This is a genomic window from Streptomyces tibetensis, from assembly GCF_040647715.1.
Classification (GTDB): Bacteria; Actinomycetota; Actinomycetes; order Streptomycetales; family Streptomycetaceae; genus Streptomyces; species Streptomyces tibetensis_A.
The window spans coordinates 1-114,451 of the sequence record NZ_JBEZCR010000008.1 but is presented as its reverse complement, the minus strand read 5'-3'; the positions used below and the strand labels follow the sequence as shown (position 1 = coordinate 114,451).

Below are 114,451 nucleotides of genomic sequence, written 5' to 3'. Positions count from 1 at the left end.
GGGCGGGCGAGGCGAGCGCGACGGACCCGACGCCGGCCTCCTGCGCGGGCACCACGTTCATGATCACGGAGGACGGGTACACCGACCGGCCGCCGGGCGCGTACAGCCCGACGCGGTCGACCGGCACCCACTTCTCGGTCACGGTGCCGCCGGGCACGACCTGGGTGGTGTGCGTCTCGCGGCGCTGCGCGCGGTGGACGGTCCGGGCGCGGCGGATGGACTCCTCCAGGGCCGCGCGCACGGCCGGGTCGAGCTCCTCCAGCGCACGGGTGAGCGCGGCGGCCGGCACGCGCACCTGGTCGAGCCTGACCCCGTCGAACCGCTCGGCGGCGTCGATCAGCGCCGCGTCGCCCCGATGATGCACGTCCTCGCAGATCGGACGCACCTTCTCCAGGGCGGCCGCTACGTCGAAGTCGGCTCGGGGCAGCAGGTCGCGCAGGGCGGGGCCCTCGGGAAGGGCGTCGCCACGCAGGTCGATTCGGGAGATCACGTGCTCAATTCTCTCAGACCTGGTTGAGGCGCCGTTCGCGCGTATCAATGGCTGATACAGAACGCCGCGGGAAGGTGGAAGATCACCCTCACGTGGTGTGTTCGGGGGGTCACTCACCGGGCATGAACTGGTGTACGAGGAAGTGACTCGCGAGTACCCGGGGAGGGAGGGAAGCGCTGTGACCGAGGGGGCCGGCGTGCGCGCCGGGGAGCTGCCCGAGGACCTGACCGCGGCCGAGGCCGGCATGTGGCAGGCCTTCCGCAACGGCACCGTGTACGACCTGAGCAGCGGCGACGCCGTGGTGGACGATCCGCACGGCGGCCACCCCTGGGGCGCGGAGCGGACCGTGCGGGCCCGGATCGTGTGCTGGTTGCTGCTCGACGGCCCGCCCGCCCTGGCCGGCCGCGTGTCGTCGCTGAAGCTGATGGGCGTGCAGATCAGCGGCTCCCTGGACCTCGCGGGTGGCACGGTCGTGCCGTACGTGGAGATGCGCCGGTGCCGCTTCGAGCAGGACGTGCTGCTGCCGGAGGCCCGCTTCACCACCCTGCGCATGGTGGACTGCTCGGTGCCCCGGCTGGAGGCGGCCCGGGTGCACACCGAGGGCGATCTGCACCTGCCGCGCTGCCGCTTCCACCACGGCATCCGGCTCACGGACGCGCAGATCGGCACGGACCTGATGCTCAACCAGGCGATCGTGCACCGGGATCACAGTGGCCGGTCGATCGCCGCGGACGGCATGACCGTCGGCCAGGACCTACAGGCCGAGCTGCTGGCGTCGCACGGCGAGCTGAGCCTGCGCGCCGCCACCGTCGGCGTCTCCCTGAGCCTGCGCGGGGCGCGCCTGTCCAACCCCTACGAGCGGCTTGCGCTGAACGCCCCGCAGCTGACTGTCGAGCGCAGCCTCTATCTGACGCCGGCGGGGGTCGGCGCCCAGGCGATGAGCGGGATGACCCCGGCGCAGGGGACGCGGATCCAGCGCTTCGCCTGCGAGGGCGGCATCCGGCTGGACGACGGCCGGTTCGGCGACGCCGTCGACTTCGAGCGGGCCCGGTTCACCCTCACGGATGACCAGGAGCTGTCGCTGCGCCGGGTGCAGACGCCGGAGCTGCGGTTCCTCGGGGAGCAGCCGGTGCGCGGGCGGGTGGTGCTGTCCGGAGCGAAGGTCGTCAACCTGATGGACCGGGCGGATGCCTGGCCGGGCCCCGGGCGGCTGCACATGGGCGGTTTCGCCTACGAGAACCTGGTGCCGCGCGGGCCGTTCCCGCTGGCCGAGCGGCTGGACTGGGTGGCCGCGGCGACCGCCGAGTACAACCCGGAGCCGTACGAGCGCCTCGCCTCCGTGCTGCGGGCCGGCGGGGAGGACGAGGACGCCCGCGAGGTGCTGCTCGCCAAGCAGCGCCGGCACCGGGAGAGCCTGCCGATGGCGGCCAAGCTGTGGGGCTACGCGCAGGACTGGACGGTCGCCTACGGATACCGGCCGGGCCGGGCCGCGGTGTGGATGGCGGTGCTGTGGGCGGCGGGTTCCCTGGCCTTCGCGCAGGCCGGCCATCCGCCGATGAAGCGGGGCGAGCATCCGGAGTGGAACCCCACGCTCTTCACCCTCGATCTGCTGCTGCCGGTCATCGATCTGGGCCAGGTGGGCTTCTGGCAGCTGCGGGGGGCCTGGCAGTGGCTGGCGACGGCGATGATCCTGCTGGGCTGGATCCTGGCGACGACGGTGGCGGCGGGGGCGACGCGGCTGCTGCGGCGCAACTGATGGTGTTCCTGTGACCACAGTTCTTGAACTGTCACGGTTTTACGTTCTCTTGACCATCGGATGTACAACTTTCCGTAGGTTCCATGAACAGGCTGGCGCCGTCATGACCAGCCGACTTTCAATGGTCGGCACCATGGCAATGCAGCTCCCGTTCATCCGCACGAGCCGGATGACAAGGACCTCCCCCCACCTCGTCGGCGAGCCGTGCGCCGACGACGAGGTGCTGCTCGACGCGCCCGACGCCCGGCTGAGTCCGGCGCTGGTCGCCGCCGCCCGGGGAGAGCACGGGCCGGCCGCGACCCTGCTCTTCGCCACCCGCGCGTCCGCCGAGTGGGAGCGGCGCGACCGGTACGTGACCCGGCTGGCCGCGTTCGCCCACTCGCGGCCCGAGTGGCTGGACGCCTGGCTCGCCATCGCCCCGCAGGACCCCGACGCACTGCTCGTCGGGGCCCAGCTGGCGGTGGACCGTGCCTGGCGGTCACCGGCCCGGGCCGAGCTGCTGCGCGAGGTGAGCCCGCTGATCACGGCGGCCGCCCGGGGCGACCAGCGGGACCCCGTGCCGTGGCGGCTCGCGCTCGACCACGCCCGGGGCGCACAGGCCGGGCACACGTACTTCGAGGAGCTGTGGGAGGCGGCCGTACGCCGTGCCCCGCACCACTACGGCTGCCATGTGGCGGCCCTGCGCTACCTGGCCACCTACTGGCACGGCTCGCACCACGAGTGCTTCGACTTCGCCGACCGGGCCGCCCAGGACGCTCCCGCCGACGCGCTCGTCCAGGCGCTGCCGCTGCGGGCGGCCTTCGGCTACCTCACCGACCGGTGCGGGCCGGAGGTGCCGCGCGAGCGACTGGATGCGGCGGCCGACCGGGCGATCGCGCTGTCCCCGCTGCTGCCGGCGGCCGACCCCTGGCCGGCCCGCATGCGGAACCTGCTGATCTTCGTCCTGGCGGGCCTGGAGCGCTGGCCGGACGCGGCCGAGCAGCTGCGCCTGAACGGCCCGTACGCCACCTCCTTCCCCTGGGACCAGGTGTCGGACGACCCGCTCGGCCACTTCCTGCGGGTACGCCAGGACATCCTGGCCGGGGCCGCGGGGGCGGCCGGAAGCCGCTCCGGGCATCCACGGAGTGAACGGGGCGGTCGAGTCCGTCCCGGCGACCATTAGGCTTTTGCGTCGTGACCACCGTCCGGCTCCCCCTCTTCCCCCTGAACTCGGTGCTGTTCCCGGGGCTCGTGCTGCCGCTCAACGTCTTCGAGGAGCGGTATCGCGCGATGATGCGCGAGCTGCTGAAGACGCCCGAGGACGAGCCGCGCCGGTTCGCCGTCGTGGCGATCCGCGACGGCCACGAGGTGGCCCCGAGCGCGCCCGGCATGCCCGACCCGACGGCCGTGCCCGAGCGGGGACCGGCGGCCGGTTTCGGCACGGACCCGGTGAAGGCGTTCCACAAGGTGGGTTGTATCGCGGACGCGGCGACGATCCGGGAGCGCACCGACGGTTCCTTCGAGGTGCTGGCGACCGGCACGACCCGGGTGAAGCTGCTGTCGGTCGAGGCGTCCGGGCCCTTCCTGACGGCCGAGCTGGAGCCGCTGGAAGAGGAACCGGGCGACGAGGCCGCGCCCTTGGCGGAGGGGGTGCTGCGGTCCTTCCGCCAGTACCAGAAACGGCTGGCCGGGGCGCGGGAGCGGTCCCTGGCGACGGGGGCCGACCTGCCCGACGAACCGGGCGTGGTGTCGTACCTCGTGGCGGCCGCCATGATGCTGGACACCCCGACCAAACAGCGCCTGCTCCAGTCCCCGGACACCGCCTCCCGCCTGCGCGACGAGCTGAAACTCCTGCGCTCCGAGACGGCGATCATCCGCAGTCTGCCGTCGTTGCCGGCGTCGGAGCTGACGCGCGGCCCGATGAGCCTCAACTGAGGGAAGGACACGTCTCGACGGAGACGAGGAGGACGGTTTTCCGCCGCGACGCAAGGGGCGGATTCGGCCACCGGGACGACTGAAAACCTGTGGGACCCCCGTGATCGACCTGCCTATGATCAAGCCCGACCGCCATGATCATGGCCATGACCGCATCAAGGGGGATACACAATGAGTCGTGCGCGCATTCTCACCGTCGCCGCCGGTGTCGCGATCGGTTCCACGCTCCTGGTCGCGCCCGCGCACGCGGCGCCCGCCAAGGCCCAGGACCGTGTCGAGTGCACCGACCTGAGCAACGGGCAGCTGTGCATATCGCTGAACACGAGCCCCAGCCGCGTCGAGATCATCTACATCAAGAAGTCCGGCTCGCAGATCAGGGCGAAGCTGGGCTACCGCACCAGCAACGGGGGCGGGAGCACGTTCGGACCGACGGAGACCATTTCGACCGGTGACCGGGAAGTCGAGACCTGGACCATGAGCTACCGCTGTGACGTGGACTGGAAGGGCCTGATCAAGGTCGAGGGCCAGGGGACCTTCGAGACCCCGTGGGCGACCTGCTGAACCGGGCTCAGCCGGTGTGACCGGCCTCGTGTGCCGCCCCGTCCGGGGACCTCTCCGGGCGGGGCGGTGCGCGTTCGGCCGTCTGGAAGGATGCCGCTCCATGGCGAAGAAGTCGAAGAAGCAGCAGTCCGGCGGCACGCCCGCAACCGTGGCCCTGACGGCGGCGGGCGTCACGTACACCGTCCACGCCTACGACCACGACCCGTCGCACCCTTCCTACGGCGAGGAGGCCGCCGAGGCGATGGGCGTCTCGCCCGACCGGGTCTTCAAGACGCTGGTGGCGGACGTGGACGGCACGCTGACGGTCGCGGTGGTCCCGGTCGCGGGCCAGCTGGACCTCAAGGCCCTGGCAGCAGCGGTCAGCGGTAAACGCGCGACGATGGCCGACCCGGCCCTGGCCGAGCGCACGACGGGCTACGTCAGGGGTGGCATCTCCCCCTTGGGCCAGCGCAAGCGCCTGCCGACCGTCCTGGACGAGTCGGCCACCGCCCACGCGACGATCTGCGTGTCGGCGGGGCGCAGGGGCCTGGAGGTGGAGCTGTCGCCGCAGGACTTGCAGAAGCTGACAGGGGCGGTCCTGGCCCCGATCGGCCGCGCCTAGACCTCGCCGGCCCGAGGGCGATGGTGCCTGGACCTCGCCGGCCCGAGGGCGATGGTGCCTGGACCTCGCCGGCCCGAGGGCGACCGCACCTGGACCTCGCCGTTCCACCGGCGACCGCACCTGGACCTCGCCGTTCCACGGGCGACCGCGCCTGGACCTCGCCGGTCCGCGGGCGATGGTGCTGCCGGAGCGGCGCCGGTCCGAAGAGGGGCGGCACCCGCGACGCGCCGCCCCCAGCCCCCCTCGCAGAGCCTTAGGAAGCAGGTGTGCCCTGGTACGGCTCGGGTTCCGGGTCGCGGGGTCCGAACAGCGCCATGAGGCCGAGGTGCAGCACCAGTGCGGCCAGCGGCCAGGCCAGGAGCGCTCCCTTCGCGCCCAGCTTCAGCGGCGCGTCGAAGGTCACGCCCCGCCCGACTTCCCGCGCGTGCGCGATCACGTCCTCGGCGGGTCCGAGCCACACCCCGACCCGCCAGGCGAGCAGCGACCCGAGCAGCCCTCCCAGGGCCAGCCCCACCACCAGCGGCACGCCCCCGCGCCGCCGCAGCAGGAAGACCACCAGCGCGCTCACGGCCCCGAAGGCCAGCCCGAGCAGCGTGAACGTGCCATCGACGCCGATCGCCTGCTCCCCCTCGGTGTCCTTGAGGTAGACGACCCAGTTCTTCTCCACCACGTCGCCGACCAGCGGCACGTGCGGCGCGAGCCACCACCACAGCACTCCGAGCAGCACCCCGCCGAGCGCCACGGCCACGGCGATCACCGCGGCCTCCCGCAGTTCCGTCTTCATCCCGGGGCCGTCCTGTCCGTACCAGCCGGGGCCGGCGTGCTCGGCGTGCTGGGACCCGGGCGCCACGGGCCCGGCGTCCGGCGGCTGCCACGAACCCTGTGCGGAGTGTCCATGCGGCGGCGGGGGCGGAGTCAGTGGTGCGGTCACCCTGCCATCGTGCCAGGCCCGCCTGTGTGCCGCGTCACCGGACGACCCCTCCGCGCTCAACGGACGGCCGCCCGGCGGTACGCCCAGGTCGCCACGGCCAGCGAGACGACGCCCACGACCCCGCACACCGCGAGGTCCCCGAGGACGAAGGCCCAGTCGGGATGCGGCCCGAACGTGCGCGCGAAGGCCTCCACTCCGTACGTCGACGGCAGCAGGTCCCGCGCGAAGCGCACGACCTCCGGCATCCGGTCCGCCGGCAGCACCCCCAGCAGCAGCGCCGCCGACATGCCCAGCTGCCCGAGCAGCGTGGCCAGCTCCGGCCGGGGAGCGAGCAGCCCGAGGGCCGCGCCGAGCCCGGCGAGAGCCGCGCCCGCGAGTGGGATCACGGCCATGAGGACCCACAGGTGGGCCATCGGCAGCCCGAACAGCACACAGCCGAACACCGCGGTCACGACCGTCCCGGGCACCGTGAACGACGCGTACGCGCCCGCCGCGCCCAGCACCACCGCCGCCGGCGGCACGGGCAGCGTCGCGTAGTGGTCGAGTCCCCCACTGGCCCGCAGCTGCCCGAAGTACTGCGCGAGCAGATTCAGCGCGACGAAGGCCACCACCAGGACCGACGACCCCGCGACGACGGCCTGCGCCTCCGCCCCGTCGTCCACGACCCCGCGCATCAGGATCATGATCCCGACCGACTGGAAGGTCGCCACGAACAGCAGCGGGATCCGCGCCACCCTCGCCCGGGACAGCTGGGCCCGGTACACGGCCGCCAGCGACGGCCACAGTCGCGCCCGGGGCCCGAGCTCGGCCGCGCCCGCGGCGGGCTGGTCGGCGGCCAGGGCACTGCCCGGCAGGACATCGGCGGGTACGACACTCACGTCGCGCTGCTCCCCTTCGCTCGGGTCCACTGCGGCAGTCGCCTGTTCGGTACGGATCCGGCGGCCCGTGTGCTCACGGCCCGCGCGTCCGGCGCCCTGGTGCTCACACCTTCACCAGCCCCTGCTGCACGGCACCGCCGAGGGCCAGGTACACGTCCTCCAGGCTCGGCGTGGCCAGGGTGAAGTCGTCCAGAGCGGCGAAGGCGACCCCGCCAGTGACGGTCGCGACGACCGCCCGGGCCTCCTCGGGCCCGAGCCGGAGCGTCCAGCGGCGGCCCGACTCCACGACACGGTCCTTCAGGGCGGCCACCTCGGGCACGTGCAGCGGAGCCGCGTCCCGCCACACCAGGTCGACGCGCACCTCTCCGGCGACCTGCTCCTTGAGCCCGGCGGGCGTGTCGCAGGCGATCACCCGTCCCCGGTCGAGGACGGCCACCCGGTCCAGCACCGTCTCGGCCTCGATGACGTTGTGCGTCACGAGCAGCACGGTCGTCCCGCGCTCGGCCCTGCGCCGGTCGACGGCGGACCACACGGCCCGCCGCGCCACCGGGTCCATGCCGGTGGTCGGCTCGTCGAGCACGAGCAGCGGCCGCTCCCCGACCAGGGCCGCCGCGAAGCACGCCAGACGCCGCTGGCCCCCGGAGAGCTTCTTCAGCGGCCGCCCGGCGAGCGGCGCGAGGCCCAGCTCGTCGAGGACGGCGTCCCGTTCGGCCCGCGCCTGCCGCACGTCCAGGCCGCGCAGCCGTCCGGTGGTCTCGGCGGCGAGCGACACGGTCAGCTCGTCGAGGGCGGTCGACTCCTGCCCGAGGTAGGCGAGGATCCGCGCCGCCCGCTCGGGGTGGCGCACGATGTCGTGGCCGAGGATCTCCACACTGCCGCGGTCGGGCCGCATCAGCCCGGTCAGCTGGCGCACGAGGGTGGACTTGCCGGCGCCGTTGGGACCGAGCAGGCCGAAGATCTCGCCGCGGCGGATGTCCAGCGTCACGTCGTCCGTGGCCCGGACCTCGGGCGCCGCGGGAGTGCCACGCCGGCCCCGGACCGCCGGATAGGTCTTGGTCAGCCCGCGCACCGCGCACACGACGTCACCGTCGTGCCGAAATGCCTGTGCCGCGCGCTTACTCACAAGGGACGAGACTACGGGGTCGGCGGCCCCGGTCCGCCCTCGGGTCGGTCCGTACCGGGAAATCCGTCGGCAAAGAACTCAGGCCTCGACGGGTGGGTGATCCACGCCCGTGCGCACGCTGATCTCCCGCCAGAAACCGGCCCGGATGGCGTATCGGTCCCGCTCGTCGATCTGGTCGTCCTTGTGCGCGAGCAGGCCGAAGCGAGCCGCGTAGCGCAGCAGCTCCCCGTCGACGCGGTGCGGGATACGCGGGTACATCCCGGACAGTTTCGGCAGGTGGGTCTGGTCGCCGAGGCGTTCCACCCAGCGCCTGGCGAAGACCTGCCCCACCTCGAAGGGGTCACCGCCGACGGTGGTGATGTCCTCTTCGCGGTCGGCCCACCGCTGCTCGGCCGTGGTCAGCTGGGCGAGCGTCGGCATCGAGGCGGCCTCGGGGGGCTCGGCCGTGGGCCGGTCGACCCAGCCCTTGTCGGAGGACCACCGGAGGGTGGCGGAGGCGGGATGCTGGGCGGACTGGGTGCCGGGGGCGCGCAGGGCGGCCAGGTCTTTGGGCGTGGGAACGCCTTTGGGGGCGGGCACCCGCTCCTCGGTGCCGTTCTGCCCGGGGCCGGCATCCTGGTGCCGGGGCTGCGGGGCGGTGCGGTCGGTCGCGGTGCCGAGCGCGGAGTCGGGCAGCGGTGCGGAGAGGATGGCGGCGATCTCGGGCCGGGGCGCGGGCTGCGGCGCGCACACCCCGGTGAAGTCCTTGGCACGGACGGCCTTGGTGATCCACGTCCGGTCCAGGACGCGCCGCTCGTCGGCTTCGGCGACCAGGTCCTCGGACTGGTTGTAGTCGCCGTCGGCGGCCTGGACGGCCCACAGGTGGACGGCGACGCCGTGCTCCTTGGCGGCCATCATGCCGGGCAGCAGATCGCCGTCGCCGGTGACGAGGACCACGTCGGAGCAGGCGCGGTTGCGGGCCAGTTCGGTGAGCTCGGCGTGCATCGCCGCGTCGACGCCCTTCTGCGCCCAACGGCCGTCGCTGCGCGTCAGGGCGCCGAGCCGGACGGTGACCCGGGGCATCACGCGCAGCCTGCGGTGCTCGGGCTGCGGGACGCGGTCGGGGGCGCCGTCGAACCAGTAGATGCGCAGCAGCGGCTGCTGGGTGTCGGACTCGGCGCGCTCACGCAGCCCCTGGATGAGGGCGGTGTGGTCGACGGTGATGCGGGACCGCGAGGGTTCCCCGGCGAGGAGACTCGCCGCGGCTCCCAGCAGATACCCAGCGTCCACCAGGACGATGCAGCGGTCCACGCGACTCACCCTCTTCCCAGGAGGTTTGCTTCGGGCTCGCTTCGAGTCTGCCCGACGGTGCGGAGGTTAACGGCCGGAACTCGATCTTCGGCGTGGCGTTTCGGGCGCTCCCGCCGCGACCACCCCTGTCACGGACGGTAATTGTCCGACATGCGATCGTTGTCGGCCTGTGTGAATCTGGTCCCGGCCCTGGCCCCTAGTCCCCCACAGGAGGCATCACCATGGCCAAGAACAAGAACCGTGACCGTAAGCAGCAGCGTCCGACCGAGCGTGGCCGGCGGGCCGACCGCAGCCCCGCCTCGCAGACGGAGCCCCAGCCCGAGGTCGAGGCGACGCCCGGCGAGATGGCGCCGTCCGGAAAGCGAAAGCGCAGCTTCGGCCACAACTGACGTCTGCGTGACGGGCGGTTGAGCCCGCACACGCACACGCACGAGGGGCGTACCCGATGTCGGGTACGCCCCTCGAGTGCCTCAAGATCCCTGCGTCACCGCGCCGGGCAACGGCCTCACCCGGTCGGCCCGGCCAGCTTCACCTGGCCGGGCAGGACGGCCTCACCCGGCCAGGCAGGACGGCCCGAGCAGCACCTTCAGGTCGCCGAAGAGCGCCGGGTCCGGCTTCACCCGGTGCCGGTCCAGCCGCAGCACGGTCGTCTTGGTCGGCCCCTGGAGCTTGATCCGGACCTCGCTGTCGCCCTTGTGGTGACTGAGGACCTCGCCGAGGCGGCTGACCAGCGGCGGGGTGACCCGGGTGGCCGGGATGGTGAGGACCACGGGTGCGTTGGTGCCGGCGTTCGACAGGTCCGGGATCATCAGCTCCATCGCGACCAGCCGGGGGATGTCCTCGCGCTTGTCGAGGCGGCCCTTGACGAACACCACGGCGTCCTCGACGAGTTGCGTCGAGACGAGCTGGTAGGTCGCGGGGAAGAACATGCACTCGATCGAACCGGCGAGGTCCTCGACGGTGGCGATGGCCCAGGCGTTGCCCTGCTTGGTCATCTTGCGCTGCAGGCCGGAGATGATGCCGCCGATGGTGACCACGGAGCCGTCGGAATAGTCACCGCCGGTCAACTGGGAGATGCCCGCGTCCGCCTTGTCGGACAGGATGTGCTCCAGGCCGAACAGCGGGTGGTCGGAGACGTACAGACCGAGCATCTCCCGCTCCTGGGCGAGCAGATACGTCTTGTCCCACTCGTCGGGCGAGAACTCCACGTCGAGCCCGAAGCCCGGCTCGCTGGTCTCGGCCTCGCCCATGCCGCCGAAGAGGTCGAACTGGCCCTCGGCCTCCTTGCGCTTGACCGCGACCACGTTGTCGATCATCGGTTCGTAGTGCGCGGTGAGGCCCTTGCGGGTGTGGCCCATGGCGTCGAAGGCGCCGGCCTTGATCAGCGATTCGGTGGTGCGCTTGTTGCAGACCACCGCCTCCACCTTGTCGAGGTAGTCCGGGAAGGAGACGTACTTCCCCTTGGACGTGCGGCACCTGATGATCGACTCGACCACGTTCGTGCCGACGTTGCGGACGGCGGAGAGCCCGAAGAGGATCACGTCGTCGCCCTGGGCCGCGAAGTTGGACATCGACTCGTTGACGTCCGGCGGGAGGACCTTGATGCCCATGCGCCGGCACTCGTTGAGGTAGACGGCCGACTTGTCCTTGTCGTCCTTCACGGACGTGAGCAGCGCGGCCATGTACTCGGCGGGGTGGTTCGCCTTGAGGTACGCCGTCCAGTAGGAGACGAGCCCGTACGCGGCGGAGTGCGCCTTGTTGAACGCGTAGCCGGCGAAGGGGACCAGCACGTCCCACAAGGCCTGGATGGCCTCGTCGCTGTAGCCCTTCTTGCGGGCGCCCTCCTGGAAGAGGACGAAGTTCTTCGCCAGTTCCTCGGGCTTCTTCTTGCCCATCACACGGCGGAGGATGTCGGCCTCGCCGAGCGAGTAACCGGCGATGATCTGGGCGGCCTTCTGCACCTGCTCCTGGTAGACGATCAGGCCGTAGGTGACGTCCAGGACCTCCCTCAGCGGCTCCTCGAGCTCGGGGTGGATGGGCGTGATCTCCTGCTGGCCGTTCTTGCGCAGCGCGTAGTTCGTGTGGGAGTTCATGCCCATGGGGCCCGGGCGGTACAGGGCCGACACGGCGGAGATGTCTTCGAAGTTGTCCGGCTTCATCAGCCGGAGCAGGGAGCGCATGGGGCCGCCGTCGAACTGGAAGACGCCGAGGGTGTCGCCGCGCTGGAGCAGTTCGAAGGTCGTGGGGTCGTCGAGCGGGAGGCTCAGGAGGTCGATGTCGACCCCCTTGTTGGACTTCACCATCTTGACGGCGTCGTCCATGATCGTCAGGTTGCGCAGGCCCAGGAAGTCCATCTTCAGCAGGCCGAGCGACTCGCAGCTCGGGTAGTCCCACTGGGTGATGGTGACCTTGTCCGTGTGCCTGACCCAGACGGGCACGTGGTCGGTGATGGTCTCGCTGGACATGATCACGCCGGCGGCGTGCACGCCCATCTGCCGGACCAGGCCCTCGACGCCCTTGGCGGTGTCGATGACCTTCTTCACGTCCGGCTCGTTCTCGTACATCGCCCGGATCTCGCCCGCCTCCGAGTAGCGGGGGTGCTCGGGGTTGGTGATGCCGTCGAGGTTGATGCCCTTGCCGAGGACGTCGGCCGGCATGGCCTTGGTGAGGCGGTCGCCCATCGCGTACGGGTAGCCCAGCACGCGTGCGGAGTCCTTGATCGCGTTCTTGGCCTTGATGGTGCCGTACGTTCCGATCATGGCGACCTTGTCGGCGCCGTACTTCTCCGTCACGTACCGGATCACCTCGACGCGCCGGCGCTCGTCGAAGTCGATGTCGACATCGGGCATGGAGATGCGCTCGGGGTTGAGGAACCGCTCGAAGATCAGGCCGTGCGGGATGGGGTCGAGGTCGGTGATGCCGAGGGCGTAGGCGACGATCGAGCCGGCCGCGGAGCCCCGTCCGGGGCCGACCGCGATGCCCTGCTTCTTGGCCCACATGATGAAGTCGGCGACCACGAGGAAGTAGCCCGGGAAGCCCATCGAGATGATGGTGTCCATCTCGTACTCGACCTGCTTCATGCGGTCGTCCGGGATGCCGTCCGGGAAGCGGCGGTTCATGCCGCGCAGGGTCTCCTCGCGGAACCAGCTGACCTCGGTGTACCCCTCGGGGATGTCGAACTTGGGCATGAGGTCGCGCTTTTCGAACATGCCCGTGGTGTCGACCATCTCGGCGATGAGCCGGGTGTTGGCGCAGCCCTCCTGCCAGGCGTCCGAGGAGTCGATGGCGTACATCTCGTCCGTGGACTTCAGGTAGTAGCCGGTGCCGTCGAACCGGAAGCGGTCGGGGTCGGAGAGGTTCTTGCCGGTCTGGATGCACAGCAGCGCGTCGTGGGCGCTCGCCTCGTGCGCGTAGGTGTAGTGCGAGTCGTTGGTGACCAGCGGGGGGATGCCGAGCTTCTTGGCGATCTCCAGGAGGCCGTCGCGGACCCGGTGCTCGATCTCGATGCCGTGGTCCATCAGCTCCAGGAAGTAGCGGTCCTTGCCGAAGATGTCCTGGTAGTCGGCGGCGGCCTTCAGGGCCTCGTCGAAGTGGCCGAGGCGCAGCCGGGTCTGGACCTCGCCGGAGGGGCAGCCGGTGGAGGCGACGATCCCCTCGGACCACTGGGCGATGGTCTCCTTGTCCATCCGGGGCCACTTCTGCAGCCAGCCCTCGGCGTAGGCGTCGGAGGACAGCCGGAAGAGGTTGTGCAGGCCGGTGCTGTTCACGGCCCACATCGTCTTGTGGGTGTAACCACCGGAACCGGATACGTCGTCGCGCTTCTGGTGCGGCTGACCCCACTGGATCTTGCGCTTGTTGCGCCGGGACTCGGGCGCGACGTAGGCCTCGATCCCGATGATCGGGGTGACTCCGGCCTTCTGCGCGGAATGGAAGAAGTCGTACGCCCCGTGCAGGTTGCCGTGGTCGGACATGGCGATGTGCGTCATGCCCATCTCGTTGCACGCGTTGAACATGTCCTTCAGCCGCGCGGCACCGTCCAGCAGCGAGTACTGGGTGTGGACGTGCAGGTGCGTGAACGGCGGCTTTGACACGGCTGCGGCCTCCAGAGGAAACATACGACACATGGGGCCCGGCAGGCTGCGGACAGTCTGGGGGGCAGCGTCGAAGTCTATGCCTCCGCACTGACACCCCGAGGGCTGACCCGCGTACCTTCTGGCGAGGACCGCGGGCACTCCCGCGAGCCGCCGCACGTTAGCCATCAGGGCGGACCTGCCGCCCCGACACGCATGTACCAGGAGGCACCCAGCGATGTCGTTCCCGCAGCTCAACGACGAGCACCGCGGTGAGGAGATCCTCGCCGTCTTCGACACCGCCTTCGGCGAGCTCCTGGCCGCCGACCCGGCCGCGTTCCGCGTGAAGTTCCGGAAGATGGCGGCCTCGGCCTTCGCGTTCTACCGGGGCACGGCCGGCCTTTTCTACCACGATCTGGACGCAGGGAACGCCGGGCGGGGTGGCGAGAGCAAGGTCAGCGGGCCGTACCTGGACGAGCGCACCTCGCGCGTGTGGATCCACGGCGACCTGCACGCGGAGAACTTCGGCACGTACATGGACTCCAACGGCCGCCTGGTCTTCAACGTCAACGACTTCGACGAGGCCTACGTCGGCCCCTTCACCTGGGACCTCAAGCGCCTGGCCGCCTCCATCGCGCTGATCGGCTACGCGAAGGCGCTCAGCGACGGGCAGATCTCCGAGCTGGTGACGGTCTACGCGGTCGCCTACCGCGAGCGGATCCACGCCCTGGCGACGGGGGCGAAGAGCGACGAGGTGCCGCCGTTCACGCTGGACACGGCGCAGGGCCCGCTGCTGGACGCGCTGCGTGACGCTCGCTCGCTGACCCGTTTCGGCCTGCTGGACTCGATGACGGAGATCCGCGACTTCGAGCGCCGTTTCGCCGCGGGAGGCGGCTCGGTCGAGCTGGACGCGGCCACGCGCTACAAGGTGCTCGCCGCCTTCGACGGCTACCTGGAGACACTGCCGGACAGCTCGCTGACCCGCCCCGACTCCTACCGTGTGAAGGACGTCGTCGGCCGGCGCGGCATCGGCATCGGCTCGGCGGGGCTGCCGTCGTACAACATCCTGCTGGAGGGGCACAGCGACGCCCTGGAGAACGATGTCGTGATCTACATCAAGCAAGCCCAGACCCCGGCGGTCTCCCGGCACATCACGGACCGGGCGATCCGCGACTACTTCCAGCACGAGGGGCACCGCACGGTCATCTCCCAGCGCGCCCTCCAGGCGCACGCCGACCCGTGGCTGGGCTGGACCGAGCTGGACGGCTCGGGCCAGTTGGTCGCCGAGGTGTCGCCGTACGCGGTGGACCTCGACTGGGGCGACATCGACGACCCGGAGGAGATCGCCCAGGTGGTGGCCGACCTCGGCCGGGCGACGGCCACGATGCACGCGGCGGCGGACGACCAGTCCGGCGAGTCCCTGGTGCCGTTCTCCACGGAGCGGGCCATCGACGCGGCGATCGCGGCCGACGAGGAGGGCTTCGCGCCCCTGCTGGTCGACTTCGCCCACGGTTACGGCGCCCGCGCGCGTGCCGACCACCAGATCTTCGTGGACCTGTTCCGCAACGGACGGATCCCGGGCCTGTGACGTAAGACCTGTCACAGGCATCCTTTAGGGGTCCCTTACAGGCCCACGTGACACACTCTCCTATCGCTATGGACATATCCGGGATGCAGCTCAGAGCCGTACGCGCGGCGCTGTTCACGGCCGTGGTCGTGACGCTCAGCACCGCGTCGCACGTCCTGCTGTCCCGGGCCCCGCTGCCGATGGGCACCGTGGCGGCGGTCGCCACCGCCGTGTTCGTGATCGCGTTCGCCCTGGCGGGCCGCGAGCGCTCCTTCGGGAGGATCGCGGCCCTGCTGATCCCACTGGAACTCGCCGCCGACACCGTGTTCACCACGGGCCAGCACGCCTGCTACGGCCGGGCGGGCGGTCCGGTCGCCGGCCCGCTGCGCTCGGTCGGCCTGGACGTGCTGTGCGGCGGCGGCGAGGTCGGCACGCCCCTGGCCCGGATGGCCGGCGCCACCGGCACGGAGCGGCTCGCGACCGCGGTCGCCCAGGCCGGTCCGGCCACCGCCTGGCTGCTCCTCGGAGCGCACATCGGGGTCGGCCTGCTGGCCGCCGTCTGGCTGCGCCGTGGCGAGCGGGCCCTGGCCCAGCTGTTGCGGGCGGTGACGGCCACCACGTTCCGGCCGCTGCTGCTGGCGGTCGCCGCGGTCGTGGTGGAGCGGGTCCCGGCCGGACGGCGCCTGCCGGCGCGTGCCGCCGACCGCACGCCCACCGCCTTCGACCGGATCCTCGCGTACTCCCTGGGACGGCGTGGACCGCCGTGCTCACCCGCCTCCGCCTGAGGCATCCGCCGTCGCGGGAGGCACCTCCGCCCGCCCGCCCGGCGGCGCTTTCGAGCACCGGCAGTCCCCCTTACGTATCCCGCACACACAGGTGTGCGCGTCCCCTACGGAGAACATCACCATGAGCAAGCGCAACAGCCAGTCGGCGAAGACGGCGGCCCGTGAGCGGCTGCGCATCGAGCGCGAGCGCGAGGCCAAGCGGGCGAAGACCAAGCGGCAGGTCATCGTCGCCTGCTCCATCGTCGGTGTCCTGGCGATAGCCGGCGGCATCGGCTACGCGGTCGTCCAGGCCAACAAGCCCACCCACTGGGAGGCCGTGAAGGACGAGAAGGTCGTCACCCCCGCCAACACCACGGGCACCGACGGCACCACGGTCGTCATCGGCAAGGCCTCGGCCAAGAAGACGCTGAAGATCTACGAGGACCCGCGCTGCCCCGTGTGCGCCCAGTTCGAGCAGACCGTCGGCCCGACGGTGAAGAAGGACATCGACGACGGCAAGTTCAAGATGCAGTTCGTCGGCGCCACGTTCATCGACGACAAGGACAACGGCGAGGGCTCCAAGAACGCGCTGAGCGCGCTGGGCGCCGCACTGAACGTGAGCGACCAGGCGTTCCTCGACTACAAGACCGCGCTGTACTCGGCGAAGTACCACCCGGACGAGACGACCGACAAGTTCAAGGACGACAGCTACCTCATCAAGGTCGCGGACACCGTCCCCGAACTGAAGGGGAACAAGAAGTTCCAGGACGCGGTCGAGAAGGGCACCTACGACGCCTGGGCGATGGCCATGTCGAAGACCTTCGACGACAACAAGGACGGGGTGAAGGGCACTCCCGGCTTCGTCATGGACGGAAAGCAGCTCACCGCCGACAGCCAGGGCACGCCGCTGATGACCGTGGACGACTTCAACCGGGTCGTGGGCGAGGCCCTCAAGAAGTGACGGCAGGTCAGGGACCGGCAGGCGTGTGAAGGGCGGGCGAACTTCCGGAGTTCGCCCGCTCCGGCGCATACCGGCCAGTAACCTGATCGTTCGTGACCAGTCGATACAGATCATCGAATACGTCAGAGGGCCTCAACTCCCTCACCCCGCGCCGCCGTACGGTCGTCAAGGCCGCGGCGGCGACCGCTGTCCTGGCCGGGCCGCTGGCGGCTACCCTGCCCGCGCGCGCCGTCGACCAGGCTCCCGCCTTCCTGCACGGCGTCGCCTCCGGTGACCCGCTGCCGGACGGCATCCTGCTGTGGACCCGCGTCACGCCGGTACCGGAGGCGATACCCGGTTCCGGAGTGGGCCCGGACACCGAGGTGAGCTGGGTGGTCGCCAGGGACAAGGCGTTCACCACCGTCGTCGCCAAGGGCTCCACGACCGCCACGGCGGCCTCCGACCACACCGTGAAGGCCGACATCCGCGGCCTGGAACCGGGCACCGACTACTGGTTCCGCTTCTCCGCCGGCGGCACCGACTCCCCCGCGGCGCGCACCCGTACCGCCCCCGCGCACGACGCGGCCGTCACGGGCCTGCGCTTCGGCGTGGTCTCCTGCGCCAACTGGGAGGCCGGCTACTTCGCCCCGTACCGGCACCTCGCGGCCCGCGGCGACCTGGACGCCTGGCTGCACCTCGGCGACTACATCTACGAGTACGGCACCGGCGAGTACGCCACCCGCGGCACGGTCGTACGCCCGCACGCCCCGGCGCACGAGATCGTCACGCTCGCCGACTACCGCACCCGGCACGCGCGCTACAAGACCGACCCGGACCTCCAGGCGCTGCACGCGACGGCCCCGGTCGTGGCGATCTGGGACGACCACGAGTTCGCCAACGACACCTGGTCGGGCGGCGCGGAGAACCACACGGAGGGCGCGGAGGGCGCCTGGTCCGCCCGCCAGGCCGCCGCCAAGCAGGCCTACTTCGAGTGGATGCCGGTGCGTCCCGCCCTCGCGGGCACCACCTATCGCCGGCTGCGCTTCGGCAAGCTGGCCGACCTCTCACTGCTGGACCTGCGGTCCTTCCGCTCGCAGCAGGTCAAGGTCGGCAACGGCGAGGTCGACGACCCCGACCGCACCCTCACCGGCCGCGCCCAGCTCGACTGGCTCAAGGCGGGGCTGAAGTCCTCCGACACCACCTGGCGGCTGGTCGGCAACTCGGTGATGATCTCGCCGTTCGCGATCGGCTCGCTCTCCGCCGACCTGCTGAAGCCGCTGGCCAAGCTGCTGGGCCTGCCACAGGAGGGCCTCGCCCTCAACACCGACCAGTGGGACGGCTACACCGACGACCGCCGCGAGATCCTGGCGCACCTGCGGACGAACGCCATCCGCAACACCGTCTTCCTCACCGGCGACATCCACATGGCCTGGGCCAACGACGTGCCGGTGGACGCCGGTACGTATCCGCTGTCCCCCTCGGCCGCCACGGAGTTCGTCGTCACGTCGGTCACCTCCGACAACCTCGACGACCTCGTGAAGGTCCCGGAGGGCACGGTCTCCGCGGTCGCCTCACCGGTCATCCGCGCCGCCAACCGCCATGTCCACTGGGTCGACACCGACCGGCACGGCTTCGGCGTCCTGGACATCACGGCCGAGCGCGCGCAGATGGACTTCTACGTCGTCTCCGACCGCACGAAGCGCGACGCGAGCGCCACGTGGTCCCGCTCGTACCGCACCCGCAGCGGCACGCAGAAGGTCGAGCGCACCTACGACCCCGTGTAACCGCCGCTACAGGGTGTCGAGGAAGCCGAGGGCCACCCGCCAGGTGGTCTCGGCGGCCTCCTCGTCGTAGTCCGGCAGGTCGGGGTCGGTGTAGAGATGGCCGGCCCCGGCGTACCGGTACACCTCGACGTCGGCACCGGTGCGGCCCATCTGGAGGTACCAGGCGCTCAGCCAGTCGTCCGTCTCGAAGGGGTCCGGCTCCGCCACGTGCAGCTGGACCGGCAGGTCCTCGGCCGTGACGTCCGGCGCGATGTCCGACGTGCCGTGCAGGAGGAGCAGGCCGCGCGCCTTCTCGTCGCCGAGGGCGAGGGTCTGCGCGATGGAGGCGCCGAGCGAGAACCCGGCGTACACCAGCCCGCGCTCGGAGTAGGGCGCGGCGGCCAGCACGGCCCGCTTCAGCAGCTCCTCCTTGCCGATCTTCTCCTTGTGCGCCATGCCCTCCTCGACCTCCTCGAAGGTGCGGCCCTCGAAGAGGTCGGGCGTCCACACCTCGTGTCCGGCCGAGCGCAGTCGGTCAGCGGCCTGAAGCACCGCGGGTCGCAGCCCGAAGGTCGAGTGAAAGAGCATGATGTTCATGAGGCCATGGTGCCAGCCGGGTGTGACGGGCCGGGATCGCGGCACTACCCGGAACGCAGCGGAAGTCACATGTTCATGCCCCCCGGGAGCCGGTTAGGTTCGGTGGCATGGAGAACCTGCTACGACCGCTGATCGTGGTCGGTGGCTCGGTCGTGCTCACGCTGGTGATCGGCTGGGCGACCGACTTCCTGCTGCGCAAGGCCGACGCACGGCACCACGAGACCCCGCTGTGGGGTTCCCTCCGCCGTGGCCGCATCCCGTATCAGCTCGTGCTGTTCGCGGCCCTGCTGAGAGGGTCGTACGACGAGGCGCGACTGCTGGAGGACCACCGTGACGGCATCGGCCGGACCCTGACCCTGCTGCTGATCGGTTCCGCCGCCTGGCTGGTCATCCGGATCGCGGCCGCGGTCGTCGAGACGTCCTACAGCCGCTACGCCAACGCGCACGCCCAGCGTGATCCGGCCCGGGTGCGCCGGGTGCGCACCCAGGTGACGCTGATCATGCGGGTGGTCTCCGCGATCGTCGCCGTGGTGGCCGCGGCCACGATGCTGCTGACGTTCCCGGCGTTCAAGGCCGCGGGCGCCTCGCTCCTGGCCTCGGCCGGCATCCTCGGCATCGTCGCCGGTGTCGCCGCCCAGTCCACGCTGGGCAACCTGTTCGCCGGGCTGCAGATCGCCTTCGGCGACATGGTGCGCATCGGCGACACCGTGGTCGTGGACGGCGAGTGGGGCACGGTCGAGGAGATCACGCTGACGTTCCTGACCGTCCGCACCTGGGACGAGCGCCGCATCACCATGCCCGTGTCGTACTTCACGTCCAAGCCGTTCGAGAACTGGTCGCGTGGCACCCCGCAGATGACCGGCACCGTCTTCTGGCACGTCGATCACTCGGCGCCGCTGGAGGCGATGCGTGAGAAGCTGCGCGACATCCTGCGCGAGTGCCCGGCCTGGGACGGCCGCGCCTACAACCTGACCGTCACGGACAGCACCCCGAGCACCATGGAGGTGCGGGCCCTGGTGACGGGCAAGGACGCGGACGACATCTGGACGGTGCGGGTGACGGTCCGCGAGCAGATGATCGGCTGGCTGGCGAAGGAGCACCCGTACGCGCTGCCCCGGGTCAACACGGCGGACGCGATCCTCCCGCCGTCCCCGCGCGGCAACGGCCACCGCCCGTCCCCGGAGGCCGTACCGGCCCAGCAGCGCCGCTATCACGGGAACGGCTCCGGACGACCGGGGCACTGACGGCACGGGCCGGCGCCCGTGGGGACGACCGGAGGGCTGCCCGCGACGCGGGCAGCCCTCGTTCGTGCTGTCGGCCCACTGACCGCACTCGGCGACCTGCGACCTGGCTGTCGGCCCACTGACCGCACTCGGCGACCTTCGACCTGGCTGTCGGGCCAGTGGCCGCGCTCGGCGCCGCCGTTGACCTGGATGATCTGTGAGGTGATGTGCCCGGCGCCCGGGGAGGCCAGCCAGTGCAGGGTCTCGGCGACATCCCCCGGGGTCCCGGCCCGGCCGTTCGAGGTCTCGCCGATGAGCCGGTCGCGGCGCTCCTCGGCCATCGCGTCACCGAAGAACTCGGTGTCCTCGATGTACCCGGGCGCGACCACGTTCGCGGTGATGCCGCGCGGTCCCAGCTCCCGGGCGAGATCGTGGGCGTAGGGATGCAGCCCCGCCTTGGACGCCGCGTACGCGCCGCTTCCCGATCCTCGGTAGGCGGCGATGGAGCTGAGGAACAGCACCCGGCCGCCGGGCTCGGCGAGCCGCGGCTTCAGCGCCTCGGTGAGCAGCACCGCGGTCAGGGTGTTGAGCCTGAAGTTCACGTTCCAGGTGTGCGCGACGGCCGCGAGGGGATCGCCCTGCGGGGCCTCCGGTTCGAGCAGTCCGCTGCCGCCGGCGCTGTGCACGAGCACGTCCACCGTGCCCAGTTCGCGCTCCACGAAGGCGGCGACACCGCGTACGTCCTCCGGCTCGGCGAGATCGGCCGCGTACGTCAGCGCGCCGGGCACCTCGGCCTTCTCCAGCACCTCGGCCCGCCGCCCGAGCAGCACCACCCGGTCCCCGCCGGCGGCGAACACCCGGGCCGCCGCGAGCCCAATTCCCGTACCTCCACCACTGATTACTACGTTTCGTGCCATACGAACGACCCTACGACGCCCCGGTCGCCCGCCGTCAAACCGGCATCCCGAGCCGAGCGCCGCCTCACCGCAGGCTGCGGACGTCGAGGTGCCGCAGAATCCGGTCGACCACCTCGGGATCCGCCCCGGGCTCGCTGCGCGCCGCCAGCACCTCGTGCCGCGCCGCGCTCAGCATCTCCTGCTGGATGTACCGCACGCGCTTCACCCTCCGGGCCCCCTCCCGGTACGCCTCCCGGCGTTCGTCCTCGGCGAGTTCGGGGCTGATCCGCACGCCGATGTCGTAGGCCCGCCGCAGCATCTGCTCGGACAACTCCTCCGACAGCTCCTCGTTCCCCTCGATCTCCCGCAGCCGCTGCTTCGCCGCCTTGGCCGCCCGGATCGCGAGCGCCTTGGCGAACTCCTTCTCCTGGTCCGTGTCGGCCTTCACCCCGAGCCGCCGCACCAGCCACGGCAGCGTCAGTCCCTGCAGCACCAGCGTCGCCATGATCACCCCGAACGCGATGAAGATGATCTCGTCCCGGCTGGGGAAGGGCGCCCCCGCGTCGGTCTCCAGCGGAATGGCCAGCACCAGCGCGACCGAGGCCACCCCGCGCATCCCCGACCACCACATCACCACGGTCTCGCGCCAGCTCACCGGGATGTCCTCGTCGTAGTCCCGCCGCGCGTGCAACCGCTTGGTCAGCCAGGTCGCCGGCAGCAGCCACAGCAGCCGGGCGAACACCACGACGACCACCACCACCGCCGCCCACCAGAGCAGCTCTCCCCACCGCCCGGAGGCCGTGCGGATCGCGTTGTGCAGCTCCAGCCCGACCAGCCCGAACGCCACTCCGGTGACGAGGGTGTCGACGATGTTCCAGAACGTGTGCCCGGCCAGCCGGGTCATGACGTCGTCGGCGTCGGAGCCGTACTCCGCGAGGAACAGGGCGGTGGTGAGCACGGCTAGCACCCCGGACCCGTGCAGTTCCTCGGCCATGACGTACGAGGCGTACGGCACCAGCAGGGTCAGCCCGACCTGGAGGGTCGCGTCGCCGAGCACCTCCATCAGCTTGTTGGCGCCCCAGCCCAGCGCGAGCCCCACGGCCACCGCCACCACGGCCGACAGCACCAGGTCGAGCCCGGCCTTCCAGGGCGAGAACGTCCCGCTGACGGCCGCGGCGATCGCCACGTGGTAGAGGACGATCGCCGTCACGTCGTTGAACAGCCCCTCGCCCTCCAGGATCGACACCAGCCGGCGCGGCAGCCCCAACTGCCCGGCCACGGCGGTCGCCGCGACCGGGTCCGGCGGGGCCACCAGCGCGCCCAGCGCGAACGCCGCCGCGAGCGGCAGCCCCGGCACGATCGCGTCGGCCACGGCGGCCACACAGGCCATGGTGACGAACACCAGCGCCACGGCGAGCAGGAAGATCGGCCTCTTGTTCGCCGCGAACTGCCGCCAGGACGTGCGCCGCACGGCGGCGTACAGCAGGGGTGGCAGCAACAGCGGCAGGATCAGGTCCGGCGCGATCTCGACGTTCGGCACGAACGGCAGCAGCGCGAGGACTATCCCCAGGAGCGTCATCAGCACCGGGGCGGGCACCTTGAACCGGTCCCCCACGGGGACACTGATCACGGCCCCGAGCAGCAGCACGAACAGCAGGGCCAACTGATCCACGGTCAGCGCTCCGAGAAGGTCAAATGTTCACACGACTGATCTCAAGCCTGCCACGCAACTCCCGGGACAAACCGTTTCGGCACCCACCACGTGGTGTTAAATCGAACGCCGCATCCCCTGGTGCGGAATGCCCGCCTCCAAGTACTCGGGCCCATAGGGCTCGTATCCGAGCCGCTCGTAGAAGCCCCGTGCGTGCGTCTGCGCGTGCAGGTCCACGGCCGTCAGCCCTCGCGCGCGTGCCGCGTCCTCGAGGGCCCGCACCAGGGCGGCACCGACACCGAGTCCGCGCGCCGGCCCCGCCACGGCGAGCCTGCCGAGCGAGCCCACGGACGGGTCCCCGCCGGTCTGCGCGACGGCCGCCTCCCCCTGCAGCAGCCGCCCCGTCCCGAGCGGCACACCGTCCTCACGGACCGCCAGCACATGGACCGCGCGGGCGTCGTACGCGTCGTACTCGAGGTCCTCCGGCACGCCCTGCTCGCCGACGAAGACCTCCTTGCGCACCGCGAAGCACGCCTCCCGGTCTGCCGGGTCCTCGGCGACCCGCACGACGTACGGGGTGCTCACGCGTAGGTCTCCTCGCGCACCTGGTCCAGGGCCTTCTGCAGGTCCTGCGGGTAGTCGCAGGAGAACTCCACCCACTGCCCGTCCCCGGGGTGCTCGAAGCCGAGCCGCACCGCGTGCAGCCACTGCCGGGTCAGGCCGAGGCGCTTGGCGAGCGTCGGGTCGGCGCCGTAGGTGAGGTCGCCGACGCAGGGGTGCCGGTGTGCGGCCATGTGGACCCGGATCTGGTGCGTGCGGCCGGTCTCCAGCTTCACGTCGAGCAGGGAGGCCGCGCGGAACGCCTCCATGAGGTCGTAGTGCGTGACGGACGGCTTGCCCTCGGCGGTGACGGCCCACTTGTAGTCGTGCTGCGGGTGCCGGCCGATGGGCGCGTCGATGGTGCCGCTGGTCGGGTCGGGGTGGCCCTGGACGAGCGTGTGGTACCGCTTGTCGACCGTGCGCTCCTTGAACTGGCGCTTGAGCGAGGTGTACGCCCGCTCCGACTTGGCCACGACCATCAGCCCGGAGGTGCCCACGTCGAGGCGGTGCACGATGCCCTGGCGCTCGGCGGCGCCGGAGGTCGAGATGCGGTACCCGGCGGCGGCGAGCCCACCGATCACGGTCGTCCCGGTCCAGCCCGGGCTGGGGTGCGCGGCGACACCGACCGGCTTGACGATCACGACCACGTCGTCGTCGTCGTGCACGATCTCCATGCCCTCGACCGGCTCGGCGACGATCTGCACCGGCGCGGGCGCCTGCGGCATCTCGACCTCCAGCCAGGCGCCGCCGTGCACGCGCTCCGACTTGCCGACCACCGACCCGTCGACCGTGACCTTCCCCGCGGCGGCGAGCTCGGCCGCCTTGGTACGGGAGAAGCCGAACATGCGGGAGATGGCGGCGTCGACGCGCTCGCCCTCCAGGCCGTCGGGCACGGGCAGGGTACGGATCTCGGGAATCGTGCTCACCCGTCGAGTATGCCGGACGGCCACGACGGGACCGTACGCGCGCTCAGTCCTTGTGGACGGTCCCGTCCGGGTCCAGACCCCGGAAGGACAGCAGCACGATCAGGATGCCACCGCACACGATCGCCGAGTCGGCCAGGTTGAAGACCGCGAAGTGCTTGGGCGCGATGAAGTCCACGACCGCGCCCTCGAAGACGCCCGGTGCCCGGAAGATCCGGTCGGTGAGGTTGCCCAGCGCACCGCCGAGCAGCAGGCCGAGCGCGATCGCCCAGGGCAGGCTGTAGAGCTTGCGGGCGAGGCGGGCGATCACCACGATCACCGCCGCCGCGATCATGGTGAAGATCACGGTGAAGGCCTCGCCGAAGCCGAAGGCCGCGCCCGCGTTGCGGATCGCCTCGAACTTCAGCCAGTCCCCGATGATCTCGATGGGCGGGTGGTGCTCCAGCTTGGCGACCACGATCAGCTTGCTGATCAGGTCGATCGCGTAGGCGAAGGCGGCGACGGCGAACAGCACCGCGATCCGGCGCCTGCCCCGGGGCCGCCCGTCGGTGGCCTCCGGCTCGCCGGTACCGGACGGTCCCGCCACGGCCGCCGGGTCGGTGCCGGGCTCCCCGGCCGGAGTGCCCTCGGCGTCGGGCCGCCCCTTGCCGCCCCCGGCTCCGTCCGGTGTGTCCGGCGTACCGATGATGCGCTCCGCCTCTGCCACGTGAGTCCCTCAACCTAGGTGCCTGACTGAGGACGAGGGTACGGCACACCCTGCGCGTCCCACGTGCTCAGGAGGCATTCGGCGGGCGGTCAGTACCGGCGCTCCTGCTTCTGCTTGCACTCCACGCAGAGCGTGGCCCGCGGGAAGGCCTGCATACGGGCCTTGCCGATGGGATTGCCGCAGTTCTCGCAGAGGCCGTAGGTGCCCGCGTGCAGGCGTTCCAGGGCGCGCTCGGTCTGGAGGAGCATCTCGCGCGCGTTGGCGGCCAGGGCCAGCTCGTGCTCGCGGGTGATGTTCTTGGTGCCGGTGTCCGCCTGGTCGTCGCCCGCGCCGTCCCCGGAGTCCCGCATCAGGCCCGCGAGGGACCGCTCCGACGACGTGATCTCCTCACGCAGCCGGGTCTCCTCGGAGGTCAGCTCGGACCGCGCCTCCTCGACCTCGGCCGCCGTCCAGGGGTCCTCGCCGGGGCGTACCGCGAGCTCGCCGGGCTCCGCCGCGGCGACCCGTGCCTTGGGGACGGCGGTCTTCGCCGCCGTGGCCGGGCCAGGGGTCTTCTTCGCAACCACCGTCGTCGCTCCCGTCTGCTGCGCGGCCTCGGCCGCACCCGCCTTCTTGGCCGTGCTGGTCGCGGCCGTGTCCTGTGTGACCGCGCCGGTCCGGGCAGCGCCCTTCCCGGCCGCGCTCTTCGTGGTGGTGCTCTTGCCTCCGGCGGCCTTCTCGCCCGCGGCCTTCTTGGCGGCGGCCTTCCTCCCGGCCGCCTCGGCGCCTGTCGCCTTCTCGGTGCCGGTCGATCCACCGGCCGCCTTCGTACCCCCCGCCCTGCCCGCCGCCTTCCCGGTGGTGGTCTTCTCGGCCGAGGTCTTCTTCGCGCCGCCGGCCTCCTTTGCGGCCACCGGCTTCCTGCCTGCCGTCTTCTTCGCCGCCACCGTCTTGGCCACTGCCGTTCTGGCCGGCGCCTTCCTGGTCACGGCTCGCGAAGCCACCGCTTCACCGGCCCCGGCCTTCTCCGCCGTCGCCTTCCTCCTGGGCGCTCTCGCCCCGGCCGGCCTCGTCCCCTCGGCCGCCTTCCCCGTGTCCTCCTTCGCCGCCCGCCCCGCCGATCCCCCCTGCGTGGACTTCTTCCCGCCCACGTCCTTCGCAGCGCCGCCGGATGCCTTCGCGGACCTGCCGGACGCCGGCTGCTGTACGGCGGTCTTCTTCGCCACCATGGCCGCGGCCCCTTCACATATTGTGATCTTGCTCGCGAATCGTGCTGGGACGATAAATCGACTCGAGTCCCGCGGCAACGGGGCACACCGCTCGATTCGCCCGCCTCGCGCACGCCGCGCGGCGAACCTGCATCCGTTGTGCCCAGCTCCCCGCCCGGTAATCCGCCGAGCCGGACGTCCCAGGATCCGAACACCTATACCGTGCTATTCGGGTCATCAAACCCATTTCGCGCCCCACGCGGCACCCCATGCCCGGCCGCCCCGAAAACCGGTCGGCCGCCGTCCGCGCGGCGCCGTACACTGGGCGGAGCGAAAAGCGTGGATGGGGACGAGTAGCGGCGTACGCAGCCCAGAGCGACCCGGGGACGGTGGAAGCCCGGGGGCGAGCGCGACGTGAAGATCACCCCGGAGCCGCCGGAAGAAAGCCGGAGCCAGTGAGCGACGGCCGGTAGACCCGGCATCGCGACCCCAATGAGGGGGCTCACCGGCGCACACCCCGTGCCGGAGGGCCAAGGAGGGTGGTACCGCGGGAGCGCGCCGAAGGCGGCGCAGTCAGACGTAGCTCTCGTCCCTCCGGACGGAAGGCAGCAAGTCCGCCGGAGGAAGCCCGCTGATGACATCGCCGACGTACCGCCAGGTACCCGCCCAGGTCGACCTGCCCGCCCTCGAGCACGCCGTGCTCGACTTCTGGCGCGAGCAGAAGATCTTCGCCAAGAGCCTGGAGCAGTCCGAGGGCCGCCCCGAGTGGGTGTTCTACGAGGGCCCGCCCACCGCCAACGGCATGCCCGGTGCCCACCACATCGAGGCGCGCGTCTTCAAGGACGTCTTCCCCCGCTTCCGCACCATGCGGGGCTACCACGTCGCCCGCAAGGCCGGCTGGGACTGCCACGGCCTCCCGGTGGAGCTCGCCGTCGAGAAGGAACTCGGCTTCTCCGGCAAACAGGACATCGAGGCCTACGGCATCGCCGAGTTCAACGCCAAGTGCCGCGAGTCGGTGACCCGGCACACGGACGCCTTCGAAGAGCTCACGACCCGCATGGGCTACTGGACCGACCTCCAGGACCCGTACCGCACGATGGACCCCGAGTACATCGAGTCGGTCTGGTGGTCGCTGAAGGAGATCTTCAACAAGGGCCTGCTGGTCCAGGACCACCGCGTCGCCCCCTGGTGCCCCCGCTGCGGCACGGGCCTGTCCGACCACGAGCTGGCGCAGGGCTACGAGACGGTCGTCGACCCGTCGGTCTTCGTCCGCTTCCCGCTCACCTCCGGCCCGCTGGCCGGCGAGGCCGCGCTCCTGGTGTGGACGACGACCCCGTGGACCCTGGTGTCCAACACCGCCGTCGCCGCCCACCCCGAGGTCACCTACGTCGTCGCGACGAACGGTGCGGAGAAGCTCGTCGTCGCCGAGCCGCTCGTCGCCAAGGCGCTCGGCGAGGGCTGGGAGACCACCGGCCAGTCCTTCACCGGCGCCGAGATGGAACGCTGGACGTACCGGCGCCCGTTCGAGCTCGTCGAGTTCCCGGCCGAGGCCCACTTCGTCGTCAACGCCGAGTACGTCACCACCGAGGACGGCACCGGTCTGGTCCACCAGTCCCCCGCCTTCGGTGAGGACGACCTCAAGGTCTGCCGCTCCTACGGCCTGCCCGTGGTCAACCCGGTCCGCCCGGACGGCACCTTCGAGGCGGACGTCCCGCTCGTCGGCGGCGTCTTCTTCAAGAAGGCCGACGAGAAGCTCACCGAGGACCTCGACGGCCGCGGCCTGCTCTTCAAGCACATCCCCTACGAGCACAGCTATCCGCACTGCTGGCGCTGCCACACCGCGCTGCTCTACTACGCGCAGCCCTCCTGGTACATCCGCACCACGGCGCTCAAGGACCGCCTCCTCGCCGAGAACGAGGGCACCAACTGGTTCCCGGAGACGGTCAAGCACGGCCGGTACGGCGACTGGCTGAACAACAACATCGACTGGGCGCTGTCCCGCAACCGCTACTGGGGCACCCCGCTGCCCATCTGGCGCTGCGAGGACGACCACCTCACCTGCGCCGGATCGCTCGCGGAGCTGTCCGAGCTGACCGGCACCGACCAGTCGGGCCTCGACCCGCACCGCCCGTTCATCGACGAGGTCACCTTCGCCTGCCCGCAGGACGGCTGCGGGAAGACGGCCACCCGCGTGCCCGAGGTGATCGACGCCTGGTACGACTCGGGCTCGATGCCGTTCGCGCAGTGGGGCTACCCGTACAAGAACAAGGAACTGTTCGAAGCCCGCTACCCGGCGCAGTTCATCTGCGAGGCCATCGACCAGACCCGCGGCTGGTTCTACACGCTGATGGCCGTCGGCACCCTGGTCTTCGACAAGTCGTCGTACGAGAACGTGGTCTGCCTCGGCCACATCCTGGCCGAGGACGGCCGCAAGATGTCCAAGCACCTGGGCAACACCCTGGAGCCGATCCCCCTCATGGACCGGCACGGCGCCGACGCGGTCCGCTGGTTCATGGCGGCCGGCGGCTCCCCGTGGGCGGCCCGCCGCGTGGGCCACGGCACGATCCAGGAGGTCGTCCGCAAGACGCTCCTGACGTACTGGAACACGGTCGCCTTCCAGGCCCTCTACGCCCGTACGACGGGCTGGGCCCCGTCCGAGGCCGACCCGGCCCCGGCCGACCGCCCGGTCCTGGACCGCTGGCTGCTGTCCGAACTGCACGCGCTCACCGACCAGGTCACCCAGGCGCTGGACGCCTACGACACCCAGCGCGCCGGCAAGCTGCTGTCCGCGTTCGTCGACGACCTGTCGAACTGGTACGTGCGCCGCTCCCGCCGACGCTTCTGGCAGGGCGACAAGGCGGCCCTGCGCACCCTGCACGAGGTCGTCGAGACGGTCACGCAGCTGATGGCCCCGCTGACCCCGTTCATCGCCGAGCGGGTCTGGCAGGACCTGATCGTCCCGGTCACCCCGGGCGCCCCCGAGTCGGTCCACCTGTCGTCCTGGCCGGAGGCGGACCTCGGCGCCATCGACCCGGAGCTGTCGAAGCAGATGGTGCTGGTGCGCCGGCTGGTGGAGCTGGGCCGTGCCACGCGCGCGGAGTCGGGCGTCAAGACGCGTCAGCCGCTGTCCCGCGCCCTGATCGCGGCGACCGGCTTCGACGCGCTGGGCTCCGAACTGCGCACGCAGATCACGGAAGAGCTGAACGTCGAGTCCCTGGCGACGCTGAGCGAGGTCGGTGGCAGCCTGGTCGACACCACGGCGAAGGCCAACTTCCGCGCGCTGGGCAAGCGGTTCGGCAAGCGCGTCCAGGACGTGGCCAAGGCCGTCGCGAACGCGGACGCGGCCGCCCTGTCCCTGGCCCTGCGCGAGGGCACCGCGTCGGTGGAGGTCGACGGCGAGACCATCACCCTGGCCCCCGACGAGGTCATCATCACGGAGACCCCCCGCGAGGGCTGGTCGGTGGCCTCCGACGCGGGCGCCACGGTCGCCCTGGACCTGGAGATCACCGAGGAGCTGCGCCGGGCCGGCCTGGCCCGTGACGCGATCCGCCTGATCCAGGAGGCCCGCAAGAACAGCGGCCTCGACGTGGCCGACCGCATCGCGCTGCGCTGGACGGCGACCGACCCGGCCGTCACCGAGGCCCTGGCCGAGCACGCCGGTCTGATCGCCGACGAGGTCCTGGCCACGGACTTCGCCCAGGGCGAGGCGGACGACACCTACGGCGAGCCCTTCACCGACGAGGGCCTGTCCCTGACGTTCCGTCTGCGCAAGGTCTAGCACTCAGGCCGCACAGCCCGAAGGCCCGGGCCCGCCAAAGATCTTGGCGGGGCCGGGCCTTCGGCGTTGCGTACGCACGAACACGGGTGCGCGGTGACGAACGGACGCGGCAAAAGGGCGAGGCCCCGGGTGGGAACCCGGGGCCTCGCCCTGAACGCTGCCGACGTCTACGCCGTACTACTGGCCGTCAGGCCGTCAGTTGTCGTCCTCGTCGATCAGGAAGCCCCGCATCGGCGAGGGCGCCTGACCCATCGGGGAGGGGCCCTGAGGACGGACCGGCGCCATCGGCTGGGTCATCGCCGGCGACATCTGCTGCTGACCACCGTAGGACGGACCGGACGGCGAAGGTGCGCCGCCCATCGTCTGGTTGCCACCACCGTAGGACGGGGCGCTCGCGCCGGCCGGAGCCATGGAAGGCGCCGGGGACGGCGGGAGGGACGCGGTCGCCGGGGTGCGCGGCGGAGCCAGCGAGTCGTCGGCCTGGGTCTCCAGCTGGCGCAGCTGCGACTCCAGGTACGACTTCAGGCGCGTGCGGTACTCGCGCTCGAAGCCGCGCAGGTCCTCGACCTTGCGCTCCAGCGTGGCGCGAGCGGACTCCAGGGAGCCCATCGCGACGCGGTGCTTCTCCTGCGCGTCCCGCTCCAGGGCGTCGGCCTTGGCACGGGCGTCACGCTCCAGACCCTCGGCACGCGAACGCGCCTCGCCGACGATCTTGTTGGCCTCGGAACGAGCCTCCGCGATCGCCTGGTCGGCGGTCTGCTGGGCCAGCGACAGGACACGGGCGGCGCTGTCGCCACCGGGACCCTGCTGACCGGGGCCGCCCATCGGACCGCCCATGGGGCCGGGGCCGCCCATGGGGCCGCCCATCTGCTGCTGCATCGGGGGCTGGCCCATCGGACCCGGACCCTGGCCCATCGGGCCGGGACCCTGGGGTCCACCCTGACCGCCGGGACCGGCGGGCAGCTGCGGGGCACCGCTCGGCAGCTGGGGCGGACCACCCATGGGGCCACCCATCTGCTGCTGCGGCGGGCCCGATATGCCGGCGGGGACAGGACCACCAGGACCGCGCATACCCTGCTGCTGTTGCTGCTGGTCCTGCTGCGGCTCCGGAGGCTTGCGCATGTTCTGCTGGTTCTGCGCAGCAGCGCGCGTGGCCGCGGCCAGTTTGGCGCGCAGGTCCTCGTTCTCGCGGAGCAGGCGGGTCAGTTCGGCTTCGACCTCATCGAGGAAGGCATCGACCTCGTCCTCGTCATAGCCTTCTCGGAGGCGGACGGTCGTGAACTGCTTGTTCCGCACGTCCTCGGGGGTCAACGGCATCTCTTCACCTCAACGTAGTCGTCGGCAGTCGGCAAGACCGTATCTGTCACATCGCTCACATCGCGTTCCGCACGAGTGTGATCAGGATGTAGACGATGATCATCAGAACGAAGAAGGACAGGTCGAGCGCCACGCCCCCGAGACGCAGCGGCGGAATGACCCGCCGCAGAAGCTTGAGCGGTGGATCGGTGACAGTGTAGGTGGCCTCCAGAACGACCACCATCGCCTTGCCGGGTTGCCATGAGCGGGCGAACTGGAAGACATAGTCCATGACCAGTCGGAAGATGAGCACGATGAGGAAGCACATCAGCGCGATGTAGACGACATCCAAAACCACGCTCATGACCTCTTGCTTCCCTCTCCCCTGTGCCCTGCTCGGTACTGCTGTTCCGGTGGTGCGTCTCAGCTCTGGTTGAAGAACCCGCCCTCTGCGATACGGGCCTTGTCCTCCGCCGTGACATCGACGTTAGCAGGCGACAACAGGAACACCTTCTGCGTCACCCGCTCGATACTGCCGTGAAGACCAAACACCAAACCTGCCGCAAAGTCGACAAGTCGCTTCGCATCTGTGTCGTCCATCTCAGTCAGATTCATGATCACCGGAGTGCCTTCACGGAAGTGTTCCCCGATGGTACGGGCCTCGTTGTAGGTCCGCGGGTGAAGCGTGGTGATCCGGTAAGGCTCTCGTTCGGACACGACCTTGGGCATGATCACCGGTGCGTTCTTCTCCAGACTTGCGCGTTCTTGTGTGATGGACGCCACGGGCGCGATGCGCGCCGGGCGGCTGGATTCCGCGGGAAGCGAAGCGGAGCGGGCGGCCGGTTCGCGAGGCGCGGGCGGCTGTACGACTCGTACCTCTTCGTCCCTTTGGGGCTGATGTGAGACGTGCGGCTGGTGGGACGGCTCGTGCCGTCGGTGGTCCCGCTCGGGCTCCGGGTCCAGTTCGGGTTCGAAGTCGTCGTCGGGGTCGAATCCGCGGCCGTCGTACCCATCGTCCTCCACGAGGCCGAGGTAGACCGCCATCTTGCGCATCGCGCCGGCCATGCTCTGAGTCCTCCGCTCTGTGGTGGATCGGCTGACGACTGCCAAGTGCCCGCGATCCACGTGGTCCTTGAATCCGCCTTTCGGCGGCAATGACCATATTTTCTGCTGTGGTCCGACTTCTTGGCGACGTTACCCGAGCCTGGGGCGGACTCCGAGTACCGCGCTGCCGACGCGCACATGTGTCGCTCCGGCCGCCACGGCCTGTTCGAGGTCCGTACTCATCCCTGCCGAGACCATGGTGGCAGCCGGATGACTCCTGCGCAGGTCGGTCGACAAAACCACCAACCGCTCGAAGGCCGCCAGTTCGCGCCCGGCGTACTCGCCCGTGAGCGGCGCGACGGTCATCAGCCCGTCGAGCCGGAGCCCCGGCGCGCCGGCCACGAGATCGGCCAACTCCCCGATGCCGTCGGGTGCGACGCCGCCCCGCTCGCCCCGGGCGCTCTCACCGGCGTCGAGTGCGACCTGGAGGAGGCACCCCAGTTCCCGCCCGGTCCGGTCGGCCTCCTTCGACAAAGCCGTGACGAGCCGGGAACGATCGACGGACTGCACGAAATCCGCGTAACCGACCACCGAACGCACTTTGTTGGTCTGGAGTTGACCCACGAAGTGCCAGGTGAGGGGCAGATCGGAGCAGGCCGCGGCCTTGGGGGCCGCGTCCTGGTCGCGGTTCTCGGCGACGTGCCGCACACCGAGTTCCGCGAGGATCCGCACGTCGCTCGCGGGGTAGGTCTTGGTGACCACGATCAGGGTCACCTCGTCACGTGAGCGCCCCGCCGCCGCGCACGCGTCGGCGATGCGCCGCTCCACTCTCGCCAGATTCGTGGCGAGTTCGTCCTTACGGTCCGTCATGTCCTGTCAGTCCAACCACACATAACCCGCGAGCCGACCGGTGGTGCGGTCGCGGCGGTACGAGAAGTGATCGCGTGACTCCAGCGTGCACACCGGCGACTGCTCCCGGTCGCGCACTCCGAGCCGTTCGAGCTGGGCGTGCACTCCGGCGCTCACGTCGACCGCCGGTGTGCCCCAGCTGGTCTCGGCGTACGCCGCCGGCTCGACGGCGGACACCTCGGCGCGCATCGCCTCGGGCACTTCGTAACACCGGCCGCAGACGGTGGGCCCGGTGCGGGCGACGATCCTGGACGGCTCGGCGCCCAGTTCCGTCATCGCGCGCAGCACGGCCGGGACGACTCCGGCGATCATGCCGGGCCGGCCCGCGTGGGCCGCGGCGGCGATTCCGGCGACCGGGTCGGCGAGCAGCACCGGCACGCAGTCGGCGGTGAGCACGGCGAGGGCGAGTCCCCGGCGCGTGGTGACGATCGCGTCGACCGACGGAATCTCGGCCGACGCCCCCCACGGCCCGTCCACCACCGCCACGTCGGCCCCGTGCACCTGGTTCATCCAGACGACTCGGTCCGGCTCGACGCCCAGGTCCTTGGCGGCCAGGTCCCGGTTGGTGCGTACGGCGTCGGGATCGTCACCGACCGCTCCGCCGAGGTTGAGCTCCTCATACGGAGCGGCGCTCACCCCGCCCCACCGGTCGGTGAAGCCGAAGTGCGCGCCGCTCGCGCTTTCGCGCTGTCCTATCACGACTGAAGGATCACTTGAGGAAGTCCGGTACGTCCAGTTCCTCGGCCGCGCTGTCCGAGTAGGTCCGGGGCGCGGGCGGGACCGGCGGGGCGACCGGGATGTCCTCGACCGGCTTCGGAGCGGGCTCCGGGTCCTCCTTCGGGGTCACGCTGCCGAGCGATCCGAAGGACGGGCGGCTCTCGGTCTGCCGTGCCGGGGCCGGCTCCTCACGCTTGGCCGAGGACGAGCCGAGGACGTTGTCCCGCTTGGCCGGCGGCTGGCCGCCGTCGAAGCCGGCCGCGATCACGGTGACCCGCACCTCGTCGCCGAGGGCGTCGTCGATCACCGCGCCGAAGATGATGTTGGCCTCGGGGTGGGCGGCCTCGCTGACCAGCTGGGCGGCCTCGTTGATCTCGAACAGGCCGAGGTCGGAGCCACCGGAGATGGAGAGCAGCACACCGCGGGCGCCGTCGATGGACGCCTCCAGCAGCGGCGAGGAGATCGCCATCTCGGCGGCGGCCACCGCGCGGTCGTCGCCGCGGGCCGAGCCGATGCCCATGAGGGCGGAGCCGGCCTCGGACATGACCGACTTGACGTCGGCGAAGTCGAGGTTGATGAGGCCGGGGGTGGTGATGAGGTCGGTGATGCCCTGGACGCCGGAGAGCAGGACCTGGTCGGCCGACTTGAAGGCGTCCAGCACCGAGACCTGTCGGTCCGAGATGGACAGCAGCCGGTCGTTCGGGATGACGATGAGGGTGTCGACCTCTTCGCGGAGTTCGGCGATGCCGTCCTCGGCCTGGTTCGCGCGGCGCCGCCCCTCGAAAGTGAACGGGCGCGTGACCACGCCGATGGTGAGGGCACCGAGCGAGCGTGCGATGTTGGCCACGACGGGCGCGCCGCCGGTGCCGGTGCCGCCGCCTTCACCGGCTGTCACGAAGACCATGTCGGCCCCCTTGAGGACCTCCTCGATCTCCTCGCGGTGGTCCTCGGCGGCCTTGCGGCCCACGGCCGGGTTGGCTCCGGCGCCGAGTCCGCGGGTGAGTTCACGGCCGACGTCCAGCTTGACGTCGGCGTCGCTCATCAACAGAGCTTGCGCGTCGGTGTTGATGGCGATGAACTCGACGCCCTTGAGACCGACCTCGATCATCCGGTTGATGGCATTGACACCACCGCCGCCGACACCGATGACTTTGATGACTGCGAGGTAGTTCTGCGGTGCTGCCACGTCGAAGGCCTCTCGCCTCGAGTTACGTGTCGACGGATCAGCGTGACGCCCTGCGCCCCGCGACCCGACGACTGATGCCGAATGGGACGGTCCGTATCGCCGACCCGAACCCTAACCCTGAAGTTTAGGGTTACCAGTGTGTCCGTTCCTTGGAGTCTTCTGAACAGGACACTAAGTCGACAAGTGGCGCGCGTTCAACGAACACGCCGAACCTCCCGTTTTTCTTTTCACCCTATGTGATCAGCCGTAGCACTGCCCAACCAGGGTGCTGGCCTGCGCGGATGTGCGTCAACTCCGCGCTGACGCGGGCGCGGTGGGGACACTCACGTCGAAGTACCCCGCATCGGGCGAGGCTTTCATCAGGGCGGTGAGCGTCCGGGCCTTCGCGGCGCCCTTCTCGCTGCTTCCCCACACGACCGTGCGGCCGTCCCTCAACTCCAGCGAGATGGCGTCGTAGGAACGGACCTTGACGGTCTGTGTCTCGCGTGCGACGGCGGCCGGAAGCGCGCCGGCGACGGCGACGGCCTCGCGCACCAGCCGGGGCTCACCGAAGCGGCGCAGGCTCGCGGCGGCGGATCCGGACCGGGCGAGCGTCAATTCCAGTGCCGGGACGCCTTTCGGGGCCTCGGAAACCGTGGCGTAGCGGACACCGCCGTCGTCCACTTCGACGAACTTTCCGCCCCTTTGGACAATCAGAACCGGAGTCCGCTCAATCACTTTCAGGTCGATTCCATGAGGCCAGGAGCGGACCACGTCAACCGAGTCAATTCGGGGCAATTTCCGGCGCAGTCGCGTCTCGATCGCATCGGTGTCGACGGAAATCAGCGGCTCCCCGAACGGAACCTCGGCCGCCGCTTCGACCTGAGAGGGCGTCAGGACGCGGGTGCCGGAGACGGAGACGTGCTCGGCGCGCAGCCAGTCGGAGCCGTAGAACAGCCAGACGGTCGGGATGCCGAGGAACACCAGGGCCAGGCCCAGGAGGACGAGCGCGCGGAGCCGGGCGCGTCTCGACCGCAGGCGGGGCGGCGGGCCGGACGACTCCTGCTTGCGTTCACCGCGTTCGGCGGTGGTCGATCCGGCCACGCTCCCCTGCCTTCCGTCATACAGTCCTATCGGTGTGCACGACTGGCGGCGATCGCCTCGTACACCATGCCGACGAGCAGATCGTCGGCGTCCCGGCGGCCGAACTCGGCGGCGGCGCGGGACATCTGGTAAAGCCGGTGCGGGTCGGCGAGCACGGGCAGGACGTTCTGCTGGACCCACTCGGGCGTGAGTTCCGCGTCGTCGACCAGCAGTCCGCCGCCGGCCTTGACCACCGGCTGGGCGTTGAGCCGCTGTTCGCCGTTGCCGATGGGCAGCGGGACGTAGGCGGCCGGGAGCCCGACGGCGGAGAGTTCGGCGACGGTCATCGCGCCCGCGCGGCAGAGCATCATGTCGGCCGCGGCGTACGCGAGGTCCATCCGGTCCAGGTAACTTACCGGGACATAGGGGGGCATCCCCGGCATCTGCTGGACGTGTGGCAGTTCGTTCTTCGGGCCGACCGCGTGCAGGATCTGGATCCCGGCCTGCTGGAGCCAGGGCGCGACCTGCTGGACGACCTCGTTCAGCCGGCGGGCGCCCTGCGAGCCGCCGGTGACCAGCAGCGTGGGCAGGTTCGGGTCGAGCCCGAACGCGGCCCGGGCCTCCGGGCGTACGGCGGCCCGGTCCAGGGTGGCGATGGAGCGGCGCAGCGGGATGCCGATGTAGCGGGCGCCCCGCAGCTTGCTGTCGGGCGTGGAGACGGCGACCTGGCTGGCGTATCGGGAGCCGATCTTGTTGGCCAGGCCCGGGCGGGCGTTGGCCTCGTGGATCACGATCGGCACACCCAGGCGCTTGGCCGCGAGGTAGCCGGGCAGGGCGACGTAGCCGCCGAAGCCGACCACGGCGTCCGCCCTGGTGCGCTCCAGGATCTGCTCGGTCGCCTTGATGGTGCCGCGCAGCCGGCCGGGCACCGTGATCAGCTCGGGGGTGGGCTTGCGCGGCAGCGGAACGGCGGGGATCAGCGCGAGTTCGTACCCGCGCTCGGGTACGAGCCGGGTCTCGAGGCCGCGCTCCGTGCCCAGGGCCGTGATGCCCACGCTCGGGTCCTGCCTGCGCAGGGCGTCCGCGAGGGCGAGCGCGGGCTCGATGTGGCCCGCGGTTCCTCCGCCGGCGAGTACGACATGCACCGAAATTCACCGCTCTCCGGACGAGCGCGCCACCGAGGCACGCCGTCGCATCGTGTTCCATCTCCGGGGACTCCGACCGGAACCGGTGCCCCCCGCCCCCCGCTTTCTACCAAAGCGGGGTTGCCGCATCGCAAGCGCCATCCGCGCAGCGGGGTCCTGACGCGCGAAGGCGATCAGCAGCCCGATGGCGAACATGGTCGGCAGCAGGGCGGATCCCCCGTAGGAGAACAGCGGGAGGGGGACGCCGGCGATCGGCAGCAGACCGAGCACCGCACCGATGTTGATCACGGCCTGGGCCGTGATCCAGGTGGTCACGCCTCCCGCGGCATACCTGACGAAGGGGTCCTCCGTGCGTCCGGCCACGCGGATACCCGCATAGCCTAGAGCCGCGAAGAGGGCGAGTACCGACAGCGTCCCCGCCAGGCCCAGTTCCTCACCCGTGACGGCGAAGATGAAGTCGGTGTGGGCTTCGGGGAGTTGGCCCCATTTCTCCACACTGGCACCCAGCCCGGAGCCGAAGATTCCGCCGGAGGCGAGGGCGTAGATCCCGTGCACGGCCTGCCAGCAGTCGACGGGCCCCGACTGGGGTTCCGTGGCGCCCAGGCACTGCAGGCGGGCCATGCGGTTGGGGCTGGTCTTGATGAGGATCAGGCCGAGGACGGCGGCGATCGACAGCACCCCGGCGAACAGCCGCGTGGGGGCGCCGGCCAGCCAGAGCAGGCCGAACAGGATGGCCGTGAGGATGATGGCGGTGCCCATGTCGCCGCCGATCATGATCAGGCCGAGCAGCATGAAGGCGGCCGGCACCAGGGGCACGAGCATGTGCTTCCACTGGTTCAGCAGCCTCTTGTCCTGCTTGCGGGCGAGCAGGTCGGCGCCCCACAGCACCAGGGCGAGCTTGCCGAACTCGCTGGGCTGGATCTGGAAGGAGCCGCCGAGGGAGATCCAGTTCTGGTTGCCGTTGACCGACACCCCTATCCCCGGGACCTGCACCAGGGCCATGAGGAAGACGGCGCCCGCGAGGATGGGGTAGGCGAGCGCCCGGTGGAGTCTCACCGGCATCCGCGAGGCCGCCAGCAGCAGTCCGGTGCCGATGCCCGCCGCGAGCAACTGCTTGCGGAAGAAGTACGAACCCGGCAGCGACATCTGCAGTGCGGTGATCTGGGAGGCCGAGTAGACCATCACCAGTCCGAGCACGGTGATCAGCAGACTGCCGCCGAGGATCAGGTAGTAGGCGGTCAGCGGCCGGTCCCAGCCCTTGCGGGCGCGGGTGTAGAGGCCGAGGACGCCGTTCTCACGCGCGGGCCGCGGCGCGACGGGGCGTCTGGGGGCACGGGGGGTCGGCGGCCGTCCGGTGCGGCTGGTGGGCATCGCGGCTCACCCTGCCGTGCCGGAGGGGAACAATGCGCGGTGCACGCTCCCAGGCCGCTCGGGCAGCAACCACATCCGTGTCACGCGTCCCTCCCAGGTACGCCCGGCGCCACCGCCGGGCGAGGCGGACCCGGGTCAGCCGTCGGCGGAGCCGAGCTCACGGACGGCGTCCGCGAAGGCGTCCCCGCGCTTGTTGTAGTTGGCGAACATGTCCATGGAGGCACAGGCCGGAGCCAGCAGCACCGTGTCGCCCGGCTGAGCGAGTCTCCGCGCCTCCTGGACCGCCGCGCGCATCGCCCCAGTGTCGGTCCGGTCGAGGTCGACGACGGGTACCTCCGGGGCGTGTCGCGCGAGGGCTTCGCGGATGAGCGCGCGGTCCGCGCCGATCAGCACGGCGGCCCGCAGCCGCTTCGCCGACTTGGCGACCAGCTCGTCGAAGGTGGCGCCCTTCGCGAGCCCGCCCGCGATCCACACGATCGGGTCGTACGCCGCCAACGAGGCTTCCGCGGCATGGGTGTTGGTGGCCTTGGAGTCGTCGATCCAGGCGACGCCGTCCACGTCCGCGACGTGTGCGATGCGGTGCGCGTCCGGGGTGAACGCCCGCAGGCCGTCCCGTACGGCCCTGGCGGGCACGCCGTAGGCGCGGGCGAGGGCCGCGGCCGCGAGGGCGTTGGCGATGTTGTGGGGGGCCGGTGGGTTGACGTCGGCGACCTCGGCGAGCTCCTGGGCGTTCTTCTGCCGGTTCTCGACGAAGGCGCGGTCGACCAGGATGCCCTCCACCACGCCGAGTTGGGAGGGCCCGGGCGTGCCCAGCGTGAAGCCGATGGCCCGGCAGCCCTCCTCGACGTCGGCCTCGCGGACCAGGTCCTCGGTGGCTTTGTCGGCCACGTTGTAGACGCAGGCGACGCGGTTGCCCTCGTAGATGCGGCCCTTGTCGGCGGCGTACGCCTCCATGGAGCCGTGCCAGTCGAGGTGGTCGGGGGCGAGGTTCAGCACGGCGGCCGAGTGGGCGCGCAGGGAGGGCGCCCAATGCAGCTGGTAGCTGGACAGCTCCACGGCCAGGACGTCGTACTGCTCCTCGCCGAGCACCGCGTCCAGCAGGGAGACGCCGATGTTGCCGACGGCCGCGGTGCGCAGGCCCGCCGCCTTCAGGATCGACGCCAGCATCTGGACGGTGGTGGTCTTGCCGTTGGTGCCGGTGACGGCGAGCCAGTCGGCGGCGTCGGGGCCGCGCAGGCGCCAGGCCAGTTCGACGTCGCCCCAGACCGGGACGCCCGCCTGCTTCGCCGCCGCGAACAGCGGCTTGTCCGGCTGCCAGCCGGGCGCGGTGACGATCAGGTCGGTGCCCTCCGGCAGGGTCGCGCCGTCGCCGAGGCGCACGGTGACGCCGAGCGCCTCCAGCTCGGCCGCCTGCGCCCGCGCGCGCTCGTCTGCGCCGTCGTTGACGACCGTGACGATCGCGCCGAGGCCGTGCAGCACCTTGGCCGCCGGGACGCCGGAGACGCCGAGCCCGGCGACGGTGACGCGCTTGCCCTGGAAGTCGAAGGGCTCCGAGGAGATCACTTGTCCGCTACCCATCCCGCGTAGAAAAGACCCAGTCCGACTACCACGCAGATGCCCTGAATGATCCAGAAACGAACCACCACGAGCACTTCCGACCAGCCCTTGAGTTCGAAGTGGTGCTGGAGTGGCGCCATTCTGAAGACACGCTTGCCGGTGAGCCGGAAGGAGCCGACCTGGATGACCACCGACATGGTGATCAGGACGAAGAGGCCGCCGAGGATGGCGAGCAGCAGTTCGGTGCGGGAGCAGATCGCGAGGCCGGCGAGCACACCGCCGAGGGCGAGCGAACCGGTGTCGCCCATGAAGATCTTGGCGGGCGAGGTGTTCCACCACAGGAAGCCGAGACAGGCGCCCATCAGGGCGGAGGAGACGACCGCGAGGTCCAGCGGGTCGCGCACCTCGTAGCAGGCCGTCGGGTTCGTCAGGGTCTCCGCGTTCACGCAGGACTCCTGGAACTGCCAGACGCCGATGAAGGTGTAGGCGCTGAACACCAGTACGGAGGCGCCGGTGGCGAGGCCGTCCAGACCGTCCGTAAGGTTCACGCCGTTCGACATCGCGAGGATCATGAACAGCGCCCAGACGACGAACAGCACCGGCCCGATGGACCAGCCGAAGTCATAGACGAAGGAGAGCTTGGTGGACGCCGGGGTCTGGCCCTGGGCGTCCGCGAACTGCAGCGACAGCACCGCGAAGCTGATGCCGACGATCAGCTGACCGGCCATCTTCGCCTTGGCGCGCAGACCGAGCGAACGCCGCTTGACGATCTTGATGTAGTCGTCGAGGAAGCCGACGAGGCCCATGCCGACCATCAGGCCGAGCACCAGCAGACCGGAGAAGGTCGGCGCCGCGTCGACGTCCGGGTCCAGATAGCCCGTGATCACCTTGGCCAGGAAGTACGCGGCGACCGTGGCCAGGATGAAGGCGATGCCGCCCATGGTCGGCGTACCGCGCTTGCTGGCGTGCTCGCGCGGTCCGTCGTCGCGGATGTACTGGCCGTAGCCCTTGCGGGCGAGCAGCTTGATCAGCAGCGGGGTCCCGACCAGGGTCAGGAAGAGGCCAATGACTCCTGCGAACAGGATCTGCTTCATCATCGGGCGGAAACCTCACCCTCGGCACCGGTCTCGAGGAGCGCCTGCGCCACGCTCTCCAGACCGACCGAACGGGACGCCTTCACGAGTACGACGTCCCCCGGGCGCAGCTCGCTGCGCAACAGGTCGACCGCCGCCTGTGCGTCGGACACGTGCACCGACTCCTCACCCCACGAACCCTCGTTATATGCGCCCAGTTGCAGCCAGGCGGCTTCTCTGCCACCGACCGCGACGAGCTTGCTGACGTTGAGCCGGACGGCGAGCCGCCCGACCGCGTCGTGCTCGGCGAGAGCCTCGTCCCCGAGCTCGGCCATCTTGCCGAGCACCGCCCACGTACGACGTCCCTTGCCCATGGCCGCGAGCGCGCGCAGCGCGGCCTTCATCGACTCGGGGTTCGCGTTGTAGGCGTCGTTGACGACCGTCACGCCGTCCGGGCGCTCGGTGACCTCCATCCGCCAGCGGGAGAGGGAGCCCGCCTCGGAGAGCGCGACGGCGATCTCGTCAGCGGACATGCCCAACTCGTGGGCGACGGCGGCCGCGGCGAGCGCGTTCGACACGTGGTGCTCACCGTACAGGCGCATGGTCACATCGCTTGCACCGGAGGGTGTGTGAAGCCTGAACGAGGGCTGTCCGGTGTCCGTGAGTCGCACGTTCTCGGCGGAGACGTCCGCTTCGCCGGACTCTCCGAAAAAGAGCACCTTCGCCTTCGTACGGGAGGCCATGGCCCGGACGTAGGGGTCGTCCGCGTTGAGGATCGCGGTGCCGCCGTCGGCCTCGGACGGCAGGGCCTCGACGAGTTCGCCCTTGGCCTGCGCGATCTGCTCGCGACCGCCGAACTCGCCGATGTGGGCGCTGCCGACGTTGAGGACGAGACCGACCTTCGGGGGCGTCAGGCCGGTGAGGTAGCGGATGTGCCCGATGCCGCGGGCGCCCATCTCCAGCACGAGGAACTTCGTCTCCTCGGTGGCGCTGAGCGCGGTCAGCGGCAGCCCGATCTCGTTGTTGAGCGAGCCCGGCGTGAAGACCGTCGGCGCCTTGCGCTGCAGCACCTGCGCGATGAGGTCCTTGGTGCTGGTCTTGCCGGCCGAGCCGGTGAGGGCGACGAGGGTCGCGCCGAGCCGCCGTACGACGTGCCGGGCGAGGGCGCCGAGGGCGCTCTGGACGTCGTCCACGACGATGGCGGGGACGCCGACGGGCCGGGTGCCGAGCACGGCCACCGCTCCCGCCTCGACGACCGCCGTCGCGAAGTCGTGGCCGTCCGCGCGTTCCCCGGCGAAGGCCACGAACAGGCTGCCCGGCCCCGCCTCCCGGGAGTCCCGGACCACCGGGCCGGTGACCTGGACGGACGGATCCGGTATGTCGTGCGTCTGCCCGCCGACGACTTCTGCGATCTCGGCGAGGGAGAGGGCGATCACAAGTTCATCCCCTGGGTCTTCTGGATTTTCATCCCTGGGTCTTCTGGATGGCTTCGCGGAGCACCTGGCGGTCGTCGAAGGGACGGACCACCCCGGCGATGTCCTGGCCCTGCTCGTGGCCCTTGCCCGCGACCAGCACGGTGTCGCCGGGCTCGGCGCGGGCCACGGCGGCGGCGATCGCCGCGGCCCGGTCCTCGAAGACCTGCACCTCGCCGCGCTCGTGCGCGGGCACGGACGCCGCGCCCTGGAGCATCGTGGCGAGGATCGCGAGGGGGTCCTCGCCGCGCGGGTTGTCGGAGGTCAGTGTGGCGGTGTCGGCGAGCCGCGCCGCGGCGGCGCCCATGGGTTCGCGTTTGGTCCTGTCCCGGTCGCCGCCGCAGCCGAGGACGATGTGCAGCCTGCCCTCGGTGACCTTGCGCAGGGCGCGCAGCACGGACTCGACGGCGTCGGTCTTGTGGGCGTAGTCGACGACCGCGAGGTAGGGCTGCCCGGCGTCCACGCGCTCCAGGCGGCCCGGCACTCCGGGTACGGCGGCGACGCCGTCGGCGGCGGCCTGCGGGTCGAGCCCGGCGACGGCGAGCGCGACGATCGCGGCCAGGGTGTTGGCCACGTTGAACGGACCCGGCAGCGGCGACTTGGCGCTGATCCGCTCGCCCTTGGGACCGACGACGGTGAACGTCGAGTCGAGCCGGCCGACCTCGACGTCCTCGGCGCGCCAGTCGGCGTCGGGGTGGCCCTCGGCGGAGTAGGTGACGACCGGGACGGTGGCCTCGTTCGCCAGTCGGCGCCCGTATTCGTCGTCGACGTTGACCACGCCGAGTTTGCCGCGTTTCGGCGTGAACAGCTGCGCCTTGGCCTGGAAGTAGTCCTCCATGCCCGAGTGGAACTCCATGTGTTCCGGGCTGAGGTTGGTGAAGACGCCGATGTCGAAGACGCAGCCGTCGACCCGGCCGAGGACCAGGGCGTGGCTGGAGACCTCCATGGCGACCGCGTCCACACCGCGCTCGCGCATGACCGCGAACAGCGCCTGGAGGTCGGTGGCTTCGGGGGTGGTGCGCTCGGACTTGATGCGCTCGTCGCCGATGCGCATCTCGACCGTGCCGATCAGGCCGGTGGACCGGACCGTCTTCAGGCCGCCCTCGACGAGGTAGGCGGTGGTGGTCTTGCCGGAGGTGCCGGTGATGCCGATCTGGAGCAGGTCCCGGCCGGGGTGGCCGTAGATCGTGGCGGCCAGCTCGCCCATCTGCGCGCGCGGGTCGTCGACGACCAGGACCGGCAGACCGGACGCGGCGGCGCGCTCGGCGCCCGTCGGGTCGGTCAGCACGGCGGCGGCACCGAGACCCGCGGCCTGGTTGACGAAGTCGGCGCCGTGCACCCGGGCCCCCGGGAGGGCGGCGTACAGGTCGCCGGGGCGCACGGCACGCGAGTCGTGGGTGATGCCCGTGACCTCGGCGGCGCTCTCAGGCGTGGTGGCACCCAGCTGACCGGCGAGTTCCGCGAGGGGTGTGGCGGAGACCTGAACCGGCCTGGGCGGCCCGGGGTATGTCACGGGATGGCCCTTCTGGGTGGTTTGGGACTGATCAGCGTGTGGCACGGCGGTGAGCGTACCGGGCGTACCCGCCTCCGGGCGAAGTGAGGGGCCGGTGCTGCTCCGGTTGCCGGGGTCGGGGGTGATCGTTGTCACGGAGGCGGTCCTGGTGGCTCGGTGGGGCTGAGTGCTGATCAGGGCGGGTCGGCCCTGGTCACTGCTGGAAGGAGACGGGCAGTTTCACGGCCTTGGCGCCGGTCGGCGGGACCTGGAGGGACTTCAGTGCGAACTCCATGACCTTCTTGTAGACGGGTCCGCAGATCTGCCCGCCGAAGTAGCTGCCCCGGGTGGCGTTCTGGATGGCGCAGTAGACGGTGATGCGGGGCTGGTCGGCGGGCGCGAACCCGGCGAACGACGAGGTGTAGCCGTGGTACTTGCCGGTGGCCGGATCCACTCGGTTGGCGGTACCCGTCTTGCCCGCGACGCGGTAGCCGGGGATGCGCGCCTTGGTGCCGGTGCCCTCCTCGTCGTCCACGACGGACTCCAGCATGTGGGCGAGGGTCTTCGCCGTTCTCTCGCTGACGACCCGGTTCTTCTGGGGTTTCGGGGCGGGCGTGAACTGGCCGTCGGGACCCCTGGTGCCGCGTACGAGGGTGGGCTGGATGCGGACGCCGCCGTTGGCGATGGTCGAGTACACGGAGGCCGCCTGCATGGCGTTGATGGAGACGCCCTGGCCGAAAGGGATCGTGTACTGCTGCGAGGTCGACCACTTGTCGGGCGGGGCGAGGATGCCCTTGGTCTCGCCGGGGAAGCCGAGCCCGGTGTAGCTGCCGAGGCCGAACCTGCGCAGGTAGTCGTAGAGGACCTTGTTGGCCTGGGCCTGGGTCTTTCCGAGCTGTCCGGTGGCGAGGATCGTGCCGATGTTGCTGGACTTGGCGAGGACGCCGTTGAGCGTGAGGTACCAGGTCGGGTGGTCGATGTCGTCCTTGAAGAGCCGGTCGCCGCGGTGCAGCCGGTTGGGCACGATGACGTGGGTCCCGGGCGTGGCGACGTTCTGCTGGAGGACGGCGGCCATCGACATGACCTTGGCGGTGGAGCCGGGCTCGAAGGCGTCCTGGACGGCGGCGTTGCCGAGGGCGGCAGGGTCGGCGCCGGACAGGTCGTTGGGGTCGAAGCCGGGCGAGTTGGCCATGGCCAGGACCTGTCCGGTGCGGGTGTCCTGGACGATGACGTAACCGCGGTCGGCCGCGGACTCCTTCACCTGCTCGCTGATGGCGTTCTGGGCGGCCCACTGGATGTCGCGGTCGATGGTGAGCTCGACGTCGCTGCCGGGGACGGCGGGTGTCTCGGTGGAACCCGCGGTGGGCACGAGACGGCCGCCGGACTGGGCGTAGCGGATCTTGCCGTCCTTGCCGGCGAGCTGCTTGTTCAGCTGCAGTTCGATGCCGCCGCCCGGCTTGCCCTCGCCGTTGACCCAGCCCAGTATCCCGGCGGCCAGGTCGCCGCCGGGGTACACGCGCTTGCTGGTGGCGACGGAGAAGACACCGGACAGGACGTTGTGCGTGGACTTGTCGGTCTCCGCCTTCTTGGCGAGTGCGGACTTGAGGTCCTTGATCTGCTTCCAGACCTGCGGGGTCTGGCGGGAGGCCAGCTTGACGTAGCGCAGGGCCGGGTTCTTCGGCCGCAGTTTCCTGACCAGGTCCTCCTGCTCCTGGCCGAGGATCGGGGCGAGGAGTGCGGCCGCCTGCTCGGGTCCGTCCGCGATCTTCAGCATGCCGGGGGCGAACATCGTGGGGTCGGCGGTGATGTCGTAGGCGTCCTCGCTGGTCGCGAGGGCCACACCGGACCGGTCGGTGATCTCGCCCCGGTCCGCGGCCAGCACCTGCCCGACGTACCGGTTCTGCTCGGCCTTGGCGGCGTACGTGCTCGCGTCGACGGCCTGTACCTGGAACAGCCGTACGACGAAGGCGGACAGGACCAGGGTCAGCGCGAGCCCCACCAGGCGCAGGCGGGGTCGGGGGCTGCCCAGCCGCAGCGGCTTGGACGCCGCCGGGCGTCCCTGCCCCGGGCGGGGCCGGGCCGGACGGGCACCGGGGGCGGGGCGGCGCCGGGCGTCTGGACGGGCGGGCCTTGCGGGGCCGGGCACGCGGCGGCGCGGCGGTTGCCTGTCGGACACTTCCGTCACCTGCCGGGGGTCGGGGCGGGGCCGTTGGGCATGGCCTCGGGGGCGAGGACCACGGGGGTGTGCGCGGCGGGCAGCCGGACGCCGGGAGCGGCGCTGGGGACGCCCTTGACGGTGCCGTCGGGGTCGAGGAAGGCCGGGTCGCCGCCGGGCACCATGCCGAGTTCGCGGGCACGGCGCTGCAGGGCGTCGGGGGCGGAGTAGGCGTCGATGTCCCGCTGGAGGGCCTGCTCCTCGTCGGTGAGGTTCTTGGTCCCGCGCTGGAGGTCGTCGAGCTGGAACGCGCCCTCACTGAGGGCCGAGTTCAGCACCAGGAGGGCGATGAGACCGCCGCCGAGGAGGAGGACGACTAGGAAGACGAAAGGCGTGCGGGCCGCCTGCCCGGGGCCGGTCGGGAGGAGCCGCGCGAGTCGGGCCGCCCTCCCCTGCAGTTCGGGTTTGCCGCTCACGCACGCTCCCTCGGTCCGGCCTGCACACGCCTCACTCGACGTCCTCCCTGATGCGCTGGGCCCCGCGCAGTCGCGCCGGTGCCGCCCGCCGGTTCTCGGCGATCTCCTCTTCGGTGGGGAGTTCGGCACCGCGGGTGAGCAGCTTGAGCCGCGGCTGGTAGCGCTCGGGGACGACGGGCAGCCCGGGCGGCGCGGTGGTGGCGGCGCCGGCCGCGAAGACCTGCTTGACCAGCCGGTCCTCCAGCGAGTGGTACGACAGCACGGCGATCCGTCCGCCCACGTCGAGCGCCTTCACGGCGGCGGGGATCGCGCGTTCCAGCACGGAGAGCTCGCCATTGACCTCGATGCGCAGGGCCTGGAAGGTCCGCTTGGCCGGGTTGCCGCCGGTGCGCTTGGCGGCCTGCGGAAGCGCGTCCCGGATCAGTTCGACCAGCCGGGCGCTGTTGCCGAACGGCTCCTTCTCCCGCTCGCGCACGATCGCGCTCACGATCCGCTTGGCCTGCTTCTCCTCGCCGTAGGCCCGCAGGATGCGCACGAGTTCGCCCGGTGGGTAGGTGTTGAGGACCTCGGCGGCGCTGACGCCGGTCGTCTGGTCCATGCGCATGTCGAGGGGGGCGTCCTGGGCGTAGGCGAAGCCGCGGTCGGCCTCGTCGAGCTGCATGGAGGAGACGCCCAGGTCGAACAGGGCGCCCTGCACACGCGCGATGCCGAGCCTGTCGAGCACCTCGGGGAGCTCGTCGTAGACGGCGTGGACGAGGGTGGCGCGCTCGCCGTAGGGGGCGAGGCGCTCGCCGGACAGGCGCAGGGCCTCCTTGTCGCGGTCGAGGGCGACGAGGCGGGTCTCGGGGAACCGCGCGAGGAGCGCCTCGCTGTGACCGCCGAGGCCGAGGGTGCAGTCGACGACCACGGCGTCCGGGGCCTCCAGGGCGGGCGCCAGCAGATCCAGGCACCGCTGGAGCATCACCGGGACGTGTCGACTCTGGCTCAAGGGGCCCTCTCAGATCCGGCACGGCCGTACGCACCGCCGGGTCCCCGCCCGCTCGTGAACATGAGGCCCGCCGGCGCCGGAAGCGTCAGCCGACCGGAAGCGGGAGGAGGCCGAGCCGTACGTACGCGCCGCGCACGCGGGGAGATCTCCGGTCGTGGCCGGGGTCTCCGAAGAAATCAGTCCAGCGGGGAGAGTCTCGCCTCCCGCTTCGCGTCACTTTAGTCCACGGTGTCGCCCGGTCAATCAACCGGCCTGCGCGTCGCCGTCGTTCGCACGCCGGCCAGGACACCACCCTTGTGGGGTACCTCACAACCACCCGTGGGCGGCATTCTTTGTCCACTTCCACAGGAGGCCTGGACCGGGTGTGACCAGTAACGTCATGCCTATGACGACTTCTGCATCGGTACCCACGGGTTCGGAGAGCGCCATAGCGGCCGGAGGCTCGGTCACCGACCGTATCGTCCAGGCGAACGCCCGGTACGCCGAGACCTTCGAGCACGCCGGGATGGACGGCGCGCCGGCCCTGCACGTGGCCGTCGTGGCCTGCATGGACGCCCGCCTCGACCCGCTCGGCGCGCTGGGCCTGGAGCTCGGCGACTGCCACACCATCCGCAACGCGGGCGGCGTGGTCACCGACGACGTGATCCGCTCCCTCACCATCAGCCAGCGCAAGCTGGGCACGCGCAGCGTGGTCCTCGTCCACCACACCGGCTGCGGCATGGAGACCCTCACCGAGGACTTCCGCGGCGACCTGGAGGCCGAGGTCGGGCAGCGCCCGTCGTGGGCGGTGGAGTCCTTCCAGGACGCCGACCAGGACGTGCGGCAGTCCATGCAGCGGGTGCGCACCTCGCCCTTCCTGCCGCACACCGACGACGTGCGCGGATTCGTCTACGACGTGCGGACCGGCCTGTTGCGCGAGGTCGACCCGGCCTCCTGACCTGCGCGGCGGGACGCGACCACCCCGGCCCCGCCACCCGCCGCAGCTGTCGAAATCCTGTCAGTCAGGCGTTCGAATGGCCGCAAGACCGACATATCGCGGCCAGTTGTCCACAGTCGAGTGACACGAAACGGTAACGGCAGCAAGAATGCGGGAGTGGCGTCACGCGGAACCTTTCACGCGTGGTGTCCGTGGTTCGGGGTGGGCCGGCCCGCGACATGCGGCGTCGGCCCGGGAAAATGGGGTATCCCGTGCTTCCTGAGAGCACGGGAAAGGCCGAGGAGCGCCGGGTGACGACCTATGACGATCGAGCGAGCCATGGGGGTCCCCCAGCCCGGGATTTCTCGCGGGTGGGGGACGATCTGACCGCCGTGGTGGAGCGCGTGCGGCAGTCGGTGGAAGGCGTGATCGAGGGCAAGCCCGAGGTCGTACGGCTCTCGCTGACCGTACTGCTCGCCGAAGGACACCTGCTGATCGAGGACGTCCCCGGTGTCGGCAAGACGATGCTGGCCAAGGCGCTGGCGCGGTCCATCGACTGCTCGGTGCGGCGCATCCAGTTCACGCCCGACCTGCTGCCGTCGGACATCACCGGTGTGTCCATCTGGGACCAGCAGCGCCGTGACTTCGAGTTCAAGCCGGGCGCGATCTTCGCCCAGGTGGTGATCGGCGACGAGATCAACCGCGCCTCGCCCAAGACGCAGTCCGCGCTCCTGGAGTCCATGGAGGAGCGCCAGGTCACCATCGACGGCAAGACCTACGAGCTGCCCAGCCCCTTCATGGTGGTGGCGACCCAGAACCCGGTCGAGATGGAGGGCACCTACCCGCTGCCGGAGGCCCAGCGCGACCGCTTCATGGCCCGGGTCTCCGTCGGCTACCCGAGCGCGGAGGCCGAGCTGCAGATGCTGGACGTGCACGGCGGCGTCTCGCCGCTGCAGGACCTCCAGCCTGTGGCCCACGCGGACGAGATCCTCAAGCTCATCGAGGCCGTGCGCGGGGTGCACGTCGCCGAGCCGGTCCGGCGCTACGCCGTCGACCTGGTCGGCGCCACGCGCACACACCCCGACCTGAGACTCGGCGCCTCCCCGCGCGCGACGCTGCACCTGCTGCGCGCGGCGAAGGCGTCCGCGGCCCTCAGCGGCCGGGAGTACGCGCTGCCGGACGACGTGCAGGCCCTCGCCGTCGCCGTCCTGGCCCACCGCCTGCTGCCCACCGCCCAGGCCCAGCTCAACCGGCGCACCGCCGAGCAGGTCGTCGAGGAGATCCTGCAGCGCACCCCGGTGCCGGCGGGGCCGCAGCAGCAGAGCGGCTTCGGCGGCGTGGGCCGTACGGCTCCGGCGTATCCCCAGCAGCAGCCGCGGAGGCTGTGATGACCACCGCGGGGGCGGGCCGGGCGGAAGCCGACCGAGGCGAGAAAGGCGGCGTCCGCACCGCTCTGGCCGGTCTGACCACCCGCGGACGTTCCTTCCTGGCCGCCGGCGTCGCGGCCGCGATCTGCAGTTACGTGCTCGGCCAGAGCGACCTGCTGCGCGTGGGGCTGCTGCTGGCGGTGCTGCCGCTGGTGTGCGCGGCGGTGCTGTACCGCACCCGCTACCGGGTCGCGGGCAGCCGCCGGCTCTCCCCCGCGCGCGTGCCCGCGGGCAGCGAGGCCCGGGTCCACCTGCGGATGGACAACGTCTCGCGGCTGCCCACGGGCCTGCTCATGCTCCAGGACAAGGTGCCGTACGTGCTCGGTCCGCGGCCCCGCTTCGTGCTCGACCGGGTGGAGGCGGGCGGCCGGCGCGAGGTGTCCTACCGGGTGCGCTCCGATCTGCGCGGCCGCTACCCGCTGGGTCCGCTCCAACTGCGCCTGACCGACCCGTTCGGCATGTGCGAGCTGACCCGGTCCTTCTCGACGTACGACACCCTCACGGTCATCCCGCGCGTGGAGCCGCTGGCACCGGTGCGCCTGGGCGGCGAGGCGAAGGGGTACGGCGACGGGCGGCAGCGTTCGCTCGCTCTGGCGGGCGAGGACGACGTCATCCCGCGCGGCTACCGCTACGGCGACGACCTGCGGCGCGTGCACTGGCGTTCCACCGCCCGCTACGGCGAGCTGATGGTGCGCCGCGAGGAGCAGCCGCAGCGCGCCCGCTGCACGGTGCTGCTGGACACCCGCGGCATCGCCTACCAGGGCGCGGGGCCGGACTCGCCCTTCGAGTGGGCCGTCTCGGGCGCCGCCTCGGTCCTGGTGCACATGCTCGAACGCGGCTACTCGGTACGGCTGCTGACGGACACCGGCAACGCGGTGCCCGGCGAGGGCGGTGACGGTTTCGCGGGCGCGAGCCAGGAGTCGGCGGACGCGGCCGGGCTGATGATGGACACCCTCGCGGTGATCGACCACTCCGACGGTGCGGGCCTGTCCCGGGCCTACGACGTGCTGCGCGGCGGGAACGAGGGGCTGCTGGTGGCCTTCCTCGGCGACCTGGACGAGGAGCAGGCGGCCGTGCTGGGCCGGATGCGCCGGCGCAGCCCGGGGGCGGTCGCCTTCGTGCTGGACAGCGGCACCTGGACACGGGAACCGAGTGATGTGTCCGGTCCGTTGGACGGGAGCGGGGACCGGCTGCGCATGCTGCGCGAGGCGGGGTGGACGGCCCTGCGCGTGCCGCGGGGAGCCTCCATGGACGAGCTGTGGCGGCTGGCGGACCGGGAGCGCAGGGGCGTGGCCGCCGCGAGCGGCGGGGAGGGACCGTGATGAGCGGGCGGGTACGACTGACGCTGGGCGCCTGGGCGGCCACGCTGATGGCCGCGTGCGCCCTGCTGCCCCTCGTCCGGCCGGCCACCTGGATCGTGCAGGCGGCGTTCCTGCTGGCGCTGCAGTCGGGCGTGGGAGCCGCTGCCCGCCGGGTGCCGCTGGCCCGGCCGCTGACGGTGGCGGCGCAGGCCGTGGTCACTGTGATGCTGCTGACCTTCGTGTTCGCCCGTGGGCAGGCCCTGGCCGGGCTGATCCCGGGTCCGCAGGCCGTCGACCGCTTCGCGCTCCTGCTCCAGCAGGGCGGTGACGACATCGCGCGGTACGCGATCCCGGCGCCCCTGGAGTCCGACGGCATACGACTGATGCTCCTGGGCGGCGTCCTGATCATCGGACTGCTGGTGGACACCCTCGCGGTGACCTTCCGCAGCGCCGCTCCGGCCGGTCTGCCCCTGCTCGCCCTGTACTCCGTGGCGGCGGGGCTGTCCGACGGGGGCTCGGACTGGCTGTGGTTCCTGGTGGCGGCGGCCGGCTATCTGATGCTGCTGCTGGCCGAGGGGCGGGACCGGCTCTCGCAGTGGGGACGGGTCTTCGGCGGTGCCCCGCGCACGGCGGGCGGGGAGCCGAGCGGCGCGCTCGCCCCGGTCCGCACCGGTCGGCGCATCGGCGTGGTCGCGCTGGGCATAGCCCTGGTGGTGCCGCTCGGTCTGCCCGCGATGAACGGCGGGCTGCTGGACACCGTGGGAGCGGGTGCGGGCGGCGGATCCGGCGGCGGGGGCACGATCTCCGCCGTGAACCCGCTGGTGTCGCTGCGGGACAGCCTGAACGCGGACGAGGACCAGCAGGTGCTGTCCGTGCGGACCAGGACGGCGGACGTCTCGGACCTGTACCTGCGGATCGTGTCCCTGGACGACTTCGACGGCACCACCTGGAAGCCGTCCCGGCGGTCCATCACCGCCGTCCCCGACGGCACCTTCCCGGCCCCGGTCGGCCTCAGCCCGGACGTCAAGCGCACGGAGTTCGACACCACGATCACGGCGGCCGGCTGGTACGCCCAGGACTGGCTGCCCATGCCGTATCCGCCGAGCGGTGTGCGCATCAGCGGCAACTGGCGGTACGAGCCGCAGGGCATGACGCTGGTCGGCGACCACGGGCAGAACACACGCGGTCTGACGTACCAGGTCAAGAGCCTGGACGTGCAGCCGACGGCGGAGCAGCTCGCCTCGGCGGGACCGGCGCCCGATGACATCGAGCGCGACTTCACCAAGCTGCCCGACTCGCTGCCGTCGGTGGTGGCCCGCACCGCCCGCCAGGTCACCACGGGCGCGGCCAACCCGTACGACCAGGCGGTCAAGCTCCAGGACTGGTTCGCCGTGACCGGCGGCTTCGAGTACGACACACAGGTGCAGGTCGGCAGCGGCTCGCAGGCGATCGCCCGCTTCCTGAAGGACAAGCAGGGCTTCTGCGTGCACTTCTCCTTCGCGATGGCGGCGATGGCCCGCTCCCTGGGCATACCGGCCCGGGTCGCGGTGGGTTTCGCGCCCGGTTCCCCGCAGGCGGACGGCTCGGTGTCGGTGGGGCTGCGGGACGCGCACGCCTGGCCCGAGCTGTACTTCGAGGGCGTGGGGTGGACCCGCTTCGAGCCGACTCCGAACCGCGGCTCGATACCGTCGTACACCCTGCCCGACAACCCCGGCAGTTCGGTGCCGGATCCGTCGCGTCCCTCCCAGTCGGCGTCGGCCGCGCCCTCGGCGGCGCCCTCGGCGAGTGAGGGTTGCACGCCGGAGCAGAAGAAGCTGGACGGCGGCTGCGCGAGCGAATCACCGCAGGCGGCGCTCCCCACGGACGACGACGGCCCGCAGTGGTACGCGTTCCTGGTGTGGGCCCTGGCCGGTCTCGCCGTCCTCGCGCTCCCCCTGGCACCGATGCTGTGGCGGCTGCGGACTCGGTCGGCACGGCTCGGGGCGCACGGCCGCGGTGAAGCGGACACCGCGCCGCACACCCTGGCCGTCTGGCAGGAGCTGACCGACACGGCGTGGGACTTCGGCATCACCCCGGACGAGTCACAGACACCGCGCAAGGCGGCCGCCCGTATGGTCCGCCTCGGCGATCTCGACGCGACGGCCGCGGCCTCGGTGCACCGGGTGGCGAACGCGGTGGAGCAGGTGCTGTACGCACCGCACCCGCGCCCCGTGGCGGGCCTCACGGACGACGTCCGCCGTGCCGCGGCGGGCCTCGGCGCGGCGGCCGGGCGGGCGGCCAGGCTCCGCGCCCTTGTGGCCCCCCGCTCCACCGCGCGTGTGGTGTGGGCGGCGTCGGCGTGGTGGACGCGGCTGCGGGAGCGCGCCGTGGCGCTGCGGCCGACGTGGCGGAAGACCTCGGGGCAGCAGGGCTGAGGATGCGGCAGCACTGAGGGCAGCGGCACGCGGGCCGGCCGGCGCGGATACGCCGGCCGGCCTTGTCGCGTCCGGGGGTGCGTCGGCCTGGCAGAGGTCCGGGAACGGTCGGTCTTGTGAGGGTGCCCGCGCAAACAGTCAGGGGGTGACCACCGGGTGGGTGGTCACCCCCTGACCTACGTGTTCACGTGGTCCTGGAGAGGCTGCGCGGGAGGCTAATGGCCACCCTGTTCGTCGCGGCGCTTCTGCCAGCGCTGCTCGATGCGGTCCATCACCGAGCGGCGCTGCCGACCCTGTGGGTGGGCGTGGTGTCCGGCGGCACCGGACGCCTGCTCACCCGGCTTGGGGGCCTTGCGCCAGCCGGTCACGGCGAGCACCGCACAGCCCAGCATGACGAGGAAGCCCACGACACTGAGCCAGACCTGCTTGGCGACCATTCCAGCCATGAGGAGCGCGATACCTACGAGGAAGCCCGCGACCGCCTGGTAGACCCGTCGCCGGGTGTACGTGCGCAGCCCGCTTCCCTCAAGCGCTGTCGCGAACTTGGGATCTTCGGCGTACAGCGCTCGCTCCATCTGCTCGAGCATGCGCTGCTCGTGCTCCGAGAGCGGCACGGAGTCCTCCTCATCGTGCAGTCGCCGGGGCGACCCGGGGGGTCCCTTCAGGATAGGCAGGGAATCGCCCCCGTGAAACCCGCCCCTCTGCGCCAATTGACCAACCGGAACCCGCCATGGGAGTCCGGCTCGCTGAGGCTTCCATTCCCCGGCGGCCGACCCGTCATGCCGGAACGGTCTCCCTCGATCATACGGCGCGCCGTCCCCATTCGGGGGGCCTGTGGCGTACTCCATGCGCAGCGGAGGCGCTGATCAGCGGCGGTGCCCCGGGAGAGGGCTCAGGCCTCGACGGCCCCATCGGTCTCGCCGGTCCCAGTGGTCCCACCTGTCCCAGCGGCCCCACCGGTCTCACCCAGGACGTGCAGCTGCGTGGCCACCGAGTGGAACGCGGGGAGCTCGGCTGCGGCCTCCTCCAGCTTCAGCAGCGCTTCCACGGCTCCGGGCTCGGTGTCCACGAGGACGCCGGGCACGAGGTCGGCGAAGACCCGGACGCCGTGCACGGCACCGACGCGCAGGCCCGCTCCCTCGACCAGTCCCGTGAGCTGCTCGGTGGTGAAGCGACGCGGCACCGGGTCACCCGCGCCCCATCGTCCGTTCGGGTCGTCGAGCGCCTGCCGGGCCTCCTTGAAGTGCCCGGCGAGGGCGCGGGACAGCACGGCGCCGCCCAGCCCGGCGGCGAGCAGGCTGAGGACGCCCTCCGGGCGCAGGGCCGCCACCGCGTTGCGGACGCCCTCGGCCGGGTCGTCCACGTACTCCAGGACGCCGTGGCACAGCACCACGTCGTAGCCACCGCGCTCGGCGACGTCGAAGAGGCCGTGGGCGTCGCCCTGGACGCCCTTGACCCGGTCGGCCACGCCGGCTTCGGCGGCCCGGCGCTCCAGGGCGAACAGGGCGTTGGGGCTGGGGTCGACGACGGTGACCCGGTGGCCGAGGCGGGCGACGGGCACCGCGAAGTTGCCGCTGCCGCCTCCGGTGTCGAGGACGTCCAGCGACTCCCGACCCGCGGCCTTGACCCGGCGGTCGAGGGCGTCCTGGAGGACCTCCCAGACCACGGCGGTACGGAGTGAGGCGCGGGGGCGCATCGGGTCCGACACGGCAGTTGACTCCTCGGCGCGGCACCGCCACTTGCACGGCGGCGCGAACGGGGTGTCTCCCCCGGCCCCGGCCACGGGGAGGGAAGACTTCAGGCGCCCCCCACCCTATTGCCTGGGCCACGGCGTACAGATGACCCGGTCCCGAGATGCCCCAGCGGGTCAGACGGGACCAGGCCGCGCTCAGCCCGCGTCCGGGCCCTCGAGTCGGACGAGCCCGGTCCGCCCTCAGCCGGCGTCCGGCATGTCACTCCCCGCGCCGGGGCCCTCCGGCCGGTCGTGGTCCGGGCGTGGCTGCGGGAGGACCGGCTGGAGGACCAGCATCCGCTCGACGAGGCGCAGGAACATCGCCACGTCGCGTATCAGGTCGTCGGCGTCCCGGCCGGTGGCCGCGCCCTGGATGCCGGCCTCGGCGCGGGCGCGGCGCCTGGCGCCGGAGGCGAACAGCGCGCTCCACTCGGTCAGCTCGGGTGCGATCTCGGGGAGCACTTCCCAGGCGCTCCGGATCTTGGCCCGGGCCCGGGGCGAGGTCTCCGGGCGGCCCCGGGCGGCGAGCACGGCCGCGGCGGTGCGCAGAGCGGCGAGGTGGGCCCTGGAGTAGCGCTCGTTCGGTGTCTCCAGGGATGCGGCCTCGTCGAGGCTGGCGCGGGCCTGGGCGAGCAGGTCGAGGGCGGCGGGCGGGGCCGTGGCCCGGCGGAGCACGGGGTGCACGTCGCTCGCCGGGCCGGTCAGTGAGGGGGCAGGGCCGGTGGCGCGGCGCCGGCGGGCGGCTGCTGCGTGATAGCTGGCCATGACGAACCTCCTGTCGTCTGGGTGACGGCACGTCCGGTCACGGAGTGCCGTATGTGACCCATCGTGAGGTATGGCACTGACAATCCGATCTGACCTGCGGTTTTGCTTCGCTCGTAGGTTCGGAGTAGTTTTTGCACTGACCAGTCAGTTCAAATTCAGGGGAGACTCGTGGGGGAACAGGCGGGAGGGGTGCGGATCGCCGCCGACGGCCTCGGGATCAAGGGGCCACGGGGGTGGGCGGTCCGCGGGATCTCCGTCGACGCCGAGCCGGGCACGCTCGTCGCGGTCGAGGGCCCGTCCGGGTCCGGCCGGACGTGCCTGTTGCTCGCGCTGACGGGGCGGATGAAGGTCTCGGAGGGCACGGCCGCCGTGGGCGGCGCGAGGCTGCCGAAGCAGATGGCGGCCGTGCGCGGCATGAGCGCGCTGGCGCACGTCCCGGGGGTCACCGACCTCGACCCGGCGCTGACCGTCGCCGAGCACCTGCGGGAACGGGCGCTGCTCCAGCGGCGGTTCGGCGCGTCGCTGCGCGCACTGCTGCGGCCCCGCGGGGAGCGGGCGGCCGAGGCCGAACGGCGCGTCGACGCAGCGCTGGAGGCGGCCGGTCTCGATCTGGAGACCCTGCCCAAGGGGCCGCGCACGGCCGTACGGGACCTGGAGCGCCTGGAGGCGCTGCGGCTGTCGATCGCGCTCGCGCTCGTCGGCGGGCCGCGGCTGCTGGGCATCGACGACACCGACCTCAAGCTCTCGGACGGTGAACGCGGGGAGGTCTGGGCGCTGCTCGGATCGCTGGCCGATGCCGGGACGACGGTCGTGGCGGTGTGCAGCGAGGCTCCCGAGGGCGCCGTCAAGGTCTCCACCGCGCCGAGCCGCGAGGAGCCGCCCACCGAGGGCGAGGCAGACCGGGCCGCCGGGACCGACGAGGCCACCGAGGCCGACCAGGCCGCCGACAAGACCGACCAGGGAGAGGGGAAGGCCGATGCGATCGCCGAGACTGGCCGCGCTTGAGCTGCGCCGCTTCGGGCGGGGGAAGCTGCCGCGCGCCGCACTGGTCGCGCTGCTGGTGCTGCCGCTGCTGTACGGCGCGCTGTACCTGTGGTCGTTCTGGGACCCGTACGGCCGTCTGGACAAGATCCCGGTGGCGCTGGTGAACGACGACAAGGGGGCGACCGCCGACGGGAAGAAGATCACGGCGGGGGACGACATCACGAAGGGCCTGCATGACAGCAAGACCTTCGACTGGCAGGAGGTGAGCGCCGCCGAGGCCCGCAGGGGTGTCGAGGACGGCAGCTACTACCTGTCGCTCACCCTGCCCGCCGACTTCAGTGAGCGGATCGCCTCCAGCTCCGGGAACACCCCGGAGACCGGCGCCCTCCAGGTGCGCACGAACGACGCCAACAACTACATCGTCGGCCAGATCTCCCGCACGGTCTTCAGCGAGGTGCGGCAGGCGGCGTCCACCAAGACGTCCCGGTCCTTCCTGGACAAGATCTTCGTGTCGTTCTCCGACATCCACGGCAAGACCGTGAAGGCGGCGAAGGGCGCCGACCGGCTCAACGGGGGGATCGACAAGGCCGAGAAGGGCTCCAAGGACCTCGCCGACGGCCTGGAGAAGGCCAAGGGCGGCAGCGGCAAGCTCGCCACCGGCCTGAAGAAGCTCCACACGGGCGCGGGCGACTTGGAGGACGGCTCGAAACAGGTCGCGGAGGGCACGCGGAAGCTCGCCGACCGGGTCAACGGCACCGCCGACAAGGTCGGCCCCTTCCTCAAGGGCAACGAGAAGACCATCGGGGACACCGCCCGGCTGGTCGCCGACTCCTCCGGGGTGATCCGCAAGCACCTGGACACCCTGGTGAAGACGGCCCCGACCGCCGCCAAGGGCGCCCGGGCGGCCTCCGGCACGCTGAACGACGTCTACGCCAGGCGCTGCGACGATCCCGTCCTGCCCGATCCGGCCTGCTCCGACCTGAAGAAGGCCAAGGACGCCGCCGCCGACGTGACCATGATCGCGGATGACCTCAACACGCTGATCGCGGACCAGGACGGCGACCTCGACAAGCTCGACAAGAACCTCGCCACCCTCCAGAAGCAGTCCCAGGCCCTCGCGAACCGCGCACCGCACCTCTCCGAGGACCTCACCGACGCCGTCAAGAAGATCAACGCGCTGAACGACGGGGCGGCCGAGGTCGCCGCCGGCGCGAAGAAGCTGCACAAGGGGATCGGCACGGCCAAGACCGGGGCCGTCGGCCTGGACAAGGGCGTCGGCAAGCTGAAGACGGGCGCGGACGACCTCAACGGCGGTATCTTCAAGCTCGTCGACGGCTCCGGGAAGCTCGCCGGGGGCCTGCACGACGGGGCGGAGAAGATCCCCGACTACGACGAGCAGGACCGTGACCGGCGCACCGAGGTCATGGCCGACCCCGTGCGGCTCGCCTCGCACGACATGCACAAGGCGCCCAACTACGGCACCGGCTTCGCCCCGTACTTCATCCCGCTGTCCCTGTGGGTGGGTGCGATGGTGGCGTACATGCTGATCGCGCCCATGAACCGGCGGGCGCTGGCCGCGGGCGCCCCGGCGTGGCGGATCGCGCTGTCGGGCTGGCTTCCGGTGGTGGCGATCGGGGTGCTGCAGACGGTGGCGCTGATGTCGGTGCTGCACTGGGCGGTCGGCCTGGAGATGGTCCGGGCTGCCGGGACGGTGGGCTTCCTGTTCCTGGTGACGGCGTGCTTCGCGGCGATCGTGCAGTGGCTGAACGCACGCTTCGGGGCAGCGGGCCGGATCCTCGTCCTCGCCCTGCTGATGCTCCAGCTGACCTCGGCGGGCGGCACGTACCCCGTGCAGACCAGCCCCGGGTTCTTCAACGCGCTCCACCCGTTCCTTCCGATGAGCTACGTCGTCGAGGCCCTCAGGCGGCTCATCACCGGCGGTGGACTCGAACCGGTGTGGCACGCGTGCGTGGTGCTGACGGCGTTCACCGCGGGCGCCCTCGCGCTGACCGCCGTGGCCGCCCGCCGGCGCCAGGTGTGGACGCTGGACCGGCTGCATCCGGAGCTGAGCCTGTGAGCCCCACCGTCACTTCCCCCGGAAAGGTTCCTGTGACAATCAGGGCCATGGAAAGCAGCAGTGCCGCGTCGGGCGGCAGCACGCGCCGCGAGGCCACCCGGCAGAAGCTCTACGAGGCGGCCGTCACGCTCATCGCCGAGCAGGGGTTCTCCGCCACGACCGTGGACGAGATCGCCGAGCGTGCCGGGGTCGCGAAGGGCACGGTCTACTACAACTTCGCGAGCAAGTCCGTCCTCTTCGAGGAACTGCTGCGGCACGGAGTGGGGCTGCTGACCGCCTCCCTGCGGGAAGCGGCCGAGCGGACCGAGCGGGAGGGCGGCAGCAAGGTCGACGCCCTGGACGCGATGATCCGGGCGGGTCTGGTCTTCATCGACCGCTACCCGGCCTTCACCCAGCTGTACGTGGCCGAGCTGTGGCGCACCAACCGGACCTGGCAGTCCACGCTGATGGTGGTGCGGCAGCAGGCCGTGGCCGTCGTGGAGGACGTGTTGCGCGACGGCGTCGCGGCCGGTGAGTTCAGCGAGGAGATCGACATCTCGCTGACGGCGTCCGCGCTGGTCGGCATGGTCCTGGTGGCCGCGCTGGACTGGAAGTCCTTCCAGGCGGAACGCTCCCTGGACGACGTGCACGCGGCGCTGTCCCGGCTGCTCCAGGGCCGGGTGAGCGGCTGCCGCTGACCTGACCCACCGTCGCGTGCGCATGTGAAGGCGCCGGTCCGGTGTGGCCGCGTCCCCCGCGGGCCACCTCGAACCGGCGCCTTCCCCCACTCCCCCGTTCTCCTGCTCCTGCTCCCCCGCGTGTCCCCTCCGCAGGACCCCCGCAGGACCCCCGTTCGGTCGTCCCCCGGTTTCTCCGGATCCCCCGGTTTCTTCCGGTTCCCCCGGTCCTCCCCCGTGCCTCGCTCCCGCCGACACCGCCGGCGGAAGGAGCGGATCGCGGGCCGGCTCCGTTCCGGCGCCCCGTGTCGCCGGTGCCGGAGCCGTGCCCCTCTCCGTGTCCCCACTCTCTCGTCCGCGCAGGTCGTTCCCCATCCGCGCGCGTACTCAACTCCCCGGCTAGGTATACGTACTCAGTCCTGCGCACTGGGACCCACACCGCTCCGTCGCCGCCTGCCGACGGCCGCCTCCGCGCCCGTACGCGCAGGCCGGTCGGCAAGTGCCGCCTGTGGGGGCTGTCGGTGGGGCCGATAAAGTCCCTGGCATGGCACGGATTGCGGTGATCGGCGCCGGGATGGGCGCGCTGGCGGCTGCCGCCCGGCTGGCCGTCGCGGGCCACCGGGTGGCGGTGTACGAGCGGACGGACACCTACGGCGGAGCCCTGCACCGCTTCGAGCGCGAGGGCTTCTCCTTCGACACGGGCCCCGCCCTGCTGCCGCTGCCCGCCGTCTACCGCGACCTGTTCGTCAAGACCGGCAAGGAGCCGCTGGAGGCCTGTGTCGAGCTGGTCCAGGTCGACCCGTCGGCCCGGCACGTGTTCGCGGACGGCACCGAGGTGTCCCTGCCGAACGCCTCACGCGCGGGCGTCCTCGCCGCCCTGGACGAGGGGCTCGGCGCCGACGCGGGCAAGCGCTGGGGCGACTTCCTGGTCCGGGCCCGCGAGGCCTGGGACCGGACCCGCCGGCCGCTGCTGGAGGAGCCGCTCTGGCCGAACTGGCAGGTGCTCGCCGAGCGTGAGCCCTATCCGTCCGTGCCCCACAAGCGGTTGCTGCGCACCCGCCGGGCCGGCACACTCGCCGAGATCGGCGCCTGGGAGCTGCGCGACCCCAGGCTCGCGGCGCTCCTGGAAAGTCATGCCCTCGCCCACGGTCTGGACCCCCGGGTCACCCCGGCGAGCGCGGCCGTCCTGCCGTACCTGGAGCACGCCTTCGGCACCTGGTACGTGCGTGGGGGCCTGCACGAGCTGGCGCGGGCGGTGTACGAGCGGTGTCTGGCCCGGAGGGTCGAGTTCCATTTCGGCGCCGACGTCACCGGGGTGGTGGAGAAGGACGGCCGTGCCTCGGGGGTGGAACTTGCCGACGGGACGGTCGCGGAGGCGGACTTCGTGGTGGCCGGGGTCGCCCCCGGCGCACTGGCCCGGCTGACCGCAGGCACCGTCGTACGGGGCGACGGCGAGGTGCCGCCGCAGCCGGCCGCGGCGTCCCGGCTGACCCTCCTGCTGGCCCTGCGCGGGGCCCGCCCCGAGGGGACGGCACACCGCACGCTGGTGCACGCCCAGGACCGCGAAGCCGAGTTGGACGCCCTGTTCGGCACGGCGGCCGGAGATTCCCGTCCCGCTCCCACGGTCACGGTGCTACGGCCCGGCGACCCGCGCACGGCCCCGGCGGACCACGAGGCGGTCACGCTGACGACGGTGGTGCCCGCGCGGCCCGGCCGGGCTCACGACGCCCTCGCCGACCTCATGATCACCGTCGCCGAACGCGCCGTACCGGGCCTGCGCGATCGTCTCCTCTGGCACGAGGTGCGCACCCCGGCCGACATCGCGGACCAGACGGGCGCGGAAGGTGGCGCGGTGCCCGTCCCGGCCCTGGCTGCGGGCGACGGGCGGCTGCTGCATCCGTCCAACACCACGCGCGTGCCGGGTCTGTTCACGGTGGGCGGCTGGGCTCACCCCGGCGGGGGGCTGCCGCACGCGGGCATGTCGGGCGCGCTGGTGGCGGGACTGATCGTGGAGGGGCCGGAGTTCCGCGGCTCGCAGTGAGCACAGCGCCCCGTCAGGGCTCGGGCTCGGGCTCGGGCTCGGGCTCGGGCTCGGGCTCGGGCTCGGGCTCGGGCTCGGGCTCGGGCTCGGGCTCCAGAAACGGTACTGCTCAGAAACGGTACTGCTCGTCGTACCCGTTCCCCTGCGGTTGCTGCCCGCCGCCCTGGTACGGGTACTGCTGCTCCGGCGGCAGTTCCTGCCCGTACTCGTCGGTGTTGCGCTGCTGCGGGACCCACACCCCGCCGGGCGGGCTGTCGCCGCCGTAGGTGCCGGAGTACTGGTCCTGACCGTAGCCCTGCTGCCCGTAGTACTGCTGGTCGCCGTACGTGCCCTGGTCGTAGTTCGACGAGCCGACGTACGGGTCGGAGTAGGCGGCGTACTGCTGCTGAGCGGTGGCGTCGTAGCCCTGCTGCTGGCCGTAGCCGGAGTAGTCGTAGGCGTAGGACTGGTCGGTGGCCTGGGCCGCGTACTGGTCGTGGGACTGCTGTCCCTCCGGTTGGTACCCGTGGTCGTAGACGCCGTACGAGCCGGTGTCCTCGGGCATGGGCTGCGGCTCGTAGACGGCGGTGGTCTCGGCGGACGTCGGCTGGTGGACGGGCCGGGCCGGGGTGAAGACGTCGTCCCGGTCGTAGTCGTCGTCCCCGTCGTGGGGGACGGGGTCGCGGCGGTAGGCGCCGGCCTCGTCGTCGTACCCTCCCTCGGCCTCCAGGCCGGAGACCTCCAGGGTGGGCTCCTGGCGGCCGCGCTCGCGGGGGCGGCGCTTGCCACCGCCCAGCGCGGGCGCGTTCATCGCCCAGCCGGCCGCGAAGCCGCTGCGGAACGACAGGGTGACGTAGGTCTGCCCGACCGCGAAGGCCGCGGCCCCCAGGCCGATCACGACGACCGACGGGATGAGGACACCGACGACGACACCGAGGAACCCGGCGAAGGCCAGCAGGCGCCAGCGCAGACGCGCCTTGTACTGCAGGAGCACCTCACCCAGCAGCCACAGCGCGACGATGCCGAACGCGATGTAGAGGACCGCCCAGCCCATGTACGCCCCTCTCCCAGTGGCCGCTACGCAGTGTGTCGTATACCGGTGCGAACGGTCTAGGCCTGCGGTGCCTGGTGCAGACCCAGGTTCTCGTAGATCTCCAGTGTCGCGGTGGAGTTGTTGAGCGTGATGAAGTGCAGGCCGGGCACGCCCTCGGCGAGCAGCCGCGCACAGAACTCCGTGGCGAATTCGATCCCAATGGAGCGTACAGCGGCCGGATCGTCTTTTGCTGTGAGGATCCGCTCTTTCAGGACGTCCGGGAACGAGGCGTTGGTGAGGGACCCGATCCGCTCCAGCGTCTTCACGCTCGCGATCGGCATGACCTCGGGAATGATCGGGGTGTCGCAGCCGGCGGCCGAGACCCGGTCGCGCAGCCGGAGGTAGTCCTCGGGCTGGAAGAACATCTGCGTGATGGCGTAGTCGGCACCCGCCCGGCACTTGTCGACGAAGTGGCGGACGTCGGTGTCCCAGTCGCACGAGCGGGGGTGCATCGCCGGGAAGGCGGCGACGCCGACGCAGAAGTCGCCGGAAGCCTTGATCAGTTCGACGAGTTCGGCGGCGTAGGCCAGACCCCGGGGGTGCGGCACCCAGTCGCCCATCGGGTCGCCGGGCGGGTCACCGCGCAGGGCGAGCATGTTGCGGATCCCGGCGTCGGCGTACTGGCCGATGATGTTGCGCAGGTCGGCCACCGAGTGGTCGACCGCGGTGAGGTGGGCGATCGGGGTGAGGGTGGTGTCGGAGGCGATCGCCTCGGTCGCCTTGACCGTGCCCGCGCGGGTGGAACCGCCCGCGCCGTAGGTCACGGAGACGAAGTCGGGCGCCACCGCCTCGACCCGGCGCAGCGCGTTCCACAGGTTCCGCTCGCCCTTCGGGGTCTTGGGGGCGTAGAACTCGAAGGAGTACGTCGTCTTGCCGCCCGCGAGCATGTCGCGGACGGTGCGGGCGTGGTCCGACCTGATGGATGCGGTGCCGAGGGCCATACCGGCAGGTTAGCCAGGGGCGGTCGGTCCCCCAACCGGGGACCGACTTTTGCCCTAATTGTCCACTTGTTGTCCATCCCTTGGACAGGCCGTACGGGCTACGCCTCCCGCAGCCGCTTCGCGAACCCGGCCGCGGCAGCCCCGGGGTCGTCCGCCTCGGTGATCGCCCGGACGACGACGACGCGTCGGGCGCCCGCCTCCAGGACCTGGTCGAGATTGCCGAGGTCGATGCCGCCGATGGCGAACCAGGGGCGGTCGGTGCCGAGGGCGGCGGTGTGCCGGACCAGGTCCAGGCCGGGTGCGTGGCGGCCGGGCTTGGTGGGGGTCGGCCAGCACGGGCCGGTGCAGAAGTAGTCCACGCCCTGCTGGACGGCGGCCGCGGCGGCCTCGGACTCGGCGTGGGTGGAGCGGCCGATCAGGACGTCGTCGCCGAGGAGCGCACGGGCGGCGGGGACCGGGAGGTCGCCCTGGCCGAGGTGCAGGACGTCGGAGCCGGCGGCGTGGGCGACGTCCGCACGGTCGTTGACCGCCAGCAGCTTGCCGTGGCGGGCGCAGGCGTCGGCGAAGACGGCCAGGTGCTCCAGTTCCTCGGCGGCCTCCATGCCCTTGTCCCGCAGCTGGACGATGTCGACGCCGCCGGCCAGCACGGCGTCGAGGAACTCCGCCAGATCGCCCTGCCGCTTGCGCGCGTCGGTGCAGAGGTAGACCCGGGCGTCGGCGAGCTGGGCCCGTGCGGTGGCGGCGGTGCCGGTCATGCGTGTCCCCCTGGGTGTCGGTGGCGTGCGGGCGGCCCGTACAGCTGGTCGCGGATGGCGTCCGCGGTGGGCCAGTCCTTGCGGGCGCGGGCGGCCTCGCACTGGGTGGGCGTACGAGCGGGCCCGCTGGGGCGGCGTGCGTGGGTGTGCGACGCGGTACGCATCCGTCCCGCCACGAACGCCTCGGGCACCTTACGCCTGCCCCGGCCCGCGGCAGTCTGCCGGCCGTGCCGGTGACTCCTCGCAACCGGGCACAGGGCGCGACCGACCCCCGGGCCGTGACCCCTCGGGTCACGGCCCTCACGTCGGGCGGTTGTTCAGGTCCGGCCCCGCTCGCACGGCACCGGACGGTTGTCCCGTCGCGGCCGGGTCAGACCGCGAGCGCCTGGGCGCGGCGCTTCACCTCCGTGCCGCGGTTCTCGCTGAGCGCCTGCGCGGGGGTGCCGGGCAGGCTGTCGTCCGGGGTGAAGAGCCACTCCAGCATCTCTTCGTCCGTGAAGCCGTCGTCCCGCAGGAGCGTCAGGGTCCCGGACAGGCCCTTGACGACCTTGTCCCCGTCGATGAAGGCGGCGGGGACGTGCAGCGCGCGGTTCTCACCACGGCGTACGGCGATGAGCTGGCCGTCCTTGACCAGCTGCCGCACACGCGTCACCTCGACGCCGAACTGTTCGGCGATGTCGGGGAGGGTGAGCCAGGCGGGGACGAGAGCATCGATCTTTGCGTCAATCTCGGTCACGGAAACCAGCCTGCCATTTGCCACTGACAGTCGGAAGTCGGACGGGCCCACCCGGGCGGACGCGCCGCGCCCGGCAGCACCGCCCCGCGGGCCTCACCGGGGCGTGCCTCCGAGGTCGGTGGCAAGGCGGCGATGCACGTCCCAGGGTCGTTTCGCGAAAGCGGCGTCGCACGGCAGGCGCCACCTTCGCGACGCATCCTCAGGCCGTCGCCGCTTTCATGGGCCTGGCCGGATCCGCCAGCAGCACCGGGTTCATCGGTGCGCCGGACTCGATCAGGCGGCGGCCCTGCGCCAGATCCCGGGGCCGGCCCACCGCCAGCAGCGCGACCAGCCGCTCGCCCCGCAGCCAGCAGACCGTCCAGGCCGGGCCGGAAGGGTCGCCCCGCCACAGCGTGGTGTCCGCGGCCGCGTGGTGCCCGGCGTACTGGACGAACCGCCCGAACTGCTCGGACCAGAAGTACGGCACCGGGTCGTACACCGCCGGTGGCTGTCCGGTGGCCCCGCCGACGATGTTCACCGCGACCGTGCGCGGCCCCTGGAGCGCGTTGTCCCAGTGGTGGATCAGCAGGCGCTCGCCGTAGCGACCCGAGGGGAAGGAGGCGCAGTCGCCGACCGCGTACACATCGGGCACGGCCGTGCGCAGGTGCTCGTCGGCGACGATCTCGCCGTGGGGGCCCAACGCGATCCCGGAGCCGGCCAGCCAGGCCGTCGCGGGGCGGGCGCCGATGCCGACGACGACCGCGCCCGCGGGCAGCCGTGAGCCGTCGTCGAGGACGACGACACCGGGTTCGACGCGCTCCACGCGCGCGTGCGTCCGCAGCACCGCCCCCGCGTCGGCGTACCAGCCGGCCATGGGGGCGGCGACGTCGGCGGGCAGCGCGCCGGCGAGCGGGCGTTCGGCGGCCTCGACGACGGTCACCGCGCAGCCCGCCTCGCGCGCGGCGGTGGCGAACTCCGCACCGATCCAGCCCGCGCCGACGACCACGATGTCGTGCTGCCGGGCCAGCACCGGCCGCAGCCGCTCGGCGTCGTCCAGCGTGCGCAGCAGATGGACGCCCGGCACGCCCTCGGTGCCGGGCAGCCGGACGGGTTCCGCGCCGGTCGCGACGACGAGGACGTCGTACGGCACCGGCCCGTCCTCGGTGTCCAGCTCGTGGTCGGCGGGGCGCAGGCCCAGCACCTCGCAGCCGAGCCGCAGTTCGATGCCGAGGGCCTCGAAGTCCACGTCGAAGGCGGAACCCTCGGACTTGCCGAGCAGCACGGCCTTGGACAACGGGGGCCGGTCGTAGGGCTGGTGGGGCTCGGCGCCGATGAGGATCACGTCACCGGTGAAACCCTGCTCGCGCAGGGCGACGGCGGTCTGCACCCCGGCCATGCCCGCACCCGCCACGACGACGCGCCGCGGCGCGGACGGACCTGGTTCCTGCGTCTGCTCGCTCACCTGATCACCATAGACACCTGACGTTTTGTCAGTCAGTGCTCATGCGTCGTGACCTGCTCCACAACGCTCGTGCCGTTGCCCCGCTGGGACTCCCACTCCCAGGTCTCCTCCAGCCGCACCCGCCCGTCGGTCAGCTCCACGACCACCGAGACGCAGTGCCCCGAGGACGTGGTGCCGTCCCGCTTGAGCTGGACGTACCGGAAGTCCAGCCGGTCACCTTCCCGGGTACCCACGAGGTGCCCGCGTACGACGTCACCGCCCGTGTACTCGGCCCAGATCTCGCCCTCCCGCTCGTGGTAGGTGAACCGGGTGCGGGTGCCCACCTGGCCCGGTGCCTGGTCGGCGACCGGGGCGAGGACGAGACCGTCGAGGGATCGGGCCATGGACTGAGGCTCCCTTACTGCGGGACCGGACATCGGGCTAGGGTGGCCAACGTAAAGCACTCGCGGGAGCCCGGCCGCACCGGGCTGAGAGGGAGGCTGGCGGCCTCCGACCGTACGAACCTGATCCGGGTCATGCCGGCGAAGGGAGGGGCTGGACGCCCATGTCGCCTACGTCCACATCCACGTCCGCGTCGTCAGACGTCCTGGTCGTCGGGGGCGGGATCATCGGCCTGGTCACGGCTTGGCGGGCCGCGCAACGCGGGTTCGCCACGGCCGTCGTGGACCCCGAGCCGGGCGGCGGCGCCGCCCAGGTGGCCGCCGGCATGCTGGCCGCCGTCACGGAGCTGCACTACGGCGAGCAGACCCTGCTGGGCCTGAACCTCGCCTCCGCCCGGCGCTATCCGGACTTCGCCGCCGAGCTCACCGAACTGACCGGCCGGGACCTCGGCTACCGCCGCTGCGGCACGCTCGCGGTGGCCCTGGACGCCGACGACCGGGCCCACCTGCGCGAACTGCACGCCCTGCAGCAGCAGTCGGGGCTGGAGTCGCAGTGGCTGTCGGGGCGCGAGTGCCGGCGCCTGGAGCCGATGCTCGCGCCGGGCGTGCGCGGGGGGCTGCGGGTCGACGGCGATCACCAGATCGACCCCCGGCGGCTGGCCGGGGCCCTTCTCGCCGCGTGCGAGCAGGCGGGCGTGGTCTTCCACCGGTCGTGGGCGCAGCGGCTGACCGTCGTCCGGGACCGGGCCGCGGGTGCCGTCCTGGCCGACGGGACCGAGGCGGCCGCCGGGCAGGTGGTGCTCGCCGGGGGCAGTCTCAGCGGGCGGCTCGCGGGCGTCCCGGAGGACGTGCTGCCTCCCGTGCGGCCGGTGAAGGGCCAGGTCCTGCGGCTGACCATGCCGCAGCGGCACCGGCCGTTCCTGAGCCGGACCGTGCGCGCGGTCGTGCGCGGCAGCCACGTCTACCTGGTGCCGCGCGCGAGCGGCGAACTGGTCGTCGGGGCCACCAGCGAGGAGCTGGGCTGGGACACCACCGTGACCGCGGGGGGCGTGTACGAGCTGCTGCGGGACGCGCACGAGCTGGTCCCGGGCATCACCGAGCTGCCGCTCACCGAGACCAGGGCCGGGCTGCGGCCCGGCTCCCCCGACAACGCGCCGCTGCTCGGCCCCACCGCTCTGGAGGGGCTGTTGCTGGCCACCGGGCACTACCGCAACGGCGTCCTGCTCACACCGGTGACCGGTGACGCCATGGCGCACGTCCTGGCGACGGGCGAACTCCCCGAGGAGGCGCGCCCCTTCACCCCGAAACGCTTCAGCCCCGCCACCGCACTCACGGAGCAGCCCGCATGAACATCTCCGTCAACGGCGAGCCCCGGGACGTCGGGCCCGGCACGGCTCTGGACACCGTGGTGAGGTCGCTCACAGCCTCACCCTCCGGCGTGGCCGCCGCCCTCAACGAAACCGTCGTCCCCCGCACCCAGTGGCCCTCCACCCCCCTGTCCGAGGGGGACCGCGTGGAAGTCCTGACCGCCGTCCAGGGAGGCTGACCATGGCCGACGATCCGTTCTTCCTCGGTGGTACGTCGTTCACCTCCCGTCTGATCATGGGCACGGGCGGGGCGCCCAGCCTCGACGTGCTGGAGCGGTCGCTGGTCGCGTCCGGGACGGAGCTGACGACGGTCGCGATGCGCCGGGTGAACGCCTCGGTGCACGGCTCGGTGCTGTCCGTCCTGGACAAGCTCGGCATCCGGGTACTGCCGAACACGGCGGGCTGCTTCACCGCGGGCGAGGCCGTCCTCACGGCCCGCCTGGCGCGCGAGGCCCTCGGCACGGACCTGGTCAAGCTGGAGGTCATCGCCGACGAGCGCACGCTGCTGCCGGACCCGATCGAGACGCTGGAGGCGGCCGAGACCCTGGTCGACGACGGGTTCACGGTGCTGCCGTACACCAACGACGATCCGGTGCTCGCGCGGAAGCTGGAGGACGTGGGCTGCGCGGCGATCATGCCGCTCGGCTCGCCGATCGGCTCCGGGCTCGGCATCCGCAACCCGCACAACTTCCAGCTGATCGTCGAGCACGCGCGCGTGCCGGTGATCCTGGACGCGGGCGCGGGCACGGCGTCGGACGCGGCGCTGGCGATGGAACTGGGGTGTGCGGGCGTGATGCTCGCCTCGGCGGTGACACGGGCGCAGGAGCCGGTGCTGATGGCCGACGCCATGCGGCACGCGGTGGAGGCGGGGCGGCTGGCGTACCGGGCCGGGCGGATCCCCCGGCGGCATTTCGCCGAGGCGTCGTCGCCCACGGAGGGCATGGCCGCGCTGGACCCTGAGCGTCCCGCTTTCCAGTAGCGGCCACACGTCACAGGTCGGCTGCATTCCCGCCCCGGAAACAACCGGGGGGACGGGGCTGTCGGTCGTGGCTCGTACACTCGCCTGCGTGGACACGACCCTTCAGGACCCCTTGGTCGGGCAGGTGCTCGACGGCCGGTACCGCATCGACGCGCGGATCGCGGTCGGCGGGATGGCCACGGTCTACCGGGCCGTGGACACCCGTCTCGACCGGGTCCTCGCGCTCAAGGTGATGCACCCCTCGCTCGCGGTCGACGCCTCGTTCGTCGAGCGGTTCATCCGCGAGGCGAAGTCCGTGGCCCGGCTGGCCCATCCGAACGTGGTGCAGGTCTTCGACCAGGGCACCGACGGCTCGTACGTGTACCTGGCGATGGAGTACGTGGCGGGCTGCACCCTGCGGGACGTGCTGCGCGAGCGCGGCGCCCTGCAGCCGCGTGCCGCCCTGGACATCCTGGAGCCGGTGCTGGCCGCGCTGGGCGCGGCGCACCGGGCCGGGTTCGTGCACCGCGACATGAAGCCGGAGAACGTCCTGATCGGGGACGACGGGCGGGTCAAGGTCGCCGACTTCGGCCTGGTCCGGGCCGTGGACACGGTGACGAACACCACCGGCACGGTGCTCGGCACGGTCTCGTACCTCGCCCCGGAGCAGATAGAGGACGGCACAGCCGATCCCCGCGTCGACGTGTACGCGTGCGGCGTGATGCTGTACGAGATGCTGACCGGCGACAAGCCGCACGACGGTGACTCCCCGGCCGTGATCCTCTACAAGCACCTGCACGAGGACGTCCCCCCGCCCTCGGCCGCCGTGCCCGGCATGGCGTACGAGCTCGACGCGATGGTGGCCTCGGCGACGGCCCGCACACCGGCCCTGCGCCCGCACGACGCGGTGGCGCTGCTCGCGCAGGTCCGTGACGGACGCGGCCGGCTGGACGAGGAGCAGCTGGACGCGGTGCCGCCGCAGGCACTCGCGGTGGACCACGACAACGGCGACGACCGGACGACCGTGATCCCGCGTGCCCTGACCACGCCCCGCCCGCTGTCGGCCGACGAGGACGAGGAGGCCTCGGGGGCCGCCCTCAACCGCACCAGCCGCCTGGCCTCCCCGCCGCCGCTCCCGCCGTCCAGGCGCCGCCGGGGGCCCCTGCGCGGCCCGGCGGCGATCGTCGTCGCCGTCCTGCTCGCGCTGGGCGTCGGCGTCGGCGTCTGGTACATCAACTCCGGCCAGTTCACCGAGGTCCCGCCGCTGCTGACCAAGACCCAGGAGCAGGCCGAGGACCGGCTGCGGGACGCCGGTCTCGAGCTCGGCAAGGTGGAGCACGCCTACAGCGACACCGTGGAGCGCGGCCAGATCATCAGCAGCGACCCCAAGGCCGGGACACGCATCCGCGGCAACGACTCGGTGGCCATCACCGTCTCCGACGGCCCCGAGACCGTGCGGGTGCCCGCTCTGGCGGGCCGGAAGCTGGGCGAGGCGCGGGACCTGCTGAAGGACGACGGGCTGGCGCCGGGCATGGTCACCCGGGAGTTCAGCAAGGACGTGCCGCGCGGCTCGGTGGTCTCCGCGCGCCCGGCCGACGGCACGAAGGTGCGCGCGGGCGCGGCGGTCGCGCTGGTCGTCAGCAAGGGCGCCCCCATCGACATCCCCGACGTCACCGGCTCGGACGAGTCCGACGCGCGCTCCGAGCTGACGGAGGCCGGCCTCAAGGTGAAGGTCGCCACCGAGCGGGTCAACTCCTCCGAGTACGACAAGGGCCAGGTGGTCCGGCAGTCACCGGCGTCCGGCACCGCGGCCGAGGGCGACACGGTGACGCTGACGCTGTCGAAGGGCCCCGAGATGATCGAGGTCCCGGACGTGGTCGGCGACAGCGTCGACGACGCCAGGCAGGCGCTGGAGGGCGCCGGGTTCGAGGTGGACGAGGACCGGGGGCTGTTCGGCATCTTCGGGGACACCGTCAAGGGCCAGTCCGTCGAGGGCGGCGAGACCGCGCCCAAGGGCTCCACGATCACCATCAAGATCAGGTGAGGCCGGCGGGCGGGAGCCGGCGGGCGGGGCAAGGCCGGACGCATGACACCCTGAACGGGTGAACAGTCAGCTGTCCGGCCCTGCCCGCAACCCCGTGGGCGGCCATGTCCCCGTGGCCGGTGGCCTCCACTCCGTCGGCCTGTCGTACGCCCGTGATCTTCAGGCGGAGGCCGTTCAGGTCTTCGTCGCCAACCCGCGCGGCTGGGCCACTCCGACCGGGAACCCCAAGCAGGACGAGGCGTTCCGCGCGGCGTGCGCGGACGGGTCGATCCCGGCGTACGTGCACGCCCCCTATCTGATCAACTTCGGTTCGCACACCGAGGCGACCGTGGAGCGGTCGGTGGAGTCGCTTCGGCACTCGTTGCGTCGCGGGCGGGAGATCGGGGCGCTGGGCGTGGTGGTGCACACCGGCAGCGCGACCGGCGGCCGTGAGCGGTCGGTGGCGCTGAAGCAGGTACGGGAACATCTGCTGCCGCTGCTGGACGAGCTGACCCACGACGACGACCCTCTCCTGCTGCTGGAGTCGACGGCCGGCCAGGGCGCCTCGCTGTGTTCACGGACGTGGGACTTCGGCCCGTACTTCGAGGCGCTGGACGCCCACCCGATGCTCGGCGTGTGCCTGGACACCTGCCACATCTACGCCGCCGGGCATGATCTGACCGGCCCGAGCGGTATGCACCAGACGCTGGACCTGCTGGTGGACACGGTGGGCGAGGGCCGGCTGAAGCTGATCCACGCCAACGACTCCAAGGACGTGGTGGGCGCGCACAAGGACCGGCACGAGAACATCGGCGTCGGCCACATCGGCGAGGACCCGTTCCGGGCGCTGATGACGCACCCCGCGACCGCGGGCGTGCCGCTGATCATCGAGACACCGGGCGGCAAGCAGGGGCACGCGGCCGACGTCGAGCGGCTGAAGAAGCTGCGCGACGGCTGAGGCCTCAGAGACCGGGACTCAGAGGCCGGGGCCGTCCCCCGGCAGCTCCTGGTAGGAGTAGCGCTGTTCCTGCCAGGGGTCGCCGATGTTGTGGTAGCCGCGCTCCTCCCAGAAGCCCCGCCGGTCGGCGGTCATGTACTCCACACCGCGCACCCACTTGGGGCCCTTCCAGGCGTAGAGGTGGGGGACGATCAGGCGCAGGGGGAAGCCGTGCTCGGCGGTGAGCAGCTCGCCGTCCTTGTGGGTGGCGAACAGGACCTGCTCGTCGACGAAGTCGGACAGCCGGAGGTTGGAGCTGAATCCGTACTCGGCCCACACCATCACATGGGTGACGTCGTCCGCGGGCGGGGCGAGGTCGAGGAGCGTGCGGGCGGGGATGCCGCCCCACTCGGCGCCCAGCATGCTGAACTTCGTGACGCAGTGCAGGTCGGCCACGACGGTGGTGTGGGGCAGGGCCGTGAACTCCTCGTGCGTCCAGCAGTGTTTGCCGCCGCCGGCGGTGGCACCGAAGACGCGGAACTCCCAGCGCTCGGGCCGGAACTTGGGGACGGGCCCGTAGTGCGTGACCGGCCAGCCGCGTTGCAGCCGCTGGCCCGGGGGCAGCTCCGGCTGCGCCGCTCCTGCTGGATCGCGCCCTTCTCCCGATTCGTGTTCCAGCGGCTGACCCATGACTCCATCCTGACAGACCCCGGGTGGTGCCCCTGACCGAGGCCACCCCGAAACGGACAAATTCGACTAAGCATGCCCTTACTTACTAAGTGCAGACTTACTGGACGATCTTCTTCGCCAGTGGAATCATGCGGCGCAACCTGCCAGTTCCCCCCGCGCGGAAGGAGCCTCTGCGATGCAGGGCGACCCCGAGGTCCTCGAATTCCTCAACGAGCAGCTGACCGGCGAGCTGACGGCGATCAACCAGTACTGGCTGCACTACCGGATCCAGGACAACAACGGCTGGACCAAGCTCGCCAAGTACACGCGTGAAGAATCCATCGACGAGATGAAGCACGCGGACAAGATCACCGAGCGCATTCTCATGCTGGACGGCCTGCCCAACTACCAGCGGCTCTTCCATGTGCGGGTCGGCCAGACGGTCACCGAGATGTTCCAGGCGGACCGACAGGTCGAGGTCGAGGCGATCGACCGGCTCAGGCGCGGTATCGAGGTGATGCGCAGCAAGGGCGACGTCACGTCCGCGAACCTCTTCGAGTCCATCCTCGAGGACGAGGAGCACCACATCGACTACCTGGACACGCAGCTGGAGCTGATCGACAAGCTCGGCGAGGCGCTGTACCTCGCGCAGCAGATCGAGCAGCCGAGTTAGGTCTGCTGCCCGTACAGGTCGGTGACGCGGGCGTCAGGCGGCGTCCTTCATTTCCGTGAGTACCGGCTCGCCCCGGTCGGCCAGGTCGCGGCGGGGGCAGGACCCCCTGCCCAGGATCGCCTGGATGCGGCGTACACAGGACCCGCAGTCGGTGCCCGCCTTGCAGGCGGAGGCTATCTGCCGGGGGGTGCAGGCACCGTCGTCCGCATGCTGCTTGACCTGCTGCTCGGTGATGCCGAAGCAACTGCAGACGTACACGCGGTCCACCTCCCGACGGGTCGTTCCCGGATCTGCCGTCCCCGTTGATCGGTGAGGCTAACCTAACCTTACCGGTCGGGTCGGGAGCGGAAAAGTGGAGCGGGGCGCGGATCGTGTGATCCGCGCCCCAGTCCGTGTCGGGGTAACAGGCGGACCCGTTACTGGTCCCTGTACATCTCGGCCACGAGGAACGCCAGGTCGAGCGACTGGCTGCGGTTGAGCCGCGGGTCGCAGGCCGTCTCGTAGCGCTGGTGCAGATCGTCGACGAAGATCTCGTCGCCGCCGCCCACGCACTCCGTGACGTCGTCGCCGGTGAGCTCCACGTGGATGCCTCCCGGGTGGGTGCCGAGGGCCTTGTGGACCTCGAAGAAGCCCTTGACCTCGTCGAGCACGTCGTCGAAGCGGCGGGTCTTGTGCCCGGAGGCCGCCTCGAAGGTGTTGCCGTGCATCGGGTCGGTCACCCAGGCGACGGTCGCGCCGGAGGCGGTGACCTTCTCCACCAGCTCGGGGAGCTTGTCGCGGACCTTGTCGGCGCCCATGCGGACGATGAAGGTCAGCCGGCCCGGCTCCCGCTCGGGGTCGAGGCGCTCGATGTACTGCAGCGCGTCCTCGGCCGTCGTCGTCGGGCCCAGCTTGATGCCGATCGGGTTGCGGATCTTCGAGGCGAACTCGATGTGCGCGTGGTCGAGCTGCCGGGTGCGCTCACCGATCCACACCATGTGCCCGGAGACGTCGTACAGCTGCCCGGTGCGCGAGTCGACCCTGGTCAGCGCGGACTCGTAGTCGAGCAGCAGCGCCTCGTGCGAGGCGTAGAACTCGACCGTCTTGAACTCCTCCGGGTCGGTCCCGCAGGCGTGCATGAAGTTCAGCGCGTTGTCGATCTCGCGCGCCAGCTGCTCGTAGCGCTGCCCCGACGGGGACGACTTCACGAAGTCCTGGTTCCAGGCGTGCACCTGGCGCAGGTCGGCGTAGCCGCCGGTGGTGAAGGCCCGCACGAGGTTCAGCGTGGAGGCGGACGCGTGGTACATCCGCTTCAGCCGCTCGGGGTCCGGGATCCGCGCCTTCTCGTTGAACTCGAAGCCGTTGACGGAGTCGCCCCGGTAGGTGGGCAGCGTCACGCCGTCACGGGTCTCCGTGCCCTTGGAGCGGGGCTTGGAGTACTGGCCGGCGATGCGGCCGACCTTGACGACCGGCACCGAGGCGGCGTACGTCAGCACCGCACCCATCTGGAGCAGGGTCTTGAGCTTGTTGCGGATGTGGTCGGCGGACACCGCGTCGAAGGCCTCGGCGCAGTCGCCGCCCTGGAGGAGGAACGCCTCTCCCTTGGCGACGGCCGCCATCCGGGCGCGCAGCTGGTCGCACTCGCCCGCGAAGACGAGCGGCGGATACGACTCGAGGTCCGCAACGACTGCGCGCAGAGCCTCGGGGTCGGGGTACTCGGGCTGCTGCGCCGCGGGCAGGTTTCGCCAGGTGTTGCCAGCACTCGCGCTGGTCTTAGCGTTCACGGTCACGCCACCAACATTACGGGGTCGTGTCGGGGGTCCTGACCCATGCCCAGGAAGTGAGACACCCCGAACACTCCTCGGACATGGGGTAGGGTGCGTGGCATGTTCGCGCACTCGATCCAGACCTGGTGGTGGACCGCTCATCCGGCGGCCCGCTGACTGCGCGTACCCAAGACTTCGCGAAGGCCGCCCGAGGGGCGGCCTTCGGCGTTTCCCGGGGTCCGTTCCTCTCTCACCGAGACTCACCGAGATGGAGCACGGACCATGAACCTGCTCGGCTTGCCGGACGACTCCCGTCCGTTCGCCCTGCTGCGCCGCCGCACCCCGGGCCACGACCACGATCTGGTCGAGGTCCTGATCGGCCCGGTCACCCCGCACGACCGGCTCGCCGACCTCCCCGACCGGAGCCTCGCGCTGGTGCCCTTCCGGCAGATCCGCGAGCGCGGTTTCGACGTCCGCGACGACGGCACGCCCCTGCTGGCACTCTCGCCCGAGGAGTCGTACGCCGTCCCGCTGGCTGACGCCCTGGAGCAGCTCCCGGCGCACGACGTGCGCGTCGAGGGCGGCGGCTTCGACGTCGCCGACGAGGAGTACGGCGAGATCGTCGGGCGCGTGCTGCGGGAGGAGATCGGGCGGGGCGAGGGCGCGAACTTCGTGATCCGGCGGACCTACCAGGGCGAGATCCCCGGCTTCGGCCGGGCCGACGCGCTGGCGCTGTTCCGGCGGCTGCTGGAGGGTGAGCGCGGGGCGTACTGGACGTTCGTCGTGCACACGGGGGACCGCACGCTGGTCGGGGCCAGCCCCGAGGTGCACGTCCGGATGTCCGGCGGCACGGTCGTCATGAACCCGATCAGCGGCACCTACCGCTACCCCGTCGAGGGGCCGACGCCGGAGCACCTGCTGGACTTCCTCGCCGACGGCAAGGAGATCGAGGAGCTGTCGATGGTCGTCGACGAGGAGCTCAAGATGATGTGCACCGTCGGCGACATGGGCGGAGTGGTGGTCGGGCCCCGGCTCAAGGAGATGGCGCACCTCGCGCACACCGAGTACGAGCTGCGCGGCAGGTCCACGCTGGACGTGCGGGAGGTGCTGAGGGAGACCATGTTCGCGGCGACCGTCACCGGCTCGCCGGTGCAGAACGCCTGCCGGGTGATCGAGCGGCACGAGAGCGGGGGGCGGGGGTACTACGCGGGTGCCCTGGCCCTGATCGGCCGGGACGGGGGCGGGGTCCAGACCCTCGACTCCCCCATCCTGATCCGCACCGCCGACATCGACGCGGGCGGGCGGCTGCGGGTACCGGTCGGCGCGACCCTCGTGCGCGGCTCGGACCCGGCGGGCGAGGTGGCCGAGACGCACGCCAAGGCGGCGGGTGTGCTGGCGGCCCTGGGAGTGGGGCCGTCCCGGCCGCGTGCCGAGCACACCCGGCCGCGCCTCGCCGACGACCCGCGCGTGCGGGCCGCGCTGGACGGACGCCGGGCCTCGCTCGCGCCCTTCTGGCTGCGGATGCAGGAGCGCTCGCCGGAACCGGCGGGCCACGCCCTGGTCGTCGACGGCGAGGACACCTTCACGGCGATGCTCGCGCACCTGCTACGGGCAGGCGGCCTGGAGGTGAGCGTGCGGCGGTACGACGAGGCGGGGCTGCGGGAGGCGGTGCTCGGGCACGAGGGCCCGGTGGTGCTGGGGCCCGGGCCGGGGGACCCGTCCGACCTGGCGGATCCGAAGATGCGGTTCCTGCGCTCCCTCACCGCCGAGGTCATCAGGGGCGAACGGCAGGGTGTGCTGGGTGTCTGCCTCGGGCACGAGCTGATCGCGGCCGAGCTGGGCCTGGACATCGTGCGCAAGGACGTGCCCTTCCAGGGGGCGCAGACGGAGATCGACCTGTTCGGGCGGCGGGAGACCGTCGGGTTCTACAACAGCTTCGTGGCACGCTGCGACGACGAGGCGGCGGCCGAGCTGTCGGCCCACGGCGTCGAGGTCTCGCGCGCCGCGGGCGGTGAGGTGCACGCCCTGCGCGCGCCGGGGTTCGCCGGGGTGCAGTTCCACCCGGAGTCGGTACTGAGCCTGAACGGGTCCTTGATCGTGCGGGACTTGGTGGGCCGGCTGCGGGGGACGAACGCACCCTCGGTGTAGGTACGGACCGGCCGGGACCGCACGGCCCCGGCCGGCACCGGATGCCCGGTGGTCAGCCGAAGAACACCCCGACCTCCCCGTACAGCGCGGGGTCGACCGTCTTCAGGCGGGCCGTGGCGTCCGCGAGGGGGACGCGGACGATGTCGGTGCCGCGCAGGGCGACCATCCGGCCGAAGTCGCGGTCCCGGACGCAGTCGATGGCGTGAAGACCGAAGCGGGTGGCGAGCCAGCGGTCGAAGGCGCTGGGGGTGCCGCCGCGCTGGACATGCCCCAGGACGGTCGTACGGGCTTCCTTCCCGGTGCGCTTCTCGATCTGCTTGGCGAGCCACTCGCCCACCCCGGACAGCCGCACGTGCCCGAAGGAGTCCAGGGACTGGTCCTTGAGGACCATGTCGCCGTCCTTCGGCATCGCCCCCTCGGCGACCACCACGATCGGCGCGTACGACGCCCGGAAGCGGGAGGTCACCCACGTGCACACCTGCTCGACGTCGAAGCGCTGCTCGGGGATGAGGATGACGTTGGCGCCGCCGGCCAGGCCGGAGTGGAGGGCGATCCAGCCGGCGTGCCGGCCCATCACCTCGACGACCAGGACCCGCATGTGGGACTCGGCGGTGGTGTGCAGCCGGTCGATGGCCTCGGTGGCGATGCCGACGGCGGTGTCGAAGCCGAAGGTGTAGTCGGTGGCGGACAGGTCGTTGTCGATGGTCTTCGGAACGCCCACGCAGGGCACGCCGTGCTCGTCGGACAGGCGGGCGGCCACGCCCAGGGTGTCCTCGCCGCCGATCGCGATGAGCGCCTCCACCTCCAGTCCGGCGAGGGTCTCCTTGATCCGGCGGATGCCGTTCTCCACCTTCAGCGGGTTGGTCCGCGAGGAGCCGAGGATGGTGCCGCCGCGGGGCAGGATGCCGCGCACCGCGGGAATGTCGAGCCGGACGGTGTCGCCTTCCATGGGCCCTCGCCAGCCGTCCCGGAAGCCGGTGAAGTCGTAGCCGTACTCCTGTACGCCCTTGCGGACGACGGCCCGGATGACGGCGTTGAGGCCGGGGCAGTCGCCGCCTCCGGTCAGTACTCCGACGCGCATGGAACAGTCCCTTCGCCGCAGGTACCTGACGAAAGGTCAGTGTGACGTGCGCCTCACTCGTCGTCGAGGCCGCGCTCTATCGCGTACCTGACGAGCTCCACGCGGTTGTGCAGCTGGAGCTTGCCGAGGGTGTTCTGGACGTGGTTCTGCACCGTGCGGTGGGAGATGACCAGGCGTTCGGCGATCTGCTTGTAGCTCAGGCCCTTGGCGACCAGGCGCAGCACCTCGGTCTCGCGGTCGGTGAGCCGGGGCGCCTTGGGTTCGTCGGTGTCTGCGGCGGGGGCGGGTTCGGAGGCCAGGCGGCGGTACTCGCCGAGGACCAGTCCGGCGAGGCCGGGGGTGAAGACCGGGTCGCCGACGGCCGTGCGGCGGACCGCGTCCTGCAGTTCCCCGGTGGAGGCGGACTTCAGCAGATAGCCGGTCGCGCCGGACTTCACGGCCTCCAGGACGTCGGCGTGCTCGCCGCTCGCGGACAGCACGAGCACCCGCAGGGCGGGGTTCGCGGCGACGACCTCCTTGCAGACGTGCACGCCGGGCTTGGCCGGCAGGTTCAGGTCGAGCACCAGGACGTCGGGGGCGGCGGCCTTGGCGCGGCGTACGGCCTGCTCGCCGTCGCCCGCGGTGGCGACCACCTCGAAGCCCGACTCGGCCAGGTCCCGGGCGACCGCGTCGCGCCACATGGGGTGGTCGTCGACGACCATGACCTTGATCGGCTCCTGCGGGTCCTGCCGGCCTCCGGTGGTCTCCGTCATCGCTGCTCCGCCTTCCCCCGTGTGTTCGTCACGTCCTTCGGTACCTTCAGTTCGACCTCCGTGCCCTGGCCCGGCACCGAGATCAGCTCGGCGCTGCCGCCGAGGTCACGCAGCCGGCCGCGGATCGACAGGGCGACACCGAGCCGCCCCTCGCCCTCGGCCTGGTCGAGCCGTCCCTCCGGGATGCCCGGCCCGTCGTCCCGTACGGTGACGATCACCTCGTCCGGCTCGTCCTCCACCAGGATCCACGCGCGCGCGTCCCGGCCGGCATGCCGGCGGACGTTGTCCAGGGCGGCTCCGACGGCGGCGGCCACCTCCCGGGCGGCGGCCGGCGCCAGCGGCACGGGCGCGCCGGGCTCGGCGAGGCTGACCAGGGCGCCGGCGTACGGCGCGAGCAGGGCACGCAGGTCGACGGGTCCGCTCTCCTGAGGTTCCTCGTCGACGGCCCGTACGACCGCTCCCTGCGCGGCGTCCTCCGACACGCGGGAGACGGGCACGAGGCCGCCGGAGACCAGGGTGCGCAGCGCGACCTCCTGCTCGCCGGCCATCCGGCCCAGCTCGGCCGCCTCTCCCCCGATCACGGCCCCACGGCGCTGCACCATCGCCAGCACCTGGAGCACGCTGTCGTGGATGTCCCGGGCCAGACGCTCGCGCTCGCGGGTGGCGGCCTCGATCTCCAGGGCGCGGGCGAGGGTGCGCTCGGAGGCGCGGGCGACCTCCACGACGTAGCCGATGGCGACGGAGGCGATGCAGACCAGGATGACGTTGTGCACGGTGTCGCGGGCCGGGCTGCCGCGCTCGACCAGGTTGGCGACGGCCACCAGGCCGGAGGCGAGGGCCGCCCAGCGCCAGCCGCCCTTGACGGCGAAGGCGAGGACGGCGCCGGCGGTCCATATCGACGGCAGGGTCGGGCCGCCCGACTGGACCCGCTCGTGCGCGTCGGCGACGGGGGTGAGCAGGATGCCGGTGAGGGCGACGGTGAGGTCGGCGGCGAGGAAGCGCTTGGTGCAGCGGGCCGCGCTCGCGACCCGGGGCAGGGTGGCCAGGGTCCAGCCGCACAGCACGGCGTAGTAGGCGACGGCGATCCAGGGGCGGGTGAACTCCTCGTAGGCGGTGGCGAACAGGCCGACCGCGTACAGCATCGTGAGCACCCGGTAGCCGGTGAGCGCACGCCACAGGGGCTGCTCGACCGACATCCTCATGACGCGCTCGCGCTTGACCATCTCCCCCGCCCCCCGACCCGAGCCCCGGCTAGGGCTCGGTCCGCCGCTGCTCCGCCTGCTGTCCCGTCTGCTGCTCCGCCTGCTTCTGCTTCTCGGCCTGTTCCAGCTCGGCCTGCTGCTTCGCGGCCTGTTCCTTCTCCGCCCGCGCGAGGGCGGCCTTGGCCGCCTTCTCGGCTTCCTTCTCCGCCTTCGCCGCTTCCGTGAGCTGCCGCTTCATGGCCGTGGCGTACATGTCGACGTATTCCTGGCCGGAGAGGTTCATGATCTCGTACATGACCTCGTCGGTCACGGCGCGCAGCACGAACCGGTCGTGCTCCATGCCCTGGTAGCGGCTGAAGTCCAGGGGCTTGCCGATCCGGATGCCGGGCCGCATCAGCTTCGGCATGACCTTCCCGGGCGGCTGGATCTTCTCCGTGTCGATCATGGCGACGGGGATGACGGGCGCGCCGGTGGCGAGCGCCACGCGCGCGAGGCCGCCCGGCTTGCCCCGGTAGAGCCGTCCGTCGGGCGAGCGCGTGCCCTCCGGGTAGATCCCGAACAGCTCACCGCGCTCCAGCACCTCTATGCCGCTCTTGATGGCGGCCTCACCCGCGCCGCGCGCGCCGGAGCGGTCCACGGGGAGCTGCCCGACGCCCTTGAAGAAGGCGGCCGTCATCCGGCCCTTCACACCGGGGGTGGTGAAGTACTCGGCCTTCGCGATGAAGGTGACCTTGCGGTCGAGGACGGCGGGCAGGAAGAACGAGTCGGAGAACGACAGGTGATTGCTCGCCAGGATCGCAGCGCCCTCGGCGGGTACGTTCTCCAGGCCCTCGACCCAGGGCCTGAAGGCGAGCTTCAGCGGACCCCCGATGGTGACCTTCATCGCGCCGTACAACAACCGAGTGCCTCCTGTATGTGTCGATCAGACCTTAACCCGGAGCGCTGTCAAAGGCGCCGACGGCCCTGGTCGGTGTCAGTGCGGTCGCGTACGGTGAAGGTCCCGCGAACGCCGTGCGACCCCTTCCATGACGTTCCGTGACATTCCGTGATCGTGCCAGTCCCTTCTCACCGACCAGGAGGCCGAAGGTGCCGGTCCTTGCCGGAGCCGAGCCGTTTCACCACGAGGGCGGAGAGGTCGCCGTCCTCCTCTGCCACGGCTTCACCGGCTCACCGCAGTCGCTGCGCCCCTGGGCGGAGCACCTCGCCGAGCACGGCATGACCGTCTCCCTGCCGCTGCTGCCCGGGCACGGCACGCGCTGGGAGGACCTGCGGATCACCGGCTGGCAGGACTGGTACGCGGAGGTGGACCGCGAGCTGCGCCTGCTGTGCCGGCGCCGCGGGACGGTTTTCGTGGCCGGGCTGTCGATGGGCGGCGCGCTGGCCCTGCGGCTGGCCGCGAAGCACGGTGACGCCGTCCGCGGTGTCATGGTCGTCAATCCCGCGAACAAGGTGCACGGCCTGGCCGCGCACGCCCTCCCCGTGGTGCGTCACCTCGTCCCCGCGACGAAGGGCATCGCCAGCGACATCGCCAAGCCGGACGGCAGGGAGCTCGGCTACGACCGGGTGCCGCTGCACGCGGCACACTCTCTGCGGCAGTTCTTCCAGGCAACCGACCGCGAGCTGCCGCAGGTCACCCAGCCGGTGCTGCTGATGCGCAGCCCGCAGGACCATGTGGTGCCGCCCGTCGACTCCGCCCGGATCCTCAGCCGTATCTCGTCGACGGACGTGAAAGAGGTCATCCTGGAACAGAGCTACCACGTCGCCACGTTGGACCATGACGCGGACCGGATCCACGAGGAGAGCCTCGCGTTCATCGGCCGCATCGCGTCCGGCCTCGGCGAGGAGCCCGGGCTCGGCAAGGAAGGGACGACCGCAGGTGGCTGAGCACGACTCCGACCGTGAGGGCCGGGAGCCGGACGACAAGGGCGTCCCCTTCGACGAGGAGGCCGCCTGGGCGGCGATCGTCGCCGGGTACGGCGAGGAGCCGCCGGACCCGCCGGGCGCCAAGCCGTTCAAGTCCGTCGAGGACCTGGCCCTGCCGCCGACCGGGACCAATGACACCGTGCCGGCCGGCGACCGGGGCGACACGGCCGTGAAGTCCGGGGACGCCGTGAAGCCGGTCGAGTCGGAGGAGGCCGAGGGGCCCAGGTCCGGGGAGGAGCCCGTGAAGCCCCTGGGCGGCTCGGTCTCCTTCGCGCCCGGCGTCGGCCCGCGTGACTACTCCACGCCCGAACCCGCCGAGGACGACTTCGACGAGGACGACGAAGGCCACTTCGTGCCCCCCGAGCCGCCGCCGCTGCCCACCGCCGACCCGACGGCCAAGTTCGCCTGGCTCGGCGTGCTCGGCGGGCCGGTGCTGCTCCTGCTGGCCGTGCTGCTCGGCTGGGACATGACCTGGTGGCTGGCCACGCTGGGCATCGGCGGGTTCCTCGGCGGGTTCGCGACGCTGGTGATGCGGATGCGCACGGACGACGAGGAGGACGACGACCCCGGGCGGGGCGCGGTCGTCTAGGAAGCCGGGATCCTGAGGGCGGCCAGGACCGGGAGGTGGTCCGTGGCCGCCCTCAGGTCTGCGTCGGACACCCCCGGCTGGCCGGACGGCACACCGCAGCCCAGCACCTCGATGCCCTTCGTCGCGAAGATCGCGTCGATGCGCTGGTAGGGGTCGGTGGGTGTCCAGGTGTGCTCGCCGCCCCAGGGGGCCGTGGCCCGGCAGTCGGTCAGGGCGTCGGCCAGTCGGCGGAAGGCCGGGCCGTCGGGGCGTTCGTTCAGGTCGCCGCCGGCGACCATGTGCTCCACACCCATGCCGGCGAGCCGGTCCAGGAGCATGCCGGACTGCTCGTAGCGCTCGTCCTTCTGCAGGGACAGGTGACAGCTGAGCACGCCGAGGCGGGCGCCGGCGAAACGGACGACCGCGGTGGCGAAGCCGCGGCGGTGCAGGCCCGGGGTGGGGGGCAGGAGGATGTCCTCGGTGCGTTCGACGCTCGCCCGGAGCGAGCTGAGGATGGCCGGGCCTGTGGTGGTGGCACCGCCGGTGACGATCACCAGGTCGGAGGCGAGGGCGAGGCGGGCGAGCTTCTTGCGCCAGCGGAAGAAGCGGGGGGCTTCCTGGATGAGGACGAGGTCGGGTGCGCAGGCCTTGATGACGCGGGCCAGGGCGTCGGTGTCGTCGCGCATGGAGCGGATGTTGTAGCTGAGGACCCTGATGACCGCGGAACCATCGGGTTCCGTACGGGAGTTGGGGAGCAGCGGCATGTGATCAATTTACGCCCAGCGGGGCGAGGCGCGGGGATCGTGCGCGAGTGCCGGTGCTTCGTGGCTCGTCGCGCAGTTCCCCGCGCCCCCAGGGCGCGCACCCTGACGGCGTTTACATGATCGGGTCGGGCTCCCGCGCCAGGTCCGCTGCGCCGACCAGGCCCGCCTTGTTGCCCAGCTCCGCCGCTCTGACCTCCGCCACCGGGCGCCAGTTGCCGCCGACCAGCCAGCGCTTGTAGGACTTGCGGATCGGGCCGAGGACCAGTTCGCCCTCGTCGGAGAGGCCGCCGCCGACGATGAACGCGGAGGGGTCGAAGAGGGAGGCCAGGTCGGCGAGGCCCGCGCCCACCCAGCGGGCCAGTTCGCGGTAGGAGTCGACGGCCACCCGGTCGCCCTGGCGGGCCGCCATGGAGATGTGCTTGCCCTCGATGCCCTCGGGCGTGCCGTCGCCGAGGCCGAGCAGGGTCTCGGCGTTCTCGGGAGTGGCGTTGGCGCGCTGCTTGGCGTACCGGACGAGGGCGCGGCCGGAGGCGTACTGCTCCCAGCAGCCCTGCGAGCCGCAGCCGCACAGCAGGCCGTCCGGCACCATGCGGATGTGGCCGAACTCGGCGGCCACGCCGAAGTGCCCGCGGCGCAGCTTGTTGCCGATGATGATGCCGCCGCCGAGGCCGGTGCCCAGCGTGATGCAGATGACGTTGCGGTGGCCCTTGCCGGCCCCGAACTTGTACTCGCCCCACGCCGCGGCGTTCGCGTCGTTCTCCACGACCACCGGGAGGCCCACGCGGGCCTCGACCTTGTCCTTGAGCGGCTCGTTGCGCCAGTGGATGTTGGGCGCGAAGTAGACCTCGGAGCGCTGCCGGTTCACGTAGCCGGCGGCACCGATGCCCACGCCGACGATGTCGTGACCGACGCGTGCGCCGTCCACCGCCGAAGCGATGGCGTCCACGATGCCCTCAGCCGTGCCCGGGGTCGGCACCTTGTGGGTCGAGAGGATGTTGCCGTCCTCATCGACCACGCCGGCCGCGATCTTCGTGCCGCCGATGTCGACGCCGATGGTGAGTCCCATGAATCCCTCAGTTTCGGTCGAGCCCCGCTAAGGCCAACGGTACCCGAGGCGTGCCGCCGGTTTCGCTGTCCGTCCGCACGCTGGGCACCCCCGGGACGCCGTACCGGGGCCGCCTCTCGGCCGGGTCCGGGGACTCAGTCCAGGTCGATGCGCTCCCCGGGGCCGGCGTCGTCGCCGCCGTCCCGGCGTTCGCCCCGGTCACGGGGGTCGTCCTGGTCGTCGCGGCCGGTCCAGCGGCGTTCCTGGGCCTGGACGGCGGAGCGGTAGGCGGCGAGCAGTTCGTTCCCGGCCGCGGCCAGGTGGTCGAAGACGTCCGGGTTGCGTTCGATGACGGGTTCCACAGCGTCCTTGGCCTGCTGCACGACCTGTCGTACGACCTGCTGGGCGGCGGGTCCCGCAACCGCGCCGAGCAGGGGGGACTGGACGCCGGACAGCTTCTCGGCGACGGCGTCGACGAGTTTCTTCAGTTCCTCGGCCGCGGAGCCGGGAGGCGTGCCGTACTCGGCGCGGCGGCGGGCCTTCTCCGCCTGGAGGTCCTCGGCGCACGCGGTCGCCCAGGCGTCGGCGTCGTTCGCCCGCACGTCGTCCGCGGCCCCTTCCCGGGCGGCACCGGCCGGAGGGAGATCTTCGCTCATCACGGACTCCTGACTACGGTTCGTCCCTACGACGTTACCCGAACGGGCGTACCGGGTTCACGGGCCGTGCCGGCCACTGTTCCCCCGGTTCGGCCCCGCTGTCTCACCGGCCCTGCGGCCACAACTGCGGGTCGGGCGCGAAGCGGATCCGCAGCTCACCGTCGCGCAGGGCGGCCCCGTCGACGGTGCAGCGGCGCAGTACGGAGGGCAGCGGAACGATCCGGCGGAACGTCCCCGCCGTGACGACGAGTTCGTCACCGCGCCGGACGAGGTCGAGTTCCTCGCGTATGGCGCCGGGCAGCGGGATCCGCCAGACGAGCACGCCGTCCTCGCCGAGCCGGTCGGTCACGGGCCAGTCCACGGCGGGGGCCGCCTGCCCGGTGCCGGGCACGGCGAGGGCGGTGAGGTCGTCGGTGCCACGCGGGTCGCGTCCGAGGTGCGCGACGGTGCGGACGTCATAGCTCTCACGCCACTCCTCCAGCGTCTTGCGCTGCTGGGCGACCGGACCGGCGAGCCAGGTGTCCGGGGAGGCCTCGGGCAGGACGCGGTTGGCGACCACGACGTCGGTGCGCAGACCGCGCAGGGCGAGGCCGAGCCGGGCGGTGCGCAGCATGTCGTCGCCGGCCGGGCCGGGCTCGGCGACCAGGCGCACGAGGGTGCCGCGGTCGGCGACGACCGCTTCGACCGCGGCCAGTTCCAGGTCCCAGCGGGCCGCCGTCTCATAGAGCCACTCCGCCGGCATGGGGACGCCGGCGAGGCGGCCCAGGACGGGGCGCAGGGCGCGGGCGGCCTGCCGTTCGGGCGGGAGGAGGCGGCGCAGATAGCGGCGGAGTTCCTCGGGCAGGGCGAGCAGAGCGAGGGCCTCGGGGGCCGGGGGGAGGTCGACGACGAGGGTGTCGTACTTCTCCGACAGCGCGGCGTCGCGCAGGGCGCGCAGCAGGGCGAGTTGCTCGGCCCCGGGCAGGGGGGTGAGTTCGTCGGGGTCGAGGCGGGAGGCGCCGAGGAGGTCCAGGGCGGAGGAGGCGCGGTCCTGGAGAGCAGCGAGGTCCTCGCGGAAGTCCTGGGCGGCGTCGGGGCGCCAGGCGGTGAGAAGGGGTGCGACCTCGACCGGCTTCGACCCCGTGGCCACGCCCAGTGCGGCACCGAGGGTGTCGGTGCGGTCGGTGCCGAGGACGAGGGTGCGGCTGCCCTCGCGGGCGGCGGTGAGCGCGGTGGCAGCGGCAAGTGTGGTCCGCCCGCTGCCGCCGGGGCCCATGATCAGGATGGTGCGCATGGGGATGAACGCTAACCCAGACGTCCCAAAGGGGCGCGGGGAACTGCGCGAGCGACCACGATGCGCCCGCACCGAACCACGCACGGGCGCCCCGGCGGCGGCGGTCAGCGGCGACTGTGCAAAACCCCCGCGGCGGCGGTCAAGCCGATTCCACCCGCTTCTTCAGCCCCGCCAGCGCCCGGTCGATGATGACCTTCTCCGCCTTGCGCTTGATCATGCCGAGCATGGGGATCTTGACGTCCACGGTCAGCAGGTACGTGACCTCCGTACCGCCCGTGCCGGACGGCTTGAGGACGTACGAGCCGTCCAGGGAACGCAGCATCTGGGACTTCACCAGGGTCCAGGACACCTCGTTCTCGCCGGTCCAGGTGTATCCGAGGACCTGGTCGTCCTTGATCGCGCCCGCGTCCATGACGAGGCGGACCTGCTCGGCGCGGCCCTGGGCGTCGGTCTTGAGGACCTCCGCCTCCTTCACCTCACCGGTCCAGTCCGGGTAGCGGGCGAAATCGGCGATGACCGCCATGACGTCGGCCGGGGCCGCCTCGATGGTGATGCTCGAGCTGGTGTGTTCCGCCATCGCCGTGGCTCCTCCAGATGCGGGCCGGTATGAGGTCGTGCGCACGTGCGTGCAGCGTGAAGGCTACCGCGCACGGGGCCCACGGATCTCACCCGACCTGGGGCGTCCTCACCACTCCAGTGCCCAGGGCGTCCCGCTGCCCGCGAAGTGCCCCACGTTCACGCACTCGGTCGCCCCGATCCGCATCCTTCGCACCAGCGGCTGGTGGACGTGCCCGAAGAGGGAGTAACGGGGCCGGGTGCGGCGGATGGCGTCCAGCAGGGCCCGGCTGCCGCGTTCGAAACGGCGGGCGACGGTGTCGTAGACGAGCTCGGGGACCTCGGGCGGGATGTGGGTGCAGAGCACGTCGACCTCGCCCACGGCCTCGATCTTCGCGGCGTACTCCTCGTCGCTGATCTCGTACGGCGTCCGCATCGGCGTGCGCAGGCCGCCGCCGACGAAGCCGAAGACCCGGCCGCCGATCTCGACGCGCTCACCGTCGAGGACGGTCGTGCCGGGGCCGGCGTACTCCCGCCACAGGGCCGGCATGTCGACGTTGCCGTAGGTGGCGTACGTAGGACTGGGGAAGGCGCTGAACAGCTCGGCGTACTGCTTGCGCACCGCCTTCTCGATCACCGTGGCGCGGTCGCCCTGGAGGCCGGCCCACAGCCCGGCCCCGAACACCCGGGCCTCCTCGAAGCGGCGGGCGGTGCGCAGCGCGACGATGCGGTCGGCGTTCTCGACGCCGAACAGGTCGGGGAAGATACCGCGCGAGTGGTCGGCGTAGTCGAGGAAGAGGACGAGGTCGCCCAGGCAGATCAGGGCGTCGGCGCCTTCGCCGGCCCTGGCCAGGTCGCGGGCGTTGCCGTGCACGTCGCTGACCACGTGTACGCGCGTCCGGTTATTCCGGGCTGGTGTGGGTGCCATGACGATCAAGCGTAGGTCGGGCGCTGCCATGGTGAACAGTGGCGGTCCTACCTGCGGTTACTGGCCAGTCAGTTAGCAGGTGGACTACTGTGCGCAATGGAATACCCAACTGTGTGACGCAGCGAACATCTCGACGGGACCCCCTGTCGTAGAAGCCATACCGGCGGGTAACGTCCGGCCAGTCCAGTCGTGCTCTGCATTTCAACAAGTGAATGCGCGAGCACTTCCCCGAGCCTTGGACCGCACCGTCGCAGCACACACCGTCGTGGCGCCGGCGCCCTATGAGGAGCAGCAGTCTTGCGCGAGTTCAGCCTTCCGGCTTTGTACGAGGTCCCTGCGGACGGAAACCTGACCGACATCGTCCGCAGAAACGCCGCGCAGCACCCGGACGTCGCCGTCATCGCCCGCAAGGTCGGCGGCAGCTGGCAGGACGTCACGGCCACCACATTCCTCGCCGAGGTGCACACGGCGGCGAAGGGGCTGATCGCCGCCGGGGTGCAGCCGGGCGACCGGGTGGGTCTGATGTCCCGCACCCGTTACGAGTGGACGCTGCTGGACTTCGCGATCTGGAGCGCGGGCGCGGTGACCGTGCCGGTGTACGAGACCAGTTCGGCGGAGCAGGTGCTGTGGATCCTCGGCGACTCGGGCGCGACCGCCTGTGTCGTGGAGTCGGACGCCCACTCGGCCGCGATCGAGTCGGTGCGCGAGCAGCTCCCGGCGCTCAAGCACGTCTGGCAGATCGACGGCGGCGGCGTCGACGAGCTGGGCCGGCTCGGCCAGGACGTCACCGACGAGACGGTCGAGGAGCGTGGCTCGTTCGCCAAGGCCGACGACCCGGCGACCATCGTCTACACCTCCGGCACCACCGGCCGCCCCAAGGGCTGTGTGCTCACCCACCGCAGCTTCTTCGCCGAGTGCGGCAACATCGTCGAGCGGCTGCGTCCGCTGTTCCGCACGGGCGAGTGCTCGGTGCTGCTCTTCCTGCCGCTCGCACACGTCTTCGGCCGGCTGGTGCAGATCGCGCCCATGATGGCGCCGATCAAGCTGGGCACGGTCCCGGACATCAAGGACCTCACCGACGAGTTGGCCGCGTTCCGTCCGACGCTGATCCTCGGGGTGCCGCGCGTCTTCGAGAAGGTCTACAACTCGGCGCGCGCCAAGGCCCAGGCCGACGGCAAGGGCAAGATCTTCGACAAGGCCGCCGACACCGCGATCGCCTACAGCAAGGCGCTGGACACCCCCTCGGGCCCGTCGCTCGGCCTGAAGATCAAGTACAAGACGTTCGACAAGCTCGTCTACAGCAAACTCCGCGCGGTCCTCGGCGGCCGGGGCGAGTACGCCATCTCCGGCGGCGCCCCGCTCGGCGAGCGCCTGGGCCACTTCTTCCGCGGCATCGGCTTCACGGTGCTGGAGGGCTACGGCCTGACCGAGTCCTGCGCGGCCACCGCGTTCAACCCCTGGGACCGGCAGAAGATCGGCACGGTCGGCCAGCCGCTGCCCGGCTCGGTGGTGCGCATCGCCGACGACGGCGAGGTGCTGCTGCACGGCGAGCACCTGTTCAAGGAGTACTGGAACAACCCCGGCGCGACCGCCGAGGCGCTGGCCGACGGCTGGTTCCACACCGGTGACATCGGCACCCTCGACGAGGACGGCTACCTGAGGATCACCGGCCGCAAGAAGGAGATCATCGTCACCGCCGGCGGCAAGAACGTCGCCCCGGCCGTGATCGAGGACCGCATCCGGGCGCACGCCCTGGTCGCGGAGTGCATGGTGGTGGGCGACGGACGGCCGTTCGTGGGCGCGCTGATCACCATCGACGAGGAGTTCCTGGGCCGTTGGTGCTCCGACCACGGCAAGCCGGCGGGTGCCACCGCGGCGTCGCTGAGCGAGGACCCGGACCTGCTGGCCGCGATCCAGGCGGCGATCGACGACGGCAACGCCGCGGTGTCGAAGGCGGAATCGGTGCGGAAGTTCCGCATTCTGAACTCCCAGTTCACGGAGGAGTCGGGCCACCTGACGCCGTCGCTGAAGCTGAAGCGCAACGTGGTGGCGAAGGACTACGCGCACGAGATCGAGGCGATCTACGCGAAGTGACCTCCGTCTCGCCCTATGGCGCGGTGTCCTCGGCGAGGACCCGCGCCATCGTGCGTTCGGCGAGCGCGGTGATGGTCACGAACGGGTTGACCCCGAGCGACCCGGGCACGAGCGAGCCGTCGGTGACGTACAGCCGGGGATATCCCCTGACCCTGCCGTAGTCGTCGGTCGCCCGGCCCAGCACGCAGCCGCCGAGCGGGTGGTAGGTGAAGTCGTCGGCGAAGACCTTGCTCTTCGCGCCGAACAGGTCGTAGCGGTAGATCGTCGCGTTGGCCGCGTTGATGCGGTCGAAGAGCTTCTTGGCCATGGCGACGGAGACCGCGCTGTGTGCGGCCGTCCAGCCGAGCCGCAGCCGGTCCGAGGCGGTGTCGTAGGAGAAGGACGCCCGTTCCGGGTTCCTGGTGATCGCCAGGTAGAGGCTCACCCAGTGCTCCAGGCCCGTCGGCAGCGGGGCGATCTCGGCGAACACCGGGTTCTCGGTGTTCGCCCAGTCGTCGATGCCCATGACCGGCATGGTCGACTGGTTCGCCCCGACGGTGTCCCAGAGGTGGTTGGCCCGGCCCAGCATCACGTTGCCGTTGGTGCCCCAGCCGGCGCCGACACTGGCGTCGAGGCCGGGCAGCGTGCCCGTCTCCCGGGCGCGCAGCAGCAGTTCGGTGGTGCCGAGGCTGCCGCCGCCGAGGAAGAGGTACCTGCAGCCGTACTCCCTGGTCTCGACGACCTTGCCGGTCTCGTCGATGCGGTCGGCGGTCAGGACCCAGGTCCCGTCCGACGCGCGGCTGATGGCGCGCACCTTCTCCAGGGTGTGGAGGGTGACGTTGCCGGTGCCGAGCGCGGCGGCGAGGTAGGTCTTGTCGAGGCTGCGCTTGCCGTGGTTGTTGCCGTAGACGACCTCGCCGCCGAGCGCCGACTTCGGGGCGGTGCCGGCCGCCTCCCGCTCCATGTGGCCGAAGTCGTAGACGCTCGGCACGAAGGTAATCCGCAGACCGGTCTTCTCGGCGTGCTTGCGGGAGACGCGGGTGAAGCGGTACCACTCCGTCGACTCGAACCAGGCCGGGTCGACGGTGTTCACACCGAGGGCGGCGCGGGCGCGCGGGAAGTACGTGCCGTACATCTCGTCGGCGTCGACGGTGGGGAACTGCTCGGCGAAGTACGACCGGGGCGGGGTGACCGCCATGCTCCCGTTGACCAGGGAGCCGCCGCCGACGCCCCGGCCGACGTAGACGGACATCTGGTCGAAGTGCACGCGGTCCAGGACGCCCGGGTAGCGGCCGATGTCCCGGTTGACGACGTCCAGCCAGAGGAAGGTGCCGAGCGGGGCCTCGGTGCGGGTGCGGAACCACATGGAGCGGTGGTCGGGGGCGCTGGTGGTGCAGAAGACCGTGCCGTCGGGGCCTGCGGTGTTCCAGAGGCGGCCCATCTCCAGGACGATCGTGCGGATGCCGGCCTGGGCGAGGCGGAGGGCGGCGACCGCTCCGCCGTAGCCGGAGCCGACGACGATCGCCGGGGCGGTGTCGACGGTGCCCGGCTGGGCGGCTCGGGCGCTTTGGAGGCCGATGCGGGTGAAGCCGAGGGTGGCAGCGGTTTGCAGGGCCGCCATGCCGAGGATCTGACGTCTTGTCAGCTGACGCTGCATCAGTTTTACTGTCATGCGCGCAGCATCGGCGGAATATGTGGTTCCGCCTAGTGGGGTGCGGCTTGATCCTTGTGGGCGGATGCGGGTTGCCTGTGGCTTGTCGCGCAGTTCCTCGCGCCCTGTTTCCCTAGAGCAAGTCTCTGAGGTGCTCCGCCAGCAGGTCCCATCGCCACTTCTCCTCGACCCACTGCCTGCCCCGCTCGCCCATCCTGCGGCGCAGTTCCGCGTCGGAGAGGAGGGCGGTGATGCGGTCGGCTGCCTCCTCGGGGGAAGCGCCGCGCACCACCCAGCCCGTCTCGCCGTCCAGGACCGCGTCCGGGGCGCCGCCCGAGTCGCCGGCGACGACCGGGAGGCCCGTCGCCGAGGCCTCCAGGTAGACGATGCCGAGGCCCTCGACGTCGAGGCCGCCGCGGCGGGTGCGGCACGGCATCGCGAAGACGTCGCCGGCGCCGTAGTGGGCGGGCAGCTCGGACCACGGGACCGCGCCGGTGAAGCGGACGGCGGAGGCGACGCCGGTCTCGTGCGCGAGCCGCCGCAGGTCCTGCTCGTAAGGTCCGCCGCCGACGATCAGCAGGACGGTGTCGGGCTCGGCCGCGAGGATGCGGGGCATGGCCCGGATCAGGGTGTCCTGCCCCTTGCGTCGCACCAGCCGGGAGACGCACACCACCACCGGGCGGTCCGTCAGGCCCAGCCGGGCCCGAACCTCGTCGCCGCCCGAGCCGGGGTGGAAGGTCTTCTCGTCGACGCCGGGCGGCAGCTGCACCATGCGCGAGGCCGCGTCGGGGGTCAGCGCGGTCCCGATCCGCGAGCGGGTGTACTCGCCGAGGTAGGTGATCGTGTCCGTGGCGTCGCCGATCCGGCGCAGCAGTTGCCGGGCGGCGGGCAGCTGCGCCCAGCCGGCCTCGTGGCCGTGCGTGGTGGCGACCAGCCGCTCGGCGCCCGCGGCACGCAGCGCCGGGGCCATCAGGCCGAGCGGGGCCGCCGCGCCGAACCACACCGAGGTGCACCCGTGCTCCCGCAGCAGGCCGACGGCCCGACGAGTGGCACCGGGCGTCGGCAGCAGCATGGTCGTACGGTCCCGTACGACGGTGAAGGGCTGCTCGGCGTCGAAGGCGCGGGTCGCCTCGACGCCCTCGCGGGTCCGCTTCCAGGTCGAGGCGTAGACGACCAGCTGCTGCGGGTCCAGCCGCAGCGCCATGTTGTGCAGAAACGCCTGGATGCCCCCGGGCCTGGGCGGAAAGTCGTTCGTCACGATCAGGGTCTTGCGCACGCCGCCGACCCTACCGAACCGCCCTCACCGCCCTGTGCGGAAGCACATGTGGCACGCTCACAGCCGGCGGGCCCATCATGGCCTCATCAACACCGCACGCGAACGGCAGGGATCACGTGAAGACGACGGGCACGAGGCGGTCCCTGGCATGGCTGCCGGTGGTCTGGTGTCTCACGAGGCTGGTGCTGCTGCTGTTCGTCCTGAAGGTGTACGTCTTCCCGGGCCCGGACGTCACGAGCGACGTCCACGTGATCTACCAGGGCTGGTACCACGTCCTGAGCACCGGGACCTTCCCGCTGGACGACGTCACCTGGCAGTACCCGCCCGCCGCCGCGCTGGCGATCCTCTCCCCCGGCCTGCTGCCCTTCCTGGACTACGCGACGGCCTTCTTCGTGTTGGTCTGCGTCACCGACCTGGCCGTGCTGGCCCTCATGGCGTACGCGGGACGCCGCCCGGGCCGATCGCTGCGCGGTGCCTGGGTGTGGGTGATCGGCGTACCGCTGCTCGGGCCGACGGTGTACGCCCGCTACGACGTGATGGTCACGGCGGTGGCCATGGCCGCGCTGCTCGCGGGCGCCCGGCACCCGAGGGCCATGGGCGCCCTGGCCGCCTTCGGCGCGCTGCTGAAGGTCTGGCCGGCGATGCTGCTGCTGGCCGCCCGCCGCCGCAGCGCCTGGGTGTCGGCCCTGCTGACCGGCATCGCGGTGACCGGCGCGTTCGCCCTGACCATGCCCGGCGCGTTCGCCTTCCTGACGTTCCAGCGCGACCGGGGCACCGAGGTCGAGTCGCTGGGCGCGCTGGTCTTCCATGTCGCCCGGCACTTCGGCTGGCAGGGCGCGGTGCTGCTGAACTACGGCTCGATCGAGTTCCTCGGGCCGTATGTGAGCGAGGTGAGCACCGGCGCGCTGTTCCTGACGGGGGCGGCCTTCGGCTGGCTGGTGCTGTGGCGGCTGCTGGCGCGGCGCTTCGAGGAGCACACTCTCGCCGACGCCGCCTTCGTGGCGGTGCTGATGTTCACCACCACCAGCCGGGTGATCAGTCCCCAGTACATGGTGTGGCTGGTGGGGCTCGCGGCGGTGTGCCTGTACTTCCCCGGCAGCCGGATGCGGCTGCCGGTGGCCCTGGTGCTGGTCGCGTGCTTCGTGACGGTGCTGGAGTTCCCGTTCTACTTCGCCGACGTCGTGGCGAGCAACGGCCTCGGCCTGACCCTGCTGTTCCTGCGCAACGGCCTCCTGGTGGCCGCCACACTGATCGCGGCCCGCGCCCTGTGGCGCTCGACCGTACCGTCCACAGCCTCACCCGCCCCGATCCCCCCTCAGCCGACCCGGACGGACGAGACCCCCGTCTCGTCCTGAACCGGGACCCGTCGGAACAGCGATCCCACCAGGACACACTGCCCAGCCACCGCTGACCCCAGCGCCAGGCACACCCCGGGCAGCCCGAGTCCCGCCAGTCCGTACGCGAGCGCCAGCTGGACCGCCGTTCCGAGGACGGTGACGCGCAGCAGCGCGGGGGCGTCTCCGCTGCCTTCGAAGACCCCGCCGAGCGCGATCAGGCACGCCATCAGCACGAGGTAGGGCCCGACACAGCGCAGGAACAGCACACCCTCGTGCGCGACCTCGGGTCCGGCGCCGAAGGCGGCCATGATCCAGGGGGCAGCGGCGGCCAGCAGCGACGCCGCTGCCAGGCCGAGAACCGAGGAGAGGAACACTGCCTGCCTCCCGATCGCCCGCCGCGCGTCCAGCCCGGCCCCGCGCGTGTGGGCGGTGTGGATGGCGGCGGCCTGGCGGACGGCGTAGAAGGCCATGGTCGCCACGTACACGGCCTTGTAGGCGATCGCGTAGGCGGCCACCGCCGTCACGCCGAGCCGCGCCACGATCGCGACCAGGACCAGGGCGCCGGTCTGCCGCACGGTGAAGTCGGACGACATCGGCAGGCCGGTCTTCAGCGTCCGGCGCAGGGAGACGGCCAGGGTCTCCCTCGGCTCGGCCAGGCGGGCCGTGCGCAGCAGGGCGTTGCGCCGCAGCGCCAGGAGCCCCGCCCCGAGCGCCACGCACCGGGCCAGCACGGTGGAGGCCGCGGCGCCCCGGACGCCGTCGAGATGGATGAGCAGCGGGTCCAGGGCCAGGATCAGGCCGTTGGCCAGCAGTGCGAGCCGCATCGGGGTGCGGGTGTCGCCGGTGCCCTTGAGGAGACCGTCGACGAGTTGCTGGGCGAAGAAGACGGCCATGCCCGGCATCGAGAGCATGAAGTAGGTGACGGCGAGCGGAACGGCGGCGCCGTTCGCCCCGCCCAGCACCAGCCGGGCCAGCGGTTCACGAGCGAGCAGGCCGCCCGCCACCACCAGAGGTGTCACCAGTGCCCACAGTGCCCATCCACCTCGCGCGGCGGCCCGTACGGCCCCGGGGTCGCGGGCGCCCCGGGCGTGGGCGACCAGCACGGTGGTGCCGGAGCCGAAGACCAGGGCGATGCCGAGCAGCACGTTCTCCGTGCTGCTCGCCACGGCGACGGCGGCCACGGCCGGACCGCCCAGCCGGGCGACCCACACAGTGTTGATGATCCCGGCGGCGACCGGGGCGAGGAGCGAGAAGTAGACGGGGCGAGCGAGCAGCAGGAGCTGCGTGCGGTGGGTGTTCACGGTGGCGGTCCCCCTGCGGGCCAGTGAAACTCGATTCGAGGTAGCTCGTTTCGAGGTAGCTCGTTAAGAGGTAGCATGCGATGTCACCCACCCGCAAGGAGGACCATGCTGGAGCTGTCGATCCTGGGCTTCCTGGCCGATCAGCCACTGCACGGCTATGAGCTGAAGGAACGCATCAAGGCGCTGACCGGGCATGTCCGGCCGGTGAGCGACGGCGCGCTCTACCCGGCGATCGCCCGGCTCACCACGGCGGGCCTGCTCGACCAGCACACCGAGCCGGGTGTGAGCGCGGCCCCGCGCCGGATCCTCGCCCTCACGGCGAAAGGCAGGGAGGAACTGCTGGCGCGGCTGCGCGACCCCAAGCAGACGGAGATCACCGACCACGTCCGCTTCAACACGGTCCTCGCTTTCCTGCGCCACCTGCCCGACCGGCACGAGCAGGCCGCGGTACTTCGCCGCCGGCTGGACTTCCTCCAGGCGCCGACGAGCTTCTTCTACGACTCCGGCAAGCCGGTCCGCGCCGAGGAGGCGGACGACCTGTTCCGCCAGGGCATGCTGCGCGTCGCCCGGGCGACGGGCGAGGCGGAACGGGCCTGGCTGCGGGAGGCCGTCGAGGTGCTGGAGCGGCCGGAATGAGGGTGCAGGCGGCCCGTCGCCCGGCCCACCCGGCCGATACGGGTCTCAGGTGCGGCCCACCTGTACCGGTCCCGGGCCGGCTCAGCCGGTCAAGAGCCCCGACTCAGCCCAGTTGGTCTCGCAGATATGCCCGCCAGTCCTCCGTGAAGGCCTCAGGCGTGGTGCCCAGGACCTTTCGCATCGCGTCCTCCACCGCTCCGGCCCGCTGCCGGTGCTCCCCGACGGCCCGGTAGAACGCGCCCAGCCGGGCCTCGCCCCAGCGGTCGGCGATCAGGCGGCACGCCGTCCAGCCGCTCTCGTAGGAGCGGGCCAGGCGGCTCGCGTCGCCGGTGAAGCCGAAGTCCTCGTCGTCGGGGAGTGCGGTGGGGAGCCGGTCCTCGCGGACGGCCCGGGACAGTTCCGGCGCGGCCTCCACGGGGGTGCGGCCGGCGGCGCGGTAGCCGACCCAGTCGGCGTACCCCTCGGACAGCCACAGCGGGGTGGCGGCCGTGGTCCGGGCGCGGGTGGCGACATGGGTGGTCTCGTGGGTGACGACGACCTGCTCGCCGAGGCCGCCGAGGAGCGCGAAAGCGTCCGGGTTGACGATGATCCGGTCCGCGGGCGCCCGGCCCCGTGCCGCCCCCGTCTCGCCGGTGGTGACCGCCGCGATCCCGCGGTAGGAGGAGGCGGGTGAGCCGAGCAGCCCCGCCATCCCCTCCACCGACTTCGGCACGAGCACGACGACCCGCCGGCTCCAGTCCGTGCCCCAGGCCTCCGACACGGCCGGTACGGCGCGGTCGGCCAGGTCCGCGAAGTCCCGCAGTTCCTGCCCGGACTGCCCGACGCCCAGCACGAGACTGTGCCGTCCCCGGGCCAGTTGCACCGCCCCCTGGTCCCAGAGTTGCTGTGCGGCCTTCTTCGCCGGCCGGTCGGTGTCGACGGACCACCGCCCGTCCGCGTCCCGGCCGAGCCGGAGGGTGCGCCCCGCGGTCACCGGGGCCTGGTCGTACCCGGCGACGCGGTAGCGCAGTTCGGCGTCGGCGGTGGCCGTGTCGCCGGTGCGGCGCACCTCGGTCACCCGGTACGACCACGCGGCCACGGGCACCGCCCGCAGCTTGGCGAAGTCCATCCCGCTGCCGGTGCGTTCGTAGGCCCGCTCGTCGCGGTCCAGGACGGCGGCGGCCCGCCGGTCCAGGAGGCGCTGGACGTCGGCCGGGGCGCTGTCGGCCGTGGGCCGCCCGCCGCATCCGGCCAGGGAGACGAGCAGCACGACGAGCGCCACCAGCGCATGCCCCGACCTTCGACCAGCCACGTCCCCGATCGTACGGGCGCCGGGTCCCGTCGGTCAGACCCTCGTGACCGAGGAGACGGGCATCATCCCGACCGGGTCGTAGCGCACGGGCGCGCCGGGGTAGGGCGCGTGGATGACCTGGCCGTCGCCCATGTACATCCCGACATGGCTGGCGTCGCCCCGGTAGAGGACCAGGTCGCCGGGGCGCGCCTCGGACAGCGGGACCTGCCGGCCGGCGTAGCGCTGGCCCTGGGAGGTGCGCGGCAGGGCGACACCGGCCTGCGCGTACGACCACTGCATCAGGCCCGAACAGTCGAACCCGGAAGGCCCGTTGGCACCCCAGATGTAGGGCTTGCCGAGCGCGCTGCGGGCGGCGGCGACGGCGGCGGACCCGCGGCCCGAGGCGGCGGTGGCACCGCCGAGGCCGGGCATGCCCGGGCGGCCGGAGCGGGAGGCGCGGCCGTAGGCGTCGCGCTCGGCGTCCGGCAGGGAGTTGAGCAGTCGCCGGGCCTTGGCGAGCTTCCGCTCCACGGTCTTCTTGTGGGCGGCGACGGCCGTACGGCTCTTCTCCAGGTCGCGGAGCTTCCCGGCGGCCTCCTGGCGTTCCTGGGCGAGTTCGCGCAGGGCGTCCTGGAGCTTCTTCAACTCACCGGCCTGGCGGGCGGTGAGGCGGTCCAGCCGGGACGCGTGGTCCAGGTAGTCGTCCGGGTCGTCGGAGAGCAGCAGGGCGAGGGACGGGTCGATGCCGCCCGAGCGGTACTGGGCGCCGGCGAGCGAACCGAGGGATTCGCGCAGGTTGTTGACGCGCTGCTGCTGCCGGGCGACGCGGTCCCGGGCGGTGCCGGCCTGCTCGCGCAGTTCGTCGGCGTGCTCGTCGGCCTCGTTGTACGCCTCGGTCGCCTTCTCGGCCTGCTCGTAGAGCCGGTCCACCGAGGCCCGGGTGTCGTCGTGCGGTGCGGCGCCGGCGGGTACCGCGGCCAGGGCTGCGGCGGCGACGGACAGGATGCTGACGGCGGCACCGGCGCCCCGGTCGGACCCGGACGGTGCAAGGCGGCGATGGGACCCCACGGGAAGCCGCTCTCCTTCCGCTGGCGGACTTGGAACGCGGCAGACAGTAGCCCCGTGGCAGGTGACCGCCAACGACCATCCGTGGGTATGAAGTGGGTACGAAGCACCGCGCCCCGCCGCTGACGCAGGTCAATGGCGGGGCGTGGGCTCACTCGGGTCGGTCGTGATTCGCCCGAACGGCGGACACGGTGTCCTGATCTTGAAGCCGCCGGGGGGCTCCCCTGCCCGGCCTCGGGACGGACTCGCGAGTCTCGAGGCTCGGGGTCAGACTCGGACGCCGAACATGAACGGGCCGCCGATGGTGCTCATCGACTCGTAGCGGACGACCGTGCCGGTGCGCGGGGCGTGGATGATCTGCCCGTTGCCGGCGTAGAGGCCGACGTGGTGCAGGTCGTTGAAGAAGAAGACCAGGTCGCCGACCTTGAGCTGGCTGGTCGAGTAGATCTTGGTGCCGATCTGCGCCTGGGCCTCGGAAGTGCGCGGGATCTGGATGCCGGCGGAGGCGTAGGCCCGGGAGGTGAGGCCGGAGCAGTCGAAGGAGCTCATACCGGTGGCCCCGTAGACGTAGGGCTTGCCGAGCTGGCTCTGGGCGAAGGCGAACGCGGCGGCGGCACGGCCCGAGCCGGGCGGGACGTCGACGTCGAGGGCGTCGCGCTCGCTGGCCCGGCTGGCACGGCTCTGCTCGGCGGCGAGTGCGGCCTTCTCGGCGGCGGTGAGGCTGTTGAGCAGCTTCTGCGCGGAGGCGAGCTTGCCCTGGACTTCCTTCTTCTTGTTGCCGAGTTCGGTCCGGGTGGAGGCGAGGTCCTTGAGCTTCTCGGAGGCCTCGGCGCGCTCCTGGGCGAGTTCGCGCTGCTTCTCCTGGACCTTCTTCAGTGCCTCGACCTGCTGGCTGCTCAACTGGTCGAGCGTGGAGGCCTTGTCGAGGTAGTCCTCGGGGTCGGCGGAGAGGAACAGCTGAACGGAGGGGTCGATGGAGCCGGTGCGGTACTGCGAGGCGGCGGCGAGGCCCAGACTGTCGCGGAGCTCGTTCAGCTCCTCCTGGCCGCGGGCCACGTTGTCCTGGATGGTGGAGATCTCCTTCTGGAGCTTCTCCTGCTTCTCCTTGGCCCCGTTGTACTTCTCGGTGGCCTGCTCGGCCTCCTCGTAGAGCTTGTCGACCTTGGCCTTGACCTCGTCCTTGCTCGGCTTCTCACTGGGGGCCGCGTTGGCGGCCTGTGCGCTGAAGGCGACGGCAGCGGCGGCGGCTGTGGTCAGCACGGTCACACGTGCGCGGCTCGGCTGCTTCGGACGACGGTGGGACGCCACGGGTGAAAAGCTCCTTCTGGCCCCTCCGCCGTCTCTCCCGATGAGTGATCACCCGAGCGGAGGTTCGGCCCGACCCTAGTGACCTTCCTGTGATCAGTTCAAATCCTCAGATGAAAAATTGCGTCACGGTAGGCCATCTTTTCCCCTGGACTCACGGGCGGTGAGACCCATTTGACTCACCGTGGCTCATCGACCCCGCCAATTCGGGCATCACGCCCGGACGTTACACAGCGGGCGTACGCCCCCTAGGCGCGCGAAAGACGCTTGAGCAGCATGGCCGAGGCCACCGGGCGGGCACCGGCCCGGGCCACGCCGTCGGCGACCTCGCGGTCGGTGGACGCCACGATGACCGGACGCCCCGGCGGTTCCGCGCGCACCAGCTGGCGGATCAGCTCGTCGGCGGTGACGCCCGGCTTCGAGAACAGCACGCGTACGCCACGCGGCGGGGCCAGCAGCACCGGCGCGGCGAGCTCGGCGCCGTCGAAGACGCACGTCACCTCGGCGCCGCTCTGCGCGGCCAGTTGGGAGAGCTGCCCGAGCAGCCTCAGGCGCTGCTTCTCCAGCGGCATCTGCGGATAGCCGGTCTTGGTGACGTTGTAGCCGTCGACGACCAGATGGGCCTGCGGCAACGCCAGCAGCTGGTCGAGGACCTGCGGGTCGTTCTCCGACAGGGCGCGGGCGGCGATGTCCTTCGGGGTCATCCGGCCCGGCTCGACGGCGTCCACGGTCTCGGCGGGCCGCACCGACACCGGCGGCAGGGCCAGTTCGCGGCGGAGCCCCTGGGTGGCGTCCAGGAGGGTGTCCAGCAGCAGCCGTACCCGCATGTCCTCGACGCTGCGGCCCTCGCGGGCGGCCCGGCGCGCGGCCTCCAGGGCGGCCTCGGTCTCGCTCAGCCGGGACTTGACCCGCCGGGTCTCGCTCTCGGCGGCGGACACCTGGGCGTGCCCCTCGGCACGGACGGCGTCGAGCTCGCCGTGCGCCTTGCGCAGGGCGGCCTCACCGCGCTTGACGTCACTGAGGGCGGCACGCAGCTTGCGGTGCAGCGCCTCGGTCTCCCTCTTGGCCGATTCCAGCTCCGTACGCAGCCGCTCGGTCTCGGCCCGGGTGTGGTCACGGGCCCGGTCGAGCTCAGCGCGCAGCCGCTCCAGTTCGGCCCGGCTCTCCTCGTCGGCGCGCTCGGCGTCGGCCCGCTGGGCCTCCTCACCGGCGGCGGCCACCAGCTTCACCCATCCGGGTGGTCGCAGTACGTAGGCCGCGGCCGCCACGTCGAGCGGGTCCGCGGCCGGGGGCGGGGAGCCTGAGTCGAGGGCGCCGGTCAGCTCCGGCTGGGCCTCTCTGAGCTTCTCCCCGATGCGCTGCCGGAACAGCGGATCCGTCTCCAGCGCGGCCGCCATCGCGTTGCCGGCGAACTTGGCCCGGCGGTTCGGCGCGAACCGGGCGTACTGCCTCAGCTGCGCGGGCAGCTCGCCGACCGTCAGTGAGCCGAAGCCGTCGGAGACGATCTGCACCACTCTGCGGCGCACGCCGTCGGGCAGCGGACGGTCGAGCACCTCGGCGGCGCCGTCGCCCGGCCCCCCGCCTGTGGTCTCCACCATCCGTCACACCCCAATGCTGTGCGGGCCTTCCTCCACTCTCGACCGTGCTCGAGCGGGGGGACCCCCGTCGTCAGGAGCCGGAGCCCGGCCTGTCCACGAGTTCCACCTGGTCCACCGCGTTACACCAGCGGCAGCGCACCGACTCGATGGTCTCACTGAGGACCTCGCGCTCCTCGACCTTCGGCTCTCCGGCCAGGTCGAGGTGGACGTACTCGACGACCTTCGACGAGCGGGTCACGTCGAACCTCGTGAGGTTGCCGCAGAGGGTGCAGCGCCACCGCGTCTCGGCGGTCGGCAGGGGAACCGTCATCGTGACCTGTTCTCTTTCCTTCTAGTGTCCGTCTGGTGTCCGTGACGCGACCGGCATCCCCGGTGCGTGTGGCTCGTAACCCTACGGCCTGGCGGCTCCTCGCCGCCCGCGCGTCCACGGCGGCGAGGCGGTCTGTGCGGTTGCGTCCGGTTACGTCATGCTCTGTGTTCATGATCAGCAAGTGGAGTGCGTCGATCGTCCGGGTCCGCCGATCGGTCCAGGGGTCCTCGGCGCCGGTGACGTACGCACTGATCGCCCTGTGCTGCACGGTCTTCCTGGCCGGACCCGCCTCGGGACTCAATCCCGCCTACGGCACCGGCGACGAGGTGCTCGCCGTGCAGCGGGCCTACTTCCGGCGCTGGGGGGTGATCCCCGCAGAGCTGTTCGAAGGGTCCGCGGGGTCGGCCCTCACCCCCGTGACGGCGCTCTTCGTCCACGGCAGCTGGGTCCACCTGCTGGGCAACATGCTCTTCCTCTACGTCTTCGGGGCGATGACCGAGGAGCGGATGGGCCGGGTGCAGTTCATCCTGTTCTACGTCGGCTGCGGCTACCTGGCCCTGCTGGGCTACGCCGTCGCCAACGCGGACTCCGAGCAGTCCCTGGTCGGCGCCTCGGGGGCGATCTCGGCGGTCCTCGGTGCATTCCTGTACTTGTTCCCCCGGGCCCGGGTGACCAGTCTCCTGCCGTTCCTGTTCTTCCTGCCGGTCCGCTTCCCGGCATGGGTCGTCCTGCCGTTCTGGGCGGCGCTGCAGTGGCTGGCGGCGGGGCGGGCCCCGGACGGGCCGGGGGTGGCCTACCTGGCCCACCTGATCGGCTTCGGCCTGGGCTTCGGCTACGCGTCGGTCCGCTACGGCCGCCCCACCGGCCCCACTAGAGTGAAGGCCGCCCCTGCTCCGGCCCCCGAGGGAGAGAACCAGCCGTGATCACCGCGATCGTCCTCATCAAGACCAGCGTGGACCGGATCCCCGAGATCGCCGAGTCGATCGCGGCGCTGGACAGTGTCAGCGAGGTCTTCTCCGTCACCGGCACCTACGACCTGATCGCCATGGTCCGGGTCAGGGAGCACGAGGACCTGGCGGAGGTCATCCCGGGCCGGATCAGCAAGATCCCCGGAGTGGAGGGAACCGACACCCACGTGGCGTTCCGCACGTACTCGCAGCACGACCTGGAGGCGGCGTTCTCGATCGGGCTCGACAACTAGGGCCTGTCGGTCCCTCCGGGCGCCCGCTCAGGCGGAGGTGTCCGGCACGCAGCGGCCGTCCTGCGTGCGGTAGTTCCACTTCGCCCCGTCCGTCACGAGCTCCTTCACCGCCCGCACGAACCGCTCCACGTGCTCGTCCGGCGTGCCGGCGCCGAAGCTGACCCGGATGGCGTTGAGCGACTTCTCCCCGGGCGCGGCCTCGGGCGACCCGCACTCGCCCTGCGCCTGCGGGTCACTGCCGAGCAGCGTGCGCAGCAGCGGGTGGGCGCAGAACAGTCCGTCCCGTACGCCGATGCCGTACTCGGCGGACAGGGCGGCGGCGAAGTGGGAGCTGTTCCAGCCCTCGACGACGAAGGAGAGCACCCCGACGCGCGGCGCGTCGTCCCCGAAGAGGGACAGGAACCGCACCTGGGGGACGTCGGCGAGACCGTCGCGCACCGTGCGGACCAGGTACTGCTCACGGGCGACGAGGGTGTCGAAGCCCGCCTCGCTCAGGGCCTTGCAGGCCGAGGCGAGTGCGTAGGCGCCGATGACGTTGGGCGAGCCGGCCTCGTGGCGGGCTGCGCTGTCGTGCCACTCCACGTCCACTCCCCCGTCCTCACGCCGGCTGACCTTGCGGCTGGCGCCGCCGCCCGCGAGGTACGGCTCGGCCGCGCGCAGCCAGTCGGCCCGCCCGGCCAGGACGCCCGAGCCGAAGGGCGCGTACAGCTTGTGCCCGGAGAAGGCGACCCAGTCGACGTCGAGGTCCGCGACGGACACGGGGTGGTGGGGGGCCAGCTGGGCGGCGTCCAGCACGATCCGCGCGCCGTGGGCGTGCGCCGCGGCCGCGAGCTCCCGCACGGGCCACAGCTCGCCGGTGACGTTGGAGGCGCCGGTGACGCAGACGAGGGCCGGGCCGTAGGGGTCCCGGTCGGCGAGGGCGCGCTCCAGGGTCTCGACGGCCTGCCGGGGGGTGCGCGGGGCGTCGAGATAGGTGACCCGGGCGTCCTGCCAGGGCAGCAGGGAGGCGTGGTGCTCGGTCTCGAAGACGAAGACCTGGCAGTCGGCGGGGAGCGCGGCGGCGAGCAGGTTGAGGGAGTCGGTGGTGGAGCGGGTGAACACGACCTGGTCGTCCTCGCGGCAGTCGAGGAACTCCGCGACGGTCCGGCGAGCGTTCTCGAACAGGTCGGTGGAGAGCTGGGACAGGTACCCGGCACCGCGGTGCACGCTGCCGTAGTACGGCGCGTAGGCGGCGACGTCGTCCCAGACCCGCTGGAGCGCCGGGGCGCTGGCGGCGTAGTCGAGGGCGGCGTAGGTGACCTCACCACCGGTCACGAGCGGCACGGTGACATCCCGTCCCAGAACGGGCAGCGGGGCGCAGACGGACGGGGTGGCGGCAAGGGTGGAGACAGACATGACGGAACTCCCGTGAAGGCAGGTGGAATCCGCCCGCGAGCGCGTACGGCTCGAGCGGGGGAGAAAGAAAGAGGGATGCGGAGGCGGGGCTCTGCGGCCCTATCGCATTCGCTGGTTCACGGGAGAGCTCCTCGACGACCAGGACCCCTGGCCCCACACTTTTCAAAAGCGTGCGAGGGGTCCGCGCTTGCCGCAGACCTCGCTGCCTGCGGCCTGGTCTTCACCCGGGGCACCCCGCCACGGACGGAGGGTTGCCGGACAGTCGGCCGGGGCCTCATGACTGTCACTCATGACCTGTTCAGGAACGTACGCGAAAAGATCGGCGTCCCGCAACCCGAGTCCGGATCGCGGGACGCCGGTCCTTTCGCCCACGGGGTCCGCTACGCGTTGCTCGCGGCCACCCAGCGCTCCAGCGTGCGCTTGGCCGCCCCCGAGTCGATCGACTCGGCCGCCTTCGCCATCCCGGCGCCGATCTGCTCGGCCAGGGGCGCGGTGGTGGGCTCCAGGGCCACCAGCGCCGCCGCCGAGTTCAGCAGGACCGCCTCGCGGACCGGGCCCGTCTCGCCGTCCAGCAGCCGCCGGGCGACCTCGGCGTTGTAGGAGGCGTCCGCGCCGCGCAGCGCCTCCACGGGGACCAGTTCGAGGCCCACGTCACGCGGGTCGAAGGCCTCCTCGGTCACCTGGCCGTCCCGGACGGTCCACACCCGGGACGTGGCCGTGGTGGTGAGCTCGTCCAGGCCGTCGTCGCCCCGGAAGACCAGGGACGAGTTGCCGCGCTCGGCGAAGACGCCCGCGACGATCGGCGCCATGCGGGGGTCCGCCACGCCGACGGCCTGGGCGCGGACCCGGGCCGGGTTGGTGAGCGGGCCGAGGGCGTTGAACACCGTGCGGATGCCCAACTGGCCGCGGGCAGCGCCCGCGTGGCGCAGCGCCGGGTGGAACTTCACCGCGAAGCAGAACGTGATCCCGGCCTCGTCGGCGACCTCCGCGACCCGGTGCAGCGGCAGTTCCAGGTTGACGCCGAGCTTCTCCAGCACGTCGGAGGCCCCGGACGCCGAGGACGCGGCCCGGTTGCCGTGCTTGACGACCTTGGCGCCGGTGCCGGCGACGACGATGGAGGACATCGTGGAGATGTTGACCGTCTTCGCGCCGTCACCGCCGGTCCCGACGATGTCGACCGTCGGCCCGGGCACCTCGATCACGTTGGCGTGCGCGTACATCGTGCGGACCAGGCCGTTGATCTCCTCGACGGTCTCGCCCTTGGCACGCAGGGCCACGACGAACCCGGCGATCTGCGCCTCGGTCGCCTCGCCTCGCATGATCCGGTCCATCGCCCAGGCGGTGTCGTCCGCGCTCAGGTGCCTGCCGTCCAGCAGGCCGTTCAGCAGCAGGGGCCAGGAGCGGCCCGCCGCGGTGTCGCCTCCAGCGGGGGTCACAGCGCTCATAAGCCGCTCCAGGGTCAGGCGTCCCGCACTGCGGGACGAGAATCTCAACGGGTCCACCCTATCCAGCCCGGGGCAGGGCGAAGGGCCCCGTCCGACGAGCGGACGGGGCCCTTCTTGTGGCGTGGCGAAGCAGTGATCAGTGGTGGCCGTGGCCGCTCGTGATCTCCCGGTACTCCTCGGCGGTGGGCTTCGGGATCTGGGAACCCTCGCCGTAGTAGGCGTCGCTGAGCTTGGCGCGCAGCTTCTCGGAGCCCTTCACCTTGCGCTCGACACCGTTCTCGTCGACCGTCGGGCCGATCTCGGCCGGCTTGTACTGCTCGTGCGCCGTGAGCGTGTACATCTGCTCCTGGCTGAGCGGCTCGTGCACCTCGATGAACTCACCGTGCGGCAGGCGCTTGATGATGCCCGACTCGCGGCCGTGCAGCACCTTCTCCTTGTCCCGGCGCTGCAGGCCGAGGCAGATGCGCTTGGTGACGACGAAGGCGATGACCGGGCCGACGAAGAACCCGACCCGGACGAACCAGGTCACGGAGTTGATCGACAGGTGGAAGTGCGTGGCGACGATGTCGTTGCCACCGCCGATCAGCATGATGATGTAGCCGGTGACCCACGCGACACCGACGGCGGTGCGCGTCGGGGCGTTGCGCGGGCGGTCCAGGATGTGGTGCTCGCGCTTGTCCCCGGTGACCCACGACTCGATGAACGGGTACAGGGCGATGATCGCGAGGAAGACACCGAACAGCACCAGCGGGATGAACACGCCCAGGACGAGCGTGTGACCCCAGAGGTTGATCTCCCAGCCCGGCATGGCGCGGACCAGACCCTCGGCGAAGCCCATGTACCAGTCGGGCTGGGCACCGGTCGACACCTGGTCGGGACGGTAGGGGCCCAGGACCCAGATCGGGTTGACCGTCGCGATGCCGGCGATGGCCGCGATGGCACCGAAGACCAGGAAGAAGAAGCCTCCGGCCTTGGCCATGTAGACCGGCAGCAGCGGCATGCCGACGACGTTCTTGTTGGTCCGGCCGGGACCCGCGAACTGGGTGTGCTTGTGGTAGAAGACCAGGATCAGGTGGCCGACCACGAGCCCGAGCATGATGCCCGGCAGCAGCAGGATGTGGATCGAGTAGAACCGGGCGACGAAGTCGGTGCCCGGGAACTCCCCGCCGAACAGGAACATCGAGATGTACGTGCCCACGATCGGCACGGACAGGATCGCGCCCTGCGTGAAGCGGACACCGGTGCCGGAGAGCAGGTCGTCCGGGAGCGAGTAGCCGGTGAAACCGGTGAACATGCCCAGGACGAACAGCAGGAAGCCGAACAGCCAGTTGATCTCGCGCGGCTTGCGGAACGCGCCGGTGAAGAAGACGCGCATCATGTGCACGAACATGCCGGCGAGGAAGATGATCGCCGCCCAGTGGTGGATCTGCCGGATGAGCAGACCGCCGCGGACGTCGAAGCTGATGTCCAGCGTGGAGGCGAACGCCTCCGACATCAGCTGCCCCTGGAGCGGGACGTAACTGCCGTGGTACTCCACCTCGTTCATCGACGGGTGGAAGAACAGCGTCAGGTACACACCCGTGAGGATGATGATGATGAAGCTGTAGAGGCAGATCTCACCGAGCATGAAGGACCAGTGGTCCGGGAAGATCTTGCGCATGTTGGCCTTGGCCAGGGAGTAGATCCCGAGGCGGCCGTCGGCCCAGTCGGCGACCCGCTCACCCGCGGGCGCCTTGCGGCGTGTCTGTGCAGTGCTCATCCGCGCTCCCAGAAAGCAGGGCCGACGGGCTCTTCGAAGTCGCCGAGCGCCTCGAGGTAGCCCTCGTCGTTCACGCCGATGCGGAGCTGCGGCAGGGCGTGACCGGCGGGACCGAAGATCACTCGGGCTCCGTCGGAGAGGTCGAAGGTGGACTGGTGGCAGGGGCAGAGCACGTGGTGCGTCTGCTGCTCGTACAGGGAGATCGGGCAACCGACGTGGGTGCAGATCTTCGAGTACGCGACGATGCCCTGGTGCGACCACTCGAGCTCGCGCTTGTCCTTGATGTCCTCCGGCTGGATCCGGACGATCATCAGGGCGGCCTTGGCGATCTCGTTCTGGAAGTCGTGGTCGTGCTCCTCCAGGCCCTCGGGCTTGGCGAAGGTCAGCGAACCGACCGCGACGTCGGAGGGACGCAGCGGCTCGTTGGTGTTCATGTTGACGAGCAGCTTGCCCTTGGACCACAGCGTGTGACGGAGCTTGGTGCCGGGCAGCGGACCGAGGTCGCGCAGCAGCACCACGCCGGACAGCGGCACCAGCGTGAGCGCGCCGAGCATCGTGTTGCGGATCAGCTTGCGGCGGCCGAGCGCGGACTCCTTGGCGCCCTGCTTGAAGTCGGCGAAGACCTTCTCGCGGACCTCGGGCGACGCCTCGATCGGGTGCCGCTCGTCGGCGACCTCCACGTCGGACATCAGGGTGCGCGCCCAGTGGACGGCGCCCGCGCCGATGCAGAACAGCGCGATGCCGAGCGACAGGCCCAGCGCGAAGTTCAGCGCGCTGATGTGACCCAGCGGGAAGATGAAGACCGACTTGTCGACCGGGATCGCCACGAACGAGGCGATGAAGGCGACGGTGGCCAGCATCGACACCGTGAACAGCAGGGCGACCGAGCGCTCGGACCGCTTGGCGGCCCGCTCGTCGATGTCCTGGATCCGGTGCTCGTGGGGCGGCAGGCCCGGGTCGGCGAACGGGTTCTTGTCGTCCGCGACGCTCACCGCGCCGTGCCCGTGCTCGTCATGTCCTGCGGACTGCGCGGCAGGCAGGTTCTCTTCTGGAATGTCTTGGCTACTCATGACTTCTTGGCCTTTGCGGTCCGGGCGGCGACCCACACGGCGACGGCGATCAGACCGCCGAGACCGAAGATCCAGCCGAACAGGCCCTCGCTGACCGGCCCGAGGCCGCCCAGTTCGAGGCCGCCGGGGCTCTCGGTCTTTTCGCTGTTGACCGCGTCGAGGTACGCGATGATGTCCTTCTTGTTCTTCTCCGACAGCGTGGTGTCGGGGAAGGACGGCATGTTCTGCGGGCCGGTCTGCATGGCCTCGTAGATGTGCTTCGGGGAGACGCCCTCGAGGGTCGGCGCGTACTTGCCGTGCGTCAGCGCGCCGCCCTTGCCGGTGAAGTTGTGGCACTGCGCGCAGTTGGTGCGGAACAGCTCACCGCCCTTGGCGATGTCGGCACCCTCGGGGCCGTACTGCTCCTCCGTCGGGACGGACGGACCGGCACCCAGCGAGGCGACGAACGCCGCGAGCTGGTCGATCTCGGCCTGCGAGTAGATGTTCTTCTTCGCCGGGACCTGGGGGCCCTGGGAGGTGGCGGCCGGCATCCGGCCGGTGCCCACCTGGAAGTCGACGGCCGCGGCGCCCACACCCACCAGGCTCGGCCCGTCGGAGGTGCCCTGACCGCCGGTGCCGTGGCAACTGGCGCAGCCGACCGAGTAGAGCTTCTTGCCCTCCTCGATGGTGAGGGACTGGGCGGTTTCGTCGGCCTGCGCCTTGTCCGCGGGTGCGAACACGGCGTACAGCCCCCCGGTGCATGCCAGCGCGAGGAGTAGGACGACGAGCGCCGCCAGCGGGTGGCGTCGTCGTGCGGAGAGCTTTTTCACGGATTACCCCGGTGTCAGGATCTTCTGCGTCGATGCTTCTGGGATGCGCGCTTCGTCGAGCACGCGCGGATGCGGGCCCTGCTACTTGATCATGTAGATCGTGGCGAAGAGACCGATCCAGACGACATCGACGAAGTGCCAGTAGTAGGACACGACGATCGCGGCCGTCGCCTGCTCGTGGGTGAACCTCCGGGCCGCGTAGGTCCGGCCCAGGACCAGCAGGAAGGCGATGAGACCGCCCGTCACGTGCAGGCCGTGGAAGCCGGTGGTCAGGTAGAACACCGAGCCGTACGGGTCGGAGGACAGGGACAGGCCCGCGTCCTTGACCAGCTCCGTGTACTCGAAGACCTGACCGCCGATGAAGATCGCACCCATCACGAACGTGACGATGAACCACATCCGGAGCTTCTTCACGTCACCGCGCTCGGCGGCGAAGACGCCGAGCTGGCAGGTGAGGGAGGAGAGCACCAGGATGGTGGTGTTCGTCGCCGAGAACGGGAAGTTGAGATGGGCGGCCATCTCCTTCCAGTGATCGGGACCCGTCACCGATCGCAGGGTGAAGTACATCGCGAAGAGGGCCGCGAAGAACATCAGCTCGGAACTCAGCCAGATGATCGTTCCGACGCTGGTGAGGTTCGGCCGATTGACCGACGGGTGCGCGTGCCCGGTTTCTACTGTCGTTGCTGTCGCCACGACCGACATTATGTCGGTCGCTTATCCCGCCCTCACTCCGGGGGGTGCCGTTCGGAGTGTCTTCACCGGTCGTACCGGTGTTGACGTGGTGTTCAAGGGAGTAGCATCCGGCCCAACGGGCCTGTCCTTACGACGTTGACGTCACGGAGGAACAATGCAGCCGACCGCCACGGTGCTGGTCTACAGCGACGACTCCAACACCCGCGAGCAGGTGCGGCTCGCCACGGGACGGAGGCCGGCTCCGGACGTCCCCGTGGTGGAGTTCATCGAGTGCGCGACTCCCGCAGCGGTGCTGACGGAGCTGGACCGGGGTGGGATCGACGTCTGTGTGCTGGACGGTGAGGCCGTGCCGATGGGGGGCATGGGGCTGTGCCGGCAGATCAAGGACGAGGTGTTCGACTGTCCGCCGGTGCTGCTGCTGATCGGGCGGCCCCAGGACGCGTGGCTGGCGACCTGGAGCCGGGCGGAGGCGGCGGTGACGCTGCCGGTGGAGCCGGTGGAGTTCGCCGCGGCTCTGGCTTCGCTGCTGCGGGACAAGGCGGCTTTGAACGCCTAGGGGCTCGGGGCTCCTGCTTGTTTCGCGGGTGCGGGTGATCTGTGGCTTGTCGCGCAGTTCCCCGCGGCCGTGGGGGCGACGTCCCCGAGGTCTAGACGCTCTGGGGCCTCAGGCGGGCCCTGTCGGCCTCCGTGGGGCCGTCCGGGGTGCCGCCGAGGAGGGCGCTGCCGGTGCGCCACTTCGCCCAGTCGAGGTTCCAGTCGCCGTAGCCGTTGCCGAACGGGGCCATCGTGTCGCCGCCGGAGTTGATGACCTTGACGATGTCGCCCTCGCGGACGGTGTCGTAGAACCAGGCGGCGTTCTCGGTGCTCATGCCGGTGCAGCCGTGGCTGACGTTGGCGAAGCCCTGGGAGCCGACGGACCAGGGGGCGGCGTGGACGTACTCGCCGCTGTTGGTGACGCGGACGGAGTGGTGGACGATCAGGTCGTAGAAGTCCGAGGAGCCGATGCTGGCGCTGGTCATGCGGACGGTGCCCTCCTTGGCGAGGACGACCTTGACGCCGTTGCGGGTGTCGTAGCCGGGCTTGCCCGTGGTGACGGGTATCTGCCGGATGATCTCGTCGTTCTTGTAGACGGTCATCTGGTGGGCCGCGGCGTCCGTGACGGCTATGAGCTTGTCCGCGGTGGTGAAGGTCAGCGGCTTGGCCTTGCCGCCCCACATGCGGTCGCCGATCTTGATGCCCTGCAGGTTGCTGCGGACCTGGACGGTGGCCTGGGCGGGCCAGTAGTCCTTCGGGCGGTAGTGGAGCGTCTTGTCGTCCACCCAGTGCCAGGCGCCGTCCGTGGCGGGCGTGGCGGAGACCTTGAGGGCGCGCTCCACGACGGCCCGCTGGGCCCTGTCCTTGACGGGCTGGCTCAGCTCGGCGGTGACGGGCTGGCCGACGCCGTAGGTGCCCGCCTTGGGGCCGAAGGTGACGTCCAGGCGCTTCTTGGTGCTGGGCTTGCCGGTGTCGAAGGTGACGACCTTGCGGCCGGGCGCCCCGTCCTCGTCCTCGGTGCTCACACGGACCGTGTAGCTGGCGTTGGCGGCGAGCGGGGAGGTGCTGTGCCAGCGGCTGCCGTCGGCGGCGAGTTCGCCCGCCACGTAGCGTCCTGAGGCGTCGTGGGCCGTGACGTCGGTGATGCGCCCGTCGGAGTCCTCGACGACCTCCAGGGGCTTGTCCGGGTCGGCCTTCTTGCGATCCCCGTCGGGGGCGTTGAAGGAGATCTGGTCGGCCGCGTCGTAGGGGCGGGCGGCCAGCGGGTTGCCGTCGGAGCCGCAGGCCGTGACGCCCGCGCTGAGGGCTATCAACAGCAGCGTGCAGCTGACGACGGTGCGGGGGCGGGAGATCACTGTGTGGCTCATGACCTCACGCTAGGAACCGGCGTCAACAGCGGCACGCCGAGTGACTCGTACGAGTGACATGTATTGCTGCAGAAGCAGGGGCCCGGACGCTCCTGTCGGAGTGTCCGGGCCCCTGCGGCGCACGGTGCGTGTTACTGGGTGCGGTTCTCACCGCGGTAGTACTCGAACACCCAGCCCCAGATGCCGATCAGGATGACCGGCAGCGAGAAGTACATCAGCCACCAGCCGATGGCGATCGACAGGAAGGCCAGGGCGCCACCGATGGCCAGGGAGAACGGCTGCCAGCTGTGCGGGCTGAAGAACCCGACCTCGCCGGCGTCGTCCGCGACGTCCGCCTCCTTGTCGTCCTGCGCACCCACGTCGACCCGCTTGGCCGTGAAGCCGAGGTAGAAGCCGATCATGATGCACAGGCCGAAGGTCAGGAAGAGGGCCGTGGTACCGGCCGGCTCCTTCGACCACACGCCATAGACGACCGCCATGACGAGGACGAAGAAGCTCAGCCACATGAACATCTTGCCCTGGATCTTCACTTGCCGGCCTCCTTGCCGCCAGCGAGGGCCTTGTCGTCGTGGCCCACGTTCTCGAGCTGGTCGAGAGCGGCGATCTCCGGGTGGTGCAGGTCGAACGCCGGGGATTCACTGCGGATCCGCGGCATGGTGATGAAGTTGTGCCGCGGCGGCGGGCAGGAGGTCGCCCACTCCAGGGAGCGGCCGTAGCCCCACGGATCGTCGACGCCGACCGGCTTGCCGTACTTCGCCGTCTTCCACACGTTGTAGAAGAACGGCAGGATCGACATGCCGAGCAGGAACGAGCTGATCGTCGAGATCGTGTTGAGCGCGGTGAAGCCGTCGGCCGCCAGGTAGTCGGCGTAACGCCGCGGCATGCCCTCGGCGCCCAGCCAGTGCTGGACCAGGAACGTGCCGTGGAAGCCGATGAACAGCGTCCAGAAGGTGATCTTGCCGAGACGCTCGTCCAGCATCTTGCCGGTCCACTTCGGCCACCAGAAGTGGAAGCCGGAGAACATCGCGAACACCACGGTGCCGAAGACGACGTAGTGGAAGTGGGCCACCACGAAGTACGAGTCGGAGACGTGGAAGTCCATCGGCGGCGAGGCGAGGATGACACCGGTCAGACCACCGAAGGTGAAGGTGATCAGGAAGCCGGTCGCCCAGAGCATCGGTGTCTCGAAGGACAACGAGCCCTTCCACATCGTGCCGATCCAGTTGAAGAACTTCACGCCGGTGGGTACGGCGATGAGGAACGTCATGAAGGAGAAGAACGGCAGCAGCACACCGCCGG

103 protein-coding genes, 1 pseudogene and 2 riboswitches (1 of these 106 cut by a window edge) are annotated in these 114,451 nt (G+C 71.4%); of the genes and pseudogenes, 36 read left to right on the top strand and 68 right to left on the bottom strand.

Annotated features, from left to right (window positions below):
- A protein-coding gene (gene hisD / locus AB0B29_RS22075; protein ID WP_362242293.1) for a histidinol dehydrogenase crosses the window boundary here: on the bottom strand, nt 1-490 show its 5' portion. It extends 836 nt beyond the left edge of the window; only the first 490 of its 1,326 coding nucleotides appear in the window; it begins with the start codon at nt 488-490; its stop codon lies beyond the left edge, outside the window.
- Nucleotides 491-668: 178 nt separating this feature from the next.
- Here hisD and AB0B29_RS22070 point away from each other — a divergent pair, with 178 nt between their 5' ends.
- The 5 genes from AB0B29_RS22070 (at nt 669) to ybaK (ending at nt 5,322) form a co-directional block, all read left to right on the top strand.
- Entirely contained in the window at nt 669-2,246 is a 1,578-nt protein-coding gene (locus tag AB0B29_RS22070; protein WP_362242290.1) for an oxidoreductase, read from the top strand.
- A gap of 121 nt (nt 2,247-2,367) precedes the next feature.
- Nucleotides 2,368-3,408: a hypothetical protein gene (locus AB0B29_RS22065; protein ID WP_362243069.1), complete on the top strand. Its 1,041-nt coding sequence runs from the start codon at nt 2,368-2,370 to the stop codon at nt 3,406-3,408.
- Between the two features lie 11 nt (nt 3,409-3,419).
- Nucleotides 3,420-4,160 carry an LON peptidase substrate-binding domain-containing protein gene (locus AB0B29_RS22060; protein WP_362242287.1) on the top strand — a complete coding sequence of 247 codons (741 nt, stop codon included), beginning with the start codon at nt 3,420-3,422 and terminating at the stop codon, nt 4,158-4,160.
- Nucleotides 4,161-4,331: 171 nt separating this feature from the next.
- Nucleotides 4,332-4,721 carry a hypothetical protein gene (locus tag AB0B29_RS22055; RefSeq protein ID WP_362242285.1) on the top strand — a complete coding sequence of 130 codons (390 nt, stop codon included), beginning with the start codon at nt 4,332-4,334 and terminating at the stop codon, nt 4,719-4,721.
- A gap of 100 nt (nt 4,722-4,821) precedes the next feature.
- On the top strand, nt 4,822-5,322 hold the full coding sequence (ybaK, locus tag AB0B29_RS22050; RefSeq protein WP_362242282.1) for a Cys-tRNA(Pro) deacylase: 501 nt from the start codon (nt 4,822-4,824) through the stop codon (nt 5,320-5,322).
- A gap of 253 nt (nt 5,323-5,575) precedes the next feature.
- On the opposite strand, the gene AB0B29_RS22045 is transcribed toward ybaK, so the two are convergent.
- The 4 genes from AB0B29_RS22045 to AB0B29_RS22030 all read right to left on the bottom strand — a co-directional run bounded on the left by AB0B29_RS22045 (nt 5,576) and on the right by AB0B29_RS22030 (nt 9,544).
- Complete coding sequence (locus AB0B29_RS22045) at nt 5,576-6,253, bottom strand: AAA family ATPase (protein ID WP_362242280.1); 678 nt, start codon at nt 6,251-6,253, stop codon at nt 5,576-5,578.
- A gap of 56 nt (nt 6,254-6,309) precedes the next feature.
- Nucleotides 6,310-7,131 (bottom strand): ABC transporter permease, encoded by an 822-nt coding sequence (locus AB0B29_RS22040; protein ID WP_362242277.1) that lies wholly within the window; start codon nt 7,129-7,131, stop codon nt 6,310-6,312.
- A 103-nt stretch (nt 7,132-7,234) separates the two neighbouring features.
- Nucleotides 7,235-8,209 (bottom strand): ABC transporter ATP-binding protein, encoded by a 975-nt coding sequence (locus tag AB0B29_RS22035; RefSeq protein WP_362243066.1) that lies wholly within the window; start codon nt 8,207-8,209, stop codon nt 7,235-7,237.
- A gap of 123 nt (nt 8,210-8,332) precedes the next feature.
- Complete coding sequence (locus AB0B29_RS22030) at nt 8,333-9,544, bottom strand: NYN domain-containing protein (protein WP_362242274.1); 1,212 nt, start codon at nt 9,542-9,544, stop codon at nt 8,333-8,335.
- Between the two features lie 221 nt (nt 9,545-9,765).
- Here AB0B29_RS22030 and AB0B29_RS22025 point away from each other — a divergent pair, with 221 nt between their 5' ends.
- Nucleotides 9,766-9,933, top strand: coding sequence for a hypothetical protein (locus AB0B29_RS22025; protein ID WP_362242271.1), 168 nt, complete (start codon nt 9,766-9,768; stop codon nt 9,931-9,933).
- A gap of 162 nt (nt 9,934-10,095) precedes the next feature.
- Here the strand turns inward: AB0B29_RS22025 and dnaE are convergent, their stop codons facing one another.
- Nucleotides 10,096-13,635: a DNA polymerase III subunit alpha gene (dnaE, locus tag AB0B29_RS22020; protein WP_362242268.1), complete on the bottom strand. Its 3,540-nt coding sequence runs from the start codon at nt 13,633-13,635 to the stop codon at nt 10,096-10,098.
- A gap of 217 nt (nt 13,636-13,852) precedes the next feature.
- On the opposite strand from dnaE, the gene AB0B29_RS22015 reads away from it, so the two are divergent.
- The 4 genes from AB0B29_RS22015 (at nt 13,853) to AB0B29_RS22000 (ending at nt 18,669) form a co-directional block, all read left to right on the top strand.
- Nucleotides 13,853-15,202, top strand: coding sequence for a DUF2252 domain-containing protein (locus tag AB0B29_RS22015; protein ID WP_362242265.1), 1,350 nt, complete (start codon nt 13,853-13,855; stop codon nt 15,200-15,202).
- A gap of 68 nt (nt 15,203-15,270) precedes the next feature.
- A complete protein-coding gene (locus tag AB0B29_RS22010; protein ID WP_362242262.1) occupies nt 15,271-15,966 on the top strand; it encodes a hypothetical protein in 696 nt (231 codons plus the stop codon).
- A 121-nt stretch (nt 15,967-16,087) separates the two neighbouring features.
- On the top strand, nt 16,088-16,906 hold the full coding sequence (locus AB0B29_RS22005; RefSeq protein WP_362242259.1) for a thioredoxin domain-containing protein: 819 nt from the start codon (nt 16,088-16,090) through the stop codon (nt 16,904-16,906).
- 92 nt (nt 16,907-16,998) lie between these two features.
- Nucleotides 16,999-18,669 (top strand): alkaline phosphatase D family protein, encoded by a 1,671-nt coding sequence (locus AB0B29_RS22000; RefSeq protein ID WP_362242256.1) that lies wholly within the window; start codon nt 16,999-17,001, stop codon nt 18,667-18,669.
- A 6-nt stretch (nt 18,670-18,675) separates the two neighbouring features.
- On the opposite strand, the gene AB0B29_RS21995 is transcribed toward AB0B29_RS22000, so the two are convergent.
- Nucleotides 18,676-19,245 carry a dienelactone hydrolase family protein gene (locus AB0B29_RS21995; protein WP_362242254.1) on the bottom strand — a complete coding sequence of 190 codons (570 nt, stop codon included), beginning with the start codon at nt 19,243-19,245 and terminating at the stop codon, nt 18,676-18,678.
- Between the two features lie 107 nt (nt 19,246-19,352).
- On the opposite strand from AB0B29_RS21995, the gene AB0B29_RS21990 reads away from it, so the two are divergent.
- A complete protein-coding gene (locus AB0B29_RS21990) occupies nt 19,353-20,489 on the top strand; it encodes a mechanosensitive ion channel family protein (RefSeq protein WP_362242251.1) in 1,137 nt (378 codons plus the stop codon).
- 158 nt (nt 20,490-20,647) lie between these two features.
- On the opposite strand, the pseudogene AB0B29_RS21985 reads toward AB0B29_RS21990, so the two are convergent.
- The 6 genes and pseudogenes from AB0B29_RS21985 to AB0B29_RS21960 form a co-directional block, all read right to left on the bottom strand.
- A pseudogene (locus AB0B29_RS21985) lies at nt 20,648-21,385 on the bottom strand (SDR family NAD(P)-dependent oxidoreductase); the annotation flags it as partial.
- Between the two features lie 64 nt (nt 21,386-21,449).
- Nucleotides 21,450-23,036, bottom strand: a complete 1,587-nt coding sequence (locus AB0B29_RS21980; protein WP_362242249.1) for a Na+/H+ antiporter — start codon at nt 23,034-23,036, stop codon at nt 21,450-21,452.
- A gap of 96 nt (nt 23,037-23,132) precedes the next feature.
- The gene (locus tag AB0B29_RS21975; RefSeq protein WP_362242246.1) at nt 23,133-23,600 is read right to left on the bottom strand and encodes a GNAT family N-acetyltransferase; all 468 of its coding nucleotides are present in this window, start codon (nt 23,598-23,600) and stop codon (nt 23,133-23,135) included.
- Nucleotides 23,597-24,541 (bottom strand): RluA family pseudouridine synthase, encoded by a 945-nt coding sequence (locus AB0B29_RS21970; protein ID WP_362242244.1) that lies wholly within the window; start codon nt 24,539-24,541, stop codon nt 23,597-23,599. The genes AB0B29_RS21975 and AB0B29_RS21970 overlap by 4 nt, the downstream gene beginning before the upstream one ends.
- 43 nt (nt 24,542-24,584) lie before the next feature.
- Nucleotides 24,585-25,244: a signal peptidase II gene (gene lspA, locus AB0B29_RS21965; RefSeq protein ID WP_362242241.1), complete on the bottom strand. Its 660-nt coding sequence runs from the start codon at nt 25,242-25,244 to the stop codon at nt 24,585-24,587.
- Nucleotides 25,245-25,333: 89 nt separating this feature from the next.
- Nucleotides 25,334-26,452 (bottom strand): TraR/DksA C4-type zinc finger protein, encoded by a 1,119-nt coding sequence (locus AB0B29_RS21960; protein ID WP_362242238.1) that lies wholly within the window; start codon nt 26,450-26,452, stop codon nt 25,334-25,336.
- 613 nt (nt 26,453-27,065) lie between these two features.
- Between AB0B29_RS21960 and ileS the strand changes: the two genes are divergently transcribed.
- Nucleotides 27,066-30,209 carry an isoleucine--tRNA ligase gene (ileS, locus tag AB0B29_RS21955; RefSeq protein WP_362242235.1) on the top strand — a complete coding sequence of 1,048 codons (3,144 nt, stop codon included), beginning with the start codon at nt 27,066-27,068 and terminating at the stop codon, nt 30,207-30,209.
- A gap of 195 nt (nt 30,210-30,404) precedes the next feature.
- Here the strand turns inward: ileS and AB0B29_RS21950 are convergent, their stop codons facing one another.
- The 16 genes from AB0B29_RS21950 to rsmH form a co-directional block, all read right to left on the bottom strand.
- Nucleotides 30,405-31,526, bottom strand: a complete 1,122-nt coding sequence (locus AB0B29_RS21950; protein WP_351637003.1) for a DivIVA domain-containing protein — start codon at nt 31,524-31,526, stop codon at nt 30,405-30,407.
- Nucleotides 31,527-31,581: 55 nt separating this feature from the next.
- Entirely contained in the window at nt 31,582-31,869 is a 288-nt protein-coding gene (locus AB0B29_RS21945) for a YggT family protein (RefSeq protein ID WP_062926337.1), read from the bottom strand.
- A 59-nt stretch (nt 31,870-31,928) separates the two neighbouring features.
- Entirely contained in the window at nt 31,929-32,570 is a 642-nt protein-coding gene (locus tag AB0B29_RS21940; RefSeq protein WP_102907744.1) for a cell division protein SepF, read from the bottom strand.
- A gap of 129 nt (nt 32,571-32,699) precedes the next feature.
- Nucleotides 32,700-33,419, bottom strand: coding sequence for a YggS family pyridoxal phosphate-dependent enzyme (locus tag AB0B29_RS21935; RefSeq protein ID WP_362242231.1), 720 nt, complete (start codon nt 33,417-33,419; stop codon nt 32,700-32,702).
- A gap of 6 nt (nt 33,420-33,425) precedes the next feature.
- Nucleotides 33,426-34,157 carry a peptidoglycan editing factor PgeF gene (gene pgeF / locus AB0B29_RS21930; protein WP_362242228.1) on the bottom strand — a complete coding sequence of 244 codons (732 nt, stop codon included), beginning with the start codon at nt 34,155-34,157 and terminating at the stop codon, nt 33,426-33,428.
- A 10-nt stretch (nt 34,158-34,167) separates the two neighbouring features.
- Nucleotides 34,168-35,361, bottom strand: coding sequence for a cell division protein FtsZ (ftsZ, locus tag AB0B29_RS21925; protein WP_361943275.1), 1,194 nt, complete (start codon nt 35,359-35,361; stop codon nt 34,168-34,170).
- Between the two features lie 288 nt (nt 35,362-35,649).
- Nucleotides 35,650-36,444, bottom strand: a complete 795-nt coding sequence (locus AB0B29_RS21920; protein ID WP_362242225.1) for a cell division protein FtsQ/DivIB — start codon at nt 36,442-36,444, stop codon at nt 35,650-35,652.
- 26 nt (nt 36,445-36,470) lie between these two features.
- A complete protein-coding gene (gene murG, locus AB0B29_RS21915; protein WP_362242222.1) occupies nt 36,471-37,568 on the bottom strand; it encodes an undecaprenyldiphospho-muramoylpentapeptide beta-N-acetylglucosaminyltransferase in 1,098 nt (365 codons plus the stop codon).
- Between the two features lie 6 nt (nt 37,569-37,574).
- On the bottom strand, nt 37,575-38,939 hold the full coding sequence (gene ftsW, locus AB0B29_RS21910) for a putative lipid II flippase FtsW (protein WP_362242220.1): 1,365 nt from the start codon (nt 38,937-38,939) through the stop codon (nt 37,575-37,577).
- A gap of 135 nt (nt 38,940-39,074) precedes the next feature.
- Entirely contained in the window at nt 39,075-40,517 is a 1,443-nt protein-coding gene (gene murD, locus AB0B29_RS21905; protein WP_362242217.1) for a UDP-N-acetylmuramoyl-L-alanine--D-glutamate ligase, read from the bottom strand.
- Nucleotides 40,499-41,590 (bottom strand): phospho-N-acetylmuramoyl-pentapeptide-transferase, encoded by a 1,092-nt coding sequence (gene mraY, locus AB0B29_RS21900; protein WP_362243063.1) that lies wholly within the window; start codon nt 41,588-41,590, stop codon nt 40,499-40,501. Before mraY ends, murD begins: the two co-directional genes overlap by 19 nt.
- Nucleotides 41,590-43,005, bottom strand: a complete 1,416-nt coding sequence (locus AB0B29_RS21895) for a UDP-N-acetylmuramoyl-tripeptide--D-alanyl-D-alanine ligase (protein WP_362242214.1) — start codon at nt 43,003-43,005, stop codon at nt 41,590-41,592. The genes mraY and AB0B29_RS21895 overlap by 1 nt, the downstream gene beginning before the upstream one ends.
- Nucleotides 43,006-43,033: 28 nt before the next feature.
- On the bottom strand, nt 43,034-44,554 hold the full coding sequence (locus AB0B29_RS21890) for a UDP-N-acetylmuramoyl-L-alanyl-D-glutamate--2,6-diaminopimelate ligase (protein WP_362242211.1): 1,521 nt from the start codon (nt 44,552-44,554) through the stop codon (nt 43,034-43,036).
- A gap of 193 nt (nt 44,555-44,747) precedes the next feature.
- Entirely contained in the window at nt 44,748-46,709 is a 1,962-nt protein-coding gene (locus AB0B29_RS21885) for a peptidoglycan D,D-transpeptidase FtsI family protein (protein WP_362242209.1), read from the bottom strand.
- A gap of 5 nt (nt 46,710-46,714) precedes the next feature.
- Entirely contained in the window at nt 46,715-47,164 is a 450-nt protein-coding gene (locus AB0B29_RS21880) for a septum formation initiator family protein (protein WP_362242206.1), read from the bottom strand.
- Nucleotides 47,165-47,195: 31 nt separating this feature from the next.
- Nucleotides 47,196-48,152: a 16S rRNA (cytosine(1402)-N(4))-methyltransferase RsmH gene (rsmH, locus tag AB0B29_RS21875; protein ID WP_362242203.1), complete on the bottom strand. Its 957-nt coding sequence runs from the start codon at nt 48,150-48,152 to the stop codon at nt 47,196-47,198.
- Nucleotides 48,153-48,537: 385 nt separating this feature from the next.
- Here rsmH and AB0B29_RS21870 point away from each other — a divergent pair, with 385 nt between their 5' ends.
- From AB0B29_RS21870 to AB0B29_RS21855, 4 genes are all read left to right on the top strand, one after another.
- Entirely contained in the window at nt 48,538-49,089 is a 552-nt protein-coding gene (locus AB0B29_RS21870) for a beta-class carbonic anhydrase (protein ID WP_362242200.1), read from the top strand.
- A 290-nt stretch (nt 49,090-49,379) separates the two neighbouring features.
- Nucleotides 49,380-50,456 carry an AAA family ATPase gene (locus AB0B29_RS21865; protein WP_436845869.1) on the top strand — a complete coding sequence of 359 codons (1,077 nt, stop codon included), beginning with the start codon at nt 49,380-49,382 and terminating at the stop codon, nt 50,454-50,456.
- A complete protein-coding gene (locus AB0B29_RS21860) occupies nt 50,456-51,817 on the top strand; it encodes a DUF58 domain-containing protein (RefSeq protein ID WP_362242195.1) in 1,362 nt (453 codons plus the stop codon). The genes AB0B29_RS21865 and AB0B29_RS21860 overlap by 1 nt, the downstream gene beginning before the upstream one ends.
- The gene (locus AB0B29_RS21855; RefSeq protein ID WP_362242193.1) at nt 51,817-54,210 is read left to right on the top strand and encodes a transglutaminase TgpA family protein; all 2,394 of its coding nucleotides are present in this window, start codon (nt 51,817-51,819) and stop codon (nt 54,208-54,210) included. Before AB0B29_RS21860 ends, AB0B29_RS21855 begins: the two co-directional genes overlap by 1 nt.
- 215 nt (nt 54,211-54,425) lie before the next feature.
- Here the strand turns inward: AB0B29_RS21855 and AB0B29_RS21850 are convergent, their stop codons facing one another.
- From AB0B29_RS21850 to AB0B29_RS21840, 3 genes are all read right to left on the bottom strand, one after another.
- Nucleotides 54,426-54,824 carry a DUF3040 domain-containing protein gene (locus AB0B29_RS21850; RefSeq protein WP_362242190.1) on the bottom strand — a complete coding sequence of 133 codons (399 nt, stop codon included), beginning with the start codon at nt 54,822-54,824 and terminating at the stop codon, nt 54,426-54,428.
- A gap of 278 nt (nt 54,825-55,102) precedes the next feature.
- Entirely contained in the window at nt 55,103-55,918 is an 816-nt protein-coding gene (locus tag AB0B29_RS21845; RefSeq protein ID WP_362242187.1) for a methyltransferase, read from the bottom strand.
- Between the two features lie 225 nt (nt 55,919-56,143).
- A complete protein-coding gene (locus tag AB0B29_RS21840; protein ID WP_362242184.1) occupies nt 56,144-56,707 on the bottom strand; it encodes an SAV_6107 family HEPN domain-containing protein in 564 nt (187 codons plus the stop codon).
- A 168-nt stretch (nt 56,708-56,875) separates the two neighbouring features.
- Between AB0B29_RS21840 and AB0B29_RS21835 the strand changes: the two genes are divergently transcribed.
- The 4 genes from AB0B29_RS21835 (at nt 56,876) to AB0B29_RS21820 (ending at nt 62,465) form a co-directional block, all read left to right on the top strand.
- Nucleotides 56,876-57,712 carry an ATP-binding cassette domain-containing protein gene (locus AB0B29_RS21835; RefSeq protein ID WP_362242181.1) on the top strand — a complete coding sequence of 279 codons (837 nt, stop codon included), beginning with the start codon at nt 56,876-56,878 and terminating at the stop codon, nt 57,710-57,712.
- Nucleotides 57,684-59,768: a YhgE/Pip domain-containing protein gene (locus tag AB0B29_RS21830; RefSeq protein ID WP_362242178.1), complete on the top strand. Its 2,085-nt coding sequence runs from the start codon at nt 57,684-57,686 to the stop codon at nt 59,766-59,768. The genes AB0B29_RS21835 and AB0B29_RS21830 overlap by 29 nt, the downstream gene beginning before the upstream one ends.
- Before the next feature lie 47 nt (nt 59,769-59,815).
- The gene (locus AB0B29_RS21825) at nt 59,816-60,445 is read left to right on the top strand and encodes a TetR/AcrR family transcriptional regulator (RefSeq protein WP_362242175.1); all 630 of its coding nucleotides are present in this window, start codon (nt 59,816-59,818) and stop codon (nt 60,443-60,445) included.
- A 523-nt stretch (nt 60,446-60,968) separates the two neighbouring features.
- Nucleotides 60,969-62,465: a phytoene desaturase family protein gene (locus AB0B29_RS21820; RefSeq protein WP_362242172.1), complete on the top strand. Its 1,497-nt coding sequence runs from the start codon at nt 60,969-60,971 to the stop codon at nt 62,463-62,465.
- 109 nt (nt 62,466-62,574) lie between these two features.
- On the opposite strand, the gene AB0B29_RS21815 is transcribed toward AB0B29_RS21820, so the two are convergent.
- The 6 genes from AB0B29_RS21815 to AB0B29_RS21790 all read right to left on the bottom strand — a co-directional run bounded on the left by AB0B29_RS21815 (nt 62,575) and on the right by AB0B29_RS21790 (nt 67,793).
- On the bottom strand, nt 62,575-63,498 hold the full coding sequence (locus AB0B29_RS21815; protein ID WP_362242169.1) for a hypothetical protein: 924 nt from the start codon (nt 63,496-63,498) through the stop codon (nt 62,575-62,577).
- 56 nt (nt 63,499-63,554) lie between these two features.
- Nucleotides 63,555-64,478 (bottom strand): methylenetetrahydrofolate reductase [NAD(P)H], encoded by a 924-nt coding sequence (gene metF, locus AB0B29_RS21810; protein WP_362242167.1) that lies wholly within the window; start codon nt 64,476-64,478, stop codon nt 63,555-63,557.
- A gap of 98 nt (nt 64,479-64,576) precedes the next feature.
- On the bottom strand, nt 64,577-65,233 hold the full coding sequence (gene thiE, locus AB0B29_RS21805; RefSeq protein WP_362242164.1) for a thiamine phosphate synthase: 657 nt from the start codon (nt 65,231-65,233) through the stop codon (nt 64,577-64,579).
- A 370-nt stretch (nt 65,234-65,603) separates the two neighbouring features.
- Entirely contained in the window at nt 65,604-65,969 is a 366-nt protein-coding gene (locus AB0B29_RS21800; RefSeq protein WP_030848153.1) for an Rv2175c family DNA-binding protein, read from the bottom strand.
- A gap of 199 nt (nt 65,970-66,168) precedes the next feature.
- Nucleotides 66,169-67,410 (bottom strand): NAD(P)/FAD-dependent oxidoreductase, encoded by a 1,242-nt coding sequence (locus AB0B29_RS21795; protein WP_362242161.1) that lies wholly within the window; start codon nt 67,408-67,410, stop codon nt 66,169-66,171.
- A gap of 32 nt (nt 67,411-67,442) precedes the next feature.
- Complete coding sequence (locus AB0B29_RS21790) at nt 67,443-67,793, bottom strand: hypothetical protein (RefSeq protein ID WP_362242158.1); 351 nt, start codon at nt 67,791-67,793, stop codon at nt 67,443-67,445.
- A 52-nt stretch (nt 67,794-67,845) separates the two neighbouring features.
- Nucleotides 67,846-67,957: riboswitch (TPP riboswitch) on the top strand.
- Here AB0B29_RS21790 and thiO point away from each other — a divergent pair.
- The 5 genes from thiO (at nt 67,955) to AB0B29_RS21765 (ending at nt 73,096) form a co-directional block, all read left to right on the top strand.
- Nucleotides 67,955-69,139, top strand: coding sequence for a glycine oxidase ThiO (gene thiO, locus AB0B29_RS21785; RefSeq protein WP_362242155.1), 1,185 nt, complete (start codon nt 67,955-67,957; stop codon nt 69,137-69,139). (Overlaps the previous riboswitch by 3 nt.)
- A complete protein-coding gene (gene thiS, locus AB0B29_RS21780; protein WP_053671923.1) occupies nt 69,136-69,336 on the top strand; it encodes a sulfur carrier protein ThiS in 201 nt (66 codons plus the stop codon). Before thiO ends, thiS begins: the two co-directional genes overlap by 4 nt.
- 2 nt (nt 69,337-69,338) lie before the next feature.
- The gene (locus AB0B29_RS21775) at nt 69,339-70,136 is read left to right on the top strand and encodes a thiazole synthase (RefSeq protein WP_362242152.1); all 798 of its coding nucleotides are present in this window, start codon (nt 69,339-69,341) and stop codon (nt 70,134-70,136) included.
- Nucleotides 70,137-70,224: 88 nt separating this feature from the next.
- Complete coding sequence (gene pknB / locus AB0B29_RS21770; protein WP_362242149.1) at nt 70,225-72,159, top strand: Stk1 family PASTA domain-containing Ser/Thr kinase; 1,935 nt, start codon at nt 70,225-70,227, stop codon at nt 72,157-72,159.
- 58 nt (nt 72,160-72,217) lie between these two features.
- Nucleotides 72,218-73,096 carry a deoxyribonuclease IV gene (locus AB0B29_RS21765; RefSeq protein ID WP_362242146.1) on the top strand — a complete coding sequence of 293 codons (879 nt, stop codon included), beginning with the start codon at nt 72,218-72,220 and terminating at the stop codon, nt 73,094-73,096.
- Between the two features lie 18 nt (nt 73,097-73,114).
- On the opposite strand, the gene AB0B29_RS21760 is transcribed toward AB0B29_RS21765, so the two are convergent.
- Complete coding sequence (locus AB0B29_RS21760; protein WP_362242143.1) at nt 73,115-73,765, bottom strand: sulfite oxidase-like oxidoreductase; 651 nt, start codon at nt 73,763-73,765, stop codon at nt 73,115-73,117.
- A gap of 175 nt (nt 73,766-73,940) precedes the next feature.
- On the opposite strand from AB0B29_RS21760, the gene bfr reads away from it, so the two are divergent.
- Nucleotides 73,941-74,417 (top strand): bacterioferritin, encoded by a 477-nt coding sequence (bfr, locus tag AB0B29_RS21755; protein ID WP_362242140.1) that lies wholly within the window; start codon nt 73,941-73,943, stop codon nt 74,415-74,417.
- Between the two features lie 33 nt (nt 74,418-74,450).
- Here the strand turns inward: bfr and AB0B29_RS21750 are convergent, their stop codons facing one another.
- Both AB0B29_RS21750 and AB0B29_RS21745 read right to left on the bottom strand, forming a co-directional pair.
- On the bottom strand, nt 74,451-74,684 hold the full coding sequence (locus AB0B29_RS21750; protein WP_362242138.1) for a (2Fe-2S)-binding protein: 234 nt from the start codon (nt 74,682-74,684) through the stop codon (nt 74,451-74,453).
- A gap of 149 nt (nt 74,685-74,833) precedes the next feature.
- Nucleotides 74,834-76,186 carry a class II 3-deoxy-7-phosphoheptulonate synthase gene (locus AB0B29_RS21745; RefSeq protein ID WP_362242136.1) on the bottom strand — a complete coding sequence of 451 codons (1,353 nt, stop codon included), beginning with the start codon at nt 76,184-76,186 and terminating at the stop codon, nt 74,834-74,836.
- Nucleotides 76,187-76,282: 96 nt separating this feature from the next.
- On the opposite strand from AB0B29_RS21745, the gene AB0B29_RS21740 reads away from it, so the two are divergent.
- On the top strand, nt 76,283-76,339 hold the full coding sequence (locus AB0B29_RS21740; protein ID WP_078602827.1) for a trp operon leader peptide: 57 nt from the start codon (nt 76,283-76,285) through the stop codon (nt 76,337-76,339).
- Between the two features lie 105 nt (nt 76,340-76,444).
- Nucleotides 76,445-78,310, top strand: a complete 1,866-nt coding sequence (locus AB0B29_RS21735) for an anthranilate synthase family protein (RefSeq protein ID WP_362242133.1) — start codon at nt 76,445-76,447, stop codon at nt 78,308-78,310.
- Nucleotides 78,311-78,362: 52 nt separating this feature from the next.
- On the opposite strand, the gene AB0B29_RS21730 is transcribed toward AB0B29_RS21735, so the two are convergent.
- Genes AB0B29_RS21730 through AB0B29_RS21715 form a run of 4 tightly spaced genes read right to left on the bottom strand, consistent with a single transcriptional unit; the run spans nt 78,363 to nt 82,228 of the window.
- On the bottom strand, nt 78,363-79,391 hold the full coding sequence (locus AB0B29_RS21730; protein ID WP_362242131.1) for a 6-phosphofructokinase: 1,029 nt from the start codon (nt 79,389-79,391) through the stop codon (nt 78,363-78,365).
- 53 nt (nt 79,392-79,444) lie between these two features.
- Nucleotides 79,445-80,143, bottom strand: a complete 699-nt coding sequence (locus tag AB0B29_RS21725; RefSeq protein ID WP_362242128.1) for a response regulator transcription factor — start codon at nt 80,141-80,143, stop codon at nt 79,445-79,447.
- Nucleotides 80,140-81,366, bottom strand: a complete 1,227-nt coding sequence (macS, locus tag AB0B29_RS21720) for a MacS family sensor histidine kinase (RefSeq protein WP_362242126.1) — start codon at nt 81,364-81,366, stop codon at nt 80,140-80,142. Before macS ends, AB0B29_RS21725 begins: the two co-directional genes overlap by 4 nt.
- A gap of 28 nt (nt 81,367-81,394) precedes the next feature.
- Entirely contained in the window at nt 81,395-82,228 is an 834-nt protein-coding gene (locus AB0B29_RS21715) for a lysophospholipid acyltransferase family protein (protein WP_362243061.1), read from the bottom strand.
- Between the two features lie 203 nt (nt 82,229-82,431).
- On the opposite strand from AB0B29_RS21715, the gene AB0B29_RS21710 reads away from it, so the two are divergent.
- On the top strand, nt 82,432-83,229 hold the full coding sequence (locus tag AB0B29_RS21710; RefSeq protein WP_362242123.1) for an alpha/beta hydrolase: 798 nt from the start codon (nt 82,432-82,434) through the stop codon (nt 83,227-83,229).
- Nucleotides 83,222-83,857, top strand: coding sequence for a hypothetical protein (locus AB0B29_RS21705; RefSeq protein ID WP_362242121.1), 636 nt, complete (start codon nt 83,222-83,224; stop codon nt 83,855-83,857). The genes AB0B29_RS21710 and AB0B29_RS21705 overlap by 8 nt, the downstream gene beginning before the upstream one ends.
- Here the strand turns inward: AB0B29_RS21705 and AB0B29_RS21700 are convergent.
- From AB0B29_RS21700 to AB0B29_RS21675, 6 genes are all read right to left on the bottom strand, one after another.
- Nucleotides 83,854-84,600 (bottom strand): endonuclease/exonuclease/phosphatase family protein, encoded by a 747-nt coding sequence (locus AB0B29_RS21700; protein ID WP_362242119.1) that lies wholly within the window; start codon nt 84,598-84,600, stop codon nt 83,854-83,856. The two genes, AB0B29_RS21705 and AB0B29_RS21700, sit on opposite strands and share 4 nt — an antisense overlap.
- A gap of 112 nt (nt 84,601-84,712) precedes the next feature.
- On the bottom strand, nt 84,713-85,666 hold the full coding sequence (locus tag AB0B29_RS21695) for an ROK family glucokinase (RefSeq protein ID WP_362242116.1): 954 nt from the start codon (nt 85,664-85,666) through the stop codon (nt 84,713-84,715).
- A gap of 134 nt (nt 85,667-85,800) precedes the next feature.
- A complete protein-coding gene (locus AB0B29_RS21690; RefSeq protein ID WP_362242113.1) occupies nt 85,801-86,301 on the bottom strand; it encodes a DUF5304 domain-containing protein in 501 nt (166 codons plus the stop codon).
- Nucleotides 86,302-86,404: 103 nt separating this feature from the next.
- The gene (locus tag AB0B29_RS21685; RefSeq protein ID WP_362242111.1) at nt 86,405-87,574 is read right to left on the bottom strand and encodes an ArsA family ATPase; all 1,170 of its coding nucleotides are present in this window, start codon (nt 87,572-87,574) and stop codon (nt 86,405-86,407) included.
- Between the two features lie 139 nt (nt 87,575-87,713).
- Entirely contained in the window at nt 87,714-88,151 is a 438-nt protein-coding gene (locus AB0B29_RS21680) for an SRPBCC family protein (protein WP_362242109.1), read from the bottom strand.
- Between the two features lie 108 nt (nt 88,152-88,259).
- The gene (locus tag AB0B29_RS21675; RefSeq protein WP_362243058.1) at nt 88,260-89,015 is read right to left on the bottom strand and encodes a metallophosphoesterase family protein; all 756 of its coding nucleotides are present in this window, start codon (nt 89,013-89,015) and stop codon (nt 88,260-88,262) included.
- 339 nt (nt 89,016-89,354) lie between these two features.
- Here AB0B29_RS21675 and AB0B29_RS21670 point away from each other — a divergent pair, with 339 nt between their 5' ends.
- Nucleotides 89,355-91,151, top strand: coding sequence for an AMP-dependent synthetase/ligase (locus AB0B29_RS21670; RefSeq protein ID WP_362242107.1), 1,797 nt, complete (start codon nt 89,355-89,357; stop codon nt 91,149-91,151).
- 13 nt (nt 91,152-91,164) lie between these two features.
- Here AB0B29_RS21670 and AB0B29_RS21665 read toward each other — a convergent pair whose 3' ends face one another.
- A complete protein-coding gene (locus AB0B29_RS21665) occupies nt 91,165-92,751 on the bottom strand; it encodes a GMC oxidoreductase (protein WP_362243056.1) in 1,587 nt (528 codons plus the stop codon).
- A 163-nt stretch (nt 92,752-92,914) separates the two neighbouring features.
- Complete coding sequence (locus AB0B29_RS21660) at nt 92,915-94,057, bottom strand: glycosyltransferase family 4 protein (RefSeq protein ID WP_362242105.1); 1,143 nt, start codon at nt 94,055-94,057, stop codon at nt 92,915-92,917.
- Nucleotides 94,058-94,173: 116 nt separating this feature from the next.
- On the opposite strand from AB0B29_RS21660, the gene AB0B29_RS21655 reads away from it, so the two are divergent.
- Nucleotides 94,174-95,412 carry a glycosyltransferase family 87 protein gene (locus AB0B29_RS21655; protein ID WP_362242102.1) on the top strand — a complete coding sequence of 413 codons (1,239 nt, stop codon included), beginning with the start codon at nt 94,174-94,176 and terminating at the stop codon, nt 95,410-95,412.
- Here AB0B29_RS21655 and AB0B29_RS21650 read toward each other — a convergent pair.
- Nucleotides 95,373-96,695: an MATE family efflux transporter gene (locus AB0B29_RS21650; RefSeq protein ID WP_362242099.1), complete on the bottom strand. Its 1,323-nt coding sequence runs from the start codon at nt 96,693-96,695 to the stop codon at nt 95,373-95,375. The two genes, AB0B29_RS21655 and AB0B29_RS21650, sit on opposite strands and share 40 nt — an antisense overlap.
- Nucleotides 96,696-96,800: 105 nt before the next feature.
- Here AB0B29_RS21650 and AB0B29_RS21645 point away from each other — a divergent pair, with 105 nt between their 5' ends.
- Entirely contained in the window at nt 96,801-97,331 is a 531-nt protein-coding gene (locus tag AB0B29_RS21645; RefSeq protein ID WP_362242096.1) for a PadR family transcriptional regulator, read from the top strand.
- A 103-nt stretch (nt 97,332-97,434) separates the two neighbouring features.
- On the opposite strand, the gene AB0B29_RS21640 is transcribed toward AB0B29_RS21645, so the two are convergent.
- From AB0B29_RS21640 to AB0B29_RS21620, 5 genes are all read right to left on the bottom strand, one after another.
- A complete protein-coding gene (locus AB0B29_RS21640) occupies nt 97,435-98,622 on the bottom strand; it encodes a hypothetical protein (RefSeq protein ID WP_362242093.1) in 1,188 nt (395 codons plus the stop codon).
- 33 nt (nt 98,623-98,655) lie between these two features.
- The gene (locus tag AB0B29_RS21635; protein ID WP_362242091.1) at nt 98,656-99,669 is read right to left on the bottom strand and encodes an NlpC/P60 family protein; all 1,014 of its coding nucleotides are present in this window, start codon (nt 99,667-99,669) and stop codon (nt 98,656-98,658) included.
- Between the two features lie 264 nt (nt 99,670-99,933).
- The gene (locus AB0B29_RS21630; protein WP_362242088.1) at nt 99,934-100,974 is read right to left on the bottom strand and encodes a C40 family peptidase; all 1,041 of its coding nucleotides are present in this window, start codon (nt 100,972-100,974) and stop codon (nt 99,934-99,936) included.
- A 245-nt stretch (nt 100,975-101,219) separates the two neighbouring features.
- Entirely contained in the window at nt 101,220-102,569 is a 1,350-nt protein-coding gene (locus tag AB0B29_RS21625) for an NYN domain-containing protein (protein ID WP_362242085.1), read from the bottom strand.
- Nucleotides 102,570-102,639: 70 nt separating this feature from the next.
- A complete protein-coding gene (locus AB0B29_RS21620) occupies nt 102,640-102,879 on the bottom strand; it encodes a hypothetical protein (protein WP_344457229.1) in 240 nt (79 codons plus the stop codon).
- Nucleotides 102,880-103,049: 170 nt separating this feature from the next.
- On the opposite strand from AB0B29_RS21620, the gene AB0B29_RS21615 reads away from it, so the two are divergent.
- The gene (locus AB0B29_RS21615) at nt 103,050-103,802 is read left to right on the top strand and encodes a rhomboid family intramembrane serine protease (protein WP_362242081.1); all 753 of its coding nucleotides are present in this window, start codon (nt 103,050-103,052) and stop codon (nt 103,800-103,802) included.
- A complete protein-coding gene (locus AB0B29_RS21610) occupies nt 103,799-104,080 on the top strand; it encodes an Lrp/AsnC family transcriptional regulator (RefSeq protein ID WP_107458443.1) in 282 nt (93 codons plus the stop codon). The genes AB0B29_RS21615 and AB0B29_RS21610 overlap by 4 nt, the downstream gene beginning before the upstream one ends.
- 27 nt (nt 104,081-104,107) lie before the next feature.
- Here AB0B29_RS21610 and AB0B29_RS21605 read toward each other — a convergent pair whose 3' ends face one another.
- The 6 genes from AB0B29_RS21605 to ctaE form a co-directional block, all read right to left on the bottom strand.
- Nucleotides 104,108-105,475: an aminotransferase class V-fold PLP-dependent enzyme gene (locus tag AB0B29_RS21605; protein ID WP_362242079.1), complete on the bottom strand. Its 1,368-nt coding sequence runs from the start codon at nt 105,473-105,475 to the stop codon at nt 104,108-104,110.
- Between the two features lie 178 nt (nt 105,476-105,653).
- Nucleotides 105,654-105,770: riboswitch (SAM riboswitch) on the bottom strand.
- Between the two features lie 85 nt (nt 105,771-105,855).
- Complete coding sequence (gene trpD, locus AB0B29_RS21600) at nt 105,856-106,920, bottom strand: anthranilate phosphoribosyltransferase (RefSeq protein ID WP_362242076.1); 1,065 nt, start codon at nt 106,918-106,920, stop codon at nt 105,856-105,858.
- A gap of 136 nt (nt 106,921-107,056) precedes the next feature.
- Entirely contained in the window at nt 107,057-108,679 is a 1,623-nt protein-coding gene (gene qcrB, locus AB0B29_RS21595; RefSeq protein ID WP_362242074.1) for a cytochrome bc1 complex cytochrome b subunit, read from the bottom strand.
- The gene (gene qcrA / locus AB0B29_RS21590) at nt 108,676-109,749 is read right to left on the bottom strand and encodes a cytochrome bc1 complex Rieske iron-sulfur subunit (protein ID WP_362242071.1); all 1,074 of its coding nucleotides are present in this window, start codon (nt 109,747-109,749) and stop codon (nt 108,676-108,678) included. The genes qcrB and qcrA overlap by 4 nt, the downstream gene beginning before the upstream one ends.
- Nucleotides 109,746-110,558 (bottom strand): cytochrome bc1 complex diheme cytochrome c subunit, encoded by an 813-nt coding sequence (gene qcrC, locus AB0B29_RS21585; RefSeq protein WP_362242069.1) that lies wholly within the window; start codon nt 110,556-110,558, stop codon nt 109,746-109,748. The genes qcrA and qcrC overlap by 4 nt, the downstream gene beginning before the upstream one ends.
- A gap of 81 nt (nt 110,559-110,639) precedes the next feature.
- Nucleotides 110,640-111,260: an aa3-type cytochrome oxidase subunit III gene (gene ctaE, locus AB0B29_RS21580; RefSeq protein ID WP_020272940.1), complete on the bottom strand. Its 621-nt coding sequence runs from the start codon at nt 111,258-111,260 to the stop codon at nt 110,640-110,642.
- 145 nt (nt 111,261-111,405) lie between these two features.
- Here ctaE and AB0B29_RS21575 point away from each other — a divergent pair, with 145 nt between their 5' ends.
- Nucleotides 111,406-111,807 (top strand): response regulator transcription factor, encoded by a 402-nt coding sequence (locus tag AB0B29_RS21575; protein ID WP_104779297.1) that lies wholly within the window; start codon nt 111,406-111,408, stop codon nt 111,805-111,807.
- Nucleotides 111,808-111,898: 91 nt separating this feature from the next.
- Here AB0B29_RS21575 and AB0B29_RS21570 read toward each other — a convergent pair whose 3' ends face one another.
- The 3 genes from AB0B29_RS21570 to AB0B29_RS21560 all read right to left on the bottom strand — a co-directional run.
- The gene (locus AB0B29_RS21570; RefSeq protein WP_362242066.1) at nt 111,899-113,152 is read right to left on the bottom strand and encodes a L,D-transpeptidase; all 1,254 of its coding nucleotides are present in this window, start codon (nt 113,150-113,152) and stop codon (nt 111,899-111,901) included.
- A gap of 131 nt (nt 113,153-113,283) precedes the next feature.
- Nucleotides 113,284-113,682: a cytochrome c oxidase subunit 4 gene (locus tag AB0B29_RS21565; RefSeq protein WP_362242063.1), complete on the bottom strand. Its 399-nt coding sequence runs from the start codon at nt 113,680-113,682 to the stop codon at nt 113,284-113,286.
- On the bottom strand, nt 113,679-114,451 hold a 773-nt coding region (locus tag AB0B29_RS21560; protein ID WP_362242060.1), incomplete at its 5' end, for a cytochrome c oxidase subunit I. The genes AB0B29_RS21565 and AB0B29_RS21560, both read right to left, overlap by 4 nt.

Bases quoted from the DNA above. Each gene is read 5' to 3' on its own strand.
- AB0B29_RS22065 (WP_362243069.1), top strand. From the start codon at position 2,368: ATGGTCGGCACCATGGCAATGCAGCTCCCGTTCATCCGCACGAGCCGG.
- AB0B29_RS22055 (WP_362242285.1), top strand. From the start codon at position 4,332: ATGAGTCGTGCGCGCATTCTCACCGTCGCCGCCGGTGTCGCGATCGGT.
- ybaK (WP_362242282.1), top strand. From the start codon at position 4,822: ATGGCGAAGAAGTCGAAGAAGCAGCAGTCCGGCGGCACGCCCGCAACC.
- AB0B29_RS22025 (WP_362242271.1), top strand. From the start codon at position 9,766: ATGGCCAAGAACAAGAACCGTGACCGTAAGCAGCAGCGTCCGACCGAG.
- AB0B29_RS22015 (WP_362242265.1), top strand. From the start codon at position 13,853: ATGTCGTTCCCGCAGCTCAACGACGAGCACCGCGGTGAGGAGATCCTC.
- AB0B29_RS22010 (WP_362242262.1), top strand. From the start codon at position 15,271: ATGGACATATCCGGGATGCAGCTCAGAGCCGTACGCGCGGCGCTGTTC.
- AB0B29_RS22005 (WP_362242259.1), top strand. From the start codon at position 16,088: ATGAGCAAGCGCAACAGCCAGTCGGCGAAGACGGCGGCCCGTGAGCGG.
- AB0B29_RS21995 (WP_362242254.1), bottom strand. From the start codon at position 19,245: ATGAACATCATGCTCTTTCACTCGACCTTCGGGCTGCGACCCGCGGTG.
- AB0B29_RS21990 (WP_362242251.1), top strand. From the start codon at position 19,353: ATGGAGAACCTGCTACGACCGCTGATCGTGGTCGGTGGCTCGGTCGTG.
- AB0B29_RS21960 (WP_362242238.1), bottom strand. From the start codon at position 26,452: ATGGTGGCGAAGAAGACCGCCGTACAGCAGCCGGCGTCCGGCAGGTCC.
- ileS (WP_362242235.1), top strand. From the start codon at position 27,066: ATGACATCGCCGACGTACCGCCAGGTACCCGCCCAGGTCGACCTGCCC.
- AB0B29_RS21950 (WP_351637003.1), bottom strand. From the start codon at position 31,526: ATGCCGTTGACCCCCGAGGACGTGCGGAACAAGCAGTTCACGACCGTC.
- AB0B29_RS21945 (WP_062926337.1), bottom strand. From the start codon at position 31,869: ATGAGCGTGGTTTTGGATGTCGTCTACATCGCGCTGATGTGCTTCCTC.
- AB0B29_RS21940 (WP_102907744.1), bottom strand. From the start codon at position 32,570: ATGGCCGGCGCGATGCGCAAGATGGCGGTCTACCTCGGCCTCGTGGAG.
- AB0B29_RS21935 (WP_362242231.1), bottom strand. From the start codon at position 33,419: ATGACGGACCGTAAGGACGAACTCGCCACGAATCTGGCGAGAGTGGAG.
- ftsW (WP_362242220.1), bottom strand. From the start codon at position 38,939: ATGCCCACCAGCCGCACCGGACGGCCGCCGACCCCCCGTGCCCCCAGA.
- murD (WP_362242217.1), bottom strand. From the start codon at position 40,517: ATGGGTAGCGGACAAGTGATCTCCTCGGAGCCCTTCGACTTCCAGGGC.
- mraY (WP_362243063.1), bottom strand. From the start codon at position 41,590: ATGAAGCAGATCCTGTTCGCAGGAGTCATTGGCCTCTTCCTGACCCTG.
- AB0B29_RS21870 (WP_362242200.1), top strand. From the start codon at position 48,538: ATGACGACTTCTGCATCGGTACCCACGGGTTCGGAGAGCGCCATAGCG.
- AB0B29_RS21860 (WP_362242195.1), top strand. From the start codon at position 50,456: ATGACCACCGCGGGGGCGGGCCGGGCGGAAGCCGACCGAGGCGAGAAA.
- AB0B29_RS21855 (WP_362242193.1), top strand. From the start codon at position 51,817: ATGAGCGGGCGGGTACGACTGACGCTGGGCGCCTGGGCGGCCACGCTG.
- AB0B29_RS21840 (WP_362242184.1), bottom strand. From the start codon at position 56,707: ATGGCCAGCTATCACGCAGCAGCCGCCCGCCGGCGCCGCGCCACCGGC.
- AB0B29_RS21830 (WP_362242178.1), top strand. From the start codon at position 57,684: ATGCGATCGCCGAGACTGGCCGCGCTTGAGCTGCGCCGCTTCGGGCGG.
- AB0B29_RS21825 (WP_362242175.1), top strand. From the start codon at position 59,816: ATGGAAAGCAGCAGTGCCGCGTCGGGCGGCAGCACGCGCCGCGAGGCC.
- AB0B29_RS21820 (WP_362242172.1), top strand. From the start codon at position 60,969: ATGGCACGGATTGCGGTGATCGGCGCCGGGATGGGCGCGCTGGCGGCT.
- AB0B29_RS21815 (WP_362242169.1), bottom strand. From the start codon at position 63,498: ATGGGCTGGGCGGTCCTCTACATCGCGTTCGGCATCGTCGCGCTGTGG.
- metF (WP_362242167.1), bottom strand. From the start codon at position 64,478: ATGGCCCTCGGCACCGCATCCATCAGGTCGGACCACGCCCGCACCGTC.
- thiE (WP_362242164.1), bottom strand. From the start codon at position 65,233: ATGACCGGCACCGCCGCCACCGCACGGGCCCAGCTCGCCGACGCCCGG.
- AB0B29_RS21790 (WP_362242158.1), bottom strand. From the start codon at position 67,793: ATGGCCCGATCCCTCGACGGTCTCGTCCTCGCCCCGGTCGCCGACCAG.
- thiO (WP_362242155.1), top strand. From the start codon at position 67,955: ATGTCGCCTACGTCCACATCCACGTCCGCGTCGTCAGACGTCCTGGTC.
- thiS (WP_053671923.1), top strand. From the start codon at position 69,136: ATGAACATCTCCGTCAACGGCGAGCCCCGGGACGTCGGGCCCGGCACG.
- AB0B29_RS21775 (WP_362242152.1), top strand. From the start codon at position 69,339: ATGGCCGACGATCCGTTCTTCCTCGGTGGTACGTCGTTCACCTCCCGT.
- AB0B29_RS21760 (WP_362242143.1), bottom strand. From the start codon at position 73,765: ATGGGTCAGCCGCTGGAACACGAATCGGGAGAAGGGCGCGATCCAGCA.
- bfr (WP_362242140.1), top strand. From the start codon at position 73,941: ATGCAGGGCGACCCCGAGGTCCTCGAATTCCTCAACGAGCAGCTGACC.
- AB0B29_RS21735 (WP_362242133.1), top strand. From the start codon at position 76,445: ATGAACCTGCTCGGCTTGCCGGACGACTCCCGTCCGTTCGCCCTGCTG.
- AB0B29_RS21730 (WP_362242131.1), bottom strand. From the start codon at position 79,391: ATGCGCGTCGGAGTACTGACCGGAGGCGGCGACTGCCCCGGCCTCAAC.
- AB0B29_RS21725 (WP_362242128.1), bottom strand. From the start codon at position 80,143: ATGACGGAGACCACCGGAGGCCGGCAGGACCCGCAGGAGCCGATCAAG.
- macS (WP_362242126.1), bottom strand. From the start codon at position 81,366: ATGGTCAAGCGCGAGCGCGTCATGAGGATGTCGGTCGAGCAGCCCCTG.
- AB0B29_RS21715 (WP_362243061.1), bottom strand. From the start codon at position 82,228: ATGAAGGTCACCATCGGGGGTCCGCTGAAGCTCGCCTTCAGGCCCTGG.
- AB0B29_RS21700 (WP_362242119.1), bottom strand. From the start codon at position 84,600: ATGCCGCTGCTCCCCAACTCCCGTACGGAACCCGATGGTTCCGCGGTC.
- AB0B29_RS21695 (WP_362242116.1), bottom strand. From the start codon at position 85,666: ATGGGACTCACCATCGGCGTCGACATCGGCGGCACGAAGATCGCGGCC.
- AB0B29_RS21690 (WP_362242113.1), bottom strand. From the start codon at position 86,301: ATGAGCGAAGATCTCCCTCCGGCCGGTGCCGCCCGGGAAGGGGCCGCG.
- AB0B29_RS21685 (WP_362242111.1), bottom strand. From the start codon at position 87,574: ATGCGCACCATCCTGATCATGGGCCCCGGCGGCAGCGGGCGGACCACA.
- AB0B29_RS21680 (WP_362242109.1), bottom strand. From the start codon at position 88,151: ATGGCGGAACACACCAGCTCGAGCATCACCATCGAGGCGGCCCCGGCC.
- AB0B29_RS21665 (WP_362243056.1), bottom strand. From the start codon at position 92,751: ATGGCGGCCCTGCAAACCGCTGCCACCCTCGGCTTCACCCGCATCGGC.
- AB0B29_RS21645 (WP_362242096.1), top strand. From the start codon at position 96,801: ATGCTGGAGCTGTCGATCCTGGGCTTCCTGGCCGATCAGCCACTGCAC.
- AB0B29_RS21625 (WP_362242085.1), bottom strand. From the start codon at position 102,569: ATGGTGGAGACCACAGGCGGGGGGCCGGGCGACGGCGCCGCCGAGGTG.
- AB0B29_RS21620 (WP_344457229.1), bottom strand. From the start codon at position 102,879: ATGACGGTTCCCCTGCCGACCGCCGAGACGCGGTGGCGCTGCACCCTC.
- AB0B29_RS21615 (WP_362242081.1), top strand. From the start codon at position 103,050: ATGATCAGCAAGTGGAGTGCGTCGATCGTCCGGGTCCGCCGATCGGTC.
- AB0B29_RS21605 (WP_362242079.1), bottom strand. From the start codon at position 105,475: ATGTCTGTCTCCACCCTTGCCGCCACCCCGTCCGTCTGCGCCCCGCTG.
- trpD (WP_362242076.1), bottom strand. From the start codon at position 106,920: ATGAGCGCTGTGACCCCCGCTGGAGGCGACACCGCGGCGGGCCGCTCC.
- qcrB (WP_362242074.1), bottom strand. From the start codon at position 108,679: ATGAGCACTGCACAGACACGCCGCAAGGCGCCCGCGGGTGAGCGGGTC.
- qcrA (WP_362242071.1), bottom strand. From the start codon at position 109,749: ATGAGTAGCCAAGACATTCCAGAAGAGAACCTGCCTGCCGCGCAGTCC.
- ctaE (WP_020272940.1), bottom strand. From the start codon at position 111,260: ATGTCGGTCGTGGCGACAGCAACGACAGTAGAAACCGGGCACGCGCAC.
- AB0B29_RS21575 (WP_104779297.1), top strand. From the start codon at position 111,406: ATGCAGCCGACCGCCACGGTGCTGGTCTACAGCGACGACTCCAACACC.
- AB0B29_RS21570 (WP_362242066.1), bottom strand. From the start codon at position 113,152: ATGAGCCACACAGTGATCTCCCGCCCCCGCACCGTCGTCAGCTGCACG.